The sequence below is a fragment of the Rhodococcus opacus genome (assembly GCF_012396235.1).
Taxonomy (GTDB): Bacteria; Actinomycetota; Actinomycetes; order Mycobacteriales; family Mycobacteriaceae; genus Rhodococcus_F; species Rhodococcus_F opacus.
The window spans coordinates 57407-172749 of record NZ_JAAXPA010000013.1 but is presented as its reverse complement, the minus strand read 5'-3'; the positions used below and the strand labels follow the sequence as shown (position 1 = coordinate 172749).

At 68.8% G+C, this 115343-nt stretch carries 106 protein-coding genes, 2 pseudogenes and 1 riboswitch (1 of these 109 cut by a window edge); of the genes and pseudogenes, 44 read left to right on the top strand and 64 right to left on the bottom strand.

Translation table 11 applies throughout. From position 1 onward, the window contains the following. The 13 genes from HGB39_RS19305 to HGB39_RS19245 form a co-directional block, all read right to left on the bottom strand. Positions 1 to 1635: a monocarboxylic acid transporter gene (locus HGB39_RS19305; protein ID WP_005568471.1), complete on the bottom strand. Its 1635-nt coding sequence runs from the start codon at positions 1633 to 1635 to the stop codon at positions 1 to 3. Next, positions 1632 to 1994 (bottom strand): DUF485 domain-containing protein, encoded by a 363-nt coding sequence (locus HGB39_RS19300; RefSeq protein ID WP_005243994.1) that lies wholly within the window; start codon positions 1992 to 1994, stop codon positions 1632 to 1634. Before HGB39_RS19300 ends, HGB39_RS19305 begins: the two co-directional genes overlap by 4 nt. 184 nt (positions 1995 to 2178) lie before the next feature. Then, complete coding sequence (locus HGB39_RS19295; RefSeq protein ID WP_005568475.1) at positions 2179 to 3936, bottom strand: sodium/solute symporter; 1758 nt, start codon at positions 3934 to 3936, stop codon at positions 2179 to 2181. Between the two features lie 7 nt (positions 3937 to 3943). Next, the gene (locus HGB39_RS19290; protein WP_005243998.1) at positions 3944 to 4315 is read right to left on the bottom strand and encodes a hypothetical protein; all 372 of its coding nucleotides are present in this window, start codon (positions 4313 to 4315) and stop codon (positions 3944 to 3946) included. Continuing rightward, a complete protein-coding gene (locus HGB39_RS19285; protein WP_005568477.1) occupies positions 4300 to 5094 on the bottom strand; it encodes a LytR/AlgR family response regulator transcription factor in 795 nt (264 codons plus the stop codon). The genes HGB39_RS19290 and HGB39_RS19285 overlap by 16 nt, the downstream gene beginning before the upstream one ends. A gap of 33 nt (positions 5095 to 5127) precedes the next feature. Continuing rightward, positions 5128 to 6336: a histidine kinase gene (locus HGB39_RS19280; RefSeq protein ID WP_064080292.1), complete on the bottom strand. Its 1209-nt coding sequence runs from the start codon at positions 6334 to 6336 to the stop codon at positions 5128 to 5130. Beyond that, positions 6333 to 6698, bottom strand: coding sequence for an MmcQ/YjbR family DNA-binding protein (locus HGB39_RS19275; RefSeq protein WP_005568481.1), 366 nt, complete (start codon positions 6696 to 6698; stop codon positions 6333 to 6335). Before HGB39_RS19275 ends, HGB39_RS19280 begins: the two co-directional genes overlap by 4 nt. Next, entirely contained in the window at positions 6695 to 7942 is a 1248-nt protein-coding gene (locus HGB39_RS19270) for a lipase family protein (RefSeq protein WP_064080291.1), read from the bottom strand. Before HGB39_RS19270 ends, HGB39_RS19275 begins: the two co-directional genes overlap by 4 nt. Further along, entirely contained in the window at positions 7939 to 9555 is a 1617-nt protein-coding gene (locus HGB39_RS19265) for a Na+/H+ antiporter (RefSeq protein WP_054246017.1), read from the bottom strand. Before HGB39_RS19265 ends, HGB39_RS19270 begins: the two co-directional genes overlap by 4 nt. A 106-nt stretch (positions 9556 to 9661) precedes the next feature. Beyond that, entirely contained in the window at positions 9662 to 9853 is a 192-nt protein-coding gene (locus HGB39_RS19260; RefSeq protein ID WP_005244012.1) for an antitoxin, read from the bottom strand. Positions 9854 to 9977: 124 nt separating this feature from the next. Continuing rightward, positions 9978 to 12428, bottom strand: coding sequence for an HAD-IC family P-type ATPase (locus HGB39_RS19255; protein WP_064080290.1), 2451 nt, complete (start codon positions 12426 to 12428; stop codon positions 9978 to 9980). Positions 12429 to 12478: 50 nt separating this feature from the next. Next, positions 12479 to 13585: an MBL fold metallo-hydrolase gene (locus tag HGB39_RS19250; RefSeq protein ID WP_043790584.1), complete on the bottom strand. Its 1107-nt coding sequence runs from the start codon at positions 13583 to 13585 to the stop codon at positions 12479 to 12481. Positions 13586 to 13638: 53 nt separating this feature from the next. Beyond that, entirely contained in the window at positions 13639 to 14370 is a 732-nt protein-coding gene (locus HGB39_RS19245; protein ID WP_005244016.1) for an enoyl-CoA hydratase, read from the bottom strand. Positions 14371 to 14513: 143 nt separating this feature from the next. On the opposite strand from HGB39_RS19245, the gene HGB39_RS19240 reads away from it, so the two are divergent. Beyond that, a complete protein-coding gene (locus tag HGB39_RS19240; RefSeq protein WP_043790586.1) occupies positions 14514 to 15623 on the top strand; it encodes an NAD(P)-binding domain-containing protein in 1110 nt (369 codons plus the stop codon). Here the strand turns inward: HGB39_RS19240 and HGB39_RS19235 are convergent. After that, complete coding sequence (locus HGB39_RS19235) at positions 15616 to 16716, bottom strand: lipase family protein (protein WP_043790588.1); 1101 nt, start codon at positions 16714 to 16716, stop codon at positions 15616 to 15618. The genes HGB39_RS19240 and HGB39_RS19235 overlap by 8 nt on opposite strands. 117 nt (positions 16717 to 16833) lie before the next feature. Here HGB39_RS19235 and HGB39_RS19230 point away from each other — a divergent pair, with 117 nt between their 5' ends. Beyond that, complete coding sequence (locus tag HGB39_RS19230) at positions 16834 to 18324, top strand: phospholipase D-like domain-containing protein (protein ID WP_005568489.1); 1491 nt, start codon at positions 16834 to 16836, stop codon at positions 18322 to 18324. Here HGB39_RS19230 and HGB39_RS19225 read toward each other — a convergent pair. Then, positions 18297 to 18971 (bottom strand): hemerythrin domain-containing protein, encoded by a 675-nt coding sequence (locus HGB39_RS19225; protein WP_043790590.1) that lies wholly within the window; start codon positions 18969 to 18971, stop codon positions 18297 to 18299. The genes HGB39_RS19230 and HGB39_RS19225 overlap by 28 nt on opposite strands. Positions 18972 to 19038: 67 nt before the next feature. On the opposite strand from HGB39_RS19225, the gene HGB39_RS19220 reads away from it, so the two are divergent. Then, positions 19039 to 22323 carry an ATP-binding protein gene (locus HGB39_RS19220; RefSeq protein ID WP_054246015.1) on the top strand — a complete coding sequence of 1095 codons (3285 nt, stop codon included), beginning with the start codon at positions 19039 to 19041 and terminating at the stop codon, positions 22321 to 22323. Between the two features lie 59 nt (positions 22324 to 22382). Beyond that, entirely contained in the window at positions 22383 to 24488 is a 2106-nt protein-coding gene (locus tag HGB39_RS19215) for an MMPL family transporter (protein WP_054246014.1), read from the top strand. Here HGB39_RS19215 and HGB39_RS19210 read toward each other — a convergent pair. Both HGB39_RS19210 and HGB39_RS39625 read right to left on the bottom strand, forming a co-directional pair. Then, on the bottom strand, positions 24448 to 24819 hold the full coding sequence (locus HGB39_RS19210) for a hypothetical protein (protein ID WP_005260537.1): 372 nt from the start codon (positions 24817 to 24819) through the stop codon (positions 24448 to 24450). The genes HGB39_RS19215 and HGB39_RS19210 overlap by 41 nt on opposite strands. 4 nt (positions 24820 to 24823) lie before the next feature. Beyond that, positions 24824 to 24952, bottom strand: coding sequence for a hypothetical protein (locus HGB39_RS39625; RefSeq protein ID WP_009478066.1), 129 nt, complete (start codon positions 24950 to 24952; stop codon positions 24824 to 24826). 152 nt (positions 24953 to 25104) lie between these two features. Here HGB39_RS39625 and HGB39_RS19205 point away from each other — a divergent pair, with 152 nt between their 5' ends. Then, positions 25105 to 25545, top strand: coding sequence for a cupin domain-containing protein (locus HGB39_RS19205; RefSeq protein ID WP_005260538.1), 441 nt, complete (start codon positions 25105 to 25107; stop codon positions 25543 to 25545). A gap of 68 nt (positions 25546 to 25613) precedes the next feature. Here HGB39_RS19205 and HGB39_RS19200 read toward each other — a convergent pair whose 3' ends face one another. After that, complete coding sequence (locus tag HGB39_RS19200; protein WP_005568335.1) at positions 25614 to 26462, bottom strand: aldo/keto reductase; 849 nt, start codon at positions 26460 to 26462, stop codon at positions 25614 to 25616. A gap of 137 nt (positions 26463 to 26599) precedes the next feature. On the opposite strand from HGB39_RS19200, the gene HGB39_RS19195 reads away from it, so the two are divergent. After that, positions 26600 to 27193, top strand: a complete 594-nt coding sequence (locus HGB39_RS19195) for a class I SAM-dependent methyltransferase (RefSeq protein WP_005260540.1) — start codon at positions 26600 to 26602, stop codon at positions 27191 to 27193. A 15-nt stretch (positions 27194 to 27208) separates the two neighbouring features. After that, on the top strand, positions 27209 to 28849 hold the full coding sequence (locus HGB39_RS19190) for an ABC-F family ATP-binding cassette domain-containing protein (RefSeq protein ID WP_005568337.1): 1641 nt from the start codon (positions 27209 to 27211) through the stop codon (positions 28847 to 28849). On the opposite strand, the gene fdxA is transcribed toward HGB39_RS19190, so the two are convergent. After that, positions 28850 to 29176, bottom strand: a complete 327-nt coding sequence (gene fdxA, locus HGB39_RS19185) for a ferredoxin (protein ID WP_005244047.1) — start codon at positions 29174 to 29176, stop codon at positions 28850 to 28852. Positions 29177 to 29320: 144 nt separating this feature from the next. Here fdxA and HGB39_RS19180 point away from each other — a divergent pair, with 144 nt between their 5' ends. The 5 genes from HGB39_RS19180 to HGB39_RS19160 all read left to right on the top strand — a co-directional run bounded on the left by HGB39_RS19180 (position 29321) and on the right by HGB39_RS19160 (position 35546). Then, entirely contained in the window at positions 29321 to 29626 is a 306-nt protein-coding gene (locus HGB39_RS19180) for a helix-turn-helix transcriptional regulator (protein ID WP_037205025.1), read from the top strand. After that, complete coding sequence (locus tag HGB39_RS19175) at positions 29619 to 30158, top strand: hypothetical protein (RefSeq protein ID WP_005260543.1); 540 nt, start codon at positions 29619 to 29621, stop codon at positions 30156 to 30158. The genes HGB39_RS19180 and HGB39_RS19175 overlap by 8 nt, the downstream gene beginning before the upstream one ends. A 31-nt stretch (positions 30159 to 30189) precedes the next feature. Next, a complete protein-coding gene (locus HGB39_RS19170) occupies positions 30190 to 31086 on the top strand; it encodes an ABC transporter ATP-binding protein (RefSeq protein ID WP_005568340.1) in 897 nt (298 codons plus the stop codon). Further along, positions 31083 to 32276: an ABC transporter permease gene (locus HGB39_RS19165; RefSeq protein ID WP_005568341.1), complete on the top strand. Its 1194-nt coding sequence runs from the start codon at positions 31083 to 31085 to the stop codon at positions 32274 to 32276. Before HGB39_RS19170 ends, HGB39_RS19165 begins: the two co-directional genes overlap by 4 nt. A gap of 90 nt (positions 32277 to 32366) precedes the next feature. Continuing rightward, positions 32367 to 35546 carry a multicopper oxidase family protein gene (locus HGB39_RS19160; protein ID WP_005568343.1) on the top strand — a complete coding sequence of 1060 codons (3180 nt, stop codon included), beginning with the start codon at positions 32367 to 32369 and terminating at the stop codon, positions 35544 to 35546. Between the two features lie 10 nt (positions 35547 to 35556). Here HGB39_RS19160 and HGB39_RS19155 read toward each other — a convergent pair whose 3' ends face one another. The 4 genes from HGB39_RS19155 to HGB39_RS19140 are packed head-to-tail and all read right to left on the bottom strand — an operon-like array spanning position 35557 to position 40588. Further along, positions 35557 to 36024, bottom strand: a complete 468-nt coding sequence (locus HGB39_RS19155; protein WP_005568345.1) for an SRPBCC family protein — start codon at positions 36022 to 36024, stop codon at positions 35557 to 35559. 21 nt (positions 36025 to 36045) lie between these two features. Then, positions 36046 to 37029: an antibiotic biosynthesis monooxygenase gene (locus HGB39_RS19150; RefSeq protein ID WP_005568347.1), complete on the bottom strand. Its 984-nt coding sequence runs from the start codon at positions 37027 to 37029 to the stop codon at positions 36046 to 36048. Positions 37030 to 37046: 17 nt separating this feature from the next. Beyond that, the gene (locus tag HGB39_RS19145) at positions 37047 to 39764 is read right to left on the bottom strand and encodes a molybdopterin-dependent oxidoreductase (protein WP_064080289.1); all 2718 of its coding nucleotides are present in this window, start codon (positions 39762 to 39764) and stop codon (positions 37047 to 37049) included. Beyond that, positions 39761 to 40588: an FAD binding domain-containing protein gene (locus HGB39_RS19140; protein ID WP_005568350.1), complete on the bottom strand. Its 828-nt coding sequence runs from the start codon at positions 40586 to 40588 to the stop codon at positions 39761 to 39763. Before HGB39_RS19140 ends, HGB39_RS19145 begins: the two co-directional genes overlap by 4 nt. Before the next feature lie 216 nt (positions 40589 to 40804). Here HGB39_RS19140 and HGB39_RS19135 point away from each other — a divergent pair, with 216 nt between their 5' ends. Further along, a complete protein-coding gene (locus HGB39_RS19135) occupies positions 40805 to 42301 on the top strand; it encodes an acetyl-coenzyme A carboxylase carboxyl transferase subunits beta/alpha (RefSeq protein WP_005568351.1) in 1497 nt (498 codons plus the stop codon). On the opposite strand, the gene asnB is transcribed toward HGB39_RS19135, so the two are convergent. From asnB to HGB39_RS19120, 3 genes are all read right to left on the bottom strand, one after another. Continuing rightward, positions 42298 to 44139: an asparagine synthase (glutamine-hydrolyzing) gene (gene asnB / locus HGB39_RS19130; RefSeq protein WP_005568352.1), complete on the bottom strand. Its 1842-nt coding sequence runs from the start codon at positions 44137 to 44139 to the stop codon at positions 42298 to 42300. The two genes, HGB39_RS19135 and asnB, sit on opposite strands and share 4 nt — an antisense overlap. A gap of 173 nt (positions 44140 to 44312) precedes the next feature. Beyond that, entirely contained in the window at positions 44313 to 45692 is a 1380-nt protein-coding gene (locus tag HGB39_RS19125; RefSeq protein ID WP_247607455.1) for an HNH endonuclease signature motif containing protein, read from the bottom strand. A 165-nt stretch (positions 45693 to 45857) separates the two neighbouring features. After that, a complete protein-coding gene (locus HGB39_RS19120) occupies positions 45858 to 46532 on the bottom strand; it encodes a GOLPH3/VPS74 family protein (RefSeq protein ID WP_005574472.1) in 675 nt (224 codons plus the stop codon). 145 nt (positions 46533 to 46677) lie between these two features. Here HGB39_RS19120 and HGB39_RS19115 point away from each other — a divergent pair, with 145 nt between their 5' ends. Then, complete coding sequence (locus HGB39_RS19115) at positions 46678 to 47715, top strand: alpha/beta hydrolase (protein WP_005574480.1); 1038 nt, start codon at positions 46678 to 46680, stop codon at positions 47713 to 47715. 68 nt (positions 47716 to 47783) lie between these two features. Further along, on the top strand, positions 47784 to 49718 hold the full coding sequence (locus tag HGB39_RS19110; RefSeq protein WP_054248252.1) for a propionyl-CoA synthetase: 1935 nt from the start codon (positions 47784 to 47786) through the stop codon (positions 49716 to 49718). 4 nt (positions 49719 to 49722) lie between these two features. Here the strand turns inward: HGB39_RS19110 and HGB39_RS19105 are convergent, their stop codons facing one another. Continuing rightward, positions 49723 to 50298 carry a TetR/AcrR family transcriptional regulator gene (locus HGB39_RS19105; RefSeq protein WP_005244080.1) on the bottom strand — a complete coding sequence of 192 codons (576 nt, stop codon included), beginning with the start codon at positions 50296 to 50298 and terminating at the stop codon, positions 49723 to 49725. A 98-nt stretch (positions 50299 to 50396) separates the two neighbouring features. On the opposite strand from HGB39_RS19105, the gene HGB39_RS19100 reads away from it, so the two are divergent. Then, entirely contained in the window at positions 50397 to 51620 is a 1224-nt protein-coding gene (locus HGB39_RS19100) for an MFS transporter (RefSeq protein ID WP_043788614.1), read from the top strand. Positions 51621 to 51641: 21 nt separating this feature from the next. Here the strand turns inward: HGB39_RS19100 and HGB39_RS19095 are convergent, their stop codons facing one another. Then, positions 51642 to 52982: a cryptochrome/photolyase family protein gene (locus tag HGB39_RS19095; RefSeq protein WP_005564424.1), complete on the bottom strand. Its 1341-nt coding sequence runs from the start codon at positions 52980 to 52982 to the stop codon at positions 51642 to 51644. A gap of 30 nt (positions 52983 to 53012) precedes the next feature. Beyond that, positions 53013 to 53930 (bottom strand): mechanosensitive ion channel family protein, encoded by a 918-nt coding sequence (locus HGB39_RS19090; protein WP_064080287.1) that lies wholly within the window; start codon positions 53928 to 53930, stop codon positions 53013 to 53015. Between the two features lie 82 nt (positions 53931 to 54012). Here HGB39_RS19090 and HGB39_RS19085 point away from each other — a divergent pair, with 82 nt between their 5' ends. Together HGB39_RS19085 and HGB39_RS19080 are read left to right on the top strand one after the other, a co-directional pair. Next, positions 54013 to 54729, top strand: coding sequence for a response regulator transcription factor (locus HGB39_RS19085; protein WP_005567348.1), 717 nt, complete (start codon positions 54013 to 54015; stop codon positions 54727 to 54729). Continuing rightward, positions 54726 to 56090 (top strand): sensor histidine kinase, encoded by a 1365-nt coding sequence (locus HGB39_RS19080; RefSeq protein ID WP_005567347.1) that lies wholly within the window; start codon positions 54726 to 54728, stop codon positions 56088 to 56090. Before HGB39_RS19085 ends, HGB39_RS19080 begins: the two co-directional genes overlap by 4 nt. Positions 56091 to 56120: 30 nt before the next feature. On the opposite strand, the gene HGB39_RS19075 is transcribed toward HGB39_RS19080, so the two are convergent. From HGB39_RS19075 to pdxH, 5 genes are all read right to left on the bottom strand, one after another. Continuing rightward, complete coding sequence (locus HGB39_RS19075; RefSeq protein WP_005244090.1) at positions 56121 to 56483, bottom strand: FKBP-type peptidyl-prolyl cis-trans isomerase; 363 nt, start codon at positions 56481 to 56483, stop codon at positions 56121 to 56123. Between the two features lie 47 nt (positions 56484 to 56530). Further along, positions 56531 to 57826: a citrate synthase gene (locus HGB39_RS19070; RefSeq protein WP_005263314.1), complete on the bottom strand. Its 1296-nt coding sequence runs from the start codon at positions 57824 to 57826 to the stop codon at positions 56531 to 56533. Between the two features lie 428 nt (positions 57827 to 58254). Then, positions 58255 to 59214, bottom strand: a complete 960-nt coding sequence (locus tag HGB39_RS19065) for an aldose 1-epimerase family protein (RefSeq protein ID WP_005567346.1) — start codon at positions 59212 to 59214, stop codon at positions 58255 to 58257. Between the two features lie 52 nt (positions 59215 to 59266). Further along, positions 59267 to 60553, bottom strand: a complete 1287-nt coding sequence (locus HGB39_RS19060) for an MFS transporter (RefSeq protein ID WP_005567345.1) — start codon at positions 60551 to 60553, stop codon at positions 59267 to 59269. Positions 60554 to 60595: 42 nt separating this feature from the next. Continuing rightward, positions 60596 to 61267 (bottom strand): pyridoxamine 5'-phosphate oxidase, encoded by a 672-nt coding sequence (gene pdxH / locus HGB39_RS19055; protein WP_005263311.1) that lies wholly within the window; start codon positions 61265 to 61267, stop codon positions 60596 to 60598. Between the two features lie 270 nt (positions 61268 to 61537). On the opposite strand from pdxH, the gene HGB39_RS19050 reads away from it, so the two are divergent. Next, positions 61538 to 62668, top strand: a complete 1131-nt coding sequence (locus HGB39_RS19050; protein WP_043790135.1) for a citrate synthase 2 — start codon at positions 61538 to 61540, stop codon at positions 62666 to 62668. Positions 62669 to 62709: 41 nt separating this feature from the next. Continuing rightward, positions 62710 to 63831 (top strand): phosphoserine transaminase, encoded by a 1122-nt coding sequence (gene serC, locus HGB39_RS19045; RefSeq protein WP_005255313.1) that lies wholly within the window; start codon positions 62710 to 62712, stop codon positions 63829 to 63831. 64 nt (positions 63832 to 63895) lie between these two features. Here the strand turns inward: serC and HGB39_RS19040 are convergent, their stop codons facing one another. From HGB39_RS19040 to HGB39_RS19015, 6 genes are read right to left on the bottom strand one after another with little or no spacing between them, the layout of a single operon-like run. Beyond that, entirely contained in the window at positions 63896 to 64381 is a 486-nt protein-coding gene (locus HGB39_RS19040; RefSeq protein ID WP_005255312.1) for a nucleoside deaminase, read from the bottom strand. Further along, entirely contained in the window at positions 64378 to 65358 is a 981-nt protein-coding gene (locus tag HGB39_RS19035; protein WP_064080925.1) for an ornithine cyclodeaminase family protein, read from the bottom strand. The genes HGB39_RS19040 and HGB39_RS19035 overlap by 4 nt, the downstream gene beginning before the upstream one ends. A 23-nt stretch (positions 65359 to 65381) precedes the next feature. Beyond that, positions 65382 to 66305: an ABC transporter permease gene (locus tag HGB39_RS19030; RefSeq protein WP_005571893.1), complete on the bottom strand. Its 924-nt coding sequence runs from the start codon at positions 66303 to 66305 to the stop codon at positions 65382 to 65384. Then, on the bottom strand, positions 66302 to 67420 hold the full coding sequence (locus HGB39_RS19025; RefSeq protein ID WP_043792781.1) for an ABC transporter permease: 1119 nt from the start codon (positions 67418 to 67420) through the stop codon (positions 66302 to 66304). Before HGB39_RS19025 ends, HGB39_RS19030 begins: the two co-directional genes overlap by 4 nt. Beyond that, positions 67417 to 68964 (bottom strand): ABC transporter ATP-binding protein, encoded by a 1548-nt coding sequence (locus tag HGB39_RS19020; protein WP_005571895.1) that lies wholly within the window; start codon positions 68962 to 68964, stop codon positions 67417 to 67419. The genes HGB39_RS19025 and HGB39_RS19020 overlap by 4 nt, the downstream gene beginning before the upstream one ends. Before the next feature lies 1 nt (position 68965). Continuing rightward, positions 68966 to 69982 (bottom strand): BMP family protein, encoded by a 1017-nt coding sequence (locus tag HGB39_RS19015; protein ID WP_005571896.1) that lies wholly within the window; start codon positions 69980 to 69982, stop codon positions 68966 to 68968. 176 nt (positions 69983 to 70158) lie between these two features. Here HGB39_RS19015 and HGB39_RS19010 point away from each other — a divergent pair, with 176 nt between their 5' ends. The 3 genes from HGB39_RS19010 (at position 70159) to HGB39_RS19000 (ending at position 72741) form a co-directional block, all read left to right on the top strand. Then, positions 70159 to 70905 carry a GntR family transcriptional regulator gene (locus tag HGB39_RS19010; protein WP_005571897.1) on the top strand — a complete coding sequence of 249 codons (747 nt, stop codon included), beginning with the start codon at positions 70159 to 70161 and terminating at the stop codon, positions 70903 to 70905. 117 nt (positions 70906 to 71022) lie between these two features. Then, positions 71023 to 71880, top strand: a complete 858-nt coding sequence (gene sepH, locus HGB39_RS19005; RefSeq protein ID WP_043792786.1) for a septation protein SepH — start codon at positions 71023 to 71025, stop codon at positions 71878 to 71880. A 72-nt stretch (positions 71881 to 71952) separates the two neighbouring features. After that, on the top strand, positions 71953 to 72741 hold the full coding sequence (locus HGB39_RS19000; protein WP_168442936.1) for a DUF6928 family protein: 789 nt from the start codon (positions 71953 to 71955) through the stop codon (positions 72739 to 72741). Between the two features lie 15 nt (positions 72742 to 72756). Here the strand turns inward: HGB39_RS19000 and HGB39_RS18995 are convergent, their stop codons facing one another. Beyond that, positions 72757 to 73047 (bottom strand): DUF2537 domain-containing protein, encoded by a 291-nt coding sequence (locus HGB39_RS18995; RefSeq protein WP_039952940.1) that lies wholly within the window; start codon positions 73045 to 73047, stop codon positions 72757 to 72759. A gap of 2 nt (positions 73048 to 73049) precedes the next feature. Then, on the bottom strand, positions 73050 to 73856 hold the full coding sequence (locus tag HGB39_RS18990; protein WP_005255302.1) for a TrmH family RNA methyltransferase: 807 nt from the start codon (positions 73854 to 73856) through the stop codon (positions 73050 to 73052). A gap of 70 nt (positions 73857 to 73926) precedes the next feature. Between HGB39_RS18990 and HGB39_RS18985 the strand changes: the two genes are divergently transcribed. From HGB39_RS18985 to HGB39_RS18960, 6 genes are all read left to right on the top strand, one after another. Beyond that, the gene (locus HGB39_RS18985) at positions 73927 to 74766 is read left to right on the top strand and encodes an SDR family NAD(P)-dependent oxidoreductase (protein WP_005571901.1); all 840 of its coding nucleotides are present in this window, start codon (positions 73927 to 73929) and stop codon (positions 74764 to 74766) included. Between the two features lie 61 nt (positions 74767 to 74827). Then, the gene (locus HGB39_RS18980) at positions 74828 to 75721 is read left to right on the top strand and encodes an AAA family ATPase (RefSeq protein WP_005255298.1); all 894 of its coding nucleotides are present in this window, start codon (positions 74828 to 74830) and stop codon (positions 75719 to 75721) included. 5 nt (positions 75722 to 75726) lie between these two features. After that, positions 75727 to 76842 (top strand): vWA domain-containing protein, encoded by a 1116-nt coding sequence (locus HGB39_RS18975; protein WP_064080132.1) that lies wholly within the window; start codon positions 75727 to 75729, stop codon positions 76840 to 76842. Between the two features lie 96 nt (positions 76843 to 76938). Beyond that, the gene (locus HGB39_RS18970; RefSeq protein ID WP_005570244.1) at positions 76939 to 77469 is read left to right on the top strand and encodes a (2Fe-2S)-binding protein; all 531 of its coding nucleotides are present in this window, start codon (positions 76939 to 76941) and stop codon (positions 77467 to 77469) included. Continuing rightward, positions 77466 to 79841: a xanthine dehydrogenase family protein molybdopterin-binding subunit gene (locus HGB39_RS18965; RefSeq protein WP_007301144.1), complete on the top strand. Its 2376-nt coding sequence runs from the start codon at positions 77466 to 77468 to the stop codon at positions 79839 to 79841. Before HGB39_RS18970 ends, HGB39_RS18965 begins: the two co-directional genes overlap by 4 nt. After that, positions 79838 to 80692 (top strand): FAD binding domain-containing protein, encoded by an 855-nt coding sequence (locus HGB39_RS18960; protein WP_005244134.1) that lies wholly within the window; start codon positions 79838 to 79840, stop codon positions 80690 to 80692. The genes HGB39_RS18965 and HGB39_RS18960 overlap by 4 nt, the downstream gene beginning before the upstream one ends. A 16-nt stretch (positions 80693 to 80708) precedes the next feature. On the opposite strand, the gene HGB39_RS18955 is transcribed toward HGB39_RS18960, so the two are convergent. The 3 genes from HGB39_RS18955 to HGB39_RS18945 all read right to left on the bottom strand — a co-directional run bounded on the left by HGB39_RS18955 (position 80709) and on the right by HGB39_RS18945 (position 84179). After that, the gene (locus HGB39_RS18955) at positions 80709 to 82040 is read right to left on the bottom strand and encodes an MFS transporter (RefSeq protein WP_005561572.1); all 1332 of its coding nucleotides are present in this window, start codon (positions 82038 to 82040) and stop codon (positions 80709 to 80711) included. Between the two features lie 219 nt (positions 82041 to 82259). After that, the gene (locus HGB39_RS18950; RefSeq protein WP_005244136.1) at positions 82260 to 82691 is read right to left on the bottom strand and encodes an Rv0880 family HTH-type transcriptional regulator; all 432 of its coding nucleotides are present in this window, start codon (positions 82689 to 82691) and stop codon (positions 82260 to 82262) included. A 33-nt stretch (positions 82692 to 82724) separates the two neighbouring features. Next, positions 82725 to 84179, bottom strand: a complete 1455-nt coding sequence (locus HGB39_RS18945; protein WP_005255290.1) for an NCS2 family permease — start codon at positions 84177 to 84179, stop codon at positions 82725 to 82727. A 76-nt stretch (positions 84180 to 84255) separates the two neighbouring features. Here HGB39_RS18945 and HGB39_RS18940 point away from each other — a divergent pair, with 76 nt between their 5' ends. Then, complete coding sequence (locus tag HGB39_RS18940) at positions 84256 to 84504, top strand: DUF2530 domain-containing protein (protein WP_005244138.1); 249 nt, start codon at positions 84256 to 84258, stop codon at positions 84502 to 84504. A 65-nt stretch (positions 84505 to 84569) separates the two neighbouring features. Here the strand turns inward: HGB39_RS18940 and HGB39_RS18935 are convergent, their stop codons facing one another. Continuing rightward, positions 84570 to 85124, bottom strand: coding sequence for a phosphatase PAP2 family protein (locus HGB39_RS18935; protein ID WP_005561570.1), 555 nt, complete (start codon positions 85122 to 85124; stop codon positions 84570 to 84572). Next, positions 85114 to 87681: pseudogene (locus HGB39_RS18930) on the bottom strand (ATP-binding protein); the annotation flags it as partial. The pseudogene HGB39_RS18930 and the gene HGB39_RS18935, both read right to left, overlap by 11 nt. Here HGB39_RS18930 and HGB39_RS40605 point away from each other — a divergent pair. Further along, entirely contained in the window at positions 87658 to 87861 is a 204-nt protein-coding gene (locus tag HGB39_RS40605; RefSeq protein ID WP_005255286.1) for a hypothetical protein, read from the top strand. The pseudogene HGB39_RS18930 and the gene HGB39_RS40605 overlap by 24 nt on opposite strands. Here the strand turns inward: HGB39_RS40605 and HGB39_RS18925 are convergent. Next, complete coding sequence (locus HGB39_RS18925; protein ID WP_039952938.1) at positions 87858 to 88727, bottom strand: DUF3027 domain-containing protein; 870 nt, start codon at positions 88725 to 88727, stop codon at positions 87858 to 87860. The two genes, HGB39_RS40605 and HGB39_RS18925, sit on opposite strands and share 4 nt — an antisense overlap. 38 nt (positions 88728 to 88765) lie before the next feature. On the opposite strand from HGB39_RS18925, the gene HGB39_RS18920 reads away from it, so the two are divergent. The 3 genes from HGB39_RS18920 to HGB39_RS18910 all read left to right on the top strand — a co-directional run bounded on the left by HGB39_RS18920 (position 88766) and on the right by HGB39_RS18910 (position 91794). Then, positions 88766 to 89560 (top strand): glutaminyl-peptide cyclotransferase, encoded by a 795-nt coding sequence (locus tag HGB39_RS18920; RefSeq protein ID WP_005572751.1) that lies wholly within the window; start codon positions 88766 to 88768, stop codon positions 89558 to 89560. A 71-nt stretch (positions 89561 to 89631) separates the two neighbouring features. Beyond that, positions 89632 to 91302 carry an MFS transporter gene (locus HGB39_RS18915; protein ID WP_043793363.1) on the top strand — a complete coding sequence of 557 codons (1671 nt, stop codon included), beginning with the start codon at positions 89632 to 89634 and terminating at the stop codon, positions 91300 to 91302. Positions 91303 to 91308: 6 nt separating this feature from the next. Further along, the gene (locus HGB39_RS18910; protein WP_005572753.1) at positions 91309 to 91794 is read left to right on the top strand and encodes a DUF2771 domain-containing protein; all 486 of its coding nucleotides are present in this window, start codon (positions 91309 to 91311) and stop codon (positions 91792 to 91794) included. Between the two features lie 68 nt (positions 91795 to 91862). Here HGB39_RS18910 and HGB39_RS18905 read toward each other — a convergent pair whose 3' ends face one another. After that, complete coding sequence (locus HGB39_RS18905) at positions 91863 to 92273, bottom strand: cold-shock protein (protein WP_005255275.1); 411 nt, start codon at positions 92271 to 92273, stop codon at positions 91863 to 91865. A gap of 153 nt (positions 92274 to 92426) precedes the next feature. Here HGB39_RS18905 and HGB39_RS18900 point away from each other — a divergent pair, with 153 nt between their 5' ends. The 3 genes from HGB39_RS18900 (at position 92427) to HGB39_RS18890 (ending at position 94112) form a co-directional block, all read left to right on the top strand. Next, positions 92427 to 92666: a hypothetical protein gene (locus tag HGB39_RS18900; protein WP_005572756.1), complete on the top strand. Its 240-nt coding sequence runs from the start codon at positions 92427 to 92429 to the stop codon at positions 92664 to 92666. Between the two features lie 30 nt (positions 92667 to 92696). Then, the gene (locus HGB39_RS18895; protein ID WP_005244158.1) at positions 92697 to 93074 is read left to right on the top strand and encodes a YccF domain-containing protein; all 378 of its coding nucleotides are present in this window, start codon (positions 92697 to 92699) and stop codon (positions 93072 to 93074) included. Between the two features lie 234 nt (positions 93075 to 93308). Then, a riboswitch (cyclic di-AMP (ydaO/yuaA leader) is annotated at positions 93309 to 93522 on the top strand. Positions 93523 to 93530: 8 nt separating this feature from the next. Further along, on the top strand, positions 93531 to 94112 hold the full coding sequence (locus tag HGB39_RS18890; RefSeq protein WP_005570332.1) for a transglycosylase family protein: 582 nt from the start codon (positions 93531 to 93533) through the stop codon (positions 94110 to 94112). Positions 94113 to 94179: 67 nt separating this feature from the next. On the opposite strand, the gene HGB39_RS18885 is transcribed toward HGB39_RS18890, so the two are convergent. After that, complete coding sequence (locus tag HGB39_RS18885; protein ID WP_025431899.1) at positions 94180 to 94368, bottom strand: hypothetical protein; 189 nt, start codon at positions 94366 to 94368, stop codon at positions 94180 to 94182. A 60-nt stretch (positions 94369 to 94428) separates the two neighbouring features. Here HGB39_RS18885 and HGB39_RS18880 point away from each other — a divergent pair, with 60 nt between their 5' ends. Then, positions 94429 to 96747: a helicase-associated domain-containing protein gene (locus tag HGB39_RS18880; protein ID WP_064080133.1), complete on the top strand. Its 2319-nt coding sequence runs from the start codon at positions 94429 to 94431 to the stop codon at positions 96745 to 96747. Between the two features lie 146 nt (positions 96748 to 96893). Then, on the top strand, positions 96894 to 97877 hold the full coding sequence (locus tag HGB39_RS18875) for an alpha/beta hydrolase (RefSeq protein ID WP_240482885.1): 984 nt from the start codon (positions 96894 to 96896) through the stop codon (positions 97875 to 97877). Positions 97878 to 97969: 92 nt separating this feature from the next. On the opposite strand, the gene HGB39_RS39620 is transcribed toward HGB39_RS18875, so the two are convergent. The 5 genes and pseudogenes from HGB39_RS39620 to HGB39_RS18855 form a co-directional block, all read right to left on the bottom strand. After that, positions 97970 to 98185, bottom strand: a complete 216-nt coding sequence (locus HGB39_RS39620) for an ATP-binding cassette domain-containing protein (protein ID WP_005572437.1) — start codon at positions 98183 to 98185, stop codon at positions 97970 to 97972. Positions 98186 to 98252: 67 nt separating this feature from the next. After that, positions 98253 to 98609 (bottom strand): annotated as a pseudogene (locus tag HGB39_RS39615) (ATP-binding cassette domain-containing protein); the annotation flags it as partial. Positions 98610 to 98719: 110 nt separating this feature from the next. Then, complete coding sequence (locus HGB39_RS18865) at positions 98720 to 98959, bottom strand: hypothetical protein (protein WP_005561579.1); 240 nt, start codon at positions 98957 to 98959, stop codon at positions 98720 to 98722. A gap of 292 nt (positions 98960 to 99251) precedes the next feature. Further along, complete coding sequence (locus tag HGB39_RS18860; RefSeq protein WP_064080135.1) at positions 99252 to 100463, bottom strand: ROK family transcriptional regulator; 1212 nt, start codon at positions 100461 to 100463, stop codon at positions 99252 to 99254. A 148-nt stretch (positions 100464 to 100611) separates the two neighbouring features. Next, positions 100612 to 101373 (bottom strand): LppU/SCO3897 family protein, encoded by a 762-nt coding sequence (locus tag HGB39_RS18855; protein ID WP_005564378.1) that lies wholly within the window; start codon positions 101371 to 101373, stop codon positions 100612 to 100614. Between the two features lie 174 nt (positions 101374 to 101547). Between HGB39_RS18855 and HGB39_RS18850 the strand changes: the two genes are divergently transcribed. Both HGB39_RS18850 and HGB39_RS18845 read left to right on the top strand, forming a co-directional pair. Beyond that, entirely contained in the window at positions 101548 to 103227 is a 1680-nt protein-coding gene (locus HGB39_RS18850; RefSeq protein WP_005244182.1) for a DNA repair helicase XPB, read from the top strand. A 37-nt stretch (positions 103228 to 103264) separates the two neighbouring features. Then, a complete protein-coding gene (locus tag HGB39_RS18845; protein WP_005564035.1) occupies positions 103265 to 103933 on the top strand; it encodes a DUF3239 domain-containing protein in 669 nt (222 codons plus the stop codon). A 7-nt stretch (positions 103934 to 103940) separates the two neighbouring features. Here the strand turns inward: HGB39_RS18845 and HGB39_RS18840 are convergent, their stop codons facing one another. From HGB39_RS18840 to HGB39_RS18805, 8 genes are read right to left on the bottom strand one after another with little or no spacing between them, the layout of a single operon-like run. Beyond that, the gene (locus HGB39_RS18840; protein WP_005564036.1) at positions 103941 to 104504 is read right to left on the bottom strand and encodes a GNAT family N-acetyltransferase; all 564 of its coding nucleotides are present in this window, start codon (positions 104502 to 104504) and stop codon (positions 103941 to 103943) included. 36 nt (positions 104505 to 104540) lie between these two features. Beyond that, on the bottom strand, positions 104541 to 105530 hold the full coding sequence (locus tag HGB39_RS18835; protein WP_005564039.1) for an LLM class F420-dependent oxidoreductase: 990 nt from the start codon (positions 105528 to 105530) through the stop codon (positions 104541 to 104543). Between the two features lie 13 nt (positions 105531 to 105543). Next, on the bottom strand, positions 105544 to 106770 hold the full coding sequence (locus HGB39_RS18830; protein WP_005255259.1) for an MFS transporter: 1227 nt from the start codon (positions 106768 to 106770) through the stop codon (positions 105544 to 105546). Then, positions 106767 to 108110, bottom strand: a complete 1344-nt coding sequence (locus HGB39_RS18825) for an LLM class flavin-dependent oxidoreductase (protein WP_005561798.1) — start codon at positions 108108 to 108110, stop codon at positions 106767 to 106769. The genes HGB39_RS18830 and HGB39_RS18825 overlap by 4 nt, the downstream gene beginning before the upstream one ends. A gap of 25 nt (positions 108111 to 108135) precedes the next feature. Further along, positions 108136 to 109011, bottom strand: coding sequence for an ABC transporter permease (locus tag HGB39_RS18820; protein ID WP_005561797.1), 876 nt, complete (start codon positions 109009 to 109011; stop codon positions 108136 to 108138). Beyond that, entirely contained in the window at positions 109004 to 109840 is an 837-nt protein-coding gene (locus HGB39_RS18815; protein WP_005244194.1) for an ABC transporter ATP-binding protein, read from the bottom strand. The genes HGB39_RS18820 and HGB39_RS18815 overlap by 8 nt, the downstream gene beginning before the upstream one ends. Beyond that, positions 109837 to 110925, bottom strand: a complete 1089-nt coding sequence (locus tag HGB39_RS18810; protein WP_043787407.1) for an ABC transporter substrate-binding protein — start codon at positions 110923 to 110925, stop codon at positions 109837 to 109839. The genes HGB39_RS18815 and HGB39_RS18810 overlap by 4 nt, the downstream gene beginning before the upstream one ends. A gap of 32 nt (positions 110926 to 110957) precedes the next feature. Next, positions 110958 to 112028 (bottom strand): ABC transporter substrate-binding protein, encoded by a 1071-nt coding sequence (locus HGB39_RS18805; protein ID WP_005561795.1) that lies wholly within the window; start codon positions 112026 to 112028, stop codon positions 110958 to 110960. Positions 112029 to 112307: 279 nt separating this feature from the next. Here HGB39_RS18805 and HGB39_RS18800 point away from each other — a divergent pair, with 279 nt between their 5' ends. After that, positions 112308 to 113228: a sigma-70 family RNA polymerase sigma factor gene (locus HGB39_RS18800; protein ID WP_005561794.1), complete on the top strand. Its 921-nt coding sequence runs from the start codon at positions 112308 to 112310 to the stop codon at positions 113226 to 113228. Here the strand turns inward: HGB39_RS18800 and HGB39_RS18795 are convergent. Then, positions 113203 to 113802 carry a carboxymuconolactone decarboxylase family protein gene (locus HGB39_RS18795; RefSeq protein WP_005244202.1) on the bottom strand — a complete coding sequence of 200 codons (600 nt, stop codon included), beginning with the start codon at positions 113800 to 113802 and terminating at the stop codon, positions 113203 to 113205. The genes HGB39_RS18800 and HGB39_RS18795 overlap by 26 nt on opposite strands. Before the next feature lie 120 nt (positions 113803 to 113922). On the opposite strand from HGB39_RS18795, the gene HGB39_RS18790 reads away from it, so the two are divergent. Beyond that, positions 113923 to 115110: a pyridoxal phosphate-dependent aminotransferase gene (locus HGB39_RS18790; protein WP_005255237.1), complete on the top strand. Its 1188-nt coding sequence runs from the start codon at positions 113923 to 113925 to the stop codon at positions 115108 to 115110. Next, positions 115107 to 115343: the 5' end (the start) of an AraC family transcriptional regulator gene (locus HGB39_RS18785; RefSeq protein ID WP_064080136.1), read on the top strand. It continues 801 nt past the right edge of the window; the window shows 237 of its 1038 coding nt (coding positions 1–237); the start codon lies at positions 115107 to 115109; its stop codon lies off the right edge, out of view. The genes HGB39_RS18790 and HGB39_RS18785 overlap by 4 nt, the downstream gene beginning before the upstream one ends.

Sequence of the window (115343 nt, the reverse complement as noted above, 5' to 3'; positions counted from 1 at the left end):
TTAGTGGGAGACGGCCTTCTCCACACCGACACCGGTGAGAGAGCGGACCTCCATCTCGGCCTGCTTGGCGGGATCCTCCGTCTTGCCGCGGCCGATGTAGGTGCCGACGACGCCGAGCACGAACGCCAGCGGGATGGAGACGATGCCCGGGTTGGCGAGCGGGAAGTAGTCGAAGTCGGCGTTGGGGAACATCGACGACGGCTTGCCGGACACGGCCGGGGAGAACGCGATCAGCAGGAGGCAGCTGACCAGGCCGCCGTAGATGCTGAACAGGGCACCGGTCGTGTTGAACTTCTTCCAGAACAGTGAGTACAGCAGCGTCGGCAGGTTGGCCGAGGCGGCCACCGCGAAGGCGAGCGCCACCAGGAACGCGATGTTCTGGCCCATGGCCATGATGCCCAGGACGATCGACACGAGACCGATCACGACGACCGTGATCCGGGAAACCCGCACCTGGGACTCTTCCGACGCGTGTCCGCGCTTGATGACGCTGGCGTAGATGTCGTGGGCGAATGACGCGGACGCCGTGATCGCCAGCCCCGCCACGACCGCGAGGATCGTTGCGAACGCGACCGCGGAGATGATCGCCAGGAAGATGGTGCCGCCCAGTTCGAACGCGAGCAGCGGCGCCGCCGCGTTCTCCTTGCCGGGCGCTGCGAGGATGACGTCGGGGCCGACCATCTTGGCGGCACCGTAGCCGAGGACGAGCGTGAACAGGTAGAACGCGCCGATCAGTCCGATCGCCCAGGTGACCGAGCGGCGGGCTTCCTTGGCGGTGGGGACGGTGTAGAACCGCATCAGCACGTGCGGTAGGCCCGCGGTGCCGAGGACCAGGGCGATGCCGAGCGAGATGAAGTCGAGCTTGCTCATCGAGCTGATGCCGTACTTGGCGCCGGGAGCGAGGATGTCGCGGCCCGCGATCGCCTCGTTCGTCGAACCGGCGACCGTCGCTTGGGCGTCGGCGAGCAGTTGGGAGAAGTTGCCGCGCACCGCGAACAGCACGAGGAAGAACATGATGCCCGCACCGGCGACCAGCAGCACCGCCTTGACCATCTGGACGTAGGTGGTGCCCTTCATGCCGCCGACGAGCACGTACACGATCATCAGCACACCGACGACCGCGACGACGACGCCCTGACCGACCTTGCCGTCGATGTTCAGCAGCAGCGCGACGAGTCCGCCGGCGCCCGCCATCTGCGCGAGCAGGTAGAACAGCGAGACCACCAGCGTGGACAGCGCCGCGGCCATCCGCACGGGACGCTGCTTGAGCCGGAAGCTCAGCACGTCCGCCATCGTGAACCGGCCGGTGTTGCGTAGCAGTTCCGCGACCAGCAGCAGGGCCACCAGCCAGGCGACGAGGAAGCCGACCGAGTACAGGAAGCCGTCGTAGCCGTACACCGCGATGGCGCCGGCGATGCCGAGGAACGACGCGGCCGACAGGTAGTCGCCGGCGATGGCGAAGCCGTTCTGCGGTCCGGAGAACTGACCGCCGCCGGTGTAGAAGTCCGAGGCCTTCTTGGTGGTACGGCTAGCACGGATCACGATGGTCATCGTGATCACGACGAACGCCACGAAGATGGCGATGTTGAGGATCGGGTTGCCGACGTCGGTGCCTGCGGCGAGTGTGGTGATCACTTGAGCGGTCCTTCCAGCTCGTCGCGGATCGCGGCGGAGCGGGGATCGAGTTCCCGGTTGGCGAACTTCACGTACAGCGCGGTGATCACGAACGTGGTCACGAACTGGCCGAGACCGAGGATGATGCCCAGGTTGATGTTGCCGATCACCTTGGTGGCCATGAACTCGGGCGCGTACGTGGCCAGTAGGACGTACGCCGCGTACCAGGCGAGGAAGAACGCCGTCATCGGGAAGACGAAACTACGCAGGCGGTGTCGCAACTCCTGGAACTCCGGGCTCGCCTGCATGTCTACGAAGGCTTGCGCATCAGGGGCGTGCCGCTTCTGCGGTGCGCCCTCACTGAGATCGGCTGTGGTCACTGCAGACTCCTTGGTCGTGTGAAGTGAACTGGTAACCGACGTTAGTGAGAGTTGAGTCACAGAAATAGGTTATGGTGCCTGTCACACGACGAGCTGCCGGACTGTGCGTCGAACGGTCACCCGACCGCGACAAGCGGCTCCGCCGCCCGTGCGCCTTTATGGTTGCGGGAGCTACCAAAAAGGCTCACGGGGAGCGGAGCTCCCGCTCGCGGTCGGAGCCCACCCCGAGCCGCTCGGGGGCGTGCATGCGGGTGAAGATCCGGCTGAGGTCGGCGGGAATCTGACGCTTCGTCGCCTTGCTGACCAGCACCATCGTGACGAAGGCCAGCGGAACGCTGACGGCGGCCGGGTACGCGACCATCGCCGCGGGCCAGCCGTTCCAGACGTCGACGGTGAAGCCGCCGAGCACCGAGATCCCGGCGGCGCAGCCGGCGACGAGCCCGCCTGCGACCATCCCGGCACCCGCCCCGGCGGCGGTCAGTCCACGCCACCAGATGCCGAGCACGAGCAGCGGGCAGAGCGTCGACGCCGCGACCGCGAACACCAGCCCGACCGTGCGCGACAGGTCCAGCGACGTCACCGCCAGCGACAGCACCAGCGGCACCGCCCCGGCCAGGACTGCGGCGATCCGGAAGTCCCGGATCCGCCCGCGCAGGACGTCGGTGCTGAGCACCCCGGCGATGCTGACGAGCAGACCGGACGACGTGGACAGGAACGCCGCGATGGCCCCGGCGGCCACCAGTGCGGCGAGGAGTTGCCCGGCCCACCCGGAGATCACGGAGCCGGGCAGCAGCAGGACCGCGGCGTCGGATGTGCCGGTGATGAGCAGCTGCGGCACGTACAGCCGCGCGAACACCCCGAGCAGCGTCGGGAACAGGTAGAACACTCCGAGCAGCCCGACCACGGCCAGCGACGTCAGCCGCGCGGCCCGCCCGTCGGGGTTGGTGTAGAACCGGACGAGCACGTGTGGCAGCCCGAGCGTGCCGAGGAACGTCGCGAGGATCAGCGAGTACACCTGGTACATCGGGTGGTCGCCGCCGAATCCCCAGCCGGGGGCGATCCAGTCGGAGTTGTCGGCGGGAGCGCCCGCGACCACGGGCACCGGGGCGCCCGCCTCGAGGGTCATCGACGTGCCCTCGCCGAGGTGGTGCTCGCCCGGCTCGAGGAGAACGTCACCGCTCGCCGGGGCCCCGTCGATCGTCCCCGACCCGCCGACGGTCACCGGTTCGGACACCTGCACGACGACGTCGGTGGTGATGTCGACCGTGGTCTGCTCGCTCACGGTGGGTGGTGCGGCGGCGCCCAGCTCGTGGTGGTCGCCGAAGAAGTACACCGACAGCACCAGCGCCGGGATCGCGACCGCGGTGAGTTTCAGCCAGTATTGGAAGGCCTGGACGAATGTGATGGACCGCATGCCGCCGCCCACCACGTTGCCGATGACGATGAGCCCGACGACGACGGCCCCGACCCAGGTCGGCACCCCGAGCAAAATATTCAGAGTCAGCCCTGCGCCCTGGAGTTGCGGGACGAGGTACAGCGCGCAGACGGCGGCGACGACGAGCATCGCGAGGGTGCGGAGCCGGCGGGAGCCGAGCCGGAACTCGGCGAAGTCGGGCACCGTGTACGCGCCGGAGCGTCGCAGCGGTGCGGCGACGAACAGCAGCAGCCCGAGGTAGCCGGCCGTGAACCCGATCGGGTACCAGAGGGCGTCGGCACCGTATTTCGCGATCAGGCCGGCGACACCGAGAAAGGATGCGGCCGAAAGGTACTCGCCGGAGATGGCGGCGGCGTTCCACCCCGGCCCGACGCTGCGGGACGCGACGAGGAAGTCGGAGGTGGTGCGCGCCAACCGCACTCCGTAGATGCCGATGGCCACCGTCGCGACCGCGGCCGCGGCGAGACCGGCCAGGGTCAGCCAGGGAATGGGTTGGTCGGTGGTCACGGGATGCTCAGTCGTCCACCAGGTCGGCGAATTCCTGTTCGTTGCGCTCGGCCTGCCGCACGTAGATCCAGCCGGTGGTCAGGAGCACCGGGTACACGAGCGCCCCGAGCACCACCCACGGCAACCGGATCCCCAGCACCGCCACGTCGGACAACGCCGGGAACAGGAACATCACGAGCGGCACCGCGCACAGCAGGCACGCCGCGAGGAGCGCGAGCCGGATGGCCAGCACGAGCTGGGTGCGCACGAGTCCCCGGATCATCGCGTCCCCGACCGCGGTCTGTTCCTGCACCTCGACCCGGGTGCGGACGATGCGCGCACCGCGGCGCTGGGCGAGGACGACCCGCACCCGCTCCGGCGAACTCATCGCGCGGTCCATGTTTGTTTCGGCGCCCGGACCAGCCGGTCCTTGAGCATCCGGGTGTGCCTGCGGCTGACCGGCAGTTCGACGGGCTGGTGGTCGCCGTGCGCGCGGAGGCACACGACGAGACCGTTGCCGACGGTCCGGATTCCGGTGACCCGCGGCAACGCGACGAGGTACGAGCGGTGGACCCGCAGGAACCCGGCGTCCGCCCAGCGCGTCTCCAGTGCCGAGATGGGGATGCGGACGAGGTGGGAGCCGTCCGCGGTGTGCAGTCGGGCGTAGTCACCGTCCGCTTCGACCCACTCGACGGAGGACCGGTGCACGAGCGTGGTGATGCCGCCGAGTTCGACCGGGATCACCTCGTCGGTGGGGGCGGCCGGTCCCGCGTCGACCCGCCTACGGCGCCCCTCGACGATGCGGCGCACGGACTCCGCCAGCCGCTCCTCGCGCAGGGGTTTGAGGAGATAGTCGACGGCTCCGAGGTCGAATGCGGCGACGGCCCGGTCGTCGTGGGCGGTCACGAACACCACCTGCGGTGGGGACGCGAAGTTCGCGAGGATCCCGGCCAGCTCGAGTCCGTCGAGTCCGGGCATGTTGATGTCGAGGAAGACGGCGTCGATCTCGCCGTCGCGGAGTATGCGCAGCGCCGTGGTGGCATCTCCCGCGGTCCGGATGTCCCCGACCGCGTCCTGGGCGCGCAGCAGGAACGCCAGCTCGTCGAGGGCGGGTTTCTCGTCGTCGACGGCCAGCACGGTCAGGGGTGCATCCGGAGACTTGTCGTCAGTGTGGTTCACAACGACAGCAATCGTCGCACGGACTCTTCCCGTTCACGTCGAGATCCCCCGCCGGAACTTCGGGACGCGCATGCTCACCTTGGTGCCCGCACCGGGCGCGGTCTCCACGACGAGTCCGTAGTCGTTGCCGAACGCGGCGCGCAGGCGGTCGTCGACGTTGGCGAGCCCGACGTGCGCCGCCTCCTTCACCCCCGACGTCTCGGCCACCGAGTCCAGCGACCCCGACCGCAGCAGGTCGGGATCCATGCCGACCCCGTCGTCCTCGACGCTGATCACGCAGTCGGTGCCCTCGTCGGCGGCGACGATGCTGACGGTGCCACCGTCCGGTTTGGCGGCGATTCCGTGCCGCACCGCGTTCTCGACCAGCGGTTGCAGCGCGAGGAACGGCAGCACCACGTTCAGCACCTCCGGCGCCACCTGCAATTTCACCGCGAGGGCGTCGCCGAACCGGGCGCGCTCGAGGGTGAGGTAACGGTCGATGTTGCGCAGTTCGTCCGCCAGCAGGGTGAACTCCCCCGCCGTACGGAACGAGTACCGCGTGAAGTCGGCGAACTCGAGAATCAGTTCCCGGGCGCGATCGGGATCGGTGCGGACGAACGACGCCACCGTGTTCAGCGCGTTGTAGATGAAATGGGGGCTGATCTGCGCGCGCAGCGCCCGGACCTCGGCGCGGTCGAGTCGGGCGCGGGACGCGTCGAGGTCGGCGAGTTCGATCTGGCTGCACGCGTACCGGGCGACCTCCGTGACGGCGCCGAGCATGCCCGGACCAGGGTCTTCCGTGGTGACGATGCCGAGCACCCCGACCACGCCGGTGGCCTCGATGAGCAGGGGCTGGGCGATCAACGCCCGCACCGCGTTGTCGCCCGCGCCCCGGACGAGGCCACCGTAGGCGACGAGCACCCGGCGCTCCCCGTCGACGGCGCGGGCGGCCGCGTCGTGCAGTTGTTCGGTCATGGCCTCGTGCGGTCCGCTCCATGCGAGGAGGTCACCGGCGGCGTCGAACACGCCCAGCGCCTGCGCGCCGGTCAGCTGACGCAGGTGCGGCGCGGCCTCCTCCGCCGACGTCTCGTCGAGTCCCCGCCGCAACGGGCGCGCCGCCAGCGACGCCGTGTGCAGGGTGGTGTGAACGGCCCGTTCGGTGGGGGTCGTCAGCTCGCGCCGGGCGCGCAGCCACACCGCGGTGAACGCGACGACGGGAATGAGGACGAGCAACGCGACGACGGCGACGACGGTTCCCGTCATTCGCCGGCGTCCAGTCGGGCGATCAGGGTCTTCGGGGCGACGGTGCGGTAGGCGTCCTCGACGATGTCGGCGACGTCGTCCCAATCCTGCGGGACGTCGAGATAGACGCCGATCCACCCGCGTCCCCCGACGTACGGCGGGACGAAGAACCTGCCGGGATCACGCTGCACCCAATCCTGCTGCGCTCCCGGCGGAGCCGCCGCCCAGAACGACACCCGGTCGTCGTGGTGACGGTCGGCGAGTGACGCGAACTGCGGACCCTTGCGGACGAACCACGCCGGTTCGCCGTGACTGACCCGTTCCGTCGCCTCGGGCAGGGCGAGGCACAGCGTCCGCAGCCGTTCGAGATCGCCGTTTTTCACGGTGTTCCTCCCTCGGGACACGTGTCGGGTGCGGGCACGCCGGCGAAGCGGTCGGCGATCCACTGCACCGCGCCGGGGACGGAGCGCCCGTCGGCGTGCCCTTCGCCGGGCCGGGAGTCGAACTCGACGACGTCGCCGAGTGCGCACGCGTGGTCGACGGACTGCGAAGTCCATTGCGGCAGAATGAGGTTGTCCCGCTCCCCCACGACGACGAGCATCGGCCCGCCCGCCCCGTTCTTCGGCAGGGCGATGTCCTCGAGCCACCCTCGCATGCGCTCGGCGTCGGCCTCCGTCCGCGGACCCGTGTCGGCCGGGGTGAGTTGGGTTGCCACCGTCCACTTCTCGGGGAGCTTCGCGGCGACGCACGACAGCGTGACGTCGGGAGTGGCGGCGAGCGCGCCGCGCATGTAGTCGTCCGGATTCAGCTCGGGGTGCACCACCTTCAGTCCCTCGAGGAGGTAGGGAAGGAACATCTTCTGCGGCCACGACAGAGGTTCGACGGTCCCGTCGGCGACGATCCCCGACAGATCGGCCGCGGGTGACAGGTTCGCCGAGCCGACGAACTCCAGCCCGTCGCCGTAGTCGTCGGCGTGCTCGGCCGCGGACCACGACGCCTGACCGCCCTGAGAGACCCCGATCGCCGCCCAGCGCGTCGACGCGTCCGGCACCACGTTGCGCGCCGCCCGGACCGCGTCGATCAGGTCGTAGGCGGCGGTGTCGGGTTCGAGGTAAGGATGTGGGCCGTCGGTGCCGAGTCCTTGGTAGTCGGTGACGGTCACGACGTACCCCCGCTGCAGCAGCGGGCGGACGAGGTTCGTCGTGCCCAGCAGGGTCGGCGACGACGAGGGGGCGCACTCGTCGGTGACGCCGGTGGTGCCGTGCCCGACCGTGACGACGGGCCGGCCGCCGTCCGGTGCGGGGCCTGCGGGAGTGAAGACCGTGCCCACGACCTCCGAGCCGCCGCCGTCGACACCGGACGTCGACCGGTAGACGACCCGGGTGGCCGTCGCGCCGAGTGCGGTGATCGCCGGATCGATGTCGGGCACCGCCTCCTGGCTCATCAGTGCGCCACGCTGATCCCCTGTCGGCGCCTGCGGAACGGAAGGGGCGGAGGGTGCGGCCAGCGAGGTGGTGGGAGACGGGCCCGGGGACGCCTCGTCCGTGGCGCAGGCGGTCAGCGCTACGACACCGGCAAGGGCGACCACGGCGGTTCGCACCGGACGCACACCCACCTCGCACCTCATTCGCGACGTCTCCGCACCCGCTCCTCGGCTGCTGCCTCCTCCACATCGAGGCCTTCCAACACGCTACGCATCACCTCGTCGTCGAGCGTGCCCGCGTCGCGGGCGGCGATGATCGCCTCGCGTTGCGCGCGCAGGGCCGCGCGACGGTAGTGGTCGAACAGTGCGCCGGCCCGCTGCTTCTCCGCGGCGTCTTCCGCTTCCTCGGCCTGGAGCCGCGCCCGCATCGACCGCCGCACCCGGTCGAGGATGTCGGTCAGGTCGGCTCGGTCGATTCCCTCCGGCGGGTGTGCGGCGAACTCGACGAGGGCCCGTTCGCCTGCGTCGCGGGAGATCGCGCGGGCCAGCTTCACCTGTTCCTCCTCGCGCTCGCGTTCGCCGGGATCCGCCAGATCGAGTCTCCGGATCAGCAGCGGCATGGTGGCGCCCTGGATCAGCAGCGTGCCGACGGCCACGACGAACGCGATCGCCTGGATCACCTCGCGTCCCGGGAACGGCTGCCCGCTCGCGATGACCACGGGCACACCGGACGCGGCGGCGAGCGTGACGACCCCACGCATTCCCGCCCAGGACACGACGAGGCTCTCCCGCCATCCGAGTTCCACCGAGCCGCCCGGCGCCTCGATCGCCAGCCCGACCCGGCGGCGGAGCCAGTGCAGCAGGATCCACGCCGGCCGTATCGCCATGACCACGAAGAGGACCGCGAAGCCGTAGAAGAAGACGTGGTGCACCGGTAGGCCCTGGTCTCGGACGTCGTCGATGACGAACTTCAGTTGCAGTCCCATGTAGGCGAACACGAACATCTCGAGCAGGAGGTCGACGCTCTCCCACAGCGACCGCTCCTGGATGCGGGTGGCCACGGAGGCGTCGGTGGCCTTGTGCCCCATCAGGAACCCCGCGGCGACCACCGACAGCACACCAGAGGCGTGCACCTCCTCGGCGGCGAGGTACGCGGCGAACGGGAGCATCAGCCCCAGCACCGTTTCCAGCGGGGAATCGTACATGCGGTGACGCACCCACTCGACGATCTTGGCGAGCACCAGTCCGATCAGGACCCCGCCGACCACCTCGTAGCCGAAGAACACCACGGGATGGACCGGGATCTTCGCCCCGACGACGGCGGAGACGGCGACGGTGAACAGGGTCAGCGCGGTGGCGTCGTTGACGAGTCCCTCACCGGTAAGGATCGCGATCACCCGGTTCGGCAGGCCGAGCCTGCGGCCGACCGCGACGGCACTGACCGCGTCCGTCGGCGCGACCACGGCGCCGAGGACCAGGGCCGCGCCGAGCGTGAATTCGGGGACCAGCCAGTTGGAGAAGAAGGCCACCCCGATGGCGGTCGCCAGGACGGTGAAGATCCCCAGCCGGAGAATCGGTGCGAGGTGGCGCCGGAACGTGGCCACCGAGAACTTGAGCGCCGCGGAGTACAGCAGCGGCGGCAGCACCACACCGAGAATGGCCTCCGGGTCCAGTTCGAGGCGCGGCATCCCGGGGATGAACGACGCCGCCGACCCGATCGTCACGAGCACCAGCGGCGCCTGCAGGTCCCGGCGCTTCGCGAAACTCGTCACCGCGATGGCCGCGATGATGACGAGGAGCACGAGGACGCCGTTCACGACACCGATTCTGCCGCGCCTGCCCGCCGTGCGCGGGTCATCTCCGAAGACGCGCGTGGGCCCCGGTCCGAGAACCGGGGCCCACGCGCGTCTGTGTGAGAAGTGTTCACTCCTTCGGAGGAACAGCCTTCTTCGCCGCGTCGGCGGCCTTGTCGATCTTGTCGCTGTACTTGCCGCCGGTCTTGCTGTCCGCGACGTCGGCGGCCTTGTCGATGGCGCCGTGAACCTTGTCCGCGTTCTGCGAAGCGGCTTCCCTCCCCTTGCCCAGCAGGCCCTTCAGTGTGTCGACGAAACTCATCGTTCTTCCTCCTCCGGTGCATGCGCACGCATTCCGACCGAGTTCGATCACTCGCCGTGCACCCAGTCTCACAGCATTGACTCGGCGACGCCAACCGTTCGAATCGTCGCGAGCGGTAATCGCGTCAGTGCACGCCCGGCAGGTCTTCCGGCACCGCGAAGAGGCGGCGATGCTCACCGTGCAGGCGGCCCGTCACCCACCATCCGATTTCGACGAGAACCACTCCCACGAGCCCGCACACGAGAGCGGAGGTCGTGGCGCCGACGTCGGTCGGATCGAGTTTGAAGAACTCCCGCGTGAACGGCAACGCGAACAGGATGAGATATCCCGCTACGGATCCGAAGATCAGCACCAGCTTCCACCACACGTACGGCCGCGCGACCACGGCCAGCACCCACAGCGCGATCATGATGAGGGTGATCAGTGCCGACGTGCCCGCCTGGATCTTCTGCGTCTCCGTCTGATCCGGGCCGGCGTAGACGAGGAGATACGAAATGAACGTCGTGACACCGATGATCACGCCCGACGGCACGGCGAGACGCATCACGCGCGGCACGAAGCCGGAGCGCGCCCGCTCGTTGTTGGGAGCCAGCGACAAGATGAACGCAGGAATGCCGATGGTGAACCAGGCGGCGATCGTCACGTGCCGCGGCAGGAACGGATACGGCACGGGCTCGAAATGGAAGATCTGCGACAGCACACCGGTAATGCCGATGAGGAACGCCAGAAGCACCGAGTACACGGTCTTGGTGAGGAACAGGTTCGCGACGCGTTCGATGTTGCCGATCACCCGGCGGCCCTCACCCACCACGTAGGGCAGGGTGGCGAACTTGTTGTCCAGCAACACGATCTGCGCCACCGCGCGGGTGGCGGGGCTGCCCGAGCCCATCGACACCCCGATGTCGGCGTCCTTGAGGGCCAGCACGTCGTTGACGCCGTCGCCGGTCATCGCGACGGTGTGACCGCGAGACTGCAGGGCCCCCACCATCTCCCGCTTCTGATCGGGGCGCACGCGGCCGAACGTGGTGGACGTTTCCAGGGTCTCGGCGAGGGCGTCGCGGTCGTCGGGCAGTTCGCGGGCGTCGACGGGACGGTCGCCGCCGGGCAGTCCGAGCGATCCGGCCACGGCGCCGACCGACACGGCGTTGTCACCCGAGATGACCTTCACCGTGACGTTCTGGCTCGCGAAGTACTCGAGGGTGCCGCGGGCGTCGGGACGCACCCGCTGCTCCAGGATCACCAGCGCCCGGGGTGTGATCGCACCCGGCGCCGCGGGGTGGTCGACCGGAACGTCGCAACTGCCGAGCAGGAGCACCCGCAGTCCCGAGGACCCCACTTCCTCGGCCTGCCTGGCCATGTCGCTGCCGGGGTCGAGCAGGACGTCCGGCGCACCGAGGACCCAGTTGCCGTGGGTGCCGTACGACTGTCCGCTCCACTTCTCGGCCGAGGAGAACGGCGCCTCCGCGGTGGCGTCACCCCACCCGGGGTCGTCGGGAAACGCCTCCTTGATCGCGAGGACGCTGGCGTTCGGCCGCGGGTCGGACGCCGCCATCGCGGCGAGTGCCGCACGGGACGGTTCGGTGTCGGCGGTGTCGGCGCAACGCAGTTCGGACAGCCGCATGCCGTTCTCGGTGAGCGTTCCGGTCTTGTCTGCGCACACCACGTCGACGCGCGCGAGACCTTCGATGGCGGGCAACTCCTGCACGAGGCACTGCCGCTGACCGAGCCGGACCACCCCGACCGCGAACGCGATCGACGTCATCAGCACCAGTCCCTCCGGCACCATCGGGACCAGCGCGGCCACCATCCCGCTCAGCGCCGGCCGGATCGACTCGCCGCTGGAGAACAACTGGTTGTAGATGATCAGCAGACCGGCCGGAATCATCAGATACGTGATGAATTTCAGGATCTTGTCGATGCCGCTGCGCAACTCCGAGTGCACGAGCGTGAACTTGCTGGCCTCGTCCGCGAGTTTGGCGGCGTACGCGTCGCTTCCGACCTTCGTGGCGCGGTAACAGCCGCTGCCGGACGCGACGAAGCTTCCCGACAGCACCTGCTGGCCGGCGTCCTTGTGCACGGGGTCGGCCTCACCGGTGAGGAGGGATTCGTCGATGTCGAGGGACATCGCCTCGACCACGACACCGTCGACGACGATCTGGTCGCCGGCGCCGAGCTCGATGATGTCGTCGAGCACGACCTCCCGGGGTGCCATCGCGACGGCGGCACCGTCGCGGCGCACCACCGGTTTGGTCTGGCTGACGATCGCGAGCTTGTCGAGGGTCCGCTTGGCCCGCACTTCCTGGATGATGCCGATCCCGCTGTTGGCGATGATCAACAGGCCGAACATGCCGTCGATGATCGAACCGGAGGCCAGCACGATGATCAGGAGGACACCGAGGATCGCGTTGATCCGGGTGAACACGTTGGCGCGGACGATGTCGCGTACCGATCGGCTGGCCCGATCGGGCACGTCGTTGGTCTTGCCTGCCGCCACCCGCTCCGCCACCTGGGCGGCCGTCAACCCCTCCACTGCGACGACTGCAACGCTGTCGGTGCCCGTTTCGTCGTATGCCATGGTCAAAGGCTACGCAACGAGGCTTCGCTCGGAGGGGATGCGCGCCGGACTCAGCCGAGCGCGGACCACCACGGTGTCTGGGCCGCCGGCTTCAACGCGTCGATGCGCTGTCCGGGCATCGGCACGGCCACCGGGGTGCCCTTCTCCTGCGCGGCCGCGAGCAGCCGGACGATCGGCTCGGACCACGAGTGGAACGCGAGATTGAACGTGGCCCAGTGCACCGGCACCAGCAGACCGCGGGTGCCGTCGCCGCCGTTGAGGTCGACGTGGGTCTGCACCGCCTCCTCCGGGTTCATGTGGATGTCGGCCCACCGCGTGTCGTAGGCGCCGACGGGCAGCAGCGTGAGATCGAACGGCCCGTACCGGCGGCCCAGGTCGGCGAACCGCGGCGTGTACCCGCTGTCGCCGCCGAAGAACACCTTCCGGTTCGGTCCGGCGAGCACCCACGACGCCCACTGGGTGGTGTTGCGTACCAGCCCGCGCCCGGAGAAGTGCCGGGCCTCGGTGCACGTGAGCGTGAGTGCGCCGAACGTGGTCGACTCGTCCCAGTCGAGTTCCACGATCCGCTCCTCCGGCACCCGCCACTGCCGCAGGTGCGCACCGAGCCCGACCGGAACGACGAACGGCGCCTTCTGCGTGGCGGCGAGTTGCTGCACGGTGGCCATGTCGAGGTGGTCGTAGTGATCGTGCGAGACGACGATCGCGTCCAGAACGGGCAGGTCGGCCAGCGGGACCGGGGTCGGGTGCATGCGGGACGGACCGAGAATCGCGGACGGCGACACCCGATGACTCCACACCGGGTCGGCCAGCACCCGGAACCCGTCGACCTCGACGAGCACGCTCGAATGGCCGTACCAGGTGACCGCTGCGTCGGCGGCCTCGACGGGCGCGAGGGGTGTCGCGAGCGGGATCGGCCTGCGCGGGCGTCCCGCGCTGCCCCGCGTGATCAGTGCCTTGACGATCCCGGTCTCCGATCCGGGCAGCATCATGCTGCTCGGATCGGTGTTGTGGAATTGCCGGTCGCGGTACCGCGGCGACGTCGCGGCGTACGGGCGCACCTTGGCACGCGACGCACCGATCTGAGACGGAAGCCCCCACGCAGCCCGCGTCAGCCACCCGAGGGCGGCGGTGGCCAAAACAGTCGTCACAGCGTTCATCGCTTTCACCCCGACAACTGTAACCACGCGTGCGGGAAAGGTGCGGCGAGCGGCTACTGACCCCGGAAGACCGGCGGACGCTTCTCGGCGCGTGCCGCGCGCGCTTCCTGCGCGTCGTAGCTCTTCCACGCCGCATGCAACGCCGCGAGCTGCTCGGGCGGCGGCGGGCTCTGGGTGCCGTCGTCGTTGAGCACCATCTTGAGGTGCTGCAGCGACAGCGGCGCCAGGCGCGCGATCGAGTGCGCCCACTGCTGTGCGACGGCGAGGTCGCCGCGCTTGTTGGCGAGGCCGTGCGCGAGTGCCTCGTCCGCACCGACCTCCTCCGCACCGAGCAGGATCGTTCGTGCCGGTCCGCCGCCGATCAGGGCGGCCAGACGGTGCACCGTCCACCGGTCCACGGAGATCCCGAGCTTGGCGGCCGGGATGGCGAAGCGCGCCTCGGGAGCGACCACACGCAGGTCCGCGGCGAGCGCCAGCTGGCTGCCCGCGCCGATCGCGGGGCCGTTGATTGCGGCGATGACGGGGACGGGCACCGAGTCGATGGTGTGCAGCATCTCGAGCAGGGTGTCCGTGAATCCGTCGGCGTACACGTCGCCCGACAGGTCGGCGCCGGCGCAGAACGCGCTGCCCTGCCCTGTGAGGACGATCACCCGCGCGCCGTCGGTGACGGACTTCTCCGTCTCCTCCCGCAGGAGTTCGCAGATCTCGGTGTTCAACGCATTGCGACGGTCGGGGCGTTGCAGTTCGAGGGTGAAGACGTCGCCGTCACGACTCGTCCCGATCATGTCCACTCGCTTTCTTCGTGATTGCTGTCCACTGACGAATTCTCCCCTGCCCACCCGACTGGACGTCTTCAGCCAACCACAGCCGAATCGGCCGGAACACACGAGGCTCTCCGGTAGTTGTGAGGGTGGAGGTGAGGACCGACATGAACAGCGATGTGGACGTGGCCGTGATCGGCGCGGGGCAGGCGGGGCTGTCTGCCGCCTACTATCTGCGCAGGTTCGGGGTGGAACCGGAGTCCGGTTTCGTGGTGCTCGATCACGCCCCGGGGCCCGGCGGCGCGTGGCAGTTCCGGTGGCCGTCATTGACACTGAGCACCGTCAACGGTGTTCACGACCTTCCCGGGCTCGGCTTCGCCGACACGATCGGCGTGTACCCGAACGACCCGGAGGCCGCGCTGGTGCATGCGGCGGCCGCGGTTCCCCAGTACTTCGCTACATACGAGAAACAGTTCGAGTTGCCGGTGCACCGTCCCGTGCACACGCGGGTGGTGTGTGCGCGCGGCGAGCGTCTGCGGATCGAGACCGACCGCGGCGTCGTGTCGGCCCGCGGTCTGATCAACGCGACGGGTACGTGGGAACGCCCGTTCATTCCCCGCTACCCCGGCGCCGAGTCGTTCACCGGCCGCCAGGTGCACACCAAGGACTACGCCTCGGCGCAGGACTTCGCGGGACAGCACGTGCTCGTCGTGGGCGGTGGCATCTCGGCGGTGCAGTTGCTGGACGAGATCTCCCGCGTCACGACCACCACGTGGGTGACGCGCCGCCCACCGGAGTTCCGGGACGAGCCGTTCACGCCCGAGATCGGCCGTGCCGCCGTCGCTCTCGTCGAGGACCGGGTCCGGCGCGGGCTGCCGCCGGGTTCGGTGGTGTCGGTGACGGGACTGCCCGTGACGCCTGCGATCCGCGCCGCCCGCGAACGCGGGGTGCTGGCGCGGCAACCGATGTTCAGTGAGATCACCGCGGACGGGGTCCGGTGGTCGGACGGCCGCGAGCTGAAGGTCGATGTGATCCTGTGGTGCACCGGTTTTCGCAGTTCCCTCGATCACCTCGCGCCGCTGCGGTTGCGCGGGCCGGGCGGCGGGATCACGATGACGGGGCGCCTGGCCACCCAAGTGGCGTCGGATCCGCGGATTCACCTCGTGGGCTACGGCCCGTCGTCGTCGACGATCGGTGCGAACCGGGCGGGGCAGGCCGCGGCCCGCGAACTCACCCGGCACCTCGGCGTGCCGGCCGGATCCGAACGCCCTACCTGATCAGCGAGGCGACGAACGCCGCCTGGTCGGGGCCGGCCTGGTACATGCTGCCGAAGTGACCGCCCGAATACACGCGGTAGTCGAGATCGGTTCCTGCACTGTGCATCTCGGCGACAAGCTTCTCCGTCAGCGGGATCGGCACCGACGCGTCGGTGACCCCCTGGACGAGCAGCAGCGGTCGGTCGTAACCCGCGACCGGGACCTCGAGATATTCGCGCAACGCGTCCTGCAGCGCCGGGACGTCGAGTGCCCGCGACAGCATCTGCGCCACCGACACGTTGCGGGTCATGGCCGCGAACTGCCGGAACGGCACTTCGGGAGCGGCGTCCACGAACTGCTTCCCGACCGGGGTCAGGTAGCTGTCGATGTCCAGTTCGGGATACGCGTCACGGACCCCGGCGATCAGGTACGAGATGTACACGGTGAGACCGGCGAGGCCCTGCGGCGGAAACGACGGACCGCTCCAGTCCGCCACCATCTCGATGTTCGACGGCACCCCGTTCGCGACTGCCCCGCGGTAGTCGAGTTCCGGCGCGTACGTCGTGGCAGCGTGTGCGGCGAACACCGCGGCCTGCCCGCCCTGGGACAGTCCGACCGCCATCCACGTGGCGGAGAGATCGGCATCGATCGCCCTGGCGGCGCGCACGGAGTCCACGACGCTGCGCCCGGCGACCTTCCCGTCGAGGTAGGGCGGCACCCCGGGGGTGCCCAGGCCCACGTAGTCGGTGGCGGCCACGGCGTAACCGAGTTGCAGCCAGCTGCTCACGTAGTCGGAGGATTCCCTGTCGACTCCGGTCACGGACGGTGCGTCGGCGTCGGAGTCCCCGACCGTTCCGTGCGCCCACGCAATGACGGGCCAGCCTCCGGCGGGCGGTGAACCGGGCGGCACGAACACCATCCCGGTGCACGGGGTGATGCCGTGCCGGTCGGTGGTCAGATATGTCATCCGGTAGGCACTGCCGGTTCCGCGGAGCCAGAGTTCCGCCGGCAATTCGGACGAGGCGACGACCGTGCCGGGGCTCGAACCGGCCCGCAACGGAACCGCACCGACAGTTGGTGCCCACAGCACGCTGACCAGTGCGAGCAACGCCACGATGCGCCACCACCTCCGCACCTCTCAACGGTAGCTGCGCGGGGGTGGCGCAGTACTGTGAATCGTCCACCCGCAGGGGACGGGGTGGACGAACGAGACCGGGAGAGCGGAAAACACATGAGCGACGACGGCACGATCCTGACTCCCGGTGACACGTGCTGGCAGGTTGCCCACGCCGATCGTCTCGCGTGCATCGTCGATGCGGCGGACTACTTCCGCCATGCCAAGTCCGCGATGCTGCAGGCTCGCAGGCGCATCATCCTCATCGGCTGGGACTTCGACACGAGGATCAAGTTCGAGCCGGACGAGAAGACGCTCGACGGCCCCAACCAGCTCGGCCGGTTCCTGGCCTGGCTGACGCGGGAACGCCCCGATCTCGACATCTACCTGCTCAAATGGAACATCGGGGCCTTTACCGCGATCGGGCGCGGCATGACGCCGATCTTCGTGGTCAACTGGGTGACCGACCGCCGCCTGCACTTCGAACTCGACGCCGCCCACCCCGTCGGCTCGGCGCACCACCAGAAGATCGTCGTCATCGACGACGCGCTCGCGTTCTGCGGCGGCATCGACATGACCGTGGACCGGTGGGACACCCCGGAACATCGGGACCGCAACCATTACCGGACGCAGCCGAACGGCAAGCGGTACGGGCCGTGGCACGACGCGACAACCGCCGTCGACGGGGACGCGGCGAAGGCCATCGGCGAGCTCGCCCGCACCCGGTGGAAGGCGGCAACGGGGCAGGATCTGGCGCCCGTCGACGAGATCGCGGGGAGGACTCCGTGGCCGGAGGGGCTGAAGCCGGCGATGCGCTCCGTCGACGTGGGCATCGCGCGCACGCTGCCGGAGCTCGCCGATCGGGACGAGGTCCGGGAGATCGAGGCCCTGTATCTGGCTGCGATCGCGGGCGCCGAGCGGACGCTGTACATCGAGAGTCAGTACCTGGCCTCCCGCACCCTCGCCGAGGCGATCGCCGCGCGACTACAGGAACCGGACGGACCGGAGATCGTGCTGGTGCTGCCGCGCAATGCCGACGGCTGGCTCGAGCAGAAGGCCATGGACGGCGCCCGCCGCCGGTTGCTGCACCTGCTCTGGCAGGCCGATACCGGGAACCGGCTGGGCGTCTACTACCCCGTCACGCCGGGCGGTGAGCCGATCTACGTCCACGCCAAGGTGCTGGTGATGGACGACCGGCTCCTGCGCGTGGGTTCGTCCAACCTCAACAACCGGTCGATGGGGTTCGACACCGAGTGTGATCTGGCGGTCGAGGTCACCGCGGACACAGCGAACGGTGAGGAGCTGCGGCAGACCATTCTCGGAATTCGCCGTCAGCTCGTCTGCGAGCACCTCGGTGTCCCGGCCGGGCTGTTCGAGGACACGCTGACCGAGACGTCGTTCCTGGGCACCGTGGAGGCACTGCGCGGCGGCGGCCGGACCCTCGAGAAGTTCGAGCCGGAGACGGTCGAGGACGAAGACAGTCCGCTGGCCGAGAACGAACTGATGGATCCCGAGCGCACACCACCCAGCCTCTGGGAGCGCACCAGCCGGGGCCGGCTGCGGCGCAGGGTGATCCGGCGTCAGAAGGCGGCCGGTTCGGTGCCGTAGATCCGCCGGTAGTCCTTGCGGAATGCCCGACGCCCCAGGATCGACCACGCCATCCTGGCCGCGAAGGGCATCTCCGACAGGAACATTCGACGCTCCTCGGGGGTCGCCCCATGAAGGATGAAGCCGAGGAACACCAGCAGCCGGTCCTTGGGGATCGACGCTCGGCCACGATCGCCAATCTCCTGCCATTCGGCGAGCGTCATGAACTGCTCCGCCATCGGGAGGATCCGCTGCTCCTCCTCGCCGAGGTGCTCGTCGAGCGCGGCGGACAGCGCGGTCAGCGTCTTCGCCAGCGGTTCGCCGTCCACCGCGTCCGCCGTGAACGCGGCACCCTGCGACTGCGCCCGCGACAGCAGCTCGGAGATGCGTTCGTGCTGTTCCTCCATCCGCAGCACCAGCGCCGCGTCGGTGGGCGCGCGGTCGAGCAGCTTCGGCCACAGCAGGTCGTCCTCACTCGTGTGATGGTGGTGCAGGGCGGTGGCGAGTTCCGCGAAGAACGTCACCACCTCCCCGGCCCGGGCGGTGTCGCCGGCGGGAACACCCCGGACGAGTGCGGGCAGCGCGGCGAACTGCCGACGGAAGCAGTCGTGGACCACCACCATCTCGCGGGTGTCGGGGCGGACGGTGTGAGCAGTTGACGTAGTCATGCATTCAGGGTCGGTTCGGCGTCTTGGAGAGGACTTGGAGGCCACTAGTGCTTACGCTTGCTGAACGATGCTGCGTATTCGAGTACTCGGGACGCTCGAGGCGGAGGACGAATCGGGGGCGGTGGACCTCGGCGGCCCCCGCCAGCGCGCCGTGCTCGCGTTGCTGCTCGTCGCGCGCGGCGAGGTGGTGCCGGTGGATCGGCTGATCGACGATCTCTGGCACGGCGCTCCCCCACCGCGGGCTGTCGGCGCGCTTCAGGCCTACATTTCGAACCTGCGCCGGGCGCTGGAGCCGCACCGCGCGCCCCGGGCGGACTCCACCGTCCTGGTGAGCCGGGCCCCGGGTTACGCGCTCACCCTGCCCCCGTCCGGTGTCGACGCGTGGGAGTTCGAGAACCTGATCCGGTCTACCGCCGACACCGGGCGAGCCGATCTCGAGCGCGCACTGAGCCTGTGGCGGGGGCCTGCGTTCGCCGAGGTGGCCGGCGAGCACTGGGCTCTCGCCGAGATCGCCCGGCTCGAGGAACTGCGGGTGGTCGCGCGCGAACGTCTGGTGGCGTCCGCCCTCGCGAGCGGCGATGCGGCCGGCGCCGTGCTCGACGCGCAGACCCTCACCCGGGAACACCCGCTCCGGGAGGAGGGATGGCGGTTGCTCGCTCTGGCCCTGCACCGCAGCGGGAGACAGGCGGACGCCCTGGCCGCGTTACGCGAGGCCCGCGGCCGGCTGGCGAACGAACTCGGCCTCGACCCCGGTCCCGCCCTGACGGAACTCGAACGCCAGATCCTCACCGGCACCGTCCCGGCCGCACCCGCACCCGCCCTCGCCGCCGGGCCCGTCGACACCACCCCGGACCCCTGGTTCCTCGGCCGCAGCGAGGAAATGGCGACCCTGACCGATCTGATGGCCGACCCCGGCACCCCCGTGGTCCTCCTGGGCGGCGACGCCGGATCCGGGAAGTCGTCGCTGCTGCGCCGGTTCCGTCGAACGTTGCACGCCGCCGGGTGGCAGGTGGCGGTGGGTCGCTGCCCCGAAGTGGACGGCGCCCCGCCCGCGTGGGCGTGGGTGGAGATCCTGCGCGCACTGGCCGAGAAAGTCGACCCCGGCACCGAGACGGCCGCGCTGGCACCCCTGCTCTCCGACGACCGTTCGCACGCGGCGCGGCCGGACGCTCCGAGCGGACGGTTCCTGCTGCACCGTGCCGTCGCCGACTACATCGGGACCGTCCGCGAGCACGGTCCTCTCGCCGTCGTCCTCGACGACGTCCACCGCGCCGACGAGGACACCCTGGCGATCCTCGTGCGGCTCGCGCAGCAGCGGTCGCCGATCCTGCTGATCCTCGCGTTCCGCCCGGACGAGGTGGACCCGAACCTGGAGAACTGCTTCGCCGATCTCGCGTCACTGCAGCCGACACGCATCCGCCTGGGCGGACTCGGACCCGAGGATTCGGCCGAGCTGATCCGGCACGTGGCGGGTCGCGACCCCGATCCCGACACCCTCCGCGCACTCGCCGACCGCACCGGCGGAAACCCGTTCTACTTGCAGGAGAGCGCCCGGCTCCTGGCCAGTGAGGGTGAACTGGTGGCCACGTCGGAGGTGCCTGAGGGGGTGCGGGACGTCCTGCGCCGGCGGATCGCCCATCTCCCTGAACTCACCGTGTCCGTTCTCCGGCTGGCCGCGGTCGTGGGCCGCGAATCCGACATCGACGTTCTCACCCGTGCCGCCGAAATCGACGAGGACGCCGTGTTCGACGCACTCGAATCGGGCGTGATCGCCGGACTTCTCGGCGAGCCGCGCGCCGGGACCGTCCGGTTCACGCACGCCCTCGTCCGCGACACGCTCTACTCCGACCTCACCCGGCTGCGCAGGAGCCGCTGGCACGCGCGGGTCGGGACGGCACTCGAGGAGCTGCGGCCGCACGACGTCGCGGCTCTCGCCCACCATTTCACGGAGGCGCTGTCTGCTGCCACCGCGCGGCAGGCACTCGACCACAATGTCGCGGCCGCGGCGCAGGCCGCCGATCGCTACGCCCACGACGCGGAGATCGGCTTCCTCGACAACGCCCTTCGAGCGGCCGACCGGTTGCCGCCGGACGCAGTGGCGTCCGTGGACGAGCGCGTCGAACTCCTCACCGAACTGAGCCGCACGCAACTCGCCGCCGGCAGCGGACTGGCGGGATCCCGTTCGCGGAGGCGGGCTCTCGCGCTCGCCCGGGACGCGGGCCGCACCGACCTGGCGATCCGGGTGCTCGCGTTCGTCGACACCCCGACGCCGTGGATCAATCGGCGATACGGCGAAGTGGACACGGCCGTCGTCGATCAGCTCGAGGCGTTGCTGCGGCACGAGCAACTGGAACCGGCGGTGCGGTGCCGGCTGCTGGTGACACTCGTCCACGAGATCGGGGCGGAGGATCACGAGCGCACCGGTTCCGCGGTCCGGGAGGCCGAGACTCTCGCCCGCGACCTGGACGACCCGGTGCTGCTCGGGCTGGTGCTCTGCGCCGTCCACGCCGGCACCGGCTCCCCGACGAGCACGCTCGGCGACCACGTCATCGGCCACGAGCTGCTCCGGATCGGCGACCGGACGCAGCTTCCCGTGTTCACCATGCTGGGCCACCACCTGCTGGCCGAGATCGCCTCCGGCAACGGTGACATCCCGGCGATCGAACACCACATGGGCATCCAGTCGGAGCTGGCGGACCGGTATCAGTTCCAGCAGGCGCAGGCGACCCGGGAGATGAGCCGCGCGATGGTCGCTCACCTCACCGGCGATCTGGCCGCGGCGGAACGACACTACGGGCGCGGCCACGAGTTGATGACCCGGGCGGGTCTCGACGCCGACAGCGTCTTCGCCCTCGCACAGTTCACGCTCCGGCTGACCGAGGGACGCGCCGGGGAACTGGAGGCGGTGATCGAGACCGTCGACAGTGCCGCGACGGACGTGATCGCCGATCTGCACGCCCTCGCGCTACTCGGCAACGGCAAACCGGACCGGGCGCGTGAGGTCCGGCGTCACCTGCGCCCGGTCCGCCGCGACTTCTTCCACTCCCTGATGATGTCGCTGCGGGGCATCGTCGTCGCGCAGCTGGGTGAACGGGACGAGGCGGCCGCCGTGCACGCGGAGCTGAGCCCGTACAGCGGCCGGATCGGCGGCGGCGACACGGCGGCGTTCGCGGTCGGCCCCGTCGACACGATCCTCGGCGACCTCGAGGTGCTCCTCGACCGGCCCGAGGACGCCCGCACCCACTACGCGGCGGCGCTCGAACTGGCCGAACGTTGCGGCTGCCCGGCCTGGGTGGAGGCCGCGCGCACCCGGGTGACCACCCACCCAAGCGAGTTCCAAGTGGGCCACTAGCCGCCGGGCGCACAGTCGGAGGCGACAGAACCAACCGGCTTTCCTGGAGGCTCCCCCCCATGAGTTCCCTGCTCGCGCGCCTCGGCTCGGCCGCCGCTGCCCACCCCTGGCGGGTGATCGCCACGTGGCTGACGCTGCTCGTCCTGGTGTTCGCCGCCGCGTCCGCGTTCGGTGGCACCAACCACGACGACTACAACGTGCCCGGTCTGCCGTCGCAGCGGGGGACGAATCTGCTGAGTGAACGATTCCCGGAGATGTCGGGAGCGGACGCCCGGGTGGTCGTGCACTCCGACAGCGGTCCGCTCGACCCCGCGGTCCTCACCGATCTCGGCACCAGGCTGGCCGACGTGAACGGTGTGAGCTCCGTGTCGCCGCCCCGCCTGTCCCAGGATTCCGACACGGCCGTGATCAGCCTCAACTACCGCATCCCGGTCACCGACTTCCACGGCAGCGAGGGAGTCGACGCCCTCGACGCCGCGGTGGCCGACACTCAGGCGCAGGGGCTGCAGGTGGAACTGGGTGGGCAGGTGCCGGAGAACATCTCCACGCCGTCGGGCACCGCCGAGGCGGTCGGCATGATCCTGGCGCTGATCATCCTGGTGTTCGCGTTCGGTTCCGTGGTGGCAGCCGGACTGCCCCTGGCAGTCGCACTCGTCGGCGTCGGCATCGGGTCGGGGCTCATCACGATCATGGCCGGGTTCACCAGCATCAGCACCATCGCCCCGACCATCGCCACGATGGTCGGCATCGGCGTCGGGATCGACTACGCGCTGCTGCTCGTCACCCGGTACACGGAGGGACTGCGGGCCGGCATGTCGGTGCGGGACGCCGTCGCGGCCGCCAACTCCACGGCCGGGACGTCGGTGATCTTCGCCGGCACCACCGTCCTCGTCTCCCTCTTCGGGCTGCGACTGTCCGGGCTGCCGATGTACGCGTCGTTCGGCTACGCCACATTCGCGATGGTCGGCATCGTGATGCTCACCTCGGTCACGCTGGTTCCCGCACTGTGCGGGCTGGCGGGCACGCGGGTGCTGGGCAAGCGGTCCCGTGCCCGGGCCGAACGTCGCACGACGTCGCCGCTGACGGAACGGTGGGCGATCCGGGTGAGCCGCCGCCCGTGGCTGTGGGCCCTGACGGCGCTCGGGGTGCTGCTCCTCCTGGCCGCGCCGGTTCTGGGCATGCGGACGTGGCCGCAGGACGCGGGCAGCGCGCCGGCCGCCAACACGATCCGTCAGGCGTACGACCTGATCGACTCCGAGTTCGGGCCCGGCGCCAACGGACCCCTGATGGTCGCGGTCGACCTGAACAAAGTTCCGGCAGCAGAGCTTCCGGCCCTCGCGCGCGAACTGGCAGCCGAACCCGGGGTGGCCTCGGTGACGCCCGTGCTGATGAACGCCGACTCGACGGCCGCGCTGATCTCGGTGCAGCCGACCACCGGCCCCAGCGACCCCCGCAGCACCGAACTGCTGGAGCGGATCCGGTCCGACGCGGCCGACGGCGTCCACGCCACCGGACTCACCGCGACGTTCGCCGACATCTCCGCCCGCCTCGCCGAACGGCTGTGGCTGGTGATCGCGTTCGTCGTCGCACTGTCGGTGGTGCTGCTCACGTTCGTGTTCCGCGCGCCGGTGGTCGCGGTGAAGGCGGCCGTGATGAACCTGCTGTCGGTGGCCGCCGCCTACGGCGTGATGGTGATGGTGTTCCAATGGGGTTGGGGCGCGCAGCTACTCGGACTTCCGCACGCGCTTCCCGTGTCGAGTTGGGTGCCGATCCTGATGTTCACCATCCTGTTCGGACTGTCGATGGACTACGAGGTGTTCCTGCTCTCCCGGATACGTGAGCGCTGGCTCGACACGGGCGACTCGCATCGGAGCGTCGTCGAGGGACTGGCGTCGACGGGCCGGGTGATCACGAGCGCCGCGGCAATCATGGTGGCGGTGTTCGCCGGGTTCGCGCTCGACGGGGACGTGACCGTGAAGATGATGGGCGTCGGCCTCGCGACCGCGGTCCTCATCGACGCGACGATCGTGCGGATGGTGCTGGTGCCTGCCACGATGTACCTGCTGGGCAACGCCAACTGGTGGCGGCCGGGCGGACGCCGGGACGCAAAACCGGACTCGGACGCTACCTCCGCAGGCGTTCCACTTCCGCTTCGAGCGCGATGACGCGCCGGTACAGGGCCTGGATGCTCGCCATGCACACCCCGTTCGCGTCGACCATCGCGATGCGGCGGTCGTTGGAACCGAGACCGAATGCGGTGGCGAAATCCTGTGCCATCGGGCCCAGGTGCCGCACCGATTCGTGATCGAAACCGTAGGTCCAGACGCTGAGCGGCATGTCGACGAGACGTTCGAGCACCTCACCGGCACTGGCGGGCGGCGTCTGGACGGCAACACCGCGTTTGCGGGTCAGGATCGAGTGAAACCACGCCAGCGGGTGGCGGGTCCGGGCCGCTGTTCGCGCCCGGACCCGCCCCCGACGGGTGTCGACCCACATGGAGTCAGTCGGGGAGTTCGCCGACATCGTGCTTGATCGTCGCGTCGCTGAGAAGGAGTCCGACCCCGAGGGCCATGACGCCGATTCCGAGTCCGATTGCGGCTCCGCCGAGTCCGAGCATGATTCCGAGCATGGTGTCTCCTGTTCGTCGCTGGTGTGCGGGATTTCGTGCCCCCGCTTTCTGAACACCTACGACTCTCGCGGCTCCGGCCGTCCGAGATAAGACACCCCAGGGGTGGTGCGAGCACACCCCAGGGCGCGGTGCCGGGCGGCAGAATGGCGGCCATGACGGAATTACCGGAATGGGCCCGAACGCTCGACCTCGCCCCGCACCCCGAAGGCGGCTGGTACCGCGAGACGTGGCGCAGCGACGTCACGATCCCGGAGGAAAGCCTGCCCGGCGACTACCCCGGGCCGAGGGCAGCCGGTACCGCAATCCTGTTCCTCCTCATGCCCGGACAGCAGTCGGAATGGCACAGCGTGCGCAGCGCCGAGATCTGGCTGTACCACCGGGGCAGCCCCCTGCGGCTCGAACTCGGCGGGGACGGGAGCGAACCCGCGGCTCCGGACGCGCAGGTCCTCGGCGCAGACGTCGCGGCGGGCCAGCAACCACAGCTGCTGGTCCCGCCGCGACATTGGCAGCGAGCGAAGCCCGAGGGCGACGAACCGACTCTCGTCAGTTGCGTCGTCACCCCGGGCTTCGACTTCGCGGACTTCCGGCTCTAGGCCCTCCGGGCCCGTGCGCCTTTTTGGTAGCTGCAGCAACCAGAAAGGCGCACGGGCGGCGGAGCCGCCTACGCGCCCAGCGTTGCCGGGTCGGGGCCGATGCGCCCGTCGGCCCGGGTCAGCGAACCGACGGTGTTGATCTCGTCGGGGGTCAACTCGAAGTCGAAGACGTCGAAGTTGGCGGCGATGCGCTCCGGCGTCACCGACTTGGGGATGACCACGTTGCCGATCTGCAGGTGCCAGCGGATGATCACCTGCGCGGTCGTCTTACCGTGCGCTGCAGCGATCTTCGCGATGGACTCGTCCTCGAGGACGGTGCCCTGCCCGAGCGGGCTCCATGCCTCGGTCGCGATGCCCTTGCCGGTGTGGAAGGCGCGCAGGTCGGCCTGGTTGAACCGCGGGTGCAGCTCGACCTGGTTGATCGCGGGCACCTCGCCCGTCTCGGCGATCAGACGGTCGAGGGTCTCCGGGGTGAAGTTGGAGACACCGATCGACCGCGCACGCCCGTCGGCCTTGATCTTCTGAAAGGCCTTGAACGTGTCCACGTAGCGGTCCGCGGACGGGACCGGCCAATGGATGAGGTAGAGGTCGACGTAGTCGAGCCCGAGGCGGTTCAGGCTGTCGTCGAACGCGCGGAGCGTGGAGTCGTACCCCTGGTCGTCGTTCCACAGCTTGGTGGCGACGAACAGCTCGTCACGGGCAATTCCGGAGTCCGCGAGCGCGCGGCCCACTCCGGTTTCGTTCTCGTAGATCTTGGCGGTGTCGATGCTGCGGTACCCGGCCTTCAGCGCTTCGGTGACCGCGGCGTGGCTCTCGTCGTCCGCCACCTGCCACACGCCGAAGCCGAGGGCAGGAATGCTGTTCCCGTCGTTGAGCGTGACCGTAGGTACAGGACTCTGTGCATTGTTGAAACCCATGGGACTGTCCAACCGGGCTCCCGGACCAGATGTTCCCGCCGTCTCAGAATGTGGACTTTCGCGTGTCGTTTCGGTACGACCGGGTAATCCGACGGCATCGGCGTCAGGTGGTGACGCGCCCGGTGGAAGGGGCGGACATGGGCCTCGGATACACATTGGCCTATCGGTTCAAGATCACGCCCTGGGTGAAAGCGGGCCGCGTCTTCGGAAGCCAGATCGAGACGTTGCTCGATCCCTTCGACGCACCACCGGGAGAGGTCCTCGACATCGGATGCGGCACCGGTGACCATGCCATCGAGATGGCCCGGCGGGGGTGGCAGGTGACGGGGATCGACACCGTCCAGCTGGCCCTCGACAAGGCGCGGTCCAAGGCGCGGAAGGCGGGCGTCGACGTGCGTTTCATGCACGCGGACGCCACCGACCTCGAGCACGCCGTCGGCCGGGGGTATCACCTGATCCTGGATGTGGGGTGCTACCACGGGCTCAGCGACCACGACCGGGTCGCATACGCCGAGAACGTCACGACCGTGAGCGAACCGCACGCCACCCTGCTGATGTTCGCGTTCGGGCCGGGGCATCGCGGCCCGCTGCCGCGTGGGGTCTCCCGCTCCGACGTGGAGCGGACGTTCGAGAAGTGGAAACTCGTGTCGGACGTCGACGCGGACACGACCGGTATGCCGGGGCCGCTCAAGAAGGCCGACCCCCGCTGGTTCCGCCTCGTCAAGCGCTGAGTGGATAATCGCCGGGTGACTGCAACACTGCACATCAGCGGACTGTCGGCTTCGCGCGGTGAGCGCACCCTCTTCTCCGGCCTCGACCTGACCGTCGCCCCGGGCGACGTGACCGGCCTCGTGGGGGCGAACGGCGCCGGCAAGTCGACGCTGCTGACGGCCCTGGCCGGGGTCGGCTCGGCGGACGTCGAGGGCAGTATCGTGCTGAGCCCACCCGACGCCGCCGTCGGCTACCTCGCCCAGGAACCCGACCGCATCGTCGGCGAGACGGTGCTCGACTTCCTCGGTCGCAGGACCGGCGTCACCGAGGCCGAGCACACCATGAACGCGGCCGCCGAAACGCTCGGCGAGTCGGAGGAGGATCTCTACTCCCCCGCCCTCGAACGGTGGCTGGCGCTGGGCGGCGCCGACCTCGCCGAGCGCGCGGAGAAGGTCGTGAGCGAACTCGGGCTGGGAGTGTCGCTCGACGCGCACATGACGTCGCTGTCCGGCGGACAGGCCGCGCGCGCCGGATTGGCGTCGCTGCTGCTGTCCCGGTACGACGTACTGCTGCTCGACGAGCCGACCAACGACCTCGACCTCGTGGGGCTCGAGCAGCTCGAACGTTTCGTCGCCGAGAGCCGGGCGGCCGTGGTGGTGGTGAGTCACGATCGAGAATTCTTGGCGCGCACCGTGACCGGCATCGTGGAACTCGACCTCGTACAGCAGCAGATCGCGGTCTACGACGGCAGCTACGACTCGTATCTCGCCGAACGGGAGATCGCGCGCAGGCACGCCCGGGAGGCGTACGAAGAGTACGCCGGGACCCGTTCGGACCTCGAGGACCGCGCACAGATGCAGCGGAACTGGATGGAGCACGGTGTCCGGAACGCGCGTCGCAAGGCGAAGGACAACGACAAGATCGGCAAGGGTCTGCGCACCGAGTCCACCGAGAAGCAGGCCGCGAAGGCCCGGCAGACGCAACGCCGGATCGAGCGGCTCGAGGTGGTCGAGGAACCGCGGAAGGAGTGGGAACTGCGGATGGAGATCGCCGCCGCCCCCCGCAGCGGATCGGTCGTGGCGACGGCGAACGGCGCCACCGTCGCGTGGGGCGGGGACCGCGAGTTCACGTTCGGTCCGGTCACCACTCAGGTGGACTGGGGTGACCGGATCCTCATCACCGGCGCCAACGGTTCCGGCAAGACGACCCTGCTGAAGGTGCTGCTGGGCAAGATCGCCCTGGACGCGGGCACCGCGTCACTCGGTTCGGGTGTGGCGATCGGCGAGATCGATCAGGCCCGCGGCCTGTTCGAGGGCGGCGAGAAGGTGGCCGACGCGTTCGCGGCGCAGATCCCGGACTGGCCGGACGCCGACGTGCGGACACTGCTCGCGAAGTTCGGGCTCAAGGGACACCACGTGCTGCGGCCGGCGGCGTCGCTGTCACCCGGGGAACGCACCCGCGCCGCCCTCGCCCTGCTGCAGGCGCGGGGGGTCAACCTGCTGGTGCTCGACGAGCCCACCAACCACCTGGACCTCCCCGCGATCGAACAGCTCGAGCAGGCCATGGATAACTTCGACGGCACGCTGCTGCTGGTCACCCACGACCGGCGGATGCTGGATTCGACGCGCAGCACCCGCCGGTGGCGAATGGACGGCGGCCGGCTGTCCGAGGAGTAGTCAGTCGCCCTCGGCCATGGGCGGCAACGCCTTGACGAACGGCGGGTCGTAGTCGACCTTGCCCAGCTTCGCCGCGCCGCCGGGGGAACCGAGGTCGTCGAAGAAGTCGGCGTTCGCCTTGGTGTACTCCACCCATTGGTCCGGGACGTCGTCCTCGTAGAAGATCGCCTCGACGGGGCAGACCGGCTCACAGGCGCCGCAGTCGACGCATTCGTCGGGGTGGATGTAGAGCATCCGACCGCCCTCGTAAATGCAGTCGACGGGACATTCTTCGATGCATGCCTTGTCCAGAACGTCGACACAGGGCTCAGCGATGGTGTAGGTCACGTCAGTAATCCTGTCCTTTCCTGCCGTCCCGCGCGAATCGCCTCCACTCTGCCACGCAATTTCCCTGGGTCAACCTGTCATTTTGACGCCCGTTGCCGTTGTACACCATTGACAAACTGTTGGGTTTTCACAACACTTTGTTGCATGAGCCCAGTACGGCGTGGGGACGCCCTCCCCATCTACAACCGCATCGGCGTTCTTCGCGCCGAGCGTGGGATGAGCCGGGCTCAGCTGGCGGGGCTCATCGACGTCAATCCCCAGACCGTCGGCGCGCTCGAACGGGGCGACCACTACCCCAGCCTCGACCTGGCGTTCCGTATCTCGTGGGTGTTCGAACTGCCGGTGGAAGCCATCTTCTCCCGCACCGAGTTCGGACCCCTGTCCACCGAGCTGTACCGCACCGACCGACCGCCGTCCACGACAGGAAACGGGGAGAGTTCCCATGCCTGAGACCAATCTGATCGAGCGGTACCAGGGGTTCCGGACGCGCAGATTCCTCCAGAACGAACGCCGTTACCGGACGTGGCTACCGGCGTGGCGGACACGCAACCGCAGACGAATCCTGGTGGTCGCCCTCGCGGTCACGTTCGTGTTCATGACCGCCGTCGGCATCGTGTGCCATTTCGACATGGTCGTCGGGCCGCTGCTGTGGCTGCCCGCGTGCCTGTTGTTCTTCCCGCTGTGGACGATGCTCCAGATCGTGTCCGGGCGGCAGGGGGACGCTCCGCGCGACGCGCTCGACGAGTGGGAGATCCAGCAACGCAACAGTGCCCGGTCGATCGGGCTCACGGTCACCCAGCTACTGACGCTCGTTCCCGCGCTGTACCTGATCTTCGTCGGCGCGCTGGACGGCGATCACGGCAACGTGCCGTACGCCGCGGGACTGCTCGTCGTCACCGCACTGATGGTCGGGGGGTGCACGCCCGCCATGATCCTCGGCTGGACGCAACCCGATCCCGACCCCGACGACCTCGCTTCGTAGGAACACCCGCACTCCAGAACGGGAAGGACCCATGTCACACACCCTCACGATCGACGGCATCTCCAAACGGTACGGCGAGGTCGTCGCACTCGACGACCTGTCCTTCGAGGTCCGCCCCGGTGAGATCTTCGGTTTCGTCGGCAGCAACGGTGCCGGCAAGACCACCACCATGCGCATCGCGCTGGGCGTCCTGTCCGCCGATTCCGGCGAGGTCCGGCTCGGCGGCAAGCCGGTGGACCTGGATGTGCGGCGCACCATCGGGTACATGCCGGAGGAACGCGGGCTGTACCCGAAGATGAAGGTGGGCAAGCAACTCGAATACCTCGCCGAGCTGCACGGCATTTCCCGCTCGGCGGCGCAGGAGGCGGTCGCCCGCTGGACCGAACGCCTCGGCATCGCGGACCGTGTCGGCGACACCGTCGACGCACTCTCGCTCGGCAATCAGCAACGCGTCCAGCTGGCCGCTGCGCTCGTCCACGATCCGGCGGTGCTGGTTCTCGACGAACCCTTCTCCGGACTCGACCCCGTCGCGGTGGACGTCATGAGCGCCGTGCTGGTGGAGAAGGCGAACACCGGAGTGCCGGTGATCTTCTCGAGCCATCAGCTCGAACTCGTCCAGCGCCTGTGCCACCGCGTCGGCATCATCAGCCACGGCCGGATGCGTGCCGTCGGCACCGTCGACGAACTGCGCGGCCGCGGCAACGCCCAACTCGAAGTCCACGCGCCGGAAGCGCCGGTCGGCTGGGCGCACCATCTCGAGGGCGTCACCACGATCAGTCACCTCGACGGCCGGACCCTGCTGTCGCTCGACACCGGGGTGGACGACCAGCTCATCCTGCACACCGCCCTGAAGACCGGGCCGGTGCACGAATTCTCGCTGCACCGGCCCACCCTGACCGATCTGTTCCGAGAGGTGGTCACGGCATGAGTGCCCCACTGAGCCCCGCCCGCGCGATCGGCCTCGTGGCCCGCCGCGAATTCCTGACACAGGTGGCGAAGAAGAGCTTCGTCATCAGCAACGTGATCATCCTGCTGGCCATCGTGGGCGGCATCGTCGCGTACTCGCTGTTCTCGGGCGGTGACGACGAACGCGCCACCATCGGACTCGTCGGCGACCAGTCGCTCGCGCCGGCTCTCGTCGCCACCGGTGACGCGGTCGGGACGCCGGTCGACGTCGTCCCGGCCACGGACGAACAGGCCGCGCGCGACGAGGTGGGGAACGGTGACCTCGACGTCGCCCTGATTCCCGGCACCGACGGGTCCGTCACGGCCGTCACCGAATCCGAGATCGGCTCCGGGCTTCGCACCGTGATCGACGCCGCCGTGGTGCAGCAGGCTCAGGCCGGCGCGCTCGCCGCACAGGGCGTGGACCCCGCGCAACTTGCCGAAGCGACCGGCCGGGCAGTCGTCACCGTCGACGCACTCGATCCGCCCGACCCGGAGAAGGGCCAGCGCGTGGCCCTCTCCATCGCCGTGGTCGTCCTGCTGTACATGCAGATCATGATGTTCGGCATGTACGTGGCGATGGGTGTGGTCGAGGAGAAGTCGAGCCGCGTCGTGGAACTGCTCCTGTCGACCCTCCGTCCGCTGCAGCTGCTCTGGGGCAAGGTGATCGGCATCGGCGCGGTCGGTCTCGTCCAGTTGACCGCCTACGGTGTGGTGGGTGTCGCCGCCGGACTCGCGACGGGCGTGCTCACCGTGACGGGGACGGCGATCGGGGTGCTGGCCGGAACGCTCGGCTGGTTCGTGCTCGGATTCGCGTTCTTCGCGGTCCTCTACGCCGCGGCCGGGTCGATGGTGTCGCGGCAGGAGGACGTCAACGCCACCGCGTCACCGCTGATGGTGCTGATCGTCATCATGTTCTTCAGCGCCTTCTCCTCGGTGAGCAACCCGGACGGCACCCTCAGCAATGTCCTCAGCTGGATTCCGCCGTTCTCGGCGATCCTGATGCCGCTGCGCATCGCCGCCGGCGTGGCGTCCCCGGTCCAGGTGGTCGTCACGGTCGCTCTGATGCTCGCGGTGACCGCCGCACTCAGCGTGCTGGCCGCGAAGATCTACCAGCGCTCGATCCTGCGGATCGGCAAGGTCGTGTCGTGGAAGGAGGCGCTCGGCAGGTAGCGAATTCCCAGCGCACGGCCAAGTTCCCTGTGTAGTCTTCGAATCGTCGATCGATGCTGCTCAGCTGCCGTCGTGGAACGGGGAACACCCATGGTCGTCCGTCGCGGGAAGCCGATCGTCGCCCTCGCCGTCGCGGTGGTCGCGTCCATGACGTTGATGCTGACGGCATGCACGTCCGACGAGCCGACCACTGCGGGCGGTGGCAACGCCGGCCCCGACGGCACCCCGGTCGCCTACCAGGAGCCGGTCAAGCTGTCGAGCGAGAACGGGGTGCTCGAGGTTCGACTGTCGGCCCATCAGGGCACGGTCGACCTCGACACCGTCTCGGAACCGGTGTCGGGCTTCCTGGTCTTCGGTTACGAGGTTCTGCAGGGCACGAGTTCGGACGGCTCGACCACGGGCGACGACGTCTACCCGGCACCGACGTTGCGCGTCGATCCGGGTGAGCGCCTGATCATCCACTACGACAACGATCTCCGGAACCTGACGATCGAGGACTTCTACGACCCCGCGTTCACGCCCGCGGGCGGGGAGGTCCCGATCTATCCCCCGGCCCTCGAATCGGCGCCGCTGAACCTGCACACCCACGGTGTGCACGTGAGCCCGGACGGCAACGCCGACAACGTGCTGCTCGACATTCCCGCCGGAATGGGCAACGTCTACGACTACGCGGTACCGAAGGACATGCCGAACGGCCTGTACTGGTACCACAGCCACCGCCACACGATGACCGCGCAACAGACGTACGCGGGGCTCGCGGGACTGCTGGAGATCGGCAGGCCCGACGGCAACCTTCCCCTGGTGACGCAGGACGACGTACCCATCCGCGACATGGCGCTGCAGTACAACTTCGTCTTCGACCGTAAAGGCAACGGCCACCAGCTGAACGACCCGAACTGGCCACAGTTCGTGAGCACACTGACGCCGCCGGAGGGGACGCAGCTCGCCGACGGAACGTACGAGCCGAGCCTGGCGCCCGTGAACTTCTCGGAAACCACGGAGGGCTCCCAGTACGTCACCAACTGGTACTCCGGGCCGCTGTCGCCGGCGAACCATCGCGGGCAGAACCAGTTCGTGCCGGGCAATCTCCAGAGTTTCAGCAATGATTCGACGAACATTCCCGCCGACCCGTCGCTGCCGGACAACGAACGCGACGTGCAGTACACGGTCAACGGGCAGTTCCAGCCGGAACTGAAACTGAAGCCGGGCCAGACGGAGATCTGGTCGCTGGCGAACATCAGCGACTTCGCCTACATGCCACTCAGACTCACCGAGACCGCGACAGGCAACCACCCGAAGTTCGCCATCGTCGGCCAGGACGGAAACCCCCTCACCCAGGTGCAGCTGCCCGTCGGAGGTGACGGCACCCGGCTCGTCATCCCGCCCGGGTCGCGGTACGCGATCGCCGTGACCATGCCGGACACCGGCGATCTGGTGCTCGACATGCCACCGCTGGACGGGGCGAAGCCCGTCACCAACCCCGGCGTGCTCTACACGAACAACGGCACCGACAACCCCCCGGCCGAGCTGGGCACGGTGACCGTCGACCCGTCGGTCATCAGTTACGCCGACGGCTTCTTCACCTTCCCCACCCAGACCCTCCTCCACGTCACACCCGACAGCGGCGAAGGGCGGACCACTCCGTTCGAGCCCGGCCAGAACCTCGACGCGTACACGTCTTTCGTGGACACGTCGGTGATGACGCCCGACGTCAAACGCACTCTCACGGTCTCGGGCGGGTTCGGCAACGAGAAGGCCAGCAACAGCGACCCGAAGGCCTTCACGTACGAGTTCGCCGACAACACGTTCCCGAACATCCCGCTGATCCAGCCGCGCCTCAATTCGGTCGAGGAATGGTTGATCACGAACCTCAACAACGACGAGCACCCGATGCACATCCACGTCAACGACTTCCAGGTGATGGAGATCGTCGACCCGATCGCGGGCACCCGGACCGGGGTGCAACCGTGGGGCGAGGACAACGTGAACGTGCCGGCGCCCGTCACCGATGCGAACGAGAACCCGCTCGTGCCCGCATCGGTGACGCTGCGCACGAAGTTCACGGAGTACACGGGCACTTTCGTGATCCACTGCCATCGCCTCAACCACGAGGACAACGGACTGATGGCCACCGTCAACGTCATCCCCGAGGTGTCGACGTACGCGGTGGCGGTGCCGGGTTCGGCGGGCACCCCCGCGACCGTGCAGGTCCACGACGGCAACGGCGACAAGGTGATCGCCGCGGTCACACCGTTCCCGTCGTTCGAGGGCACCCCGACGGTGGCGATGGCCGACGTCAACGGCGACATGATCCTCGACCTCGTCGCCGGGACCGGTGCGGGTGTGTCGCCGGAGGTCGTCGCGTACGACGGCAACGATGTCGGCTCCGGCCCGTTCACCGCCGAGCTGACCCGGTTCGCCCCGTTCGACGACGGCTTCCGCGGAGGCGTCACCGTCGCGGGTGCGGACATCGACGGAAACGCGCTGGCCGACAACATCATCGCCGGCACAGGCCCCGGCACCGAATCACAGGTGAAGGTGTTCTCGTCCACCCTGCCCACGGAGAAAGGCGCGGCACCCGAGGTCTTCTCGAGCTTCACCCCCTACCCCGGGTCGCAGTCCGGGGTCACCGTCGCGACGGGCCTGGTCGACGCCGCCTCGGGCCGGGCAAGCATCGTCACCGCCCCGGGGCCGGGAGAAGCGCCTCGCGTGAAGACGTTCCGCTACGACCTGTTCGAGCCGACGGCCGCCGCGACTGCCGACGGCACAGCGGACGAGCACGCCGGCCACACCGGCGGACCACGGATGACGTCGGAGTTCCTCGCTTTCGACGAGAGCTACCTCGGCGGTGTCTCACTCTCGACGGGGTGGGTGGCCGGCGCCGAAGGCGGAGCGAAGAGCGTCGTGACGGGCATGCTGGGCGGCGACGGCACTGTTCGGGTGTGGTCGAGTGGGTCACGCCTCGACGGTGAACCGGACATGTATCTCGAGAGCCCGAACCACCACTCCGGCGACGTCGTGTTCACGCAGATCGCGTCGTTCGCACCGTTCGCCGGCGGCCCTCCCGGCAGCGGGGTTCAGGTGGCCACCACCAGCACCACCACCGGCGCCGACCTGCTCGTCAGCGGCCCCGGGCCGGGCGGCACGGAGGTGCGCAAGTTCGGACTGGGCCGCGCCGAACCCCAATCCACCACGCTGGTGCCGCTGCCGTTGGGCGCCCTCCCCGCGCTCCCCGCGGCGCAAGGGTCCGTGCCTCTCGGCGGGCGGTAGGTGCAGGGGGTCAGCCGGCCCGCTTCCCGGCGGCGTCGGCGATGTCGTCGAGATCGCGCCGGATCGCCTTGGTGGTGGCCTTCAGGGCGAAGGAGCCGAACACCTTCATCATGAACTTCGATACTGCGCCGAGCCCAGTTGCTTCCGCTGAGAAGTGGAAGGTCAGGGTGGTGCCGTCACCGGCAGGCTCCAGGGTGAACACCGTCGTGTAGTCCGCGCCGTGGGACGACGCCTTCACGACGGTGCGCTTCTCCGGGTCGATCTCCGTGACCCACATTTCCTCGGTCGACGACTTGCCGAACAGCACCCGGGTCTCGCGCCAGCGCGTGCCGACTTCGTATTTCGTCGAGTCCAGCCTCTCGAGCTTCTCGACACCGCTCAGAACCGATTCGGCGTTGTCCAGATCGGTGATGACCGCCCAGACGGCGCCGACGGGCGCATCGATCGTTCGGCTCACGCGGATCTCCGAGGCTGACATGGGGCACCCATTTCTTTCTTCTCAGGGCAGGGTCCAGAACTGGCGGGTCACCAGGTAGAAGACGATGACCCAGAACACCATAACCCCGGCGACGATCGCGATCCCTCGACGGTTCGTTGCCGCTTCCGGAACATCGGGGGGCGGCCGCAGCCAGCGGCCCAGCACCCGGTTCACGTAGTACGGCATCGTCACGAAGCTCATGATGAAGCTGGACAGCAGGTTTCCGACGAGCAGTCCGAGCCACAGCGGCATCTTCAGCGGCGACAGCGCGAGGGTGAGAATCACGACGGTGGGATAGAGACCGACCCACACCGCGATCGATGTCTTGGTTTCGGACGGCGGCGGCGCCTCGTTTCCGTTCTCGTCGAACGCGAACCAGCTCCCGAAGGAGTTGTCGATGGTGCGCAATTCGAAGTCGTGGAACTTCTCCCCCTCCTCGAGAAGTTCCTGACGCTTCGCCGAGGTGAGCCACCTGTCGAGGTCGGCGGCGCTGTCGTAGCGGTACAGCGCGGTCCACTCGTCCTGAACTCCCTCGATGGGCCGGAAGAGTTCGCTCCCGCGGAAGCCGTCGAACTTGCTCTCTTCCAATCGCAGTCGATCCTGCCACGCGAGGAAGTCGTCGACGTGCTCCGGACCGACACGGTGCGTCACGACGACCGTCACGAGCGGATCCGACTCGCGCGTGCCCCCGCTGATGACCTGCTGGGTTGCGGGGCCGTCGAAGTACTGCTGCCCCTCGTCCAGCCGGTGCTGCCGGGTGGCGCTGTTGATCCAGGCCTGCACGTGGGCCACGGAATCGAAGCGGTAGACCACGACCCAGTCGGGTTGCACGGCAGTGGGCGCCGAGATCTCGGCGCCCAGAAACCCCGGGTAGTGGGACGCGGCGGTGTTCATGTCCTGCTGCCAGGCTTCGAAGGCCTCCTCGGATCCGGCACGTACCTTCTGGCCGATGATGACCGTCGCGGCGTTGCCGGTGGACTTCTCGGTGGGCTTCTCGGTGTCCATCGCCCTCTCCTCACGGCTCAGGTCGTCGGAACCGATCGGTTCTCGCCGATTCGGTGGTAGATCCGCTCGGGGGTGAACGGCAACTCACGAAAACGCACACCCGTCGCGTTCTCCAGCGCGTTGGCCAGCGCAGGTGCCACCGGGTTGATGCAGCACTCCGCCATTCCCTTCGCACGCATCGGTCCGACGGAATCCGTCGAATCGACCAGCAGCACTTCGGTACGGGGAATGTCGGCGTAGGTGGGGATGCGGTAGTTGCGCAGGTTGGGGTTGATCATCACACCGTTGCCGTCGACGTGAAAGTTCTCGGTCAGCGCGAATCCGATGCCCTGGGCGACGCCGCCTTCGATCTGGCCGCGGACCTGCACCGGGTTGATGATTACCCCGGCGTCCGTGGCGTGGACGCTGTAGAGGATGCGGATCTCGCCCGTCACCCGGTGGACGGCGATGCGGAAACCGTGGGTGTTGGAGACGACGCTGCGCGGCGACCCGTACGCCTTGCGCGCCTCGGTGAACCGGATGCCGCACCGACGGGCGGCGTCGAGGAGTTCGGTCAGCGGCACGCGCGTGCCGTCGCAGAGCACCCCGTCGTCGTCCATCGAGCAGGACGCGACGTCGACCCCGGTGTGCGCGGTGGCGAACGCCAGGATGCGGTCGCGCAGGGCCTCCGACGCCCGCGACACGGCGTTGCCCGCGACGAAGAGGCCGGCGCTGGCGAACGCCCCCGTGTCGAATCCCGTACGGTCGGTGTCGGACTGCACGAGACGCACCCGCGACGGGGTGGTGCCGAGGTGGGTGGCCGCGATCTGCACGTGTGCGGTCGACGTTCCCTCACCGAATTCGACGGTGCCGACGGCGAGTTCGTACACGCCATCGGCGCCGAGCGTCGCCCACGCCTCGGAGATGTGTTCGGTCGGGGGCGCCGTCTCGTGCAGCGAGCTCGCGGTGCCCTCGCCGACGAGCCAGTCGTCGCCCAGCACCTGCCCGTTCCCGGTCCGCCTCAGTGCGGCGTCGACGAGATCGATGCACTGCCCGAGCCCGTCCTCCGCGAACACGACGTCGTCGGGACCGTCGTCGATCGCGACGAGTGAGTCACCGGGGCGGACGATGTTGCGGCGCCGCAACTCGAGCGGGTCGATGTCGAGCGCGACCGCCAGCTCGTGCATGGCGGACTCCACCGCAAAGGCGGGCTGGGTCATGCCGTACCCGCGCAGCGCTCCGCTGGGCACGCTGTTCGTGTAGACGGAGTACCCATCGAATTTCTTGTTGGGACACCGGTACGCCGAGATGGCGGCACCGGCGGCGAACAACGTCTCGCCGCCGTGGTTGCCGTACGCGCCCGTGTTCGACACGTTGCGCACCTGGAACGCCGTGAGTGTGCCGTCGGCCCGGGCGCCGAGCGTGATCGTCAGCTTCATCGGGTGCCGCGGCGACGCCGTCGTGAACTCTTCCTCCCGGGTGAACTCGAAGCAGACGGGCCGGCCCGTGTCGAGGGTGGCGAGCGCGACCAGATCCTCCGAGATCACCTCCTGTTTGCCGCCGAAACCGCCCCCGACGCGCATACAGAACACGCGCAATTGGTCGGGGCGCAGGTCGAACAGGTGAGCCAGCTTGACCTTCGCGATCGACGGCGACTGCGAACTCGTGCGCACGTGCAGGCGGCCGTCCTCCATCCAGGCGATCGACCCGTGCGTCTCGAGATGCGCGTGCTGCACGCGCGGGGTGAAGTAGGTGCCCTCGTGGATCACGTCGGCCTCGGCGAACCCCGCCTCGACGTCGCCCACCTCCCCGTGGAGCTCGAGCAGGATGTTATGCACAGGATCCCGCACGAACGGGTCGTCCGATCCGTGCAACTGCGGTGCACCGTCGGCCATCGCCTCCTCCGGGTCGAACACCGCGGGCAGCACGTCGTATTCGACGACCACCTCGCGACACCCCTCCTCCGCGGCGCCGACCGTGTCGGCCAGCACCGCGACCACCCGCTGACCGGCGAAGCGGACCGTGTCGTCGAGGATGTACGTGTCGTCGGGGTCGACGAGGTGATCGGTGTGAATCGCGGTCGTGAACAGCTTCCGGGGCACGTCCTTCCATGTGTACACGCGGTGCACACCGGGGAGGGCGAGCGCCGCCGTCGTGTCGATCGAGACGATGCGGGCGTGGGCGTGCGGGGAATGCAGCACCACGAGGTGCAGCATGCCCTCGATCTCGGTGTCCATGGTGAACTCGGCACGGCCGGTGACCACATCGGTGGCCGCGGGTGCCCCGACGCTGGTGCCGACCGCGCGACCCGGCTCGGCGACCTCCACCGCGGCGACACCGTTGACGGCGTCCTCGATCGCTCGATAGCCGGTGCAGCGGCAGAGATTACCCTTCAGCGCGCGTGGCAGGTCTTCCTTCTGCGCGTCCGTGAACGTCGCCGACGTCATGATCATGCCCGCGGTGCAGAATCCGCACTGGAACCCGGGGGCGTCACGGAACTGCCGCTGCAGCGGATGCAGGTCGTCCGGCGAACCGAGGCCCTCGATGGTGGTCACCTCCCGCCCCTCCGCACGGAACGCCGGCGTGATGCAACTGTGCACGGGATCGCCGTCGAGCCACACCGTGCAGGCTCCGCAATCGCCTGCGTCGCAACCCTTCTTGACGCCGTGATGACCGAGCGACCGCACGAACGTGCGCAGACACTGCCCGGGATTCGGTTCCTCGTCGAACGTCCTGCCGTTCACGGTGTACGTCATTGCCGGTCTCCTGCGGTGAACTCGGTCCGGATCTCCTCGGCGAAGTGCTTCGTCAGATGGCGACGGTGGTCAGGGGTGCCGTTGGGATCGTCGAACCACACGTCGTCGGGTATCGCGTCGATGCTCTGCCGGAGCGAGTCGGCGTCAGGTACGGCGTCGAAGGCCAGACGGATCGGACGGGTGGTGCCCGCCGTGATCGTGAGCAGCAGGTCGTCGCCGCCGGGCGCCTGGGTGCCGATCATGAACACCGTCGAACGGCCGAGGCGCGTGAGGGTGAAACGGCGATGCGTGTGACGCTTGCGGAGGGCACGGACCGGGATGTCGATGCGGCGCAGGATCTCACCCGGTGTGAGCACGTTCTCGCGGTTGCCCGTCACGAAGTCGGCGGCGGCGACGGCGCGCTCGGACCCGTCGGTGGACCACAGCGTGTACGTCGCCTCGAGCGCGACCGCCAGAGTGATCATCGGACCCGCGGGAAGCGACATGCAGATATTGCCGCCCACCGTCGCCGAATTCCAGACCTTGAACGATGCCAGAAAGGCCTCGCAACTCGTCCCGAACAGCGAGGCGGCTCTCCAGTCGTCCGGCGGCGCAAGCGCATACAGCTCACGGATCGTGCACGTCGCTCCGATCTCGAGGCCCGCGTCGCTCGGCACGAGGGTGTCCCAGGCGAGCGTCGTGAGATCGACGAGACGGCGCAGGTCGGGCTGCTGCTCGGAGAACAGCCACGTTCCGCCGGCCAGCCACGCGTCGCCTTCCCGCCACGCCGCACCCGGCCGGTCGGGTGGACGCCGAACGACATCGGTGATGGTGTTGAGGTCCATATGACTGCTCCACTCGGGAAATGTGTCGTCGTTCTCGTACCCGGCCTGCGTCAACCCATCTGACTTTAGACACCGCGACGGCGGTCTCGGTGTTAATTGCCGGGTTCCACCCGGGCGCTGTTTGCCGTGTTCCGGCCGCGCGGGCGACCGTGTGGGCGCCCGTCACCCGCCGTAGCAGACATTCGCCGCCCCGGACCGACCGCTACTCTCAGGGCCATGGCCGCCAAGATCTCCGCCCACGACGTGCTCGAGCTGGTACTGGACGCAGGCAGCTTCGTCTCCTGGGACACCGCGCCCGTCGATGCGCGGCCGAACGAGAAGTACCGCGCCGACCTGCGGAAGGCCGCCGAGAAGTCGGGTGTCGACGAATCGGTGATCACCGGCGTCGGCACCGTCCGCGGTCGCCCGGTCGCGGTGATCGCGTGCGAGTTCGCTTTCCTGGCCGGTTCGATCGGTGTTGCCGCGGCCGAGCGGATCGTCTCCGCCATCGAACGCGCCACCCGTGAGGGTCTCCCCCTGCTCGCTTCGCCCACGTCGGGGGGCACACGCATGCAGGAGGGCACCGTCGCCTTCGTGCAGATGGTGAAGATCGCGGCGGCCGTCGCCACCCACAAGGCCGCCCATCTCCCCTACCTGGTGTATCTGCGGAACCCGACCACCGGCGGCGTGTTCGCGTCCTGGGGTTCGCTCGGGCACATCACGGTGGCCGAACCCGGTGCACTCGTCGGGTTCCTCGGGCCCCGCGTCTACGAGGCGCTGTACGGCGAGAAATTCCCCGAGGGCGTGCAGACATCCGAGAACCTGTACCGCAACGGCGTCATCGACGGCGTCGTCCCTGCCACGCGCCTGCGCCGGCTCGTCCATCGGGCATTGCGGGTGCTGATCGATCCGCCGACGTCGACCGCCCTCACCGAACCGGCGCCGCCGGCCGTCGACATCCCCGACGTGCCCGCGTGGCAGTCGGTGATGTTGTCGCGGCGCGCCGACCGGCCCGGAATCCGCCACCTCCTGCGGCACGCAGCAACCGAGCAGGTGCCCCTCAGCGGCACCGGCCAGGGTGAAACCGAGGGGACGGTGCTGCTGTCGCTGGCACGTTTCCGCGGCGCACCGTGCGTGTTGCTGGGCCAGGACCGCGCCGGACAGTCGGCGCTGAACACGATGGGTCCCGCCGCCCTCCGCGAGGCACGCCGCGGCATGCGGTTGGCCGAGGAGTTGCAGATCCCCCTGGTCCTGGTGATCGACACCCTCGGTGCAGCACTGTCTCAGGAGGCGGAGGAACGCGGCCTGGCCCCCGAGATCGCACGTTGCATCTCCGACCTCGTGACGTTGAAGACGCCGACCGTGTCCGTTCTGCTCGGCCAGGGCACGGGCGGCGGCGCGCTCGCCTTCCTCCCCGCCGATCGCGTGCTCGCCGCGCAGAACGGGTGGCTCGCCCCGCTTCCCCCCGAAGGCGCCAGCGCCATCGTCCACCGCGACACCTCGCACGCCCCCGAGATGGCGGCCGCGCAGGGCATCCGTTCGCTCGACCTGCTGCGCGACGGCGTCATCGACGCCATCATCCCCGAGCATCCGGACGCCGCCGACGAGGCCGTCGACTTCTCCAAGCGGGTCGGCGAGGCCATCTCCCGGGAACTCCGTGCCCTGACCGGGGTTCCCGAGAGCGAGCGCTTCGCGGCCCGGCTCGCCCGCTACCGGAACCTCGGCCTGAGCTAAGACAGTTTGATCGTCGGGTTGTACATGTCCATCCACAGCGCGAGGTCGAGCGTGCGCTCGAGTCCGCGACGCGACACCTGACTGATCTGCGGGGTGTCGACGGACACCGCCCGGGACAACCAGTCCGCGCTGACCAGGCCGAACACCGGGTGCGAAGGGTCGCCGAGCAGGTCCTTGCCGTGCTCCTGCAACGCCACCGCGTACTTCGGGTCCTGGGTGGACGGGTACGGCGACTTGACCCGGTCGATCACCGACTGCGGCAGCACATCCCTGGTCGCCGCCCGCAGCAACGATTTCTCCTTGCCGTCGAACGTCTTCAGCGACCACGGCGTGTTGTAGACGTACTCGACCAGCCGGTGATCGCAGAACGGCACCCGGACCTCGAGTCCGACGGCCATGCTCGCGCGGTCCTTGCGGTCGAGCAGGACGCGGACGAACCGCGTCAGATGCAGGTAGCAGATCTTCCGCATCCGCCATTCGAAGTCGGATTCGCCGTCCAGCCGATCGATCCCGGACACCGCTGCGTCGTACGAGTCCTGCACGTAGTCGTCCATGTTCAGCCCCGCCGTCACCTCCGGGGTGAAGATGTTGCTCTCGTCGCCGAAGTGCTCGGCGAACTGCACGAGCCACGGGAAGGTGTTCGCCTGCTGCGCCTTCGGGTCGAAGAACTGCTTGTACCCGCCGAACACCTCGTCGGCCGACTCACCGGACAGCGCCACCGTGGAGTGCTGACGGATCGCCTTGAACAGCAGATACAGCGACGCGTCCATGTCGCCGAGGCCCATGGGAATGTCCCGGGCCCGGATGACCTTCGCGCGCACGGCGGGGTCGGCCAGTGCGTCGGAGTCGAGGACGATGTCCTGGTGCGCGGTCCCGGATCGCCGGGCCACGTCGTGCACGTACGGAGTATCCGGGGTGCCCCGCAGTTCGTCCGCGACGAAATGTTCGGTCTGACCGACGAAGTCGACGGCGAACGTGCGGACCGTCTCGCCCACCTCGGCGAGCTGCTCGGCGGCGATACCGGTCATCGCGGACGAGTCGAGACCACCGGACAGCAGGGTGCAGCGCGGCACGTCGGCGACCAGTTGCCTGCGCACGATGTCGTCGAGGAGTTCGCGGACATGGGTGACGGAGGTGTCCCGGTCGTCGGTGTGCGGACGGGTCTGCAGGGTCCAGTACCGGTGCGTCCGCAGTCCGGTGCGCGAGACGGTGACCACTGTGCCCGGCTCCACCTCACGCATGCCGTCCCACACCGCGTGTCCTGGTGTCTTGACGAACGCGAACAGCTCCCGGATCCCGTCCATCGTGACAGTCGACTCGGCGATCGGATTGGCAAGGATCGCTTTAGGTTCCGAACCGAACAGGACGCCGTCTCGGGTCTCGTGGTAGTAGAACGGCTTGATGCCCATCCGGTCGCGGATCATCACGAGTGCGTCGATCCGCGAATCCCAGATGGCGAACGCGTACATGCCGTTGAGCCGCTCCGCGACGGCCTCTCCCCACTCCAGATATCCGTGGAGCACCACCTCGGTGTCGGAGTCCGTGGCGAACCGGTGACCGCGCCCGTACAGCTCCTCGCGCAGTTCACCGAAGTTGTACACCTCGCCGGAGTAGACCATCGCAACGGTCCCGCCGGGGGTGTTCACGCTCATCGGCTGGTGCCCACCCGGCAGATCGATGATGGCGAGCCTTCGATGCGCGAGCGCGGCGTGTTCGACGACCCACGTACCGCGATCGTCCGGCCCCCGGCAGTTCATCGTCTCGGCCATGGCATCCACGGTGGACTGCTCGACGCGTAGATCGCGTTCGAACGAGATCCATCCGGCGATTCCGCACATGTGTTCCTCCCGCTGTCGCTGGCGCTCTTCCTTCAGCGCGTGGTCGGTTGCGAGGCGGCGAACCGAGTCCGAACCGTAGCAATCACATTGACAGTTCTTTACTCTTGCTAACCACCTATATTCCACGGTAACTTTTTTCGGCGCGCAGGCGGTGGGCCGGGGAAAGCCGCCTGTCAGAACGGCGAGGGTTCGTCGGCCGGGCAGGCGCCGGACGCTTGCGCGCCGGGCGACCGGCGCCGCACTGCATCCAGGTGCGCCCGCCGTCGGCGGCGCTCCGCCCGGATCCGCGCAGCAGTGTTCTGCGCACGGGCGCGGTGACGGGCCGCGGGGTTGGCGACATGGTCGCTTCCAGCAGCAGCGTCTCGTCCGACACCCAGGAGCCCCGACGACCGCGTTCGGTATCGGTGACCGGTGGGCGCGACCAACTCGATTCCACCGTCAGCGGTCACCCACCAGCGACCGGAATGCTTGAGCCTGTGATGATTTCGACAGTAGGCGGTCATGTTCCCGGCCACCGTCGGACCTCCGGCCGCGGGATCGGAATGATCGAACAGCCGATGATGATCGAGGTCGGTGTTCCAGGCCGCCACATCGCAGTGCAACCACTCGCACCCGCCGGCCAGCACCCGCATCCAGGTGTCGAGCACGGTGCCGGGACGGTACGTGGTCGGGACGACAGAACTCGGTGCCCGCACCGATTCGACATCCGCGTCGGCGGCGATCTCGCGTGCGTGCGCCGCGTCGACGATTCCGTAGCCGTCGAGGTAGGCCGGTTCGTCGCCGCCCGCGAGTGTGGCGTCGAGCATGATGAGGTGCACGAGAGGCTTGCGCGCGGTCGTCGCGATGCGGGAGCGCTGGCCGCAATCGACCCGCCCGCATTCACACTGCACGAACCCGGCCCCGTCGATGAGCGCGGACAATCCGTCGGCCCGCCTCTGTTCGTATGTTCGAAGGTCTTTCGCACACACGGTGTTTGCCAGTTCGCGCAATCGCGCGTCGAATGCACGGCCCTGCGCCGCGGGAACGGAACCGAGGATTCGGCACATGCCGTCCTCTGCAGCACAGACTCCGACGAACCTGTCCGCCTGAGCCTTCTCCCGCTTGGCGCGCACCCCTGCCGGGTCGAGCCTCGCGATGATGCGGTTGGCGGCGTTCGTGAGCCTGCGGCCGGTCAACCCGGTTCCACCGGAGCGCGGCGGGGCCAGAACCTGTTCGAGGAGTTGATGTTCGACCTCGCCGATCCAGTCGTCGCTCACGTTTGCCGTCGCGTCCTCGATCAGCCGAACCCGGTACATGTCGAGATCACCACGTGCCATGGCCTCGCGCGTGGCGTGCAACCGGGTACGTAGCGACATGCCCAGACCGATCAGCCGACCCGCCGCCGCTCGCCCCATGGTGAGCGCGGCACCGATCTCGGCCTCGACCACTTCGTGCGCGGTCGACGTCCACGCCCCGTCGGACTCGACCTCGGCAGTGCGGCGCACGAAGAGCTCGGCGATCGCCGCCAGCTTCCGTTCGGCCACCACCGACTCACTGCGATGGAGGTCGGTCATCAACTCGACCAGACCCACATCGGATTCCCCGTCGACGAGACAGCAGACCGTCTCCCGAATCCCCCGATCGAATACCCCCATATCGAACATGTGTTCTCAGTAGCGAAAGTTGTTGCGCTCCACAAGACCCCACAACCCGCTACGCCGCGCAGAACCGCTCGCCGCCTAGCCACTCCCCGCGACGATGGCGGGCACGGTGGCGGCGACGACGATCGCGGCGTTGACGGCCTCGACGGATGTGCGCACGGCCTTGCCCGCCCAGTCGCCTTCGGCGATCTCCTTCGCCCGTTTCTTCACGGCGCGACGATCCGCGTCCGGGAACAGCTTCGGCGCCGCGTCGACCGCGGACAGGAGCGAGACGAGCGCGGCGGTGCGCGGAGTGGGGGTGACCCCGTCGAGGAGCGCGACGCTCAGCTCGGACCGCAGCGCGCGTTCGTGGCTGCCGTCGACCTCCGGCCACCGCGTGGTCGGGAAGATGCCCAGCACCTTGCCCTTCTCTTCGCGGACCCAGCCCGTACCGACGATGCGCTTCGCGAGTTCGTCGCGCAGGTTCTTGGCGAGCTTCTCGATGGCCGCTTCCGGTTTCATCGGCTTGGACGTACCGATGAGGTCGACGGCCCGCGCGAGCAGCGGATCCTGCGGTCGCGCCCCGTCCCGGGCGACCAGACGCCCCTTCTTCACGTCTTCGCCCGGTTCGGCCGGGGTGACGACGTCACCCAGGGCCAGTTCCAGAAGAACGGCGCCGGCGAGGACGCGCGGCATCCGGGTCCCGTCGACGACGGGCTTCCCCGATGTGTCGTCGAGCAGCAGCAACAGCAGATCTTCGGCGAGCAGCGTCATACTTCCACGATAGGGCGACGTCGCGGCGAAGTCCGGTGTCCGTTCAGCCGCCCCGGGGAATGTTTGCCGGTTACCGTGAAGGGGCAATGTTCTGAGTATTCACCAGACGGTTGTCGGGCACCGCAGTCAAGCACGAGGAGCGGCTATGAGCGCGATCGGACACTGTCGGGCACTCCTGGCGGTCGCCGTCGTTGCGTCGTCGGCCATGTTCGGTCAGGTGACAGCGGCGTCGGCGGACGAGTGGCGAGCACTTCCCGCCGACAAGCCGGCTTCGGCAGACGGATCCGTCCTCGACCGCATCGAGGAGATCGGCGACCGTCAACTGAACATGTACGTCTACTCGGCGGCGATGGAGAAGGTGATTCTCCTCGAAGTGATCCGCCCCGCCGACACGAGCGTGCCGCGGCCGACCCTGTACCTGCTCAACGGCGCCGGTGGCGGCGAGGATTCGGCAACCTGGCAGGCGAGGACCGACGTCGTCGACTTCTTCGCCGACAAGAACGTCAACGTCGTCACTCCCGTCGGCGGGGCGTACAGCTACTACACCGACTGGGAAAAGCCCGATCCCGTCCTCGGCGTGAACAAGTGGACCACCTTCCTCACCGAGGAACTTCCCCCGATCGTCGACGCCACACTCGGAACAGACGGTGCGAATGCCATCGCGGGTCTGTCGATGTCGGGCACATCCGTCCTCAGCCTGGCCGAGGCGGCCCCGTCGCTGTATCGCGCCGTCGGCGCGTTCAGCGGATGCGCCGAGACGAGCACCAAACCGGGCCGGGACTACGTCACCTTCGTCGTCAGCTTCCGAGGCGGCGACGTCGAGAACATGTGGGGACCGCCCGACGACCCCGCGTGGGTGGCCAACGACCCCGTCGTCAACGCCGAGAAGCTCCGTGGCATCGACTTGTACATCAGCAATGCCACCGGGCTGCCCGGCGTCCACGAGAACCTCAACGGCCCGGATATCAACGGAGATGTGGGCACGCTGGCCAACCAGGTGATCGTCGGCGGCATCATCGAGGCGGGAACCAACGAGTGCACCCATCGGCTGGCCGACCGGCTGAACGCCCTGGGGATCCCGGCCACGTACGACTTCCGGCCCGCCGGCACCCACTCGTGGGGTTACTGGCAGGACGACCTGCACAACTCCTGGCCGATGATCGCCGGTTCCCTCGGCCTCTGACCGCATCATCACGCGCCGACGTCGCATAGGGTGTTGCGGGTCACACGACGACGAGAGGACGTGCATCGATGAGCTCCCCGGGGACTCCGCCTCCGAGCGACAACCATGGCCAGAGCTACGCCGAGGTGTACTTACGGAGCACCGACAGTCCCGAGGACTTCTGGCTCGCCGCCGCCGAGGCCGTGGAGTGGGTGACGCCGCCGACGCAGGCGCTCGACGATTCCGCCGCCCCGATGTACCGGTGGTTCCCGGATGCGTCGCTGAACACCTGCTTCAACGCTCTCGACCGGCACGTGCGGGACGGCAACGGGGATCGGGCGGCGTTGATCTACGACTCGGCGATGGCCCCCGCTGCATCCCGCACCTACACCTACGCAGAACTTCTCGACGAGGTGTCCCGGTTCGCCGGCGTCCTGAAGGACCAGGGTGTGGTGGCCGGTGACCGGGTGATCGTCTACATGCCGATGATCCCCGAAGCGGCGATCGCGATGCTGGCCTGCGCCCGCATCGGTGCCGTGCACTCGGTGGTGTTCGGCGGCTTCGCCGCGAAGGAACTCGCGACCCGCATCGACGACGCCGGACCGGTGGTGCTGGTGACGGCGTCGGGTGGCCTCGAGCCGGGACGCACCGTCGACTACCTGCCGATGGTGGCGAAGGCGCTGGAGCTGTCCGGAACCCCGCCGCACACGGTGATCGTCAAGGACCGGGAGCAGATCCCCGGTTCGGCCGCCGACTACCAGGGCGCCGGGGCGGCGTGGTTCGACTGGGATGCGCTGATGGCGGATGCGGCACCCGCGGAGCCGGTTCCGGTGGTCGCGACGGACCCGCTGTACATCCTCTACACGTCCGGCACCACCGGGAAGCCGAAGGGCGTGATCCGCGACAACGGTGGGCACGCCGTCGCGCTCACGTGGTCGATGCGCAACATCTACGACATCGGCCCGGGCGACGTGTGGTGGACTGCGTCCGACGTGGGCTGGGTGGTCGGGCACTCGTACATCGTCTACGGGCCGCTCCTGGCCGGTGCCACGTCCGTGCTCTACGAGGGCAAGCCCGTCGGGACCCCGGATGCGGGCGCATTCTGGCGGGTGATCTCCGATCACGGTGTGTCGGCACTGTTCACCGCCCCGACCGCGATCCGCGCCGTCCGCAAGGCCGATCCCGACGCGAGGGAGATCGAGAAGTACGACATCTCCTCCCTGAAGACGCTGTTCGCGGCGGGCGAGCGCCTCGACCCCGACACGTACGCGTGGGCGACCCGCGTCCTCGGCCGTCCCGTCGTCGACCACTGGTGGCAGACCGAGACCGGCTGGGCGATCTGCGCCAACCTGCGCGGGCTCGAACCGATGCCGCTGAAGGCGGGCTCCCCCACTGTTCCGGTGCCCGGGTACCGGGTCGAGGTGGTCGACGCCGAAGGGAACACGGTTCCCGCCGGGGCCGAGGGCAACATCGTGATCGGGCTGCCGCTGCCTCCGGGCACCCTGGCCGGGTTGTGGCGCGACCCGGAGCGGTACGTGCGGTCGTACCTCGCCACGTTCGAGGGCTACTACCTGACCGGCGACTCCGGTTACATCGACGAGGACGGGTACGTGTACGTCCTCGGCCGCAGCGACGACGTCATCAACGTTGCCGGACATCGGCTTTCGACGGGCAGCATGGAGGCGGTGGTCGCGGGACACCCCGCGGTGGCCGAGTGCGCGGTGGTCGGCATCCGCGACGAACTCAAGGGCCAGAAGCCCAGCGGCTACGTCGTGCTCAAGGCCGGGGTCGAGATCGACCCGGAGACCCTCCGCAACGAACTGGTCGCGATGGTGCGCGAGCAGATCGGCGCCGTCGCCACGTTCCGCGACGTGACGGTCGTGCAGGCGCTGCCCAAGACCCGCTCGGGCAAGATCCTGCGTAAGACGATGCGGCAGATCGCCGACCACGAGGAGTACACGGTGCCCTCCACCATCGAGGACGTCGCCGTCCTCGACGCGCTGAAGAAGCAGCTGGGCGGCTGACCTCTCAGACCCGGACGGCCGCGTCGAGTGCGTGATCCACCAGTTCCCCGACGCGGTCCGCTTCGAGAGGGTCGAGGTCGAACAGGATGCGGTAGATGATCGGCGCCACGACATGGTCGATCACGTGCTCGACCACGCCCTGCACGGGTTCGCCCCGTCCGAGGATCGTTTCGATCTGGGTGCGGCAGAACGTCGCGCACCTGAACTGATTGGTGCCGTCCTCCGACCTGACGGTGTCGGCACTCATCACGACGTCGCGCAGTGCCGCCCGCCCCACCGGTGAGGACATCTCCTCGAGGTAGTCCTGCGCCCAGGCAACGAGGTCGCCTCGCACACTGCCGGTTTCACGCGGGGGCGCGTCGGGATGCAGACGCTCGAGCGCGACGTCCGCGAACAATTCGGTGATGTCCCCCCAGCGCCGGTAGATGGTCGACGGGGTGACCCCGGCGTCGGCGGCGATCATGGGGACGGTGATGTCCGCTCGGTCGCGCTCGTCGAGAAGTTTGCGCGTGGACGCATGCACCGCCTGCTGGATGCGGGCGCTGCGACCACCGGGGCGCGGGCCTGGAGCCGGACTCATGCCCCCATGCTAACGCAAAGACGTTGCATTAAGAACGGTGGCGGCGTAGCGTCCATTAACGCAAACCCTTTGCATTAATGTTCTCCGGGGAGTACGCCATGACGACGCTTGCCGCGCCCGAAGCACCACCGACGTCTCGACCCGCACTGCGCCGAGGAGCCGCCTTCACGCTCGTCGCGGTCGTGATCGCCACCCTGCTCGGCGCGTCTGCCGCACCCACACCGCTGTACGAGGTGTACCAGTCGAACTGGGGCTTCTCGTCGCTGCAATCGACGCTGATCTTCGGCATCTACGCCGTGAGCCTGCTGCTGGCGCTGCTCACCGTCGGTTCGCTCTCGGACTACGTCGGCCGCCGGCCCGTGCTGATCACGGCACTCGTGTTCGAAGCCGCCTCGATGATCATGTTCGCGACAGCCGAGGGCATCGGCCTCCTGCTGATCGCCCGAGTCGTGCAGGGTTTCGCCACCGGCGCCGCGATCAGCGCGCTCGGTTCCACCCTCCTCGACCTCGAACGCACACCCGGACGCGGCGCCACCGTCAACAGCATCGCGCCCACCGTCGGCCTCGCACTCGGCGCCATCGGATCGAGCCTGATCAGCGAGCACCTTCCCCGGCCCACCAGCACCGTGTTCCTGGTGTTCTGCGCGCTGTTCGTCGTCGAGATCCTCGGCATCTGGGCCGCACCCGAGACAGCGGTCCGGCAGAAGGGGGCTCTGGCATCGATGCGTCCGACGCTGGCGGTCCCGTCCACCGCACTGGGAATGCTCGTCCTCACCGGACCCTGCCTGGTGGCAGTGTGGGCGCTGGGCGGCTTCTACCTGTCCCTCGGACCTTCGCTCGCCCGTAACGCGCTCGACGTCCACACGTCGCTGATCGGCGCCATCATGGTCGCGACGCTCACCGGGACCGGCGCATTCGCGGTGTTCCTGCTGCGCAACGTGGCAGCACGACGCATCCTGTACGTCGGAGCGTCCGCCCTCGTCGTCGGAGTCGCCATCACCCTGGTCGGCGCCGAAACGTCGTCGGCGCTGTGGATTCTCGCAGGAACCGCGGTGGCGGGCATCGGGTTCGGCGCCGGCTTCCAGGGCACCATCCGCACCGTCATGCCGCTCGCCGAACCGCACGAGCGCGCGGGACTGCTGTCGAGCATCTACGTGATCGCCTACCTCGCCAACAGCGTTCCCGCGCTGATCGCCGGATACCTCGTCGGAAAGGTCGGGCTCGTCGACACCACCCGCGTCTACGGCGGACTCGTCATCGTCCTCGCCGCGGCGGCGTTCCTCGGGCTCCTCATGCGCAAAGCGCCCGTGAGTACTTCTTAACCGCCCGCGGTTAAGAAGTACTCACGGGGCCTTGATCTCGCCGTAGCGGGCGAGTGCCTCCTGCCGCTCGTGGGCATGGTCGACGATCGGCGGCGGATAGTCCTCCGGGCGACCGTCTTTCAGAGCATGAACAGCCTTGCCGGAGATGCCACGCAGTTCAGGCACCCACCGCCGCACGTACTCGCCGTCGGGGTCGAACTTCTCCCCCTGCGTCGTCGGGTTGAACACCCGGAAGTACGGCGACGCGTCCGTCCCCGATCCCGCGGTCCACTGCCAGCCGTGCTGATTGTTCGCCAGATCCCCGTCGACGAGCTGGTTCATGAAGTAGCGGGCACCCCACCACCACGGCAGGTGCAGATCCTTGACGAAGAACGACGCGACGATCATCCGCACCCGATTGTGCATCCAGGCTTCGGCTTTCAGCTGACGCATCCCGGCGTCGACGATCGGGAACCCCGTCCGGCCCTCGCACCACGCCGAGTACGCCTCCTCGGCGTCAGGCCCGCTGTCGTAGCGGATGCGGTCGAAGCGACGGTCGTAGTTTTCCCGCGCGCTGTCGGGACGCTGGAAGAGGATGTCGGCGTAGAAGTCCCGCCACGCGAGCTGCCGCCGGTACTGTTCGGCGCTCTTGCTGCGGCGGCGCGCGAGATCGCGGAGCATCGTCCGCGGATGAATGTTGCCGTATTTCAGGTACACCGACATCCGGCTGGTCGCGTCGAGACCGGGACGATCCCGCGCGTCCTCGTACCCGGCGAGGTCGTCCTCGCAGAACTCCGCCCACCGCTGCAGCGCCGCCGCCTCGCCGGCGGGGCACCCGTCGGATTCCGGTTCGGGGATCTGCACCCGCCGCGCCTTGACGTCGTCCGGGTCCAGCCACTCCACCGTCGCACGCCCGGTATCGATCGGCGCGCGCCACCCGTGTTCGAGCCACTGCCGGAAATACGGGGTGAACACCCGGTACGGCTCCCCGCCCGTCTTCGTCACCCGGCCGGGCGCCACAGCGTACGGCGAACCGGTGGCCACCAGATCGACGTGCTCGGCGACGGCGGCATCACGCTCGCGACCGTACGGCCCGTAATCGGCGCTCACGTGGACTTCTTCGGCCGACACGTTCTTCGCGACCGTCAGAACCACGTCGACGGGATCGCCCTTCACCACCAGCAACCGGCCGTCGAGTTGGTCGTCCAGTGCGGCGAGACTGCGGAACAGGAAGTCCCGGCGAGCACCGCCCGATGTTTTCAGCAGCCGATCGTCGAGGACGAACAGCCCGAGTGCACGCGCCCCCGACTCCGCCACCGTGTGGAGCGTCGGCAGATCACCGAGCCGGAGGTCGCGCCGGAACCAGACGAGTGCGGTGTCCATACCTGCCACGGTAACGAAGCGCGGGGCCGATCAGTTGGTGGAGCGAGCCGACGACAGCACCGACAGGTACGGCGCGTCGATGTCGTAGTGCTCGAACGCCGACAGCGCCGCGCGGGCGAACGTCCGCTGCACCGCCCACTGCCTGCCCGGCTTGGTCCGCGCGGTGATCCGCAGCGTGACCGATTCCGCGGTCACCGAGTTGACGCCCAGCAGTTCCGGGGGTTCGAGTACGTCGACCGCGATCGCGTCGCTCTTGGCCGCCTCGGTGACTGCCTCGAGTGCCACCTCGCACGCCCGTTGCACGTTGGCGGCGTGCGCGATCGGCAGATCGACCACCGCGACCGCGTAACCCTGGCTCATGTTGCCGACACGGACGATCTCACCGTTGCGGCAGTACCAGAGGGTGCCGTTGACGTCGCGGATCGTGGTGACCCGCAGACCCACCGTCTCGACCGTTCCCACGGCCTCGCCGAGGTCCACGACGTCCCCGACACCGTACTGATCCTCGAGCAGCATGAAGATGCCCGACAGGAAATCCCGGACGAGGTTCTGCGCACCGAAACCGAGTGCGACACCGATCACACCGGCCGACGCGATGAACGGCGCCACATTGACGCCGAGGACCGCGAGAACCTGGAGCACCACCCAGATGAGCACCACGATCGACACCGTCGATTTGAGCACCGACCCGATCGTCCGGGCGCGTTGCGCGCGACGCTCGTTGACCATCGCCTCCTTGACGCCCCGCGGGGCGCGTTCCCGGAGGGGACGGAGCATGGCCGGTTTGTCGGAAGGCTCCCGGGGCCGCGTCATCCGGTCGATCATGCAGTGCAACGCGAAACGCAGCACGAGCGCCAGGACGACGTAGGTCGCGATCTCGGCCGGGCGGTGAATCAGCCAGTCACGGTTGGTTTCGGTCAGTTCGAATGCCTGCAGCGAAGAAAACATCTCCAACGAGTGTACGGACGAGACACGCTCCCACAACTGCCATCCGCACGCTCAGTGGTCGCGCCCACGGCACAATGCAGGAGTGACCGTCACCGACTCAGCCAGTGTCCTCGTGGTCGACGACGACGAGGACGTGCGGACGTCCCTCGAACGCGGCCTGCGCCTGTCCGGATTCACCGTCCTCACGGCCGTCGACGGCGCCGACGCGCTCCGGGTGGTCAGCGAACGACGTCCGGACGCGATGGTGCTCGACATGAACATGCCGGTCATCGACGGCACCGGCGTCGTGACCGCGCTCCGCGCGATGAACAACGACATCCCGATCTGCGTGCTCAGCGCACGCGACACCGTCGACGACCGCATCTCCGGCCTCGAGTCGGGCGCCGACGACTACCTGGTCAAGCCGTTCGTCCTCGCCGAACTGATCGCCCGCATCCGGGCGATGCTGCGGCGGCACGGAACGACGGCCGCCGCCCCCGCCGACTCGCCCGCGACCCCACCGATCCGCGTCGGTGCGCTGGAGATCCGGACGTCCGCACGCAGGGTCTTCATGGCGGGCGAGGAGGTCATTCTGACCAAACGGGAATTCGAACTCCTCGAGGTGCTCGCCCGCAACGTCGGCATCGTCCTGAGCCGTGAGCGGCTCCTCGAACTGGTGTGGGGGTACGACTTCGTCGCCGACACCAACGTGGTGGACGTGTTCGTCGGCTACCTGCGTCGCAAGTTCGAGGTCGGTGGTCAGCCGCGCATCCTGCACACGGTGCGCGGAGTCGGATTCGTGCTCCGGGAACCGTCGTGAAACGGTCGTTCTCCCTCCGAACCCGCGTGGCCGCCGCGACCGCGCTGGGGGCGACGATCATCGTCGTGGCGCTCGGCATCCTGGTGTCGCTGGCGATCAACCGGAACAACCTGTCGCAACTCGACCGGCGACTGGAGACGGCGTCGGACGTTCTGGTTCCCAACGCCGCCACCGCCGGTCTGTTCCTCGGGGCACTCGGCGACAAGGGTGCGTTCGCCATCACGATCCGTTCGGCCGACGGCGACACCGTGCTCGTCAGTACCCCCACCCAGCTGCCCGAACTCGACCCAGGCCAGCAGACCGTCGAGGTGGGTGACACGAAGTACCGGGCGTACACCGCGACCGTGCCGCTCCTCGGCACCCGGATCTCCCTGGCCGTGCCGTACGCCGAAGCCCAGGACGTGACGTCGGAGCAGCAACGTCAGGTCCTGCTCGTCGGAGTGCTCGCCATCGCCGCGGCCAGCGGTCTCGGCTGGTTGTTCGGCGGTCGTGCCGTGCGCCCGCTGGTCGACTTGACCGGCCGCATCGTGCGCCGCGAACCGAAGTTGACGCCCACGACATCCGGTGTCCGGGAGGCGGACGAACTGGCGTCCGCCGCGGAGTCGATGCTGCGCGACGTCGCGGAGGCGCAGGACGCGACCACCGCCGCGCTCGCCACCGCACGCGACTTCGCCGCAGTCTCGGCACACGAACTCCGGACCCCGCTCACCGCGATGCGCACCGACCTCGAGGTCCTCACCACTCTCGACCTGACGCCGGAACAGCAGCACGAGATCCTCCGCGACGTCGCCCGCTCACAGGACCGGGTGGAATCGACGCTGTCCGACCTCGAGCGGCTCGCCCGCGGCGAACTGTCCACCGACAAGGACTTCGTGGACTGCGACCTCGTCGACATCAGCGACCTCGCCGCCGAGGAGGCGATGCGCCACAATCCGGGGCTGCAGGTGACCGTCGACGCAACCCCGGTGACGGTCCGGGGCATGCCCGGTGGACTGCGCCTCACTTTGGACAACGCCATCAAGAACGCGGTCCGGCACGGCGGCGCGACCGCGGTGACGATCACGCTGAGAGCGGCCGACGGCATCACCACCGTCGTCGTCGACGACAACGGCTCGGGGGTGCCCGAGGCCGAACGGGCGGTGGTCTTCGAACGGTTCCACCGCGGGTCCAACGCGACGAAGAGCGGGTCGGGCCTCGGCCTCGCGCTCGTCGCGCAGCAGGCGGCACTGCACAACGGCAGCGCACGTTTCGAGGTCAGCCCGCTCGGCGGCGCACGGCTCGTCGTCGAACTCCACACGGACACGACACACGAGCCACCGAGACCGGAGACATGGAGAGCAGAAAGCCCCGCCTCACCTTGAGGTGATGCGGGGCTTTTCGTGCTGCGGAGACTATTCCTTCACGTCCAGCAGGTCGATCATGAAGACCAGCGTCTTGCCGGACAGCTGGTGTCCGGCGCCGGCGGGACCGTAGGCCAGCTCCGGCGGGATCGTGAGCTGACGACGTCCGCCCACCTTCATGCCGGGGATGCCGTCCTGCCAGCCCTTGATGAGACCGCGCAGCGGGAACTGGATGGACTCGCCGCGGCTCCAGGAGGAGTCGAACTCCTCGCCGGACTCGAACTCGACGCCGACGTAGTGCACCTCGACGGTGCCCCCGGGGACGGCCTCTGCGCCGTCTCCGACCACCACGTCCTTGATGACCAGGTCGGTCGGGGCGGGTCCGTCTTGGAACTCGATCTCGGGCTTGGTCATATGTCCTCCTCGGTGAGGGCTCTATGGTTCGGCACAGGTATTCGCGATCAGCGACCTGTGACGTCCTTGTAGTCACGCTCGGTGTAACCGGTGTAGATCTGGCGCGGACGGCCGATCTTCGTAGCGGGATCTTCGTGCATCTCGCGCCAGTGTGCAATCCACCCGGGCAAGCGGCCCATGGCGAACAGAACGGTGAACATGCGCGTGGGGAAGCCCATCGCGCGGTAGATCAGACCCGTGTAGAAGTCGACGTTCGGGTACAGCTTGCGCTCGACGAAGTAGTCGTCGGTGAGCGCCGCCTCCTCGAGCGCCATCGCGATGTCGAGCAGCTCGTCGTCGCCGCCGAGCTTCTCGAGGATGGTGTGCGCCGTCTTCTTGACGATCGCCGCGCGCGGGTCGTAGTTGCGGTAGACGCGGTGCCCGAAGCCCATGAGCTTCACACCGTCTTCCTTGTTCTTGACCTTGCGGACGAAGTCGTCCGCGTTGCTGCCGCTGGCCTTGATCTCGTCGAGCATCTCCAGCACGGCCTGGTTGGCGCCGCCGTGCAGCGGGCCCCAGAGTGCGTTGATGCCACCGGAGATCGAGGTGAACAGGTTGGCGTCGGACGAGCCGACCAGCCGCACCGTCGACGTCGAGCAGTTCTGCTCGTGGTCGGCGTGCAGGATCAGCAGCATGTCGAGAGCCTTGGCGATCTCGGGATCGATCTCGTAGGGCTCCGCGGGGAAGCCGAACGTCATCCGGAGGAAGTTCTCGACCAGGTTCAGGGAGTTGTCCGGGTACAGGAACGGCTGCCCGACGGACTTCTTGTACGCGTAGGCCGCGATGGTCGGTAGCTTCGCGAGAAGGCGGATGGTCGACAGCTCGACCTGTTCCGGGTCGGCCGGGTCCAGGGAGTCCTGGTAGTACGCGGACAGCGCGTTGACGGCGCTGGACAGGACCGGCATCGGGTGTGCGTTCCGCGGGAATCCGTCGAAGAACCTCTTGAGGTCCTCGTGCAGCAGCGTGTGGCGCCGGATCCGGTCGGTGAACGACTCGAGCTGCGCCGTGGTGGGCAGCTCACCGTAGATCAGCAGATAGCTGACCTCGATGAAAGTCGACTTCTCGGCCAGCTGTTCGATCGGGTACCCGCGGTAGCGGAGAATCCCGTGCTCACCGTCGATGTAGGTGATCGCGGAGCTGGTGGAGGCGGTATTGACGAAACCCGGGTCCAGGGTGGTGTACCCGGTGCTGGCGAGCAGCTTGCCCAGTTCGATACCGTCATTGCCCTCGGTTGCCCTGGCAATGGACATCGTGTGCTCACCACCAGGGTAGGTAAGCGTGGGCTTTGTGTCATTGTCAGGCACGAAGCATCCCTCTCAAGCTCAAACCAATGAGTAACAACTTCATTCAGGTAGAAACTAGTCCCACTCTGGCCTGCGTGCCGAAGGCGGGTCCGCTCAGAGCCCGTGATCCGGGTCCGCCGCGGGATGCGCGGCGACCACCGAGAAGGGTCGTCGAACGGGATCGGCGAGTGTCCGATTTGCCCGCACGGCACGGGAGTGGAATCGGTGAGGGCCAGTTACGCGAGACTGGACTGGCCGCGTTACCTGCACAGATGCCGAAGACGGCGGAGAACGCACACCGCGATGCCCGACGCGGTGAGGGAAGGACGGAGCGTGACACAAAGCGCCGCGGCCGCGACAGACGAACCCCCGCCCGACGTATCGGCCGGACCGCGACCGGTGTTACACCGTCTCACCAAGTGGGCACTCGATGCTCGAAAGTTGAACCGCTACGCCACCGCGGACATGCCCCACACACCCGTCCACTGCTGCCCCGGAGCGAGCACCAACTGATCGATCCCGGAGTTGAACGCGTCCGGCGGGCACGTCATCGGTTCGAGCGCCAGCGCCCGCCCGCGTCCCGGATACGACTTCCCGGCCTCGGGATCCGCGACGAACGCCTGCAGCCAGCCGAACTCACGAGCCGCCCACAGGATCGTTCCGGTGCCGTCCGGCGCCCGCAATTCGTGCCGCGACCTGCCGTCCGCGTCGACGTCCAGTGCGCTGAACGGGGTGTCGAGCGCGACGCCCGCCAGCATGCGCGGGCTGGTGAAGTCGTATTCGGTGCCTGCCACGGGCCGCGAACCCCCACTCGGCAGCATGCGCTCGTCGAGAGGCAGCCGGGTGCCGGCGGACAGTCGCAGCGTGCACTCGTCGAGCGGGAAGTCGCCGGCGCGGACGTAGGAGTGGAAGCCCATCCCGAACGGTGCCGGGATGGCTCCAGTGTTGGTGGCGGTGTGCGTCACGGTCAGGCCGTCGTCGTCCACGACGTAGGCGACGGTGAGCCGCAGCGGGTACGGCCACCCCTTGTGGAGGCCGACGTCGATCGACAACTCGATGCGGTCGTCGGCGTGATTCACGACACGCCAGTCCCGGCGGCGGACGAATCCGTGACTGGCATTGCCGAATGTCGGCTCCGTGATCTCGAGTTGATGGTCGATGCCGTCGAAGACGAACTGGCCGTCGCGGATCCGGTTGGGCCACGGCGCCAAGATCAACCCTGCCGACAAGGGTGGCCGGGTTCCGATGTCCCACGTCTCGGTGAGCGCCATCGGCCCGTCCGGACCGTCCCATTCGAGTAGCCGTAGTCCGGCGCCGGTAGCCGCGATGCCGGCCCGGTAGCCGCCTCCCCGGATCTCGAATCCGGCCGTGGCAGGCCTGTCCGTCTTCGAAGACTGCGGTTCACCCATGCACTTCAGTGTGCCCGAGATGGGCGCGAGATATGTGATGGCGCACAGGAACCTAGCGGGTGACCTTGTAACGCACCAGTGCCGGGAACACGAGCGCGGCGATCACCACACCGACGACGACGAGGACGCCACCGCCCGCGGCCGCCACGCTCGTCCCGACCGCCGCGGCGGCCGCGCCGTGCACGACGTCACCGATCCGCGGGCCCCCGGCCACGACGACGATGAAGACGCCCTGGAGTCGTCCGCGCATCTCGTCCGTGGCGACCTGCTGGAGCATGGTGCTGCGGAACGCGGCGGAGACCATGTCGACGGCGCCGCCGAATGCGAGGAACGCGAGAGCAATCCACAACAGGACCGGACTGTCGCCGGGTGAGGCGATCCCCACCACCACGCCGAAGCCCACCATCGCAAGACCCCACAACACGATGCACACGATCACGGCGAGGCCCTGGCGCCGGACCCTCGGCAGCCAACCGGAGAACACCCCACCGGCCACCGCGCCGAAGGACATCGCCGCGAACAGCAGTCCTAGCGCCACACCGCCCGACGCCGGGTCGCCGAACGTGTCGTGCGCGATCTGCGGGAACAACGCCCGCGGCATGCCGAACACCATGGCGATGATGTCGACGACGAACGACGCGAGCAGCACCTTCTGCGTCGCGAGGTAGGCGAACCCGTCGAACACCTCGCGCAGCCCGGCCCGGCGCGACTCCCCCGTCGGCGGGATGGCGGGCAGCCGCAGCACCGCCCACAGTGTGGCCAGGAGGGCGATCGAATCGACGAGATACAGCGTCGACAGCCCCACCGTCGGAATCATCACGCCGGCGAGCAGCGGTCCGGCGATGGCGCCGAACTGCATGACCGTCATATTGAGCGAGTTGGCGGCGGCCAGCTGTTCCGCGGGGATGAGCCGCGGGATGATCGCGCTGCGGGTGGGCTGGTTGACCGCGAAGAACGCCTGTTGCAACCCCAGCAGTCCGAGTACCAGCCACACGTTGTCCAGTCCCAGCGCCGCCTGCACCCAGAACAACACCGACGTCACACCGAGTCCGACGGTGGTGATCGTCAGCAGTTTCCGCCGGTCCATGACGTCGGCCAGCGCGCCGCCCCACAAACCGAACACGATCAGCGGTACCAGCGCGAAGACACCGGTCAGACCCACGTACGCCGAGCTGCGGGTGATCTCGTACACCTGCTGCGGCACGGCGACGACACTGAGCTGCCCGCCGATCACCGTCACGATCCCGGCCGCCCACAGGCGGCGGTAGTCCCGGTTCTGCAGCGGCGCCGTGTCGGCGAGCAGCCGCCGCTTCTTCTTCTCGGTGACGGTGTCGGTCATTCTTCCCTTAGCTCGTTTCCCATGCTCACTATTCCCCGGCCGTCACGGCTGCAGTCGCTCCACCGTCCACGAGCCGTCGGCCAGCGACGTCCGGATGCGGTTGTGCATCCGGTTGGCGCGGCCCTGCCAGAACTCCACGACCGCAGGGCGGATCAGGATTCCGCCCCAGTCCGGCCGGACCGGGATGTCGACGTCGACGGGGAAGCGCTCCGCCGCGTGCAGCAGCGCGGCGTCCAGTTCGGCCCGCGAACCGATTGGCTTCGACTGTTCGGACGCCCACGCCCCCAGCCGGGATCCGCGGGGCCTGCTGTGCCAGTACTCGTCCGTGACCTCGGCACTCACGCGCTCGACTGGACCGCGGACGGTGATCTGCCGGGCGACGGGCACCCAGGTGAACGTCACCGACGCGTAGGGCACCGCCTCCAGCTGGCGGCCCTTGTCCGAGTCGTAGTTGGTGAAGAACAGCACACCGTCGGCACTCAATCCCTTGCAGAGGACGGTGCGGGTGCACGGATGTCCGTGCTCGTCGACGGTTCCGAGTGTCATCGCGTTGGGTTCGGGAACCCCGGCCTCCACGGCGTCCTCGAGCCACAGGCGCATCAGGGGAAGCCAGCCGTCGCTCAGCTGGTCGGCGTCCAGATCGGAGTCGACGTACCGTCCGTCAGCGCCCTGGTGTGCATAACCGACGCGCATGGCCGCGAGGTCCTTGTTCACCGGTTTCGGCTGTTCTGCATCTGGAGACACAGCCGAGAACGCTACTCCCGGGTATGCACTGATCAACTCTCCGGTGACACCGGCTAAAGTTTTGGGGACCGAACCCGTCCCCTCGGATTGCAGCCGCGATCGTGCGATGCCCGGGGAAGGGAAGTCGATTGCGCGGACGAGGGTGCCTGCCCATCCCGCATGCACGCCCAGCGCAATTGTCGAACGCCGAGACAGTGCCGCTCTGACCGGGGGCACTCGAACGAGGAGAGTCCACGAGCTATGTCAGCTAGCGCGGCAATACCGGACGATTTCGTCAGCGGACTGGAAGGCGTGGTCGCGTTCACCAGCGACATCGCCGAACCCGACAAGGACGGCGGCGCCCTGCGCTACCGCGGCGTCGACATCGAAGAACTCGTCTCCAAGCACGTCACCTTCGGCAACGTGTGGGCCCTGCTCGTCGACGGCCGCTTCGGCCCCGGACTACCCCCGGCCGAACCGTTCCCCCTGCCCGTGCACACCGGCGACGTCCGCGTCGACGTCCAGGCCGGCCTCGCCATGCTCGCCCCCATCTGGGGATACCAGCCCCTCCTCGACATCGACGACGACACCGCCCGCGAACAACTCGCCCGCGCCTCCGTCATGGCCCTGTCCTACGTCGCCCAGTCCGCCCGCGGCATCTACCGGCCCGCCGTCCCGCAGAGACGCATCGACGAGGCCAAGACCGTGACCGAACGGTTCATGGTCCGCTGGAAGGGCGACCCCGACCCCGCCCACGTCGCCGCCATCGACGCCTACTGGGTCTCCGCCGCCGAACACGGCATGAACGCGTCCACCTTCACCGCCCGCGTCATCGCCTCCACCGGCGCCGACGTCGCCGCGTCCCTGTCGGGGGCGATCGGCGCGATGTCCGGCCCGCTGCACGGCGGCGCTCCGGCCCGCGTCCTGCCGATGATCGAGGACACCGAGAAGTCCGGCGACGCCCGCGCCCTGGTCAAGGGCATCCTCGACCGCAAGGAAAAGCTGATGGGCTTCGGGCACCGCGTCTACCGCGCCGAAGACCCCCGCGCCCGGGTGCTGCGCGCCACCGCGAAACGCCTGAACGCCCCCCGCTACGAGGCGGCCGCCGCCCTCGAGCAGGCCGCCCTCGCCGAACTGCGCGAACGCCGCCCCGACCGGGCCATCGAAACCAACGTCGAATTCTGGGCCGCGGTCATCCTCGACTTCGCCGAGGTCCCCGCGCACATGATGCCCGCGATGTTCACCTGCGGCCGCACCGCCGGCTGGTGCGCCCACATCCTCGAACAGAAACGCCTCGGCAAACTCGTCCGCCCCGCCGCCATCTACACCGGACCCGCACCCCGCACCCCCGAATCCGTCGAGGGCTGGGACCAGATCGCCCACACCAGCTGACCGTCTCCCCCGCCAGAACCAGTAAGGAACAGAAAGTAGCGATGACCTCCACACCGATCATCCCCGCAGACCTCCTGCCCGCCGATGGACGTTTCGGCTGCGGACCGTCGAAGGTTCGCCCCGAACAGCTGCAGTCGCTGGTCGAGGTGGGCTCCTCGGTGTTCGGCACCAGCCACCGCCAGAAGCCTGTCAAGGACGTCGTCGCCAGCGTGCGGTCCGGCCTCGCCGATCTGTTCTCCCTGCCCGAGGGCTACGAGGTGGTGCTCGGCAACGGTGGCACCACAGCGTTCTGGGATGCGGCCGCGTTCGGCCTGATCCGGGAGAAGTCGCTGCACCTCACGAACGGTGAGTTCAGCTCCAAGTTCGCGTCGGTCGCGAAGAACAACCCGTTCATCGGCGACCCGATCGTCGTCTCCGCCGACCCGGGCAGTGCTCCCGAGCCGGTCTCGGATCCGTCCGTCGACCTCATCGGCTGGGCGCACAACGAGACGTCCACCGGTGTCGCGATTCCCGTCTCGCGTCCCGCGGGCTCGGAGAATGCGCTCATCGCCATCGACGCCACGTCCGGCGCCGGCGGCCTGCCGGTGAACGTCGCCGACGCCGACGTGTACTACTTCGCCCCGCAGAAGTGCTTCGCCGCCGACGGCGGACTGTGGATCGCGCTGATGAGCCCGAAGGCGCTCGAGCGCGTCGCGGAGATCAAGGAGTCGGGTCGCTGGACCCCCGACTTCCTGTCGCTGCCCATCGCCGTGGACAACAGCTCCAAGGACCAGACGTACAACACCCCGGCGGTCGCGACGCTGCTGCTGCTCGCCAACCAGATCGACTGGCTGAACGGCAAGGGTGGCCTCGACTGGGCCACCTCGCGTACCGCCGATTCGTCCTCGCGCCTGTACCAGTGGGCCGAGGCCAGCGACTACGCCACCCCGTTCGTCACCGATCCCGCTCACCGCTCGCAGGTGGTCGGCACCATCGACTTCGACGACAAGATCGACGCGGCTCAGGTGGCGAAGATCCTGCGCGCCAACGGCGTCGTCGACACGGAGCCGTACCGCAAGCTGGGCCGCAACCAGCTGCGTGTCGGCATGTTCCCGGCGATCGATCCCGAGGACGTCTCGCAGCTCACGAAGAGCATCGACTGGGTCGTCTCGCAGCTCGGCTGAGTCCCGGCACCCACGTCCGTCAGCCCCCGCCACCTCGGTGCCGGGGGCTGACGGCGTTCGGGGGTCAGTCCGTGTCGAGGAAACGGTGGAACGGTGCGAGCGCCTCGTCGCCGAGATGCGGTCCGCTGACCTCGATCTCGACGCTCGCGGACTCGAGCACGTCGGAGCAGCCCAGCGTGAACCGGGGGCCGTCCGGGAGAATCCGGGAGAAGTCCGCGGACGACGCCGCGTAGACAACCCGCGTGATGCCGGCCCACACCATCGCCGCACTGCACATCGGGCACGGCTCACCGCTGGCATACATGGTGGCGCCGACGAGGTCGCCGGTGCGTCCCTCACCGCAGGCGGTGGTGATCGCGTCGAGTTCCGCGTGCTCGGTGACATCGGCGGACGTCGCGACGGAGTTGGCGCCCTCGCTGATCACATGACCGTCCGCCCCCACCGCCACCGCACCGAACGGTCTGTTGCCCGCGTCGCCCGTCTCGTCGGCGAGTTCGATGGCTCGCCGCAGGTGCGCAAGGTCCACGTCGTCGACATCGCTCTGGCTCATCGACTCAGATCCACTTCTGTTCCGACGCCCCGTTCCCGGGCTCTGTCGATCAGTATGCGCGCCGCGGCGAGGTCCTGGAGGCCGATCCCGACGGAGTTGTACAGCGTGATGTCCCGATCGGAGGTGCGGGCGACGGTGCGGCCCACGATCACGTCGCCCAACTCCACGGCGACGTCGCCCTCGCTGATCGCTCCCTCGGCGAGCGCCAGCAGCGTCTCTCCCGATTTGGTCATGGTGGTGGCCACCGAGTCGACGACCACCCGGGCCCGTCGCATTCCCTCGCCGTCGATCTCCCGGTGGTCCGCGCGCGGGGGCGCACCGACGGCGTTGACGTGCAAGCCTTCGCCGAACCAGGCGCCCCGCACGATCGGGTCCCTCGACGGCGTGAGCGTGCAGAGGACGTCGGAAGACCGGGTGACCGCCTCGGGCGAGTCCATCGGCTTGACCGAGATGCCGAGATCCTCTGTTCGGCTGCGGAATTCCTCGACCGTCGCGTCCGAGCGCGACCACACCAGCACCGTCTCGACGTCCGACACCCGGGTGATCGCCCGGGCGTGTTCGACGGCGAGGGTCCCGGCGCCCACCAGCCCCAGCACGCGGCTGCCTCGGTGGGCGAGGTGTTTCGTGGCCACGGCGCTGGCGGCGGCGGTGCGCACGGCAGTGATCAGGCGGCCGTCGAGCAGGGCCTCGCACTCACCGGTGTCCGCGGACGCGACCAGTACGGCCGAGCGTTGGACGGGCAGACCGCGGGAGGCGTTGCCGGGAAGATCGACCAGCATCTTCACCGCGGCCGCGCCGGCCGACTGAGCCGCCGCGACCATCGGGACGAAGGCCGCGGACTGCAGGGTCATGGCGGGTGGGGCGGGTGCGGATGCCGTCCCGGCGGCCAGGTCGGCGTGCGCCCGTTCCACCGCGGCGAACACCTCGGCGCGGTCGATGAGGCCGGCCACGTCGGAATGGGAAAGGATCAGTGTCACAAGAGTTTCCTCGCTGAGATCGATCAGGACGCGCGCGCGAACGCGACGGTCAGGTTTGCGGGTGAGCGGCTGTTGCGGATGAATCCACTGACCGCGACGATCGCGATCACGTAGGGCAGCATGACGAGCAGGGCGAACGGGACGCTGACACCGAGCGCGGGCAACGCGAACTGGAGCGCCTGCGCGATCCCGAAGAACACGGACGCCCAGATCACGCCGAGCGCGCGCCACCTGCCCGCGATCACCGCCACGACGGCGAGGTACCCGATTCCGGCGGTCATGTTGTCGCTGAACGAGCGCACCTCGGACAGCGCGAGCTGCGCGCCGGCCAGTCCCGCCGTCAGTCCCGCGACGAGCACGCACAGGTAACGGATCTTCCGCACCGGCAGTCCGCTCCAGTCTGCCGCCTTCGCGTCCTCCCCGACCGCGTCGACGACGAGACCTGCCCGGGTCCGGCGGGACAGGGTGACGGCCAGCAGCCCGACCACCGCGAAGCAGAAGTAGCCGAGGGCCGTCTGCGAGAAGAGTGCCGGTCCGAGGATCGGGATCCGGTGCAGCAGCGGGATCTCGACGACCGCGAAACCCGGGGCATTCTGCCCCTTGCCGTCCGCGAGGAGCAGCCGGGCGCCGTAGGTGGTGGCACCGAGGGCGAGGGCGTTGCTCGCGATGCCCACCACGATCTGGTCGGCGCGCAGCGTGACGCTCAGCAATGCCTGCAGCAGTCCGAACAGCACCCCGGCCGCCAATCCGGCCGCGAGGCCGCCCACCGCGGATCCGGTGGTGACGGCGCCGAGCACGCTGGCGAATGCCCCGGTCAGCATCATGCCCTCGAGGCTGAGGTTCAGTACGCCCGCCCGCTCGCTCACCAGTTCCCCGCTCGCGGCCACCAGGATCGGGAGTGCGAATCCCACGCCGCTGACGGCGATGTCCGACACCGTGTTCATCATTGCTTCGCTCCAGCCAGGTCGGGGACGTCGTGGGTCTTCGCCGTCGTCGCGGCCGCGGATCTCGATCTCCGGCCGGTCGCGGTCCACAGCACCGCTCCCGCGATCAGGATGATCATGAGCGATTCCACGATCGACACGGTCGATGCCGGAACACCGGCTGCGAGTTGAAGATTGATTCCGCCGGACACGAGGAAGCCGAGCAGCAGCGACACGGCGCCGACGGCGAGCATGGAACCGCGCGCCAGGAGTCCGACGACCAGCCCGGAGAACCCATAGCCGGAGGAGAATCCTTCGACAAGCACGAACGGTGCCGTCGCGACGAGGATCCCGCCCGCGAGCCCGGAAAACGCGCCGGCGCAGGACAGGCTGAGAAATCGCAGCTGTCCGACCGGCAGTCCCAGCCGCGCCGACGCATCCGGGTTCAGGCCGACGGAGCGCAGCCGGACGCCGACCGCCGTCCGGCGCAGGACAACGCCGACGATCAGCGCCGCGACCAGCGCGATCCACAGCGCGATCGTCCCCGGCGAGCGTTCGATCCCCAGCAGCGGTAGGTGCGCGGTCTCGATCAGCGGCGCGGACTGCGGCAGCGTCTCCGACGACGTGACGGGCTGGCGGAGGAGGCTGGGCTCGTGCACCATCAGCAGCACCAGCGCGAGGCCGACGAAGTTCAGCAGCAGCGTCGTGATGATCTCGCTCGTGCCCCGGCGGACCCGCAGGTACGCGGCGATCGCGGCCCACGACCACCCGGCACCGGCCGCGGCGAGGAGTACCGCGGTGACGGCGATCGGGGCGGGGGTGTCCTCCCCGAGAGCGGTGCCGACCGCGGTCGCGGCGATGCCGCCGACACACAGCTGGCCCTCGCCACCGACGTTCACCAGTCCGGCCCGGTGTGCGACGGTGAACCCGGCCGCGACGAGAGCCAGCACCGCGGCTGTGTTGAGCGAGACTCCGATCGCGTAGCTGCTGCCGAACATCCCCTCGGACAGAGCCTCGACGGTCTCGGGCACGGTGGCACCCGCGGCCGCGGCGAGGAGCAGTCCGACGAGTCCCGCGACCGCGATCGCGGCGACCGCCACGGGAAGTGGGTGGTGCACCCGGATTCGAAGTCGAGTCATGCCGCCGTTCCCGTCATCAGTTCACCGATGCGCTGCCCCGCAGTGGCCGCCGACGTGTCGACGGGCCCGAGCAGGGCCCCGCGGTAGCTGACGAAGATGCGGTCGCAGAGCGCGAGCAGTTCGGGGATCTCGCTGGACACGACCAGGACTCCGTTTCCCGCGGACGCGCAGCCGCGGAGTTGGTTCAGAACGAATTCGACCGCCCCGACGTCGAGTCCGCGGGTGGGCTGCGCCGCGACCAGACACTGCAGGTTCTCCGTCGACAGTTCGCGGGCCAGGACGACCTTCTGCTGATTGCCGCCCGACAGCGAACCCATGGATGTTCCCGGCCCGGGTGTCCGCACAGAGAACTGCTCGATCAGGTCCCCGGCCGCGGCGTCCATCCGGCGGCGGTCGAGCAGACCCATCCTGCGGAAGCGGTGCAGGCGGCCGAGGAAGAGGTTCTCCGACAGGGACAGTTCCGCCACCATCGCCTCTCGGTGGCGGTCCTCCGGCACCACCCCGAGACCGAGCCGGGTGCGTTGGGCCGGGGACGCCGACGTGATGTCGGCGTCGCCGAGCGTGACCGTGCCGGACTCGGGTCGGGTCGCCCCGGACAGCACGGCCACCAGTTCGCTCTGCCCGTTCCCCTCGACGCCCGCGATCCCGACGATCTCACCGGCCCGCACCTCGAGCCCCACGCCGGACAGGGCGACACTGCCGTCCGCCCGGGTGGCGCGGACGCCGCGGATCCCGAGGACGACGGGGCCGGTCGCCCACCGTTCGGGCGTCGCGCCGACATCGCTCTCCGCGCCGACTCCCGCCGCGAGCACCGGACTGAGTTCCGACACCGGTCTTCCGACCATCGCCGTCGTCAGCTGGGGGATCGTCAACTCCGACATGCGGCCCCCGCCTGCCACCTCGCCTCCCCGCAATACGGTCGCGGCGTCCGCGACGCGGGCCACCTCGCCGAGTTTGTGGGTGACGAGGACTACCGCCTTGCCCGCCGCCGCGACGGCCTGGCACGTCTCGATCAGGGCGTCGATCTCGCCGGGGTCGAGGACCCCGGTCGGCTCGTCCAGCAGGATCAACGAGGGGTCGGTGAGGAGGGCCTTCACGATCTCGACCTTCTGCCGCGCACCGATCGGCATGGCCGAGACCAGCGCGTCCGAATCGATCCGCAGGTGATAGTCGTCGGCGAGCCGATCGAGGCGGGTCCGCAGTTCCGCGCGGCGCAGTCGCAGCCCCCGTCCGGTGAGCAGCAGGTTCTCGGCCACGGTCATCGTGCCGATGAGACTGAAGTGCTGATGCACCATCGCCACGCCGTCCGCCATCGCAGCCGCGGGCGAAGCGGGCGCGTACCTGCGACCGGAGAGGGTCATCGTTCCGGTGTCCGGTCGCAGACCGCCGTAGACGACGTTGCAGAGCGTCGACTTCCCGGCCCCGTTCTCCCCGAGGATGCAGTGCACCGTTCCGGGTTGCACCGACAGGTCGACACCGTGGAGGGCCCGGACGTCGCCGAAGCTCTTCCCGATTCCCGTGAGTTGGAGTGCTGGTGTGCTCATGTCAGCCCGCTCGGTAGGGCTCGACGGCGCCGGTGGACAGGGCGGTCTTCGCCTTGTCGAGTGCGTCGGCGACGGCGGGGTCGGCGCCGCAGAGCAGGAAGTCGGTGCCGCCGTTCGGTGACGTGAGGCCGAAGGCCACGTTCTCGGCCTTCCACGTCCCGTCCAGGGTGGACCGGACGGCGTACTCCACTTCCTTACCGATGTCGGTGTGCACGTACCCGATGTAGGCGGGGTTCGAGCAGTCGCCGGGAATCGGGCCGCCCACCATCAGGGCGCCCGACTGTGTGGCGGCCTGTTCCAGACCGGACTTGCCGAGGTTCACGATCTGCCCCACCGCGCCCGCGCCGGCGCCGTAGTTGGCGAGCGCGGCCTGCTTCGCCTTGGCCGGGTCGTTGAAGTCGCCCAGGTACTGCGGGGTGAGCACCTGGGTGCCGGGCCGCGCGAACTCGGCGCCGTTGCCGAAGGCCTTCGCGGCGTTCACGATGGCGGGCAGTTCGACACCGCCGACGAACGACACGGACGGGGTCTCGGACGCCGTCGCCGCGACCGCTCCGCTGAGGAACTCGGCCTCCGCCTGCTGCGGGTCGTAATAGGCGAGATTCGGCAGCGGGGACGCGTCGGCGGGTCCGCCGATCTCGACGAACTTCACGTCGGGGAACTGGGGTGCGACCTTGCGGACGTCGGCGTCCGTCTGGCCGCCGAGCGAGACGACGAGGTCGTTCGCGGTCGCGAACCGTACCAGGGCCTGCTGATAGTCGGCGGCGGCGACCTGCTCGACGTAACTCAGCTCCAGCCGGTCACCGAGGGTTTCCTCGAGACGCTGGTAGCCGAGATACCCCGATTCCATGAAGCCCGTGTCGGACACGGAGCCGGGGAAGAACACCCCGACGCGGAGGGTGTCGCCGGAGGCGGTGCCTGCGTCCGTCGACCCGCAGGCCGTCAGGGTCGCCGCGAGAGTCGCGGCCGCGCACAGCGCGGGGACGAGGGTTCGGGCTCGGGCGGAGAGGGTCGTGTTCACGCGCTGGACTCCTTGACTCAGGAACCGCCACAGTTAGCGGTATACCGTTATTTGAATCTTGGGGGCGCGGCATTTCCGCCGTGTTACACAGACGTAAGGACCCGCATCCACCCGAGGGCGGCGCACGGACGGGTTCTACGGTGGCGGACGTGGCCACCACAACGACAGGAGACCGGGTGAACGGTGCAACCGACACGTCGGCGCCGAAGTCGCTGCGCGAGACCGCGTACGAAGAACTGCGTAGTCGCATCGTCAACCTGCAGCTCGCGCCGGGCCAGCGCCTGATCGAACGCGACCTCGCCGCAGAACTGCAGGTGTCCCGGATCCCGCTGCGCGAGGCCCTGCAACAGCTCCAGACCGACGGACTCGTCGTGATCGTCCCGCGTCGCGGGGCGATCGTCGCCCCGTTCGGCGTCGACGAGGTCCGTGACCTCTTCGACGTCCGCGAAAGCCTCGAGGTGCTCGCGGCCCGGCTCGCGGCGCAGCGAGCGGACGACTCCCATCTCACGGCGCTGCGCGACCAACTCACCGCGGCGCGTACAGCCACCGTTCGCGATGACAAGCCCGCCATCGCCGCCGCGAACGCCGCATTCCACGCCGTCATCGTGGAGATGTCCGGCAGTCCCCTGCTGCAGTCGATGCTGCAACCGCTCGCGACGCGCGTGCAGTGGTTGTTCCACCTCACCAAGGAACGCGATCCCGGACAGCAATGTGACGAGCACGCCGAGTTGTACGACGCGATCGCGGCGGGCGACGTCGACCGCGCCGCGGAGATCGCGTACCGGCACGTCGCCTCCGGCCGCGAACCCAGCCTCGAGCTGGCCGAACACTGGTCTGCACCAGCGATCGACCCGGTCGAGGCCACCCGCACAAGGCAGCGCACACCCCGCAGGAAGGACCGATCACGAAAGGACGAAGCCTAGCGCGCACGCGACGCCGGGACGGGATTTACCCGCGCGTGTCCTGCCGCGCGGGCTGTCACGAATGAATTACAGTTGCCCAGGTGCAAAGTCGCGAGCCGGCGCGATAAGGAGGTCAACGTGCGAGAGCTTCGAGTGATCGGTCTCGAGCCTGATGGATCGCACGTCGTGTGCGCAGATGCCAGTACCGGCGAAAAATTCCGGCTTCCCGCCGATGACAAACTCCGCGCCGCATCCCGCGGGGACATCGCTCGACTCGGCCAGATTGAGATCGAAATGGACAGTCAGCTCAGGCCCCGCGAAATCCAGGCCCGCATCCGTGCCGGCGCCTCCGTCGAACAGGTGGCCGACGAGGCCGGTATCCCCCTGGCGAAGGTGGAGCGGTTCGCGTATCCGGTCCTGCTCGAACGTTCCCGTGCGGCCGAGATGGCGCAGGGCGGACACCCGGTCCGCGACAACGGCCCCGCCGTTCCCACTCTCGCCGAGATCGTCACGCAGGCGTTCCGCGCGCGGGGGCACAACATCGACGACGCCACGTGGGATGCGTGGCGCGACGAGGACAATCACTGGGTCGCCCAGCTGCAGTGGCAGGCCGGTCGGACCACCAACGCGGCGCACTGGCGGTATCAGCCGGACGCGCACGGTGGCACCATCGTCGCGCTCGACGACACCGCGTTCGACCTGATCGATCCCGACTTCGGCCGTCCGCTCCGCGGATTGGCGCCGGTGGCGTCCGACGAGCCGGAGCAGCTCGAACTCGCCGAGTTCCCCACCGAGGTGGAGGTGCCGACGATCGAGCCCGAGGAGATCATCGAGGCCGATGTCACCGAGGAGCTCTCGGACGAGCCCGCCCCGTCCGAGGAACCCGCCGCACCCAAGATCGCCCCGCACCAGACGAACAACAAGGACAAGCGCGGCAAACCCGCCCTCCCGTCATGGGACGACGTCCTGCTCGGTGTCCGCAGCAGCGGACGGTGACCGTCTGCGCGGTGATCAGGCCGGGAACACGGTCGGGGTCGTACTCTTTCAGGAAGACACCGGAAGAGAGGGATGACCGTGGGGGCCAAGGTATCAACGATCTGGTACGTCGACGTCCCCGACCCTGCGGCTGTGCTGCACGGCCACCCGGATCCTGATCCGGGCGCGGCGCAGCAGCTCGCCTCCCGCCTCTATCCCGATCTGGTGGCCACCCCCACCGGTCCGGTTCCGCTGGTCGAGGCCGCGCGGCTCGATGCCGCCGGGACCGTGCACATCGGTTCCTACCCCGGTGTCACCGTCGTGTGCGGGCCCGACCTGGCCGTCCCCCGACCGTCGACTCTGCCCGAAACACGCATCCGGCCCACCGAATTCGCGAAGACGTATTATGTGGCGTCCAAGCCCGACATCGCGTGGGGCTCGTTCGCGATGTGGGAGGACGGGCACCTGACGCGGTCGTTCAGCGCGACACCGGTCCACATCCACGAGGACCTCGGTATCCCCCTGGTGTGGGAGAGGCCGTTCTGGGCGGGCGACTTTCCGCTGAAACACCCGGCGGGTGTCCTGCCCGACCCGCAGTCGCTGCCGTTCCACCCGCAGCAGTTCGCCGAGGGCGCCAACCGGGAATGGCTGGGCTTCCGGTACACGGGCGCCCCCGAGGGCACCGAGATCGACCCGAAGACGCTCACCGTGCTCGGTTTCACCGTTCACCCGCCCGGCGAGGGGCCCGAGATCGAGCCTGCCGTCGAGGCGGAACAACCCTCCCCCGCCCCCGCCCCCGCCCCCGATCCCGGCCCGGTGCCGGCACCCGCTCCGCCGCCGGCTCGCAAGGGCGGACTCCTCCGCCGTTACTTCGGTTTCTGACGACTCCGGCCGGAGTCAGGCGGCGCCGACGAGCAGCGCCGTCCAGCCGGCGACAACCCCGGCCGCGGCCCCGTACACCAGCCACCGCCAGACCGATGCCCGGCGTAGTCGCCACACCGACGGTGCGACCCCGGCCACCACGACGAGTTCGAGGATCACCGCCAGGGCGGGGTTGATCCGCGCGAGCTGCGAGCCGAAGGCCATGACCGCGACCGCCACCACGACCGCGGCGAAGCCCGCCACGAGGAGTCCGGTCGACCACGGTGTCCCCGTCGGCGGCGGAGACGGGGAATGAGGGTGCAGCATTGTCACCGGCCCGTGCGGACGCGCTCGTAGAACGCCATCGCCGCCGCCGTCGCGACATTGAGCGAGTCCGTGCCGGGTGCCATCGGAATGCGGGCACGAATGTCCGTGGCCCGCATGGCGTGTTCGGTGAGGCCGGGGCCTTCCGCGCCGAGCAGCAACGCCACCTTCTCCCCCGTCATCGCCTCGGCCAACGTCACCGCCTCGGGGTTCGGGGTCAACGAGATAAGCTGGAAACCCCGCTCCCGCAACGCGTCCAGGTCGTGCGGCCACTTCGTCACGTGCGCGAACGGAACCCGGAGAACGTGCCCCATCGACACCCGGACCGCCCGGCGGTACAGCGGGTCGGCGCAGCCCTTGCCGAACACCACGGCGTCGACGCCGAGCCCTGCCGCGTTGCGGAACATCGAGCCCAGGTTCTCGTGATCGTTGACGCCCTCGAGCACCGCGACCGTCCGGGCATGCTCGAGCACGTCCGGCAGTTCGAGCGGCGTGGGGCGGCGCGCCGCCGCGAGCACACCCCGGTTGAGGTGGAACCCGACGACCTCGGCCATCACGTCCGCCGTCGTCCGATAGAACGGCACGTCCACGTCCGCGAGGTCGTCCGTGAGTTCCTCCAGCCGCCGATCGACGCCGAGCAGCGCGATCGGGTCGAACCGGGACGTGAGCAGGCGCTGCGCCACCAGCACGCCTTCCGCGATCACCAGACCCTTGCCCTCGGGGAGGTCGGGACGGCGGTCCGAGGAATTGAGATCGCGGAAGTCGTCCAGCCTGGTGTCGGCCGGATCTGTTATGTCGATGACGTGAACCACCGGTCCATCGTGCCGTATGCGGGGCGTCACAGCGTTGACTCCCCTCCACCGACCGCGAAAGCTCGGAGGAATGAAGCAACTGCAGGGACGCACGGCTCTGGTGACCGGCGCCTCCGGCGGTCTCGGCCGCGTCGTCGCCCGGGCCCTCGCTAGGGAGGGCGTCGCCGTCGCGGTATCCGGCCGGCGTGCGGACCGCCTCGCGGACATCGTCGGAGAGCTGCGTGCGCTGGGTGTGCGTGCCGAGGCCGTGCCCGCGGACCTGGACCGGCTCGGTCAGCTCGATTCGCTGATCGACCGCGCCGAGGCGGCGGTCGGCCCCCTCGACCTGCTGGTGAACAACGCCGGCGTGGAGAACGTCTCGGCCTTCACCCGACTCGACCCCGGCGAGCTCACCGCCATGGTCGACGTGAATCTCACCGCGCCACTACTTCTCACGCGCCGTGTGGTGCCCGGGATGCTGGGCCGCGGTCGCGGTCACGTGGTGTTCATCTCGTCGCTGGCCGCGAAGATCGGTCCGGCGTACTGCGCGCCGTACGCCGCGACGAAGGCCGGATTGATCGGTCTCACCCAGTCGCTGCGCGCGGAGTACGCAGGCTCGCCCGTCGGTTTCTCCGTCGTGTGCCCCGGCTTCATCGCCGGCGACGGCATGTACCAGCGGATGACGGAACGCGGAATCAGGGCCGGCCGGATCACGGGCGAGACCAGCACCGACAAGGTCGCCGCCGCCGTGATCCGGGCGATTCGGCGTGACCGGCCCGAGATCGTCGAGAGCGGAGCGCCGATCCGCCCGCTGCTCGCCCTGTCACAGATCGCGCCGGGACTGGTCGAACGGGCGGCCGCGAGGTTCGGCGCCACCGCGATGTTCCGGCGGTTGAGCGAGGACCGCGGCAGGGTGGAGCCGGACGGTTGACCGCCGACGGGGTTGTCCGAGTCGCGTATCCGGGGGCCGGCACTCACCTAGGCTCGCGGGCGTGAGTGATTCCACGCCGACGATCGGTTCGCCAGCGGAACTGGCGCGGGCGCTCGACGCCACCGGCTACCTCGCCGACGACGGCGTCGCGATGGCCGCGTTCCTCGCCATCCGTATGGGACGTCCGCTCTTTTGCGAGGGCGAACCCGGCACCGGCAAGACGTCGCTCGCGGCCGCGTTGTCGGAGGCGTTCGGTCTGCCGCTGATCCGCCTGCAATGCCATGAGGGCATCGACGCCGCGCAGGCGCTCTACGACTGGGACTTCCCGCGGCAGTTGCTGCACCTGCGGACGCTGGAGGCGGCGAGCGACGGCACGCTCGAGGCCGACACGGTCGAACGCTCGCTGTACACCGAGCGGTTCCTGCTGGCGCGCCCCTTGCTGCGGGCCCTCACCGAAGCGCCGTGCGTGCTGCTCGTCGACGAGATCGACCGCGCCGACGACGAGTTCGAGGCATTCCTGCTGCAGGTCCTCGACGAGAATGCCGTCACCATCCCCGAACTGGGCGAGGTGCGGGCGGCGACACCACCGCTGGTGGTGCTCACCTCCAACCGCACCCGCGAGGTGCACGACGCCCTCAAACGCCGCTGCCTCTACCACTGGCTCGAACACCCCGATCTGGCGCGGGAGGTCGCGATCCTGCGCCGCCGCATCCCCGGAATCGGGGCCGAACTCGCCGGCCAGGTCGCCCGGGCCGTCCACTCCCTGCGCGAGATGGAACTGCTCAAGCCGCCGGGGGTGGCCGAGTCGCTGGACTGGGCGCGCGCACTGCGGGAACTCGATCGGGACGTGCTGGACGCGGAGACCGCCGCCGCGACGCTCGGCGCGGTCCTCAAGTACCGCGAGGACCTCGAACGGGTGGCCCGGGTCGGACTGGACCGGCTCCTGGCGGGGTGAGAGGCGTGTCCACGACCCCGGACAGCGGCGACCCGCTGGTGGGCATCGCCGGGTTCGCGCACGCCCTCTCGGCGGCGGGACTGTCGGTCGCGTCGGACGCCGTCGCCGCGTTCACGCGAGCCCTCGGCCAGGTGGATGTGGGCGATCCGAGCCAGGTGTACTGGGCGGGTCGCGCGACGCTGTGCCGCGGTCCCGACGACATCCCGCGGTACGACTCGGCGTTCTCGGCCTGGTTCGGCGGTACCGTCCCGGCTCGCACGCCGCGGTCCGGGGAGCAGCCTCGCCGCGCCAGTATCGCGGCTCTGACCACGACGGAGGGCGGCGACACCGGTGGCGACGCGCCGCATCTGCGGGTCGCCGCGGACGACACCGAGGTGTTGCGCCACCGCGACATCGCCGACCTCACTGCGGCCGAGCGCGCGCACCTCGCCGAGCTGATCGCCGCCCTGCGCCCGCGGCCCCCGACCCGCCCGGCCATCCGGATGCGCCCGGCCCGCCGGGGCACCGTGGACCCGCGGCGCACCGTGCGGGGCATGCTCGCGGCGGGCGGCGAACCGGTGCGGCCGAGCCACCACCGCAAGGCAACCCGGCCGCGCCGGATGGTGCTGCTGATCGACGTGTCCGGATCGATGAGCCCGTACGCCGATGCGCTGCTGCGCTTCGCGCACGTCGTCGCCCGCGGCAACCCCGCAGGAACCGAGGTGTTCTCGCTGGGCACTCGGCTGACGCGGCTCTCGCGGGCACTGCGGGTCCGCGACCCGGAAGTGGCGCTCGCCGCCGCGGGCCGGGCCGTGCCCGACTGGGCGGGCGGCACCCGTCTCGGCGAGACGCTGCGCGCGTTCCTGGACCGCTGGGGCAGGCGGGGCGTGGCGCGCGGCGCCGTCGTGGTGATCTTCTCCGACGGCTGGGAGCGCGGTGACCCGACCCTGCTCGCGGAGCAGATGGCTCAGCTGCGCCGGCTCGCCCGCACCGTGCTGTGGGTGAATCCGCACGCCGGCGCGGACGGGTACGAGCCGGTGCAGTCCGGGATCGCGGCCGCGCTGCCGTACGTCGATCGTCTGCTCGCCGGCCACAGTCTCGCGACATTGCAGGAACTGCTCGAGGTCGCGCGCCGAACGTGACCGATCCGGAACCGGTTCCACGATTTCGGGTGTTGGTCGCGCTCCGTCGGCGCAGAGTAGGACGTATCACCTGAGGCTCCCGGCTTTGGAGGCGCGATGCGCATCACTGTCACCGTCGACGGAACTACATACACGGACGAGGTGGAACCGCGACTACTCCTCGTCCACTATCTACGGGATCGGCTCGGCAAGGTCGGCACCGTCATCGGCTGCGACACCGGAAACTGCGGGGCGTGCACCGTTCATCTGAACGGTCACAGCGTCAAGTCCTGCTCGGTGCTCGCCGTGCAGGCCGACGGCGGCGACGTCCTCACCGTCGAAGGCCTGTCCCGGAACGGGACGTTGCACCCCGTGCAGCAGGCGTTCCGCGACAATCATGCCCTGCAGTGCGGCTACTGCACCCCCGGCATGATCATGCAGACCCTCGACCTGCTCGCCGAGGAACCCGACCCGGACGAGCGGACGGTGCGGCTGGGGTTGGAAGGCAACTTGTGCCGCTGCACCGGGTATCAGAACATCGTCAGCGCGGTGCAGGATGCGGCGCAGCGGTTGCGCGGCGGCGGCACCACCGAAGCACCGACGGCGGATGCACCGAAGACCGACACCGCGCAGGGAGGTGTGCGATGACCGCCACCGCGGAACCGGAGATCGGGAAGGCCCGCACACGCAAGGAAGACGAACATCTGGTCACGGGCCGCACCCGCTGGACCGACAACCTCGTCCTGCCCGGCATGCAGCACCTGGCGATCCTGCGCAGCCCGTTCGCGCACGCCCGCATCACCGGTGTCGACGCCTCCGCCGCCCGCGAGATGCCCGGGGTCGTCGCGGTCCTCACCGGCGCCGATCTCGCCGACGAGCAGGGCAGCCTGCCGTGTGCCTGGCCGATCACACCGGACATGAAGTCGCCGCCCGCCCCGTCCCTCGCGGTCGACGGCGTCAACTTCGCCGGCGAGGCCGTCGCGGTCGTGGTGGCGCGCAGCGCGTACGAGGCGCACGACGCACTCGAGGTGATCGACGTCGAGTACGACGAACTGCCGGTCGTGCTCGATCTCGCGGGCGCGGCCGCCGACGGCGCCGACCTCGTGCACCCTGATCTCGGGACGAACGTCAGCGCCACCTGGACCTTCGACTCCGCGGAGGCCGGCACGGGCGGCGACGTCGAGCAGGCCATCCGCGACGCGGAGGTACTCGTCGAGCGCACGTTCCGGCAGCAGCGGCTGATCCCGGCGTTCATGGAACCCCGCTCGGTGGTGGTCGACCCGACCGGCGCCCAGATCACCATGTGGTCGGCCACGCAGATTCCCCACATCCTGCGGCTGATGCTGGCGATGACGCTCGACATACCGGAGCACAAACTGCGCGTGGTCGCCCCGGACGTCGGCGGCGGTTTCGGCGGCAAGCTTCAGGTGACGCCGGAGGAAGTCATCGCGCTGCTCGTCGCGCGGCGACTCGGCAAGCCCGTCAAGTACACCGAGTCGCGTAGCGAATCGATGGTCGCGGCGCATCACGGGCGCGACCAGATCCAGAAACTGACACTGGCCGCCCGCCGCGACGGCACCGTCACCGGAATGAAGGTCGAACTGCTCGCCGACATGGGCGGGTACCTGCGCCTGGTCACCTCGGGGGTGCCGATCCTGGGCGCGTTCATGTTCAACGGCATCTACAAGTTCCCGGCGTATCACTTCACGTGCACCAACGTCTTCACCAACAAGGTGCCCACCGACGCGTACCGCGGGGCGGGCCGCCCGGAGGCGACGTTCGCGATCGAGCGGATGATGGACGAACTCGCGACCGAGTTGTCGATGGATCCGCTGGAATTGCGGGCGAAGAACTGGATCACCCACGAGGAGTTCCCGTTCGACACCGTCGCGGGCCTGACGTACGACTCCGGTAACTACGAGGCCGCCACCGCGCACGCGCGGGAGTTGTTCGACTACGACGGGCTCCGGCGCGAACAGGCTGAGCGCCGCGAGCGGAAGGATCCGGTGCAACTCGGCATCGGGGTGTCCACGTTCACCGAAATGTGCGGGCTGGCACCGTCGCGCACCCTCGGCGCGCTGGCCTACGGGGCCGGCGGGTGGGAGCACGCGGCGATCCGGATGCTGCCCACCGGCAAGGTCGAGGTGGTCACCGGTTCGTCAGCGCACGGCCAGGGTCACGAGACCGCGTGGAGCCAGGTGGTCGCGGATCAGCTGGGGGTTCCGTTCGAGGACGTCGAGGTGCTGCACGGCGACACCCAGACCTCGCCGCGTGGCATGGACACGTACGGTTCCCGGTCTTTGGCGGTCGGCGCGATCGCCGTAGTGAAGGCCGCCGAGAAGGTGATCGCGAAGGCCAGGCCCATCGCGGCGCACCTGATGGAGTGCGCCGAGGACGATCTCGAGTTCACCGAGGGCCGGTTCCGGGTGAAGGGCACCGAGAAAGCTGTCGGCATCGCCGATGTCGCGCTCGCCGTGTTCGCCGCGCACGACCTGCCCGAGGGTGTGGAACCGAATCTGGACTCCGAGGCCGCGTACGACCCGGAGAACTTCTCGTTCCCGCACGGCACGCACCTGTGCGCGGTGGAGGTGGACACCGAGACCGGGAAGGTCGGCATCCGCTCCTACGTGTGCGTCGACGACATCGGGCACGTGGTCAACCCGCTGATCGTGGAGGGTCAGGTGCACGGCGGACTCGCCCAGGGCATCGCGCAGGCTCTGTACGAGGAGGCGGTGTACGACGAGTCCGGCACCCTCCTGTCGGGTTCGTTCGCCGAATATCACGTGCCGTCGGCGGCGGATCTGCCGACGTTCACCACGGGCCGCACCGAGACACCCGCCACCGGTAATCCGCTCGGCGTCAAGGGGGTCGGTGAAGCGGGGACGATCGCGTCCACCCCGGCCGTCGTCAATGCCGTCCTCGACGCCGTCCGCCAGTTCGGGGTGCGCGACGTCGAGATGCCGTGTACGCCGATGCGGGTCTGGAACGCCATCCACACCGCTCAGGGAGGTGCCCGATGATTCCGTCAAGCTTCGACTACGTGTCCCCGACCTCCGTCGAACAGGCGGTGGCCGCGCTCGCCGAGGCCGGGGAGGACGCCAAGATACTCGCGGGCGGCCAGAGCCTGCTACCGGTGCTGCGGCTGCGGTTGTCTTCGCCGAGCACCCTCGTCGACCTGGGCCGGATCGGTGAGTTGCGCGGCGTCCGCGACGACGGAGACAGCCTCGTGATCGGTGCGATGACCACGTACTACGACCTGATCCGCGACCCGCTCGTTCACGAGCACGCGCTGCTGCTCGTCGAGGCCACCCGCACCGTCGCCGATCCGCAGATCCGGCATCGCGGCACGCTGGGTGGCGCTCTGGCGCATGCCGATCCGGCGGGCGACCTCTGCGCCCCCGCACTGGCACTCGACGCCACCCTGACCGCCGTGGGTACCGCGGGCAGGCGGAGCATCCCGGTCGCGGACTTCTTCGAGGGCTACTACACCACCACGCTGCGACCGGACGAGATCCTCGTGGACGTGCGGGTTCCCAAGCACACCGGCTGGGAGGCGCGGTACGAGAAGTTCAACACGGTCGCGGAGGCCTGGTCGATCGTGGCGGTGGCCGCGACGATCCAGGTCGACGGCGGCACGATCCGGCAGGCCCGGGTGGCGCTGACCAACATGGGGGCAGTGCCGGTGCGGGCTCGCGGTGTCGAGGACGCGCTCGTCGGCAATGCCGCCGATCCGGAACTGATCCGGGCGGCGGCCGAACACGCCGCCGAGGGCACCGACCCGATCACCGACGGCAACGCCGACGCCGAGTACCGCAGCCACCTCGCGAGAGTGCTGACCCGGAGGGCGGTGGCGACGGCGGTCGGCGTCTGAACGGTTGCGGCAGCCGTCAGGACCGCGGGTCGCGGCTCGCTTCCACGGCCTGCTCGGTGGCGTCGCAGACCACCACGGGGTGTGGTTCGAGAACGTTGTGCAGTTCGAACACCGGAAGGTAGCGGCCCGCATCCGGTCTGCGTACTTTCAGTCGCACTCGTTGGTGCCGCATCAGGTAGAGCGCTGCGCCGATGCCGCTCACCAGGGAGATCGCACCTCCGATCACGAGCGGGGCGCGGGGGTCCAGGACGTCGGCCAGCCAGCCCAGAACCGGACTGCCCAGCGGGGTGCCGCCGAGGAAGCAGAGCATGTAGATGCCCATCACCCGGCCGCGCATCTCGGACGGCACGGACATCTGCAGGATGTTCATCGCCGCCGTCGTGAACGTCAGCGTCAACGCGCCGGTCGGCACGAGCATGATCGCGACCAGCACGTAGGTGGGCATGAGTCCCACCAGGATCTCGAACGCCCCGAATGCGGCCGCGGCGCCGAGGAACGTGCGCAGGCGCGGCGGGGTCTTGCGTTTCGCGGCGATCGTGGCGCCGGCCAGCGTGCCCACGGCGAGGGTGGTCGACAGCAGTCCGTAGGCGTCCGCGCCGCGCTCGAACGTGTTGCGGGCGAGAACGGCGAGACTGATCGGGAAGTTCAGCCCGAACGTCGACACCATGAACACCGCCACCATCAGCACCCGCAGGTCGGTGCGACCCCACACGTAACGGAAACCCTCGCGGACCTGCCCCTTTCCACGTTCCGCCTGGGGTGCCGTGAACAGTTCGCGGGCGTTCATCATCAGCAGGGCGATCAGCACACCGGTGAACGTGCCCACGTTGAGCAGGAACACCCACCCCGTGCCGATGAGGGTGATCAGCACACCGGAGATCGCCGGGCCGATGATGCGAGCGGTGTTGAACGTCATCGAGTTCAGGGCGATGGCATTGGGCAGCGACTCCTTGCCGACCATCTCGATCGTGAACGACTGCCGCGCCGGCGCGTCGATCGCCGACGCACAACCCAGCAGAAACGCGATGAGGTAGACGTGCCACAGGGCCACCAGCCCGCCGACGTCCAGCAACCCGAGCACCAGTGCGCACAACGCCATCGACACCTGCGTCGCGATCAGGATGCGCCGCTTGTCGTACCGGTCGGCGAGCACGCCGCCCCAGACGGACAGGAACAGGGTCGGACCGAACTGCAGTGCCATCACGATGCCGACCGCGAGTGCGTTGCCGTTCGACAACGTCAGGACGAGCCAGTCCTGCGCCACCCGCTGCATCCAGGTTCCGACGAGGGAGACGATCTGCCCCGACGCCCACAGCCGGTAGTTCCGGGTGCGGAGAGCGACGAACATGCCGGTCTTCGGCTGGGCTGAGGCAGTGGACTCGGATTCGGGCGGCACACATCCATCTTGCTCCCGGGCCCCGCGCGCCATCGACCGGCCCTGGGGGACATCGGCGGCCGGATTACTCCGGATGCCGGCTACGTTCTCCGGCAAGGGGTTTCCCCGCGCCGCGGGGTTCGGGCAGGCGAATGCCGTTGTACGGGTGGGGACTGCAGGCGGCCGTTCGGACTACTCCGAGTCGGCGACGATGGACGTGATGATGCCGACGGCGTCGCGGAGGGTCTTCAGCTGAGCCTCGTCGAGCCCGGACAGCCGCTCGTTCATCCATGCCTCGCGGGCGTGGGTCTCGTCGGCGATCAGCGCGTGACCGGCATCCGACAGCGTGACGATGATCTGCCGTCCGTCGGTGGGATGCGGTGCCCGCTCGACCAGCCCCAGTTCGACCAGCGACGCGATGACCCGGGTCATCGACGGCGGCTGCACCTTCTCACGAGCCGCGAGATTGCCCGGCGTCATGGCGCCGTCGCGGGCAAGGGTGGCCAGAGCCGACAGCTGGGTCAGCGATACCTGGGCGTCGACGCGGCGCCCACGCAGGTGACGCGTGAGGCGCACGACAGCCAGGGAGAGGTCGCTGGCGAGTGCTCGCGTATCCGTGGTCACGGGAATGACAATACGGGACTGATCGGCCGCCGTTTACGTTACTGCGTCGGTGATCGGACCGACCGCGAAGTAGGCCACGAAGAGAAGCGCCACCACCCACATCAACGGGTGAATCTTCTTGATACCACCGCTCGCTGCATTGAGCACGACCCACGACACGAATCCGACGCCGATGCCGTTGGCGATCGAGTACGTGAACGGCATGACGGCGATGGTGAGGAACGCGGGCAACGCGATCGAGAACTGGGTGAAATCGATGTCGCGGACCTGACCGATCATCATCGCGCCCACCACGACCAGTGCCGGCGCGGCGGCCTCGATCGGCACCACCGAATACAGCGGGGTCAGGAACATCGCGGCCAGGAACAGCAGTCCCGTCACCACATTCGCGAGTCCGGTGCGGGCGCCCTCGGCAATACCCGAGGCGGATTCCACGAACACGGTGTTGGACGACGCCGACGCGCCGCCACCGACGATGGCACCGGTGCCCTCGACGACCAGGGCCCGTCCGATGTTGGGCAGGTTGCCGTCCTCGTCGGTGAGACCCGCCTCCTTGCCGAGCCCGGTCATCGTGCCCATGGCGTCGAAGAAGTTGGCGAGCACCAGCGTGAACACCAGCAGGCTGGCCGCGAGTACGCCGATGCGGGTGAACGCGCCGAAGATGCTGACGTCTCCGACGAGGCTGAGATCCGGAAGTTCCGCCAGCACATCGGGTGCGGCCGGGACACTGAGGTTCCAGCCGTAAGGGTTCACGCCCAGCGACGGTCCGACACCGGCGACGGCCTCGATGATCGCGGCCAGCACGGTGGTGACGACGATGCCGATCAGCAGACCGCCGCGCACCTTGCGCACCACCAGGACACCCATCAGCAGCACACCGAACACGAACGTCACGGTCGGCCAGGAGGAGATCGATCCGTTGATGCCCAGGCCGACGGGGACGGTGGTGCCGGCGGCGTCCGGGATGCGCCGCACGAACCCGGCGTCGACGAGACCGATGAACGCGATGAACATGCCGATACCGGCGGCGATGGCGGATTTGAGCTCGGCCGGAATGGCATTGAAGACGGCCGTCCGGAATCCGGTGAGCGCCAACACGACGATGATGACACCGTCGATCACCACGAGGCCCATCGCCTCGGGCCAGGTGACCTGCGGTGCGATGGTGACGGCGAGAAGACTGTTGATGCCGAGGCCCGCCGCGATCGCGAAGGGATAGTTCGCGACGACCCCGAACACGATGCTCATCAGTCCCGCCACCAGGGCCGTGACCGCGGCCACCTGGTTGACGGGGAGGATGTTGCCGAGGACGTCGGTCTTCGCGACGGCGTCGTCGGCCGAGAAACTACCGAGGATGAGCGGGTTCAGCACCACGATGTATGCCATCGCGACGAACGTCACCACTCCGCCGCGGACCTCCGCTCCTACCGTCGAACCACGCTCGGTGATCTTGAAGTAGTTGTCGAGCAGTTTCGGAGCAGCACCCATTGTTCAGTCCCCATCGCCAGAAGTCGCGCGTCGCCCTTGGAGATTAGGGCACCACGGCGAGGGTAGCGTTCATTCGGTGAACGAATCCGCAGATCGCCCACCCCTCACTCAGCGCCTCGCCGACCCGCGACCTGCGCTGATACTGGGAACGCTGGCGTGGGCGGTCGCGGCCGTCGTGGTGATCGTCACGGGCGATCGGTGGTCGGATGCGCTTCCGACGTGTATAGCGGGGGTCGTCGTCGGATTCCTCGGCTACGGATTGTTCGCGTTGCAGCGGCGGGCGGCCCGGCGCGGCAGCCGCGGGGCACAGCAGGGACTGCTCTAGTGTCACAGCAGGGACTGCTCTTGTGACACAGCAGGGACTGCTCTGGTGACACAGCAGGGACTGCTCTAGATCTCGCTCGAGGTCAGGGTTCGGCGGGGCCGGGTGCGGGTCAGCAGGATCCAGAAGGCCGCCCAGAACGCGCCGAACGCCCACCCGGCGAGGACGTCGGTCATCCAGTGCGCGGCGAGGTAGACGCGCGACAGCCCCACCGCCAGCGTGTACAGCACCAGCAGCACGACCAGCGCGATTCGGACGTACCCCACCAGCACCACCCGGAGGGTCACGGCGACGAGAACGCTCGCGAGGATCGCGGTCATCATCGCGTGCCCGGACGGGAACGAGAACGTCGAGATCTCCACCAGCCGATCCGGCAGTGGCGGGCGGTGCCGCTCGAACAGGTTCTTGAGCGTGGTCATCACGGCCAGGCCCGACAGCATCGCGCCGGCCACGAGGACGGCTTCGCGCCGACGGTCCCGGAGCAGGAGGGCGATCGTCAGGACGGTGGACACGATCCAGGCCGCGACCGTTCCGCCGCTGTGCGTGACGACGGTGACGACGTCGATCAACCACGGTGCGCGCTCTCCGACGGCACTGTCGAGCACGCTCTGGTCAAACGACACCGGCGGCGCCCCACGTGCCTTCGGCCCACGACTCGGAGCAATGGGGGGTTCCCTGCTCGTCCACCCACCACGGGACCGCGATCTCGGTGTCGACCGCGCCCGTGAGCTTCACCGTGAGCCGGGGATGGACGACGACGGGACCGTGCGGCAGGTCGCGGCCGAGTGCGGCGAAGGCGAGCACGGCGGCGGGTTCGCGGTCCCATGAGGATTCACGGCCGGAACCGGTGACGGTGCCGCGGATCGCCGCGGACGCGAGGGGGAGGTCCAGCAGATCGGCGAGAGCCTCGGCGGTGTCCAGGCTTCCCACCACCAGGCGCTCGCGCGGCACCGCGGCGGCCAGCCACGGTGCGTCCAGCACCAGGGCGTCGCCGGGGTCGACGAGTGCGCCCGTCAGGCCGCGCACGTGTTCGGGCAGGTGAAGTTCCTCGAGGTCGAGAAGATGGGCGGCCGCGGCGGCCGCGAGCAGGCTGTGCGCCCGCGCGATCACCGCCGGGCTCGGTTCGCGGTCCGGATCGGCCAGTCGATCCAGGAGTAGCTGCGCGAGTTCGGGAGAGTCGACCGTCGACGGCGCCAGGGCCGCCGCGAACACGGCGGATTCCGGGTGCTCGACGGGGTCGAGCAGTCCGGCGAACGTCTCGTCGGTGGGATCGCGGAGCAGACCGAGCACCTGACGGTCCAACTCCGCGTTGTGACGCAGCCACCAGGCCGTGTACCCGGCGCGGTCGGCGAGCAGCGGACGCGTCGACGGGTCCCGGGCGAGCATCGTCAGCGCCTGCGGCCAGCGGTCCTCGTCCACCAGGTCCAGGTCGCGCACCGCCCCGATCTCGTCGGGGTCGTCGTCGAGCGTGTCCCACCAGCGGTCCTCGTCGTCGAGGTCGTGATCGGGGCCGGTGGGGAGTTCGGTGCGCAGCACGGTGAAACCCCAGCCGACACCCACGGCGCGGAGGGCGTCCTCCCCCACCCGCTCGGCGAACGCGGCGTCGACGCACGTGAACGGTGAGTCGTCCACCAGGACGTCGGCGAGAGGCGCACCGGGCAACAGCAATTCGTCCGCACCGCGCAACTCCCCGTCGACATCCGGCAGGGGCAGCTGGCCGAGCCACGACGGCAGGGTGCCGGGGTCGACGCGCCCGGCGAGTGCGAGCACCGCGGTCGACAGTTCTTCTGCCGCCGCCGCGTCGTCGGGGTCGAGGTCCTCGATCTCGGCCCGCAACGCCGGATCCGAGAGCAGGTCGACGGCCGTGGCGGTCTTCGCGCCGAGCCGCGACAGTAGCGGGTGCGCGGCATCCGGGTGGACGAGCCGCGTCCAGTCGACCCCCAGGACGCCGTCGATGTCGTGCCCCAGCAACACCGTTCGCGGACCGGTCACCGTGCGGCCGTCGGACAGCGGAACCGGGATCGACGCCAGTTCCTCCGCCGCGAGGGCGTCGACGGCCAGCGGTTCGAGCGCCGCGTACAGGCGCTGCCACCAGGATGGTGTCCGCTCGATGCCACTGAGAAGTTCGGTGAGGCGCGCCAGGCCGAGGCGGTGGGCGTCGACGGCGGCCAGCGCGGGCGCCCAGCGCGGCCCGGACAGATCCGGGACGACGAGGCCGTCGACGATCTCGGTGAGGAGTTCGGCGAGTTCCTCGGTGAGCCCGGGGACCACGGACGCCCGAACCGGGGCCTTGTTCGTGCCACCGACAGTCGGCAGCCAGGGCTGCTCCCGCAGTTCGGTGACGAGATGGTCCCGCAACGCCGAGTCCACCTCGCTGCGTGCGAACGCGGGAACGGGAACCAGCGACAGTCGCTGCTCGGGCGGCACCGCGGCCACGAACTCGGCGTATCCGGACGCCAACTCGGCGGTCGACGCGCCGGGCAGGATGCGCCTGCGGTCGGGTTGCATGGCGATGTCCGCGACGAGGATCGCGGGTATCGACAGTTCCTCGTCCGACCGTGTGGGGGCGCGCAGGACGTCCTCCGTCACGGGTGAGACGACGCCGTCGCGCACCGGGACGAGCCAGCGTGCCCGCCCGGACTCGTACTGCCACCAGCGGTCGTCGCCGATCGCGACCTCGGTCAACCCGGAATCGAGTGGTCGTTCGCGTCTACGGAACTGCTTGTCGCCCACGGTGATCGAGACGAGTGCCGGGAGTTCGAGCAGGAGGTCGGGTGCCTCGCGGGCCATGTAGGCGAGCAGCGACTCACCGTCCACGTCCTCGCGCAGCGTCAATACGACTTCCGAGGCCGCGCCTGCGGCCGGGCGGTTCTCCGTCGGCCACGCCAGCCGCAGGGCAGGCACGTCCGCTCCCGGGTCCGCACCGTCGAGTTCCCGGAGTTCCGACCTCGTCCGTTCCCCGGAGAACAGCACCGAACCGGACGTCGACCGCAGTTCGACCTCGTCGCTCACCGACAGCACCGCCGTGAAGCCGACGCCGTAGCGGCCGACGGTCGTCCCGGACTTGTTCGACGCCCGCAACGCGACCAGCGCCTGGACTCCGGGCTCGTCCAGCGGGGTGCCCGTGTTGGACACGCTCAGGACGCGGCCGTCGAGTTGCACGGACAGCTCACCGGGTACTTCGGCGCGGGCGGCGGCGTCGGCGGCGTTCTGCGCGAGCTCGGTGAGGAGCCGGTCGCGGTAGCCGGCGCGCGCCAGATCGGATTCGGCCGCCGCGTCCTCCCGCAGACGGGTCGGGGACGTTCGCCACGCCAGAAGCGTCGAATCCCTCAGGGCGGCGGTGCCGAAAGGATCGGCTAGCTGGTCGATGCGGATTCCTCGGCCTCGGTGACCTCGGCAACGGCTTCGGGCTCGGGCCGCGACTCGGATTCGGCCTCGGTGTCCGTCTCGGCGACGGCCCGCTCGACGACCTCGACGGCGCCGTCGTCGTAGGCGTCGAATTGCGGCGAACCGGCACCCGAAGGCAGCAGGGTGTCGGAGTGGGCACCGCAACCGTAGGTCGCGTCGACCACGTGCCCGTCGGCGGCCATCTCGTTGCCGCACACCCCGAACGACGCGTGCAGCGAACCGGCGAGCGGGAGGTAGAAGCCGCACAGCCCGCACGTCGACGGCGCGGCCTTGGCCATCTCGGAATCGGGGCCGTAGTCGCCGTCGTGCCAGCGTTCGGCAGCGTCGACGCGGCCTTCGAGGCTCATCACCTGCTTGCGGCCCAGGCCGAGTTCGAGGGCGGTCTCGTCGATCTCGGGGTCACCCGTCGCCATATAGCCCGGGACCAGGCGGGGGTCACCGGCCGGCGGTGCCAGCAGATCGCCCGCGGACAGGTCGCCGGGGCGGATGCGCTGGTCCCACGGGATCCATTCGGGTGCGACCAGCGCATCGGGTCCGGGGAGGAGGGCGAGTTCGCTGACGGTGGCATGGTCCGCTTCGGGATCGGCAGCCACCACCACCGCCCACTGCCAGCCCCGGTAGCCCGGAAGGTCCGCAACGAAACGGTGAGTCGCGGCGCACGCGTCCTCGGACGTGACGCCCAGGTAGTCGCCGACTCCCCCTTCCTGCAGTTCGACCAAGGCGGTTCGGGCGAGCTCGACGGCGTCGGTCAGTACGGGACGCGCCACTGCGCGCTCGTCGGAAGAAGCAACACTCACACCACCAGTTTGCCGCACCACCGCAAGTGCGTGCCCACCTGGGCTGTCATGCTGGTCCGATGACCGGCCGGAGGCACCTCGTCCCAGCCCTGCTCGCGGTGGCGTGGATGGTCACCGCGTGCTCCCCGGAGAGTCCCGTGGCGGCGGACGCGTCCGACGCGGACCTTCACGTGGAGATCGTCCGCACCCTCGACCACGACCCGAATGCGTTCACCCAGGGACTCGAGATCGACGGCACCGAGTTGCTCGAGGGCACCGGCCGGCCCGGCGAGTCCTGGGTGCAGGCCACCGACCTCGACAGCGGCACCGTCCGGATGCGTGCCGAATTGCCGTCTCCCCTGTTCGGCGAGGGCATCACGGTGAGCGGCGACACGATCTGGCAGCTGACGTGGCGTGACGGGGTGGCCGTCGCCCGGGATCGCGCGACACTCGCCGAACAGCGGCGTGTCCCGTTCGACGGCGAAGGGTGGGGCATCTGCGCAGTGCCCGACGCGCTCGTCACCAGTGACGGCTCACCCACCCTCACGTTCCGCGACCCGGTCACGTTCGAACCCCGGCGCACCGTGCAGGCGGTGCAGGACGGAAGCCCGCTGGCCGGCCTCAACGAACTCGAATGCGCGGACGACGGTGCGATCTACGCGAACGTCTGGACCACCGACACCCTCGTCCGCATCCATCCCTCGGACGGGCGGGTCACCGCGGAGATCGACGCCTCCGCCGTCCGCGACGCCCTTCCGCCCGGCCCGCGGGACGTCGACGTCCTCAACGGCATCGCCCAGATCCCGGGAACGGACCGCTTCCTCGTCACCGGAAAGTACTGGCCGCGCATGTTCGAGGTGCGGTTCGTTCCCTGACAGGCCGATCTGACCAGCATTGGCCGGGGTTGCTGTGGTCGCATGTCTCCCGACTAGGACAGAATTAGGGAGTGACCGGACCGCGCGAACCCTACGAGCCTGACGGCGGTCGGGCTCCTGACGAGAATTCCGGGCCCCCCGTTCATCCCGGCTACGACAAATACCCGCCCGCCGCACGTTCGGGAGGTCGACGCACACCGCTCCCACCCCTCCATCCGGTCGGCGGCGGGCAGCGTCCCCGTTCCGACGAGGAGCGGGCCGACGCCCCCAAGGCGCCGCCGATGCCGCGCAAACTCACCGTCACCCGGGTCGCGGCAATGCGCAGCCGGGAACTCACCAACAAGGGCATCGCGACGTTCCATCGCGCGGCCAAGGCGGACGGTGCGGACAAGTCGGGGCTCACCGCGCTCACCTACGCGGTGATGGCCAACAACGCGACCGACGCGGCCATTGCCGTCGCCCTGGCGAACACACTGTTCTTCTCGGCCGCGACGGGCGAAGACAAGACGAAGGTCGCGCTGTACCTTCTGATCACCATCGCCCCGTTCGCCGTCATCGCTCCACTGATCGGTCCGATGCTCGACCGGCTTCAGCACGGCCGTCGCGTCGCACTGGCCACGTCGTTCGGTCTCCGGACGATCCTGGCGATCGTCCTCGTCTTCAACTTCGACAGCTGGGTGCTGTATCCGGCCGCGCTCGGAATGATGGTGCTCAGCAAGTCCTTCTCGGTGCTCAAGAGCGCGGTCACACCACGTGTGCTGCCACCGGAGATCGACCTGGTGCGAGTCAACTCCCGGCTCACCGTGTTCGGACTGCTCGGCGGAACCATCGGTGCCGGCGCCCTCGCGGGTGGTCTCGCCATGGCCACCGGATCCGTCGGCGCGCTGTGGCTGGCGGCGGTCATCACCGCCCTCGGTGCGTACCTCAGCATGCGGATCCCGTCGTGGGTGGAGGTCACCGAGGGCGAGGTCCCCGCCACCCTCACGTATCACGGCGACGAGCACCCCACCGAGGTGCTGGGACGCACCCGCGTGCTGCAACCCGAGGCCGCGGCCACGGCGAAATCCGGTAAACGCAGGCAACCGCTGGGCCGCGCGGTCATCACCGGGTTGTGGGGCAACAGCACCATCCGCGTGCTCACCGGGTTCCTCACGCTGTACATCGCGTTCGTCGCGAAGTCGAGGACCGACCACGAGCCGCTGGTGCAGGCCGCGATGCTCGGTCTGGTCGGCGCCGCCGCCGGCATCGGCAACTTCACCGGCAACGCCGCGGGTGCCCGGATCAAGCTCGGCCGTCCCGCCCTCATCGTGCTGCGCTGCACGGGTGCCGTGTGGGTCATCGCCGTCCTCGCCGCGATCACCGACAACCTGCTGACCGCCGCCCTGGCCACCCTCGTCGCGTCGGCGGCCAGCGCCCTGGCCAAGGTGTCGCTGGACGCGTCGTTGCAGCACGACCTGCCCGAGGAATCGATCGCGTCCGGATTCGGTAGATCGGAGACGGTTCTACAGCTGAGCTGGGTCGTGGGTGGCGCGCTGGGCGTCCTGCTGCCCACTGAATACTGGATCGGGTTCTCCGTCGTCTCTGCCGTCATGACCATCGGCCTCGTCCAGACCGTCCTCACGTACCGCGGGAGCACCCTCCTGCCCGGGCTCGGCGGAAAACGTCCCGACCTGGCCGAACAAGAAGTGTCCGAGCCCCACTCGACCCACCGGGCCGACCGATCGACAGGAAATGTGAAGTAAGTGAGAATGCAGGCGCGAACCAAGAAGATCCTGGCACTGATTGCGGTGGGCCTGATGGTGGTCCTGGTGGCCTTCGTCGGAGTCATGTACGCGCTCATCCGCAATTCCTCGCCCCGCCTGCCCGAGATCACCGCCTTCGCGCACAACCGGGCCGAGCAGATCCCCCCGCTGGCGTACTGCAACCTGTATCTCGAGGACTGCACGACCGGCGACCTCGCCGAACTCGACGTGCCCCCCGGCTCCTCGCTGCAGCTGTCGCTGCCGCAGGAGATCGTCGATGCACCGTGGCGCATGCTCGTCGTGTACCAGGACGCATCGGGGCAGGTCGTCGTCCAGCAACAGGCTCACCGTGCCGGTGAGACCCGCGCCGTGACCGTGCCGTCGTCGGAGGACCTGCAGCTGGCAGGCGTCGAGATCCAGTTGCCGTCCGCCGTCATCGACGAGCAGGGGCTCACGCAGGCGCGGGCCGCCTGGTCGATCAAGACGGCCTGACCGAGCCGCTCACACGAGAAGGGCCTCCGCGCACCGATGCGCGGAGGCCCTTCTCGTCGTTCGTCGAATCAGCTGTCGAGCTCGCGCGCGACGGCGCGGACCACCTCGGAGATGCGCTGGGCGGTCTTGCGGTCCGGGTACTTGCCCTTGCGCAGGTCGGGCTGGACCTTCGCCTCGAGCAGCGTGATCATGTCCTCGACCATGCCGTGGAGTTCGTCCGGCGTGTGCTTCTTGGCGGACGGCTCCTTGCGCGCGGCGTTCTGACGCAGCGACGGCGCCGGGTCGAGCACCTTCAGGCTCAGAGCCTGGGGGCCGCGTCGACCGGCGGCCATGCCGAACTCGACACGCTGGCCGGCCTTGAGGCCCTCGACGCCCTCGGGAAGAGCGGACGAACGCACATAGACGTCCTCCCCTTCTTCCTGCGACAGAAAGCCGAAGCCCTTTTCGACGTCGTACCACTTCACCTTGCCGGTCGGCACCGCGTTCACCCGCTCATCACTTGGAGTGCAGTTGGTTGCACTTGGTATGCAAAACAGCGCGCCCCACCTCTGGTGCGGGACGCGCAGTGCCCACAGTCTACCTTGGACAGACCCCCTCCGGCATCCGGGTTTCCAGGCACTATCGTTGCTGGTGTGGCCCACGAACCGACTCCTTCGAGCACTCCTCAGACACCCCGGAGGGGCGACGGACTCCTGCGCGTCGCACTCGCCCTCTTCGCGATCGGCTTCGTCGCGATCGTGGCGATCTTCCTGACCCCGGTGCTCTCCGATTCCGAACCGGGCCTCGTTCTCTATCTCATCGCCCTGGCGTGCCCGAGCGGCTTCCTTCTCGGAATCGTCGCGGCACTGAGGCAGGGCCGACGCTCGCGCTGACACATCCGACCACCGACCGATGGGACGATCATGAGAATTCTGCTCAACATCATCTGGCTGATCTTCGGCGGTCTGTGGCTGGCGCTGGGGTACTTCGTCGCCGGAATCCTCTGCTGCATCCTGATCATTACGATCCCGTTCGGCATCGCGTCGTTCCGGGTCGGCGTCTACGCACTGTGGCCGTTCGGCAAGACGGTGGTCGACAAGCCGACGGCCGGTGTGGCCTCGCTGATCGGCAACGTCATCTGGTTCGTCATCGCTGGTCTGTGGCTCGCGATCGGGCACGTCGTGACGGCAATCGCCATGGCGATCACGATCATCGGTATCCCGCTCGCGGTCGCAAATCTCAAGATGATCCCCATCTCGCTCATGCCCCTCGGCAAGGACATCGTCGACGCTCCCCAGTGATGTGAGCTTCCTCACATAACGGCTCGGTAACGGAAGGGCAACGGCTCGGCGATACGGACGTCTTGTCGCCACTAGCTGGGAAGAGTCCCTGCGCGCCCAATGAGGCCCCGCAACAGGCGAAGACACTCCGCGTTATCAAATGGTGACACTGCGGCCTCGGACCGTTACCGTCGTCACCGGCCGAGGAAACATCGGCCACATCCGGCCCGCCGCGCCAAGCCTCGTCCCGCGGGTACCGGAGTCCCGACGAAGCATTCCAGGGACGAGGACGGGGGACCCAAAGTCCTCCAGGGAACGCAAGTTCTCAGACGGACACCGGTCCGAATGTGCCTCGCACACTCGGATCTTGGGGTGAAGCCAGACCCTCTCCAGCCAGGAGAGGCGAGGCCGGGCGACCTCTCAGCCCGAACCCGACAGCTGACCTCGCAGGCGCGTGTGGAGAGGATCTCGACCACTATGAGCGGACGCCATCGCAAGCCCACCACCACCGGCCGCACCGTCGCCAAGGTCGCCGTCACCGGCGCCATCATGGGCGTCGCCGGAGCAGCCTTCTCGGGCACCGCGAACGCGGCACCCGACTCCGACTGGGACCGCCTCGCGCAGTGCGAGTCCGGCGGAAACTGGGGAATCAACACCGGAAACGGCTTCCAGGGCGGACTCCAGTTCTCCCCGAGCACGTGGAACGCACACGGTGGAACCCAGTACGCGGCCACCGCCAACCAGGCCTCGCGTGAAGAGCAGATCGTCGTCGCCGAGAAGGTCCTCGACTCCCAGGGCTGGGGCGCTTGGCCGTCCTGCTCCTCGAGCCTCGGCCTGAGCAGCGCACCCACCCAGCGCACCGCCCCCGCAACCGTGCCCGAGGCCCCCGCGGCGCCGGCACTCCCCGACCTCACGGGCGGCGTCCCCAGCACCAACGGCACCTCGCAGTACGCCGGTGCCGTCGACAGCGCGATCGAGGCCGTCAAGGCTCAGGGCATCGCGATCGATCCCCAGATCCTGCAGCTCATCGACGCGAACAAGGGACTGCTCCCGCAGTAATCCCCCGCAATTCACAGAAGAGGGGCCCTGCACCGATCCGGTGCAGGGCCCCTCTTCTGTCGTCGGGTCAGCGGTTGATCACGGTGTGCGGATGCGCGTACGGCAGTGAGTCCGCCGGCAGCGGGAACTCGGTGTCCTCGCCGAACGGGGACAATCCGCCCGCACGGCTCGACGACAGTTCGGTCACGGCGCTATCTCCATCGGCGGTTTCGGGCCACCCTGGATCCACGTACTGCTTCTTCGAATTGTTAGCCACGGTGCCATTTTGACAGGAGCATTCGGCGACGTACAGCCCAGGTCTCTAATCTGATAGTCGATGACCGACACCGACGACACCACCGCGAGCACCAACGGCACCGCAGCCTCGTCCCGCGGCGCCGCGACCCTCGCGGACTGGCTGGCCGCGCGCAGCGACGCCGAACTGACGGATCTGCTTCGCAAACGCCCCGACCTGGCGGTTCCACCGCCGGCCACGATCGTCGTCCTCGCCGGCCGCGCCGAACAGCGGGCATCGGTGGCCCGCGCGGCCGACAACCTGACGTCCCTGGACTTCGGCATCCTCGAGCTCCTGGCGCTCGAACGGGCCGACGAAGTCGCCGTGCCGCGGGCCACCCTGCAGGACGCGGTGGGCTCGCGGGCGACGAAGAAGACCGTCGACGCGACGCTGGACGGCCTGCGGTCCGTGGGGATCGTCTGGGGGGACAAGACGTCGCTGCGTATCGTTCCCGCCGTCGTGGCCACCATCCCGTGGCGGGTCGGGCGCAGCGCCGAGCCTGTCGAGACGCTCGACGAACCCGGGATCACGGCCGCGCTGGCCGGACTGCAGAGCGTCGAGCGGGACATCCTCGAGACCCTGTCGAAGTCGAGTTCGATCGGACGGACGCGTGACGCGGCTCCCGGAACACCCCCCGACCGTCCCGTCCAGCGGCTCCTCGCCGCCGGGCTGCTGCGGTGGATCGACGACGAAACCGTCGAACTGCCCTACCAGGTGCGGCAGGTCCTGCGCGGGGAGGCCGTCTTCGACCCCACGTCGCTGGCAGCGCCCACCGTGACCGGCCGCAAGCACAAGCCGGCCGACATCAACGCCGCCGCGGCAGGTGAGGCGCTCGAACTGGTTCGTCACTGCGAGGACGTCGTCAAGGCTCTCGGCGAGGTGCCGGCGCCTGCGCTGCGGGCAGGTGGTCTCGGTGTCCGCGAACTGCGGCGGATCGCCAAGACGTCCGGCATCGACGAGAACCGGCTGAGCCTACTCGTCGAGCTGCTCTCGGCCGCGGGACTGATCGCGAGCGGCACCCCGGACCCGGCCCCGACGTCCGACAGCGGGGAGAACTACTGGGCTCCGACCACCGCGGTCGACAACTGGCTCACTGCGCCGGTCGCCCGGCGGTGGCACGCCCTGGCCGCCGCGTGGCTGGAACTGCCGCGCATGGCGTGGTTCATCGGCATGCGCGATGCCAACGACAAACCGGTCGCCGCCCTGTCCGAGGAAGTGCGCGCGCCGTCCGCGCCGCGCGACCGGCAGGCGATCCTCGGGCTGCTGGCGGAGTTGGGCAGCGGCCACTCGGCGGATCCCGCGGAGGTCAGCCGGCTGCTGGCGTGGCGTCGCCCCCGCTGGGGTGCCCGGCTGCGGGTCCACGCGGTGGAACGCACCCTCGACGAGGCCGCGACGCTCGGACTCGTCGCCCGCGGCGCGCTCAGTTCCCCCGGACGCGCACTGCTCCACGGCGGCGACGCCGAGGCCGAGATGCACGCGTCGCTGCCCGAACCCGTCGACCACGTCCTCGTCCAGGCCGACCTGACGGTCGTCGCCCCCGGCCCGCTGACCCCCGATCTTCTGGAGCAGATCACCCTGGTCGCGGACATCGAGTCCGCCGGGGCGGCGTCGATGTACCGGATCAGCGAAGACAGCGTCCGCCGCGCCCTCGACGTCGGGATGACGGCAGCCGAACTGCACAGCCTCTTCGCGACCCGGTCGCGCACACCCGTCCCGCAGTCGCTGTCGTATCTGATCGACGACGTCGCGAGACGGCACGGCCGGCTCCGGGCGGGCGTCGCGGCGTCGTTCGTCCGCTGCGAGGACCCCACACTGCTCGCGGAGGTCCTGGCGTCGCCGGTGGCTTCATCTCTGGCCCTGCGCGCGTTGGCACCGACGGTGGCGGTGTCGCAGGCACCGCTCCGGGAAGTGCTGGGCGAACTGCGGGCGGCCGGTTTCGCGCCCGCAGGCGAGGACTCGTCCGGCGCCCTGGTCGACCTGCGCCCCCGCGGCGCCCGGGTCCTGACCCGGCGCAAGGCTCCCGCGGGCCGCACCCCGGCTGTCGCCACGGACGCCCAGCTCGACGCGGTCGTCCGGACCCTCCGCGCCGGTGACCTGGCGGCGTCGGCCAAGGGGTCCGGCAGCGTCCGGTCCGACGGGTCGCGGGCCAGCAGCGCCGCGACCATCGCCCTGCTCAACGCCGCGGCGCGGGAACGCACGAGCGTAACGATCGGTTACGTCGACGCGCAGGGCGTGGCGACGCACCGCATCGTCGATCCCGTGAGTGTCGGCGGCGGTCAGCTCGACGCGTTCGATCCGGCGAGCGGCGCGGTCCGGCGATTCACCCTCCACCGCATCACGTCCGTCGCCCGCGTCGTCTGACCCGTGAGTACTTGTCAACCACGGGCGGTTAACAAGTACTCACGGGTCAGATAACGATTCTGCGCAAACGCCCAGGAATTCCGGGGCGCGCAATACCGTGATGCTGGTATGTACCTGGCCGGGGACGACTACCAGGAGGCAGAACCGTGATTTGCACAGCAACGAAGCCGTCACATGGCTGGTTACGAGGCGTCGTCCGGCTCATGGTTGCCGTGGTGATCCTGCCGCTGGCGTTCGTCCTCGTCGGCGGCGGAACGGCCTCCGCCGACCCGTACAGCCGTCTGCGCGAGCACTGGGTCGACGCCCCCGGCGGGGTCGGGCAGATCAAGGTGCGGATGTGGCTCGCGAACAACGGCAGCAACAAGGCCCTCTATTTGCTCGACGGCCTCCGCGCGACCAACGACGTCAGCGGGTGGGAACACGAGACCAACGCCGCGTGGCTGTCCGACCACGGGATCACGGTCGTCGAGCCGGTCGGCGGACAGTCCAGCTTCTACACGGACTGGTACGCGCCCAGCAACACCAACGGTCAGCCGTACACGTACAAGTGGGAGTCGTTCCTCACGCAGAACCTGCCCGACTTCCTGGCGAACAATTACGGCATCAGCCGTACCAGCAACGCCATCGCCGGGCTGTCGATGGGCGGCAACGCGGCGTTGATCCTCGCCGCCTACCACCGCGACCAGTTCACGTTCGCGGGCTCGATGTCGGGGTATCTGAACCTGTCGGCGCCGGGCATGCGTGAGGCGATCCGGTTGGCGATGCTCGACTCCGGTGGCTACAACTCCGACTGCATGTGGGGCCCGCCGTGGGATCCGGCGTGGCTCCGCAACGACCCGTTCGTCGCGGCGCCCCTCATGCGCGGGCTGCCGATGTGGATCTCGGCGGGCGCCGGCCTCCCCGGCCCGCACGATCAGCCGCAATCCGCCATCGACGTCTTCAACGTCGGCACCGGCATGGGTCTCGAGGCCATCGCGCTGGCCCAGAACCGTGCCTTCCAGGTGCGGCTCGACACCCTCGGCATCCCCGCGCACTACGACTTTCCGGCGACGGGAACCCACAGCTGGGGCTACTGGCAGGACCAGCTGTGGGCCATGTTGCCGATGATGAAGGCGTCGATCGGCGCCTGACCATGGCCTCCGGCCCCGTGAGTACTTGTTAACGTCCCGCGGTTAATAAGTACTCACGGGCGGCGAAGCCGCATAGGCTCGCGCCGCGGTGCTCAACCGGTGCGCCGCCGGGACAGGTTCTCGGTTGCGAGCCGGACGCGTTCCTCCGTGGCCAGGTCCAGTGATGCCGTGGCCTCGTCCAGCAGCAGGATGTCGGGGTCCACCAATTCGGCGCGGGCGAGGGCCAGCAACTGACGTTGCCCGGCCGACAGGTTGCGCCCGTGCTCCCCGATCGGCTGCAGGTAGCCGAGGGCGAGCCGGGACACCATCTGGGGGGGCCCCGACCGCTCGGCTGGCGGCCTCGACCTCCGCGTCGGTCGCGTCCGGGCGCCCGTAGGCGACGGCGTCGCGGACGGTGGCGCCGAACAGGTGCGGCTCCTGCGGAACGACACCGAGTCGCTGCCGGAACGACGCGAGGTCCAGTGACCGGGTGTCGATACCGTCGATCCGCACCGCGCCGTCGGTGGGGTCGTAGAACCGGGCGAGCAACTTGAGCACCGTCGACTTGCCCGCGCCGGTCTGGCCGACGAGGGCGACCGTCTCGCCCGGTTCGATGCGAAGCGCCACCCCTCGCAGCGCCTCTCCCTTGCCGGATTCGTACGCGAAATGGACGTCGTCGAACACGATGCCGCCCTGGAGGCGGTCGAGGACGATCGGCTCGCCCGCCTGCGGCGTGGTGGTCGGTGTCCGCATCAGACCCCGCAGTCGGCCGAGTCCGATCACCGCCTGCTGGTAGCCGTCGAACACCTGCGAAAGCTGTTGCACGGGAGCGAAGAACAGTTCGACGTAGAGCACGAAGGCAATCAGGGTGCCGACGGTGAGGGTTCCGCGAGCTGATCGGTCGCCTCGAGCTGAAGCCGGGTGGTCTTGATCGACACGCTGAGCGAGGTTCCCTCCGGAACCTGATCGGGCACAGCGTCATCGAGAGCCAGCCCGCCGGAGGAACCGGAGGTGCAGGACGCGAGCCCGAGCGCCACGACGCCGGCGAAGGCGGTGCGTGTGAGGCGGCGATACCCGGCGGAAGACACGAGTGAACTGGACATGAATGATCCTTCGAAGGATGTGATCTCCGGTCGGGCACACCGGACGTGGTCGGTCGAGTGCCACAATGGAGCGAGAAAGGAAGAACAGAAAGGTATTTCGAGCGTCCGCCGAGGTCAGCGCGGAGACGTCAGATGCGACCCGGTCGCGAGCGGCGACAACAGGACTCGGAGCAACACGAGGATGTACGCACGCTGTCCGCCATGGTGGTGTTCACACCAATATCCTTGCGATCCAGTGCAATCGACGTCAACATAGCTTCCCACCGAATTAACTCCGGACCTGTGATACACGTCACGATATGCCGGCCAACGGCCGCACGAAGCTGGTGAGAGGCGCCCGGTAGAGCTCCGCGAGGATCACGGAGCCGGCGGATAACGGCAGTGCCCGCCGGGGAAAACTGGTGGACAACACGGACCGTGAGGGGTCGTCACACGTCGCCGACGACTCCCCGACTGCTCGCCGAACCGTGTCGAGAGAACCCGGAATCCGGCTCACGCCTTGGTCGCAGACGATCAGGACCTCCGGATTGAACAGGTCGAGCAGACGCGCTGCGACCACCCCCACGGAGTGCGCCCGTTCCTCGAACAGTGCCAGTGCCGCCGGCTGCCGACGTCGACCCGCGTCGAGAAGGTCGCCGAAGATCGGCCGCTCGATGATGCCGAGTTGCATCGCCCTGCGCACCAGCACCCGATCCGACAGGGTGGCCTGCACGCATCCGGTACGTCCGCAGGTGCACTCCTCGACACTGTTCTCGACGGGCACGTGCGCCACCGCGCCTGCCGCCGCGCGAGGACCGTGGTGGACCACGCCTCCGGTCGCGAATGCGGCGTCCACCACGTTCCCGACGAAGAGCTGCACCACGCTGTCCCGCGCCCGCGGCTCCCCGAACAACACCTCCGCGTCGATGAGGGCGCGCGCGTGCGAATCCATCCGGACGTCCAGACCGGTGCGGTGCTCGAGATCCGCCCTGACCGGGTACCCGTTCCATCCCGGGATCGGATGCTCAGGCACCACACCCGATTCCGAGTCGATCCAGCCGCCGGCCGCGAAACCGACGCCGATCGGGACGGATACGTCGCCGTGTCGGGCGGCCAGCGCCTCGAGGGTCGTCACCGCGTTCCGCAGGATCTCGGCCGGTCCCAGCCCGAGGTGCGGATCACGGGATCGCGCCAGCACCTGCCCGCGCAGGTCGAGCAACGCTGTGGTCACGTGGGTCATCGCCAGATGGATGCCGTAGACGACGAAACGGCTGTCGTCGAGGTCCACCGGGACGTGTGGCCGTCCCAGACCGGTGGGTCCCGAGATCTCCGGCAGTTCCCGCAGTAGACCGCGTTCGACGAGCTGTGCGCTGGCGGTGGTCACCGTCGCGGGTGAGACCCCGGTGACCCGTGCGATCGTGCTGCGCGCGACCGGCCCGCGGTCGAGGACGGTGCGCAGCACCGTGCCCGCGCTGGCGCCGGAACGGCCGGCACCACGCCGGGTGTCGGGCTGGGTTCGCGCCATCGTTCCCACCTTCCCCGTGCGCAGTGATCTCGGTAGATCTCGAACGCTAACGAAGGGGAACGTGCAGTTCAACGGACTCGATTCCCGTGAATTTAACTCCCTGTGAGTACTTACTAACGTCCCGCGGTTAACAAGTACTCACGCGGCGCTAGCCACCCAGATTGACCTCGATGCAGTACGTGCGCTCGGGTTCGGAGAACGCGATGGGGAATGCGGTGTCGAACTCGTTGCACAGGGTTTCGTCGTTCTCGCCGTCCGCGCGTCTGACGACCTTGACGGTCTGCGTGTCGGTGCAGTCGGACGGCACGATCCGGCCGTCGTCCTCGAGCAGGTAGCAGGACCCCTCGATCATGTTCGGAACGAGGCAGAGCGTGGTCTGCACGCCCTCGTCCTCGCTCACGAGGGTGTAGGAGAAGTAGTCTTCCGCGCACTGGACGTCGCCGTCGTTCTTCTGCGCCACCTCGTACGTGGCCTCGCTGTCGGAGCAGTCCCGCTTCTCGTGTGAGGTGTCGGCCGCGGTCGTCGACGCGGATTCGAAGAACAGGCAGTCGCCGACGTCGAGAGCGTTCTTGTCGGCGCTCCTCACGGCGAACACACCGAACGCGGCGATGGCGGCGAGAATCACGACGGCGACGACACCGAGAGTGATGAACAACCCCTTCCGCGATTTCTTCGGCGGCGGCGGGTACTGGCCGGGCGGATACTGGCCGGGCTGCTGCCCGTACCGGCCCGGCGGGTACTGACCGGGCTGCTGCCCGTACTGCCCCTGCGGGTACGGCTGCTGCGGGTACTGCCCCTGCTGGTAGGGCTGCTGCGGCCCACCTTGCGGGTACGGTTGCTGCGGGTTGTTCGGCGGTTCGCCGGGGACGTTCGGATCGGGACGGTTGGGGTCGTCGGGGGGCTGGGTCATCGCGAGCCTCGTCTCTGGGTCGATCCATCCGGCTGCACCTCAATTTAGGCCCCGACCGCCGCGGATGTGCAGGTATCGCGCCGCGTCGGAGGCTGCGACGTGGCGCGGTGTCGCTCAGATCAGGACAATGGACAGGCTGGCTACATCCGGCACCGCATTTTCGAGGAGGCTTCCGTGACCGACGGACCGTTGATCGTCCAATCCGACAAGACCCTGCTGTTGGAGGTCGATCACGAACGCGCGAACGACGCCCGCCAGGCGATCGCGCCGTTCGCGGAACTCGAGCGCGCGCCCGAACACGTCCACACCTACCGGATCACCCCGCTGGCCTTGTGGAACGCGCGCGCCGCCGGACACGACGCCGAGCAGGTGGTCGATGCGCTGGTCAACTTCTCCCGGTACGCGGTGCCCCAGCCGCTGCTGGTCGACATCGTCGACACGATGGCCCGGTACGGGCGGCTGCAGCTGGTGAAGAACCCGGCCCACGGTCTGACGCTGGTCAGCCTGGACCGCGCGGTCCTCACCGAGGTGACCCGGCACAAGAAGATCGCCCCGATGCTCGGTGCCCGGGTCGACGACGACACGGTCGTGGTCCACCCGAGCGAGCGCGGCCGTCTCAAGCAGTTGCTGCTCAAGGTCGGCTGGCCGGCGGAGGATCTTGCCGGGTACGTCGACGGCGAGGCGCACGCCATCGACCTGGACTTCGACGGCACGTCCCCCGGGTCCGCGGACGGCCAGTGGCACCTGCGCGACTATCAGGAGATGGCCGCCGACTCGTTCTGGGCGGGCGGGTCCGGCGTCGTCGTCCTGCCCTGTGGTGCGGGTAAGACGATGGTCGGTGCGGCGGCGATGGCCAAGGCGAAGGCCACCACGTTGATCCTGGTGACGAACACGGTCGCGGGACGGCAGTGGAAGCGCGAGCTGATCGCGCGCACGTCGCTCACCGAGGAGGAGATCGGCGAGTACTCGGGCGAGCGCAAGGAGATCCGCCCGGTCACGATCGCCACGTACCAGGTGATCACCCGGCGCACCAAGGGCGAATACAAGCATCTGGAACTGTTCGATTCCCGCGACTGGGGTCTCGTGATCTACGACGAGGTGCACCTCCTGCCCGCACCGGTGTTCCGCATGACCGCCGACCTGCAGTCCCGTCGACGCCTCGGCCTCACCGCCACCCTGGTGCGCGAGGACGGCCGTGAGGGCGACGTGTTCTCGCTGATCGGACCCAAGCGGTACGACGCGCCGTGGAAGGACATCGAGGCGCAGGGGTGGATCGCGCCCGCCGACTGCGTGGAGGTGCGGGTGACGCTGACGGACGCCGAACGGATGTCGTACGCGGTCGCCGAACCCGATGAGCGGTACAAGCTGTGTTCCACCGCGCACACCAAGATCGCGGTGGTGAAGTCGATCCTGGAACGGCACACCGACGCACCGACGTTGATCATCGGCGCGTACCTCGACCAGCTCGACGAACTGGGTGAGGCGTTGAACGCCCCGGTCATCAAGGGGTCGACCAAGAACAAGGAGCGGGAGGAACTGTTCGACCGTTTCCGGGCGGGCGAGATCCAGACGCTGGTCGTCAGCAAGGTCGCGAACTTCTCGATCGACCTGCCGGAAGCGTCTGTCGCCGTTCAGGTTTCGGGTACGTTCGGTTCTCGCCAGGAGGAGGCTCAGCGTCTGGGCCGCCTGCTGCGACCCAAGCACGACGGCGGCCAGGCCCACTTCTACTCGGTGGTGGCCCGCGACACGCTCGACGCCGAGTACGCCGCACACCGGCAGCGCTTCCTCGCCGAGCAGGGGTACGCGTACCGGATCACCGACGCCGACGACCTGCTGGGCCCGGCCATCGGGTAACCGCCGGCCCCCGGACCGGGGGCTCTAAGCTGGGGCCGTGCGACATTTCGAGTTCACCGTCGACCGGCCCTACGCGAAGTCTGTCAACCAGACGTTCGCCGACATGCGACGCCTGCAGGTGTCGGCGATCGTGGTGGCGCTGCTGTTCGCGGCCGCCGCTGCCGGTCTGATCCTGCTCGCCCACCCCTGGTCGATCATCCTCGGTGTCGTCGTGGCGATCGCCGCGCTGACGTCCGTGTGGGTGGCGTTCTGGGTGCCGAAGAAGGTCGGCAGCATCGAGGAGTTGTACGCGAAGAGCCCGCTGGTGCCTGCGGTCGTCTCGGAGGTCCATCCCCGCGCGGTCACCCTGCTGTCGCTGATCGACGTCGCGAAGCCCTCGGCGGGCCGGGCGTCGTACGCCCTCGTCACTCGCAACGTTCCGATCCGGACCGGTCAGAAGCAGCGGGTGGGCGACAGGGTGCCGTCCGTCGCACTCCTGAACGACCGCAGCACCCGCAACGACGCCGACACGTGGGAGATGGTCAGCCCGATGCCGATCGCGTGGGGCACCCGCGACGCGGCCGTGCGTTCCCGCGCGGAGGACGCCATCGATCAGGTCGAATGGGATTTCCTGCAGAGCCGGATCCCCGAGTCCGAGCAGATCCGGACCAGCCCCGAGCAGCGAGTCGCGGTGTCCGAGCACGACCTTCCGGAGGGCCTGCGCTGATCGGCCGCTAGTCGGGCCAGCCTTCGGCCGGTTGCCGCGGGTCGCCTGCGAGCAGGGCGGCCACCCACGAATCGCGCCGGACGCCGCGCTGCACGAGCCCGGCGCGCTGGATGCCCTCGAACCGGAAGCCCACCCGGCGGGCGACCGCCGCCGAGTCGAGATTGCCGACGAACGCGCGCCATTCGATGCGTTCTAGCCCCAGGCTGTCCGGCCGGAACGCGAAATCGCACACCAGGTTCACCGCGGTCGTCATGAGACCCCGCGACCGTGCCGCCGGCGACAGCCAGTATCCGATCTCCGCCGCCGTCACGTCCCGAGCCATCAGTCCGATCATCCCCAGCACGGGACCGTCCTCGCGTTCGCGCAGCGCCCAGGTGGGACTGCGGTCGGCCCAGCCGGACGGCACCGTCTGCCGCACGAACTGCTCGGCGTCCGAGCGGCCGTACGGCGCGGGCATCGTCGTCCACTCGGCTATCGACGCGTCGCTGCACGCCGCGCAGATCTCGTCGACGTCGGTGACGACCGGCGGGCTCAGCCACACGTTGTCGGCGGCGAGGGTGACGACGAACATGCCCGCCACTCTATGCCCGGTAACGCGGTCCGCTGATCAACGCAGCGCGGGCAGCACTTCGTTCTCGAACAGTTCGATGCCCGAGGTGTCGTACGCGGCTTCGGGGAAGTAGAAGATGCCGTAGGACATGCCCTGCTCCTTCAGCACCGACAGCTTCTCGACGATCTGCTCCGGCGTTCCCACGCCGGGCATTCCGCGGAAGGCTCCCAGCGCACCCTCGGCGGCCTCGGCGCCGACGTGGGGGGTGAGCCGGTCCTTCAGGGTGAGCAACCGCTGCTCGACCTCCGCCTCGGTGGTGCCGATCGCGACGTTGTAGTTGGCCGAGCGGGTGATGGCGTCGAAGTCGGTGCCGACGGTGTCGCAGTGCTTCCGCAGGATCTCGGATTTCTGCGCGAAGCCCTCGGGTGTGCCGTCGAAGTTGGTGTACTGCGCGTACTTTGCCGCGATCTTCAACGTCACCTTCTCGCCGCCGCCGGCGATCCACAGTGGAATGCCGCCTTCCTGCAACGGAAGTGGGCGGACGATGGCTCCGTCGACCTGGTAGTGCTTGCCTTCGAGGGTCGCGGTGCCGTTGGTCCAGGCCTGACGCATGATCTGCACGCCCTCGTCGAGTCGGCCGAGACGCACACCGGCGGAGGGGAATCCGTATCCGTACGCTTTCCACTCGTGCTCGTACCAGCCGCCGCCGATGCCCATCTCGACGCGTCCGCCCGAGATGAGGTCGGTGGTGGCGGCGACCTTCGCGAGGTAGGCGGGGTTGCGGTAGCTCATCGCCGTACACATCTGGCCGAGACGCACCCGCGAGGTGACCGCCGCGAACGCGGACATGAGGGTCCACGCCTCGTGCGTGGCCTCCTCCGTCGGTGCCGGGACGGTATGGAAGTGGTCGTAGACCCACAGCGAATCCCAGGACGAACCCTGATCGGCGCGCAACGCGAAGTCGCGCATCACCGACCACTGATCCGAGGGATCGATTCCGACGAGATCCAGTCGCCAACCTTGAGGAACGAACAATCCGAAGCGCATGAAACGAATGTACCTATGCTTCCTGTTTTTCGAGCGGTGAGGAACCGGGCTCCGACGCGGTCGGCGGTGGCCACGGGGAATAGACCGGGATGAACCGGAACAGGAGTCCGGCGCCGACCAGCGCCGCTGCCCCGATCGCGGCGACGGCAGCCCCGAGCGGAACCACCGCGGCGAGCGTGCCGACGCCGAAGGGTCCGGCGAACATGCCGGTGTCGTGGGTGAGCCGCCAGGCGGCGAGGAATTCGGCGCGCGTCGCCGGTGGGGAGATGTCGGCGCCGAGCGTCATGATCACGCCGTTGCCGAGCCCGTTGCCGATTCCCATCAGGACGGCGACGACACCGATCGACAGGAGGTCGTGCGAAAACGGCAACGCCAGGTAGGACGCCCCGATCACCAGAAGCGACGGCACCGCGATGAACCGGCGGCCGTACCGGTCCATGAAGTGTCCGGCCGGATACGAGCACAGCAGATCGACCGCCGCTCCGACTCCGAAGACGAGACTGACCTGGGCGGCATCGAGTCCGAGATGGGCAGCCCACAGTGGCAGCACCGCCTCCCGCGAGGCGCGGGCCGCCCCCATCAGGAGCGACCCGGCGCCGAGCGTGGCCAGCAACTTCCGGTGCCGGCGCACAATCGACGGCAGCGTCGCGTGGGTACCGGCGGTGCCTGCGGGGCGCCTCGGCGGGTCGGGGACTCTCGACATCAGCCATCCGGACAGCACGACGCCGACGAACTGCACCATGAATCCGCCCCGGGCGCCGACCACAAGGATCACGGCGGCACCGAGCAGCGGTCCCACGAAGAAGCCGAGCCGCCACATCGCCGCGAACGACGACATCGCCCGGGCGCGCAGCCCGATCGGCACGGCGTCGGCCAGGTAGCTCTGGCGGGCCAGCCCCCACACGGCGTTGGCGAGCCCGGTCAGCAGTGCGCCCACACCCAGCATCCACGGTGTCTGCGCGAGCAGACAGACCAGCACTCCGGCGGCGCCGACGGTACTGCCGCCGATGATGGACCGCCGCTCCCCGAACCTGGCGACGATCCGGCCCGCGGGCAGGTCGCCCAGGACGGCGCCGAGCCCGACGACCGCGACGATCAGCCCGGACACGGCCACGGACGCACCCAGTTCGCGGGCCGTCAGTGCCATGACCGGGGCGGCGGCCCCCTGGCCGATGCCGAAGATCGCGGCGGGGACGAAGACGGTGGTGACGAGAGGTTTCAGACCGGTCTCGCCGCTCATGCGCTCGCTTCGTCGACCGCGCCCGCGAACCGGTTACCGACGTCCGTGAGACCGTAGTGACCGCGCAGGGTGGTCGCGGTGTACTCCGTCCGGAACAGTCCGCGCTGCTGCAGGATCGGGACGACACGGTCGACGAAGTCGTCCAGTCCGCCGGGCAGGTAGGGCGGCATGATGTTGAAACCGTCGGCCGCGCCCTGCTCGAACCACGTCTGCAGTTCGTCGGCCACCTGTTCGGGCGTGCCGGCGAACGTGCGGTGCCCGCGTCCGCCACCGAGCAGCCCGATCAGCTGCCGGACGGTGAGCGAACCGTCCGCGGCGAGATCCTTCACCAGCTGGTAGCGGCTCTTGTTGCCCTGGATCTCGTCCAGCGGCGGAAGCGGCGGAAGCGGGGCGTCGAGGGAATGCTTCGTGAGGTCGACACCGAGCATCGTGGACAGCTGCCGCAGCGAGTACTCGGGCGAGATCAGGTCGGTGAACGACTGCTCGAGCGCCTTCGCCTCCTCCTCGGTGTCCGCGATGAACGGCACGATGCCGGGGAGCACCTTCAGGTCGCCGGCATTGCGGCCGTGCTTGACGACACGCGCCTCGAGGTCGCGGTAGAACTCCTGACCCTGCTCCAGGGTGCGCTGTGCGGTGAAGACGGCCTCGGCGTACCGCGCGGCGAACTCCTTGCCGCTCTCGGACGAGCCGGCCTGCACCAGCAGCGGCCGCCCCTGGGCGGACCTCGGCGAGTTGAGCGGCCCCTTGACCCGGAACCGCGGCCCGTCGTGGTCGATGGTGTGGACCTTGCCGGGGTCGGCGAACACGCCGGTCTCCGGGTCGAGCACCACCGCGCCGTCCTCCCAGCTGTCCCACAGGGCGAGCGTGACGTCGACGAATTCCTCTGCGCGCTCGTACCGTCCGCTGTGGGCGGGGATGCCGTCGACGCCGAAGTTCGCCGCCTCGTCCGCACCGGCCGAAGTCACGATGTTCCACCCTGCCCGGCCGCCGCTGATGTGGTCGAGCGACGTGAACTTGCGTGCCAGGTTGTACGGGTCGGAGTAGCTCGTGGAGGCCGTGGCGATCAGTCCCACGTGTTCGGTGGCGACGGCGATCGCCGACAGCAACGTGACGGGCTCGAAGATCGCCTGCGTGTTGTGCTTGATCCGCGGTCCGACGGCGAGACCGTCCGCGAAGAACACGGAATCGAGCTTGCCCCGCTCCGCGATCCGGCCGAGTTCCTGGAAGTGTGCGACGTCCAGAACGCGGTGCGCCTCGGTGCGGGGATGGCGCCACGCCGCCTCGTGATGTCCCACACCCATGAGAAAGGCGTTGAGGTGGAACTGGGAATCCTGTGACATGTGGAGTTTCTTTTCCGGTAAGTGACTAGACCCGCCAGCGGGACAGCCTGCGTTCGATCAGTACGAGAACGGCGTTGAGCGTCAGCCCGAGAACAGAGATCGCGACGATGCCCGCATACATGTTGGGGATCTGGAAGTTGAACTGGGAGGCGGTGATCAGGTAGCCGAGGCCTGCCTTGGCCCCGACCATCTCGGCGGCGATCAGCACGAGGATCGACGACGCCGCCGCCATGCGGATTCCGGTGAAGATGGTGGGAACGGCGGCGGGCAGCACGACCTTCTGGAACAGGCGCACGGGCGACAGTCCCAGCGAGGACGCCGACTTGATCAGCAACGGGTCGACGGTGCGCACACCGGAGATCGTGTTCAGCAGGATCGGGAAGGTGCACGCGTAGATCACCAGGGCGATCTTGGACTCCTCACCGATGCCGAGGATCAGGATGAACACGGGGAGCAACGCCAGCGCCGCCGTGTTGCGGAACAGCTCCAGGATCGGGTTCAGGAAGTCCGACACCGGGCGGTACCAGGCGATCGCGATGCCCAGCGGGATCGCGATCACGACCGCCACGAAGAATCCGATCAGGGCGCGGGAGAGGCTGGCGGACACGTGCTGCCACAGCTCACCGCTCTTGAGCAGATCGAAGAATGCCTCGACCACCGTGGTGAACGGGGGAAGGAACACCTCGTCGACGAGACCGACCCGCGGAGCGATCTCCCACAGTGCCAGGAAGGCGACGATCGCGACGGACGGCTTGAGGATCCGCCAGGCGATCGGACGCAGTGCCGCACCGGCACGCTGGACAGCACCCGGCTGCGGCGGGGTGGAAGCGGGCGACGGAGCCGAGGTCCCGGGTCGATCGATTGCGACGGGAGCTTCCGGTGACGCGAGTGCGCTAGACATGTGCTTCCTCCTTCTCGATTACCTGTGCACGCTCCACTTCGCCGTGCAGCAGCGTCCAGATGCGGTGGCGGTAGTGCCGGAACTGCTCGTTGGACCGGACGTCCTCGCCGCTGCGGTCGATGTCGATGTCCACGAACGTCTTCACCCGGCCGGGCCGCGACGTCAGGACGGCGACCCGCTGCCCGAGGTAGATGGCCTCGTCGATGCCGTGCGTGATGAACAGGATGGTCTTGCCGGTGGCCTTCCAGATGCGTAGCAGTTCGTCCTGCAGCGACTCACGGGTCTGCGCGTCGAGCGCCGCGAACGGCTCGTCCATCAGCAGCACCTCGGGATCGAACGCGAGGCTGCGGGCGATCGCGACGCGCTGCTTCATGCCGCCCGACAGCTCGTGCGGGTACCGGTCGCCGAAGCCCTTCAAGCCGACGAGCTCGAGGTAGTGCTCGGCCAGTTCGCGCCGTTCCTTCTTGGGCAGTCCCTTGGCCTCGAGCCCGAATTCGATGTTGTGCCGGGCCGTCCGCCACGGCAGGAGTGCGTACTGCTGGAAGACGATTCCGCGGTCGAGACCGGGCCCGGTCACCGGCTGCCCGTCGAGCAGGATCCGGCCCGACGTGGGGGTGCTGAGTCCGCCGAGCAGGTCGAGCAGCGTGGACTTCCCGCAACCACTCGGCCCGACGAGGACGAGGAATTCGCCGTCTGCGAGATCGATGTCGATGTCCTCGATCGCGGTGAACTTGTCCTTGGACCCTCGCACGTCGAACTGTTTGGTGACGTGCTCGAGGCGGAGCTTGGGCGTCTGAACCCGATCGGGGTTCGAGGCGGTGGTGCTCATTTCTGTCCTTCCAGTACTTCTCCGTCGGGCCCGCTCTCGGGGTGGAACGTGCCGTTGGCGTACGGGTTGAATTCGTTGGTGTAGAGGTCGGTTGCGGTCAACTTGCCCTCGTCGAGCTCACCGTTGCGGACGAGCCAGTCGACCCAGGTCTGCAGTTCCTTCTCCTGGATCACGGCCCCGGCGACAGGAATCCCGGAGCTGCGCCAGTAGTCGATGGCCTCGTCGCTCTCGTTGCGGCCACGCTTGTCGATGATGCTCTTGAACCGTGCGACGACCTCCTCACGCGGAGTCACCTGGGTCCATCGGATGGCCCGGGCCGTGCCCTGCACGAAGTCCGCAACGGCGTCCTTGTTCTTCGCCAGGAAGTCGTCGCGCACCACGTAGGTTCCGTAGCTGAATGCGCCGAACAGATCCCGGTCCGTGAACAGCGGCCGGATACCCCCACGCTCCTGGGCTGTTTCGCGGAAGATGCCGTTGATGGCGGCCACGTCGATCTGACCTTCGCGCAGGGCCGTTTCGTTGTTCACCGGCGGAACCACGGTCAGCTCCACCTGTTTGATCTCGTCCTGGGTCAACCCCTGCTGGGCCAGCCACTCCCGGACCAGGAACTCGTGGTGCGCACCGAGCGTGTTCATCCCGACCTTCTTGCCGATCAGGTCGCGCGCCGAGCGAATGAGGCTGCCGTCCAGCACGAAGTAGCCCGTGTACTCGCCGGCATCCGCACCGTAGGAACTCAGCACCGACGTGATCGGTGCCCCCGCGGCATTGAGCTTGACGACGGCTCCGTTGAAGGCCGAGCCGAACTCGATGTCACCGGTGGCCGCCGACTGGATGTCCTGCGGGCCGCTGGTGGTGTCGCCGACCCATTCGAGCGTGATCTTGTCGTAATACCCCAGGTCCTCGGCGAGTTCGTGGAATCCCACGTCACCGGCCCATCCCTGGTAGCGCAGGACCGTCTTCCCGTCCTCGGTGGTGGCGGTATCGGACGCGCCGGCGCACCCCGCCACTCCCGAGGCCAACGTGAACAGTGCTGCGGTTGCCGCGAGGGCGCGCACGGCGCCGCGCCGGAAGTGGGACATCGACATCACTTTCTTCTCGTGGGGATCTGGGGTGGAGTTCACTTGGCGGCCAGCGCTTGTCCGTCGGGGCCGCTGTCGGCGGGGTACGTGCCGTTGGCGTACGGGTTGTACTCGTTGGTGTAGACGTCGGCGGGCGTGAGCTTGCCGTCCTCGAGTTCCCCGTTGCGGACCAGCCAGTCGATCCAGGTCTGAATCTCCTTGTCGGTGATCACGCCACCGGGACCCGCCACACCCGGCGTCTTCCAGTAGTCGACGAGGTCGGTGGTCTCGTTGCGGCCGCGCTTGGTGATGATGTCCTTGTACTTCGCGATCACGTCGTCGCGCGGAGTCGTCTGGGTCCAGCGGATCGCGCGGGCCGTGCCCTGCACGAAGTCCGCGACGGCGTCCTTGTTCTTCGCGATGAAGTCGTCGCGGAACAGCAGCGAACCGTAGGTGAAGGAACCGAAGATGGATTCGTCGGTGAACAGCGGGCGGATGCCGCCGCGTTCGACCGCCTTGTCGCGGAACACGCTTCCGAGCGTGCCGACGTCGATCTGACCCTGCCGCAGCGCCTGTTCGGTGTTCACCGGCGGAACGACGGTCAACTCGACCTGCTTGATCTCGTCGGGGGTCAGGCCCTCCCGCGCCAGCCACTCACGCACGAGGAACTCGTGGTGCGCGCCGAGCGTGTTCATCCCGACCTTCTTGCCGATCAGGTCACGTGCCGACGTGATCGGGCTTCCGTCGAGCACGTAGTACCCGTTGAACGTCTCCTTGTCGGAGCCGTAGTAGCCGATGACGGACGTGATCGGCGAATCGGCCGCGGCCAGCTTCAACACCGCACCGTTGAACGCGCCACCGAAGTCGGTCTGCCCCGTGGCGGCATTCTGGATGCTCTGCGGCCCACTGGTGGTGTCGCCGATCCAGTTCAGTTCGACCTTCTGGTAGTAGCCCAGGTCGGCCGCGAGTTCCGGGAACGAGACCTGTCCCGTGGTCCCCTCGTAGCGCAACACCGTCTTTCCGTCGGCTGTCGTGGTGGTCTCGGAACCGGAGCACGCGACAGCAAGGCTGGTGAATGTGAGAAGGGCGGCCGCTGCGGCCAGAGTCCGCGCGAAACGTGGACGAATCATCGAAGGTCTTCCTAGTGTGTGATGCCCGCCCACGACGAAGCGGCGGGTCCTGCGAGCGCACTCCCGAACCCGCCCGGCGGACGCCGGACGGGTGAGCAGGACGTGCAGAAGAAAAAGGGGTGCGAAAAAGCCAGGTCAGCTACGACAGCCGAAACACTGGAACATGGCAGACTCCCTGGACGTGGTGTGGTCGCCACACCATACGTCCGGACCCACCACCAGGGTCAACGGTTACGCACACGACGGATTTTATGTCTGGACCGCACGTAGGATATCGGCATGCCCACTGCGACGCTGGTAGACGAATTCGAGTCCCACCGGCCGCATCTGCTCTCCGTAGCGTACCGGCTGACGGGAAGCGTCAGCGACGCGGAGGACGCCGTGCAGGAGTCGTGGCTACGACTCGACGACGCGGACGCCGCGAACATCCGCGACCTCCGGCCGTGGCTCACGACGGTGGTCGGGCGGATCTGCCTCGACCGGTTGCGGTCGGCCGCGGTGCGGAGGGAACAGTATGTCGGCCAATGGCTTCCGGAACCCATCGTCACCGGACTGTCGCCGTCAGCCGAGCCGGACCCGCTGGAAGCGGTCGTCCGGGACGAGGACAACCGCCTCGCCGCGCTGATCGTGCTCGACACGCTCACCCCTGCGCAACGGGTTGCGTTCGTGCTGCACGACGGTTTCGGGGTGCCGTTCGACGAGGTAGCCGGGATTCTCGGAATCGAGACGCCCGCGGCGCGTCAGCTCGCGTCGCGGGCCCGCAAGGCCGCTGCCGCAACCACACCCGCCGTTCCCGACGAGGAGCATGCGCTCGCCGTGCAGCGACTGCTCGAGGCACTCGCCGCCGGCGACCTCGACGCGGTGGTCGCGGCGCTGCACCCGGATGCCCTCGTCATCGGCGACGCCAACGGCACCACGAGCACCGCCGTCAACGTCATCCGCGGCGCGGACAAGTTCGCCCGCTTCTTCCTCGGTCTCATCGAACGGTACGGGCCGGCGGTGTTCACCGTCATGCAGCCGGTCCTGGTCAACGGCCAGCTGGGCTTCTTCAGTGCCGCACTCACCGGCGACGAGGCCCACCGCAGCTCGCCGCCGCGAGTGGGTGGGTTCACCGTCCGGGACGGACTCGTCTACGCGGCGTACGACATCGCCAATCCGGAGAAGTTCGGCGGGATCAGGCTCCCGGGCCTTCCTTCGTGACCGCGGCGTCGTCGGCCCACGGCACCCGGCACGAATCGGTGCCGAAACCCTGCTCCGTGATGCCCAGCGCCGAGTACATCCGGGCGCGCATGTTCTCGATGCCGATCTGGTAGGACAGTTCGACGACACCCGCCCGGCCGAACCGGCGCTCGAGGTCTGCCACCTGTTCGTCGGTGACCGTGGTGGGCGTCGCCGTCATCGCGTCGGCGTATGCGATGGCCGCGCGCTCGTCCTCGCTGTACGCGGGCGAGTCGGCGTAATCGGCGATGTGCTGGAGCCGCTCCACGTCGAGGCCGTCGAGGCGTTGCAGCATCGTGCCGAAGTCCACGCACCACGAGCAGCCGATCGTCCACGCCACGCGGTAGACGGCGATCTCCCGCACGTTCGCGGGAAGCACGGTCGACGCCTTCTGCACCGCCAGCTCGTGCCGGGCCGAGGCGACGAACAGCTTGCGGTGATGGGCGAGCACGGTGAACGGCTCGGGCACCTCGTCGAACTTGTGGGCAGCATATTTGTAGGCGACCTTCACCAGCGGGCTCGCGTCCGCCGGGGCCACTGCGGGAATGCGGGGCATTGCGTCCTCCATCGTCACCGGGCGCCCTTCGCGCGCCGTCTACAGAGAAGACGAGACAGCCCCGCAGAACGTGACGCGGCCCTGTGCAACCCTCGCCGCCACACCGACTACGCTGCAGTAATGCCCGCAACGCCGCGCAACCGCACCGTCCAGCGCTTGCAGCCGTTCGCGTCCACCATCTTTGCCGAGATGACCGCGCTCGCCGTGCGCCACGACGCCATCAACCTCGGCCAGGGTTTCCCCGACACCGACGGTCCCGCGTCCATGCTCGACACCGCGCGCCGAGCCATCGCGGACGGGCTCAACCAGTACCCACCCGGCCCCGGCATGCCCGTGCTCCGACACGCTGTCGCGGCCGACCGCCTGGCCCGGTACGGGCTCGACCACGACCCCGACTCGGAGGTGCTGGTCACCGTCGGCGCCACCGAGGCCATCAGCGCCGCCATTCTGGGGCTGGTCGAACCGGGTGAAGAAGTGGTGCTGATCGAGCCGTACTACGACTCCTACGCAGCGTCGGTCGCGCTGGCGGGAGCGGTGCGACGCAGCGTGCCGCTCGCCCGCTCCGGCACGAAGTTCGTCGTCGACCTCGACGCTCTGCGAGCCGCGATCACACCGAAGACCCGGATGCTGGTGATCAACACCCCACACAATCCGACCGGCACCGTGTTCACCCCGGAGGAGATCGCCGCCGTCGCGGAGCTGGCCTGCGAGCACGACCTGCTGGTTCTCAGCGACGAGGTGTACGAACACCTGGTCTTCGACGGCCGAACGCACACCGCCCTGGCCACTCTGCCGGGAATGTACGAACGGACCGTCTCGGTGTCGAGCGCCGCCAAGACGTTCAACGTCACCGGGTGGAAGATCGGCTGGGCGTGCGGTCCGGCGGAACTGATCGACGCCGTCCGGACCGCGAAGCAGTACATGTCCTTCGTCGGCGGCGGACCGTTCCAACCCGCGGTGGCGCATGCGCTGAGCCACGAGCAGCAGTGGGTGAAAGAGCTGCGGGACAGTCTGCAGGCCAAGCGGGACGTGCTCTACGACGCGCTCGTCGCGTCCGGTCTGGAGGTCCATTCGGGCGGCGGCACGTACTACCTGTGCGCCGACATCACCGCGATCGGCGAACGCGACGGCATCGACTTCTGCCGCAGGCTCCCGGAGCGCATCGGCGTGGCCGCGGTGCCGGTCAGTGTGTTCACCGACCATCCGCAGCCGTGGAACCCGCTGGTGCGGTTCGCGTTCTGCAAGCAGGACCACGTGCTCGAGGAGGCGGCGCGGCGGCTCCGGACCCTCGGGGAGCCCGGATCGTGACTGCCCGCACCATCCCCGCCGACTTCGTCCGGCGATCGCTCGAGCTGTCGGCGCGCAGTGGGGTCGATCTCTCCCCCGCGCTGTCGGCGGCGGGAATCACGACGGCGTCGCTGGAGGATCCGCTGGCCCGGTTGACGCCGACCCAGGTCACCGCGTTCACCCAGGCGGTCTGGCAGATCACGGGCGACGAATTGTTCGGGCTCGGGCCGGCCCCGGTCCCCCGCGGCACGTTT

Bases quoted from the DNA above. Each gene is read 5' to 3' on its own strand.
- HGB39_RS18945 (WP_005255290.1), bottom strand. From the start codon at position 84,179: ATGGGTGCTGCTCCGAAACTGCTCGACAACTACTTCAAGATCACCGAG.
- asnB (WP_005568352.1), bottom strand. From the start codon at position 44,139: ATGTGCGGAATCGCCGGATGGATCTCGTTCGAACGCGATCTACGCGTC.
- HGB39_RS18865 (WP_005561579.1), bottom strand. From the start codon at position 98,959: ATGTCCAGTTCACTCGTGTCTTCCGCCGGGTATCGCCGCCTCACACGC.
- HGB39_RS19060 (WP_005567345.1), bottom strand. From the start codon at position 60,553: ATGACCGACACCGTCACCGAGAAGAAGAAGCGGCGGCTGCTCGCCGAC.
- HGB39_RS19145 (WP_064080289.1), bottom strand. From the start codon at position 39,764: ATGACGTACACCGTGAACGGCAGGACGTTCGACGAGGAACCGAATCCC.
- HGB39_RS18805 (WP_005561795.1), bottom strand. From the start codon at position 112,028: ATGATTCGTCCACGTTTCGCGCGGACTCTGGCCGCAGCGGCCGCCCTT.
- HGB39_RS18820 (WP_005561797.1), bottom strand. From the start codon at position 109,011: ATGTCTAGCGCACTCGCGTCACCGGAAGCTCCCGTCGCAATCGATCGA.
- HGB39_RS39625 (WP_009478066.1), bottom strand. From the start codon at position 24,952: ATGCTCGGAATCATGCTCGGACTCGGCGGAGCCGCAATCGGACTCGGA.
- HGB39_RS19090 (WP_064080287.1), bottom strand. From the start codon at position 53,930: ATGTTTTCTTCGCTGCAGGCATTCGAACTGACCGAAACCAACCGTGAC.
- HGB39_RS18955 (WP_005561572.1), bottom strand. From the start codon at position 82,040: ATGTTCGTCGCTCTCCGCACCCGGAACTACCGGCTGTGGGCGTCGGGG.
- HGB39_RS18965 (WP_007301144.1), top strand. From the start codon at position 77,466: ATGACCGCCACCGCGGAACCGGAGATCGGGAAGGCCCGCACACGCAAG.
- HGB39_RS19210 (WP_005260537.1), bottom strand. From the start codon at position 24,819: ATGTGGGTCGACACCCGTCGGGGGCGGGTCCGGGCGCGAACAGCGGCC.
- HGB39_RS19135 (WP_005568351.1), top strand. From the start codon at position 40,805: ATGGCCGCCAAGATCTCCGCCCACGACGTGCTCGAGCTGGTACTGGAC.
- HGB39_RS19165 (WP_005568341.1), top strand. From the start codon at position 31,083: ATGAGTGCCCCACTGAGCCCCGCCCGCGCGATCGGCCTCGTGGCCCGC.
- HGB39_RS18910 (WP_005572753.1), top strand. From the start codon at position 91,309: ATGCAGGCGCGAACCAAGAAGATCCTGGCACTGATTGCGGTGGGCCTG.
- HGB39_RS18840 (WP_005564036.1), bottom strand. From the start codon at position 104,504: ATGTTCGTCGTCACCCTCGCCGCCGACAACGTGTGGCTGAGCCCGCCG.
- HGB39_RS18960 (WP_005244134.1), top strand. From the start codon at position 79,838: ATGATTCCGTCAAGCTTCGACTACGTGTCCCCGACCTCCGTCGAACAG.
- HGB39_RS19245 (WP_005244016.1), bottom strand. From the start codon at position 14,370: ATGATCGGGACGAGTCGTGACGGCGACGTCTTCACCCTCGAACTGCAA.
- HGB39_RS19280 (WP_064080292.1), bottom strand. From the start codon at position 6,336: ATGACGGGAACCGTCGTCGCCGTCGTCGCGTTGCTCGTCCTCATTCCC.
- HGB39_RS18800 (WP_005561794.1), top strand. From the start codon at position 112,308: ATGCCCACTGCGACGCTGGTAGACGAATTCGAGTCCCACCGGCCGCAT.
- HGB39_RS19050 (WP_043790135.1), top strand. From the start codon at position 61,538: ATGTCAGCTAGCGCGGCAATACCGGACGATTTCGTCAGCGGACTGGAA.
- HGB39_RS19270 (WP_064080291.1), bottom strand. From the start codon at position 7,942: ATGAGGTGCGAGGTGGGTGTGCGTCCGGTGCGAACCGCCGTGGTCGCC.
- HGB39_RS19255 (WP_064080290.1), bottom strand. From the start codon at position 12,428: ATGGCATACGACGAAACGGGCACCGACAGCGTTGCAGTCGTCGCAGTG.
- HGB39_RS19240 (WP_043790586.1), top strand. From the start codon at position 14,514: ATGAACAGCGATGTGGACGTGGCCGTGATCGGCGCGGGGCAGGCGGGG.
- HGB39_RS18790 (WP_005255237.1), top strand. From the start codon at position 113,923: ATGCCCGCAACGCCGCGCAACCGCACCGTCCAGCGCTTGCAGCCGTTC.
- HGB39_RS19075 (WP_005244090.1), bottom strand. From the start codon at position 56,483: ATGACCAAGCCCGAGATCGAGTTCCAAGACGGACCCGCCCCGACCGAC.
- HGB39_RS19020 (WP_005571895.1), bottom strand. From the start codon at position 68,964: ATGAGCACACCAGCACTCCAACTCACGGGAATCGGGAAGAGCTTCGGC.
- HGB39_RS19030 (WP_005571893.1), bottom strand. From the start codon at position 66,305: ATGATGAACACGGTGTCGGACATCGCCGTCAGCGGCGTGGGATTCGCA.
- HGB39_RS19065 (WP_005567346.1), bottom strand. From the start codon at position 59,214: ATGGGTGAACCGCAGTCTTCGAAGACGGACAGGCCTGCCACGGCCGGA.
- HGB39_RS19195 (WP_005260540.1), top strand. From the start codon at position 26,600: ATGGGCCTCGGATACACATTGGCCTATCGGTTCAAGATCACGCCCTGG.
- HGB39_RS19250 (WP_043790584.1), bottom strand. From the start codon at position 13,585: ATGAACGCTGTGACGACTGTTTTGGCCACCGCCGCCCTCGGGTGGCTG.
- HGB39_RS19100 (WP_043788614.1), top strand. From the start codon at position 50,397: ATGACGACGCTTGCCGCGCCCGAAGCACCACCGACGTCTCGACCCGCA.
- HGB39_RS18825 (WP_005561798.1), bottom strand. From the start codon at position 108,110: ATGTCACAGGATTCCCAGTTCCACCTCAACGCCTTTCTCATGGGTGTG.
- serC (WP_005255313.1), top strand. From the start codon at position 62,710: ATGACCTCCACACCGATCATCCCCGCAGACCTCCTGCCCGCCGATGGA.
- HGB39_RS19160 (WP_005568343.1), top strand. From the start codon at position 32,367: ATGGTCGTCCGTCGCGGGAAGCCGATCGTCGCCCTCGCCGTCGCGGTG.
- HGB39_RS19150 (WP_005568347.1), bottom strand. From the start codon at position 37,029: ATGGACACCGAGAAGCCCACCGAGAAGTCCACCGGCAACGCCGCGACG.
- HGB39_RS19095 (WP_005564424.1), bottom strand. From the start codon at position 52,982: ATGGACACCGCACTCGTCTGGTTCCGGCGCGACCTCCGGCTCGGTGAT.
- HGB39_RS19260 (WP_005244012.1), bottom strand. From the start codon at position 9,853: ATGAGTTTCGTCGACACACTGAAGGGCCTGCTGGGCAAGGGGAGGGAA.
- HGB39_RS18970 (WP_005570244.1), top strand. From the start codon at position 76,939: ATGCGCATCACTGTCACCGTCGACGGAACTACATACACGGACGAGGTG.
- HGB39_RS19025 (WP_043792781.1), bottom strand. From the start codon at position 67,420: ATGACTCGACTTCGAATCCGGGTGCACCACCCACTTCCCGTGGCGGTC.
- HGB39_RS19155 (WP_005568345.1), bottom strand. From the start codon at position 36,024: ATGTCAGCCTCGGAGATCCGCGTGAGCCGAACGATCGATGCGCCCGTC.
- HGB39_RS19290 (WP_005243998.1), bottom strand. From the start codon at position 4,315: ATGGACCGCGCGATGAGTTCGCCGGAGCGGGTGCGGGTCGTCCTCGCC.
- HGB39_RS18985 (WP_005571901.1), top strand. From the start codon at position 73,927: ATGAAGCAACTGCAGGGACGCACGGCTCTGGTGACCGGCGCCTCCGGC.
- HGB39_RS19225 (WP_043790590.1), bottom strand. From the start codon at position 18,971: ATGACTACGTCAACTGCTCACACCGTCCGCCCCGACACCCGCGAGATG.
- HGB39_RS39620 (WP_005572437.1), bottom strand. From the start codon at position 98,185: ATGGTGTCCCGGCTCGCCCTCGGCTACCTGCAGCCGATCGGGGAGCAC.
- HGB39_RS18890 (WP_005570332.1), top strand. From the start codon at position 93,531: ATGAGCGGACGCCATCGCAAGCCCACCACCACCGGCCGCACCGTCGCC.
- HGB39_RS18860 (WP_064080135.1), bottom strand. From the start codon at position 100,463: ATGGCGCGAACCCAGCCCGACACCCGGCGTGGTGCCGGCCGTTCCGGC.
- HGB39_RS18810 (WP_043787407.1), bottom strand. From the start codon at position 110,925: ATGTCGATGTCCCACTTCCGGCGCGGCGCCGTGCGCGCCCTCGCGGCA.
- HGB39_RS19000 (WP_168442936.1), top strand. From the start codon at position 71,953: ATGACCGTGGGGGCCAAGGTATCAACGATCTGGTACGTCGACGTCCCC.
- HGB39_RS18920 (WP_005572751.1), top strand. From the start codon at position 88,766: ATGACCGGCCGGAGGCACCTCGTCCCAGCCCTGCTCGCGGTGGCGTGG.
- HGB39_RS19215 (WP_054246014.1), top strand. From the start codon at position 22,383: ATGAGTTCCCTGCTCGCGCGCCTCGGCTCGGCCGCCGCTGCCCACCCC.
- HGB39_RS18795 (WP_005244202.1), bottom strand. From the start codon at position 113,802: ATGCCCCGCATTCCCGCAGTGGCCCCGGCGGACGCGAGCCCGCTGGTG.
- HGB39_RS19220 (WP_054246015.1), top strand. From the start codon at position 19,039: ATGCTGCGTATTCGAGTACTCGGGACGCTCGAGGCGGAGGACGAATCG.
- HGB39_RS18830 (WP_005255259.1), bottom strand. From the start codon at position 106,770: ATGAGCGGCGAGACCGGTCTGAAACCTCTCGTCACCACCGTCTTCGTC.
- HGB39_RS19125 (WP_247607455.1), bottom strand. From the start codon at position 45,692: ATGACCGACCTCCATCGCAGTGAGTCGGTGGTGGCCGAACGGAAGCTG.
- HGB39_RS18835 (WP_005564039.1), bottom strand. From the start codon at position 105,530: ATGCGCTTCGGATTGTTCGTTCCTCAAGGTTGGCGACTGGATCTCGTC.
- HGB39_RS19205 (WP_005260538.1), top strand. From the start codon at position 25,105: ATGACGGAATTACCGGAATGGGCCCGAACGCTCGACCTCGCCCCGCAC.
- HGB39_RS18895 (WP_005244158.1), top strand. From the start codon at position 92,697: ATGAGAATTCTGCTCAACATCATCTGGCTGATCTTCGGCGGTCTGTGG.
- HGB39_RS19175 (WP_005260543.1), top strand. From the start codon at position 29,619: ATGCCTGAGACCAATCTGATCGAGCGGTACCAGGGGTTCCGGACGCGC.
- HGB39_RS19115 (WP_005574480.1), top strand. From the start codon at position 46,678: ATGAGCGCGATCGGACACTGTCGGGCACTCCTGGCGGTCGCCGTCGTT.
- HGB39_RS19040 (WP_005255312.1), bottom strand. From the start codon at position 64,381: ATGAGCCAGAGCGATGTCGACGACGTGGACCTTGCGCACCTGCGGCGA.
- HGB39_RS19230 (WP_005568489.1), top strand. From the start codon at position 16,834: ATGAGCGACGACGGCACGATCCTGACTCCCGGTGACACGTGCTGGCAG.
- HGB39_RS19170 (WP_005568340.1), top strand. From the start codon at position 30,190: ATGTCACACACCCTCACGATCGACGGCATCTCCAAACGGTACGGCGAG.
- HGB39_RS19120 (WP_005574472.1), bottom strand. From the start codon at position 46,532: ATGACGCTGCTCGCCGAAGATCTGCTGTTGCTGCTGCTCGACGACACA.
- HGB39_RS19110 (WP_054248252.1), top strand. From the start codon at position 47,784: ATGAGCTCCCCGGGGACTCCGCCTCCGAGCGACAACCATGGCCAGAGC.
- HGB39_RS18815 (WP_005244194.1), bottom strand. From the start codon at position 109,840: ATGAGCACCACCGCCTCGAACCCCGATCGGGTTCAGACGCCCAAGCTC.
- HGB39_RS19140 (WP_005568350.1), bottom strand. From the start codon at position 40,588: ATGGACCTCAACACCATCACCGATGTCGTTCGGCGTCCACCCGACCGG.
- HGB39_RS18855 (WP_005564378.1), bottom strand. From the start codon at position 101,373: ATGACCCAGCCCCCCGACGACCCCAACCGTCCCGATCCGAACGTCCCC.
- HGB39_RS19105 (WP_005244080.1), bottom strand. From the start codon at position 50,298: ATGAGTCCGGCTCCAGGCCCGCGCCCCGGTGGTCGCAGCGCCCGCATC.
- HGB39_RS18880 (WP_064080133.1), top strand. From the start codon at position 94,429: ATGACCGACACCGACGACACCACCGCGAGCACCAACGGCACCGCAGCC.
- HGB39_RS19200 (WP_005568335.1), bottom strand. From the start codon at position 26,462: ATGGGTTTCAACAATGCACAGAGTCCTGTACCTACGGTCACGCTCAAC.
- HGB39_RS18995 (WP_039952940.1), bottom strand. From the start codon at position 73,047: ATGCTGCACCCTCATTCCCCGTCTCCGCCGCCGACGGGGACACCGTGG.
- HGB39_RS19180 (WP_037205025.1), top strand. From the start codon at position 29,321: ATGAGCCCAGTACGGCGTGGGGACGCCCTCCCCATCTACAACCGCATC.